At 75.2% G+C, this 115,053-nt stretch carries 91 protein-coding genes, 2 pseudogenes and 1 riboswitch (2 of these 94 running past the window's edge); of the genes and pseudogenes, 53 read left to right on the top strand and 40 right to left on the bottom strand.

The annotated features are described in order from the left end of the window. Both ACFWIC_RS04865 and ACFWIC_RS04860 read right to left on the bottom strand, forming a co-directional pair. Positions 1-5,073, bottom strand: partial view of an amino acid adenylation domain-containing protein gene (locus tag ACFWIC_RS04865; RefSeq protein WP_380515841.1) — the 5' portion only. Its footprint begins 660 nt before the window's first position; 5,073 of the gene's 5,733 nt are visible here — the first part of the coding sequence; its start codon is at positions 5,071-5,073; the stop codon falls past the left edge of the window. A 105-nt stretch (positions 5,074-5,178) separates the two neighbouring features. Then, positions 5,179-8,469 carry an amino acid adenylation domain-containing protein gene (locus ACFWIC_RS04860; RefSeq protein WP_380515838.1) on the bottom strand — a complete coding sequence of 1,097 codons (3,291 nt, stop codon included), beginning with the start codon at positions 8,467-8,469 and terminating at the stop codon, positions 5,179-5,181. 549 nt (positions 8,470-9,018) lie between these two features. On the opposite strand from ACFWIC_RS04860, the gene ACFWIC_RS04855 reads away from it, so the two are divergent. The 5 genes from ACFWIC_RS04855 (at position 9,019) to ACFWIC_RS04835 (ending at position 16,397) form a co-directional block, all read left to right on the top strand. Further along, the gene (locus tag ACFWIC_RS04855; RefSeq protein WP_329952820.1) at positions 9,019-12,141 is read left to right on the top strand and encodes a phosphocholine-specific phospholipase C; all 3,123 of its coding nucleotides are present in this window, start codon (positions 9,019-9,021) and stop codon (positions 12,139-12,141) included. Positions 12,142-12,367: 226 nt separating this feature from the next. Continuing rightward, on the top strand, positions 12,368-12,733 hold the full coding sequence (locus ACFWIC_RS04850) for a hypothetical protein (protein WP_329881155.1): 366 nt from the start codon (positions 12,368-12,370) through the stop codon (positions 12,731-12,733). Between the two features lie 355 nt (positions 12,734-13,088). Further along, on the top strand, positions 13,089-13,481 hold the full coding sequence (locus ACFWIC_RS04845; protein WP_329881153.1) for a hypothetical protein: 393 nt from the start codon (positions 13,089-13,091) through the stop codon (positions 13,479-13,481). A 60-nt stretch (positions 13,482-13,541) separates the two neighbouring features. Continuing rightward, entirely contained in the window at positions 13,542-15,695 is a 2,154-nt protein-coding gene (locus tag ACFWIC_RS04840) for an MMPL family transporter (RefSeq protein WP_380515834.1), read from the top strand. Positions 15,696-15,845: 150 nt separating this feature from the next. Continuing rightward, positions 15,846-16,397, top strand: coding sequence for a MarR family winged helix-turn-helix transcriptional regulator (locus ACFWIC_RS04835; RefSeq protein ID WP_355408073.1), 552 nt, complete (start codon positions 15,846-15,848; stop codon positions 16,395-16,397). Between the two features lie 36 nt (positions 16,398-16,433). Here the strand turns inward: ACFWIC_RS04835 and ACFWIC_RS04830 are convergent, their stop codons facing one another. The 3 genes from ACFWIC_RS04830 to ACFWIC_RS04820 all read right to left on the bottom strand — a co-directional run bounded on the left by ACFWIC_RS04830 (position 16,434) and on the right by ACFWIC_RS04820 (position 21,532). Continuing rightward, positions 16,434-18,461 carry a hypothetical protein gene (locus ACFWIC_RS04830; protein WP_380515831.1) on the bottom strand — a complete coding sequence of 676 codons (2,028 nt, stop codon included), beginning with the start codon at positions 18,459-18,461 and terminating at the stop codon, positions 16,434-16,436. A 339-nt stretch (positions 18,462-18,800) separates the two neighbouring features. Then, positions 18,801-20,276, bottom strand: coding sequence for an SDR family oxidoreductase (locus ACFWIC_RS04825; RefSeq protein WP_380515916.1), 1,476 nt, complete (start codon positions 20,274-20,276; stop codon positions 18,801-18,803). Positions 20,277-20,446: 170 nt separating this feature from the next. Further along, on the bottom strand, positions 20,447-21,532 hold the full coding sequence (locus ACFWIC_RS04820; RefSeq protein ID WP_380364378.1) for a spore photoproduct lyase family protein: 1,086 nt from the start codon (positions 21,530-21,532) through the stop codon (positions 20,447-20,449). A gap of 441 nt (positions 21,533-21,973) precedes the next feature. Between ACFWIC_RS04820 and sigK the strand changes: the two genes are divergently transcribed. The 8 genes from sigK to ACFWIC_RS04780 all read left to right on the top strand — a co-directional run bounded on the left by sigK (position 21,974) and on the right by ACFWIC_RS04780 (position 29,577). Continuing rightward, a complete protein-coding gene (sigK, locus tag ACFWIC_RS04815; RefSeq protein ID WP_329952833.1) occupies positions 21,974-22,534 on the top strand; it encodes an ECF RNA polymerase sigma factor SigK in 561 nt (186 codons plus the stop codon). Continuing rightward, the gene (locus ACFWIC_RS04810; protein ID WP_380515827.1) at positions 22,531-23,277 is read left to right on the top strand and encodes an anti-sigma factor domain-containing protein; all 747 of its coding nucleotides are present in this window, start codon (positions 22,531-22,533) and stop codon (positions 23,275-23,277) included. The genes sigK and ACFWIC_RS04810 overlap by 4 nt, the downstream gene beginning before the upstream one ends. Before the next feature lie 191 nt (positions 23,278-23,468). Further along, positions 23,469-24,797: an FAD-dependent oxidoreductase gene (locus tag ACFWIC_RS04805; protein WP_329952814.1), complete on the top strand. Its 1,329-nt coding sequence runs from the start codon at positions 23,469-23,471 to the stop codon at positions 24,795-24,797. Positions 24,798-24,853: 56 nt separating this feature from the next. After that, positions 24,854-25,618: a DUF1365 domain-containing protein gene (locus ACFWIC_RS04800; RefSeq protein ID WP_329881326.1), complete on the top strand. Its 765-nt coding sequence runs from the start codon at positions 24,854-24,856 to the stop codon at positions 25,616-25,618. Next, positions 25,615-26,931, top strand: coding sequence for a cyclopropane-fatty-acyl-phospholipid synthase family protein (locus ACFWIC_RS04795; protein ID WP_329952813.1), 1,317 nt, complete (start codon positions 25,615-25,617; stop codon positions 26,929-26,931). Before ACFWIC_RS04800 ends, ACFWIC_RS04795 begins: the two co-directional genes overlap by 4 nt. Then, the gene (locus ACFWIC_RS04790) at positions 26,928-27,782 is read left to right on the top strand and encodes a DUF1295 domain-containing protein (protein ID WP_380515824.1); all 855 of its coding nucleotides are present in this window, start codon (positions 26,928-26,930) and stop codon (positions 27,780-27,782) included. Before ACFWIC_RS04795 ends, ACFWIC_RS04790 begins: the two co-directional genes overlap by 4 nt. Positions 27,783-27,970: 188 nt before the next feature. Beyond that, the gene (locus ACFWIC_RS04785) at positions 27,971-28,765 is read left to right on the top strand and encodes a CBS domain-containing protein (protein WP_329952811.1); all 795 of its coding nucleotides are present in this window, start codon (positions 27,971-27,973) and stop codon (positions 28,763-28,765) included. A gap of 161 nt (positions 28,766-28,926) precedes the next feature. Continuing rightward, positions 28,927-29,577 carry a beta-glucanase gene (locus ACFWIC_RS04780; RefSeq protein ID WP_329952810.1) on the top strand — a complete coding sequence of 217 codons (651 nt, stop codon included), beginning with the start codon at positions 28,927-28,929 and terminating at the stop codon, positions 29,575-29,577. Positions 29,578-29,664: 87 nt separating this feature from the next. Here ACFWIC_RS04780 and ACFWIC_RS04775 read toward each other — a convergent pair whose 3' ends face one another. Both ACFWIC_RS04775 and ACFWIC_RS04770 read right to left on the bottom strand, forming a co-directional pair. Then, the gene (locus ACFWIC_RS04775; protein ID WP_329881139.1) at positions 29,665-30,036 is read right to left on the bottom strand and encodes a hypothetical protein; all 372 of its coding nucleotides are present in this window, start codon (positions 30,034-30,036) and stop codon (positions 29,665-29,667) included. A 251-nt stretch (positions 30,037-30,287) separates the two neighbouring features. Then, positions 30,288-30,698 (bottom strand): organic hydroperoxide resistance protein, encoded by a 411-nt coding sequence (locus ACFWIC_RS04770; RefSeq protein WP_329881137.1) that lies wholly within the window; start codon positions 30,696-30,698, stop codon positions 30,288-30,290. Between the two features lie 152 nt (positions 30,699-30,850). Here ACFWIC_RS04770 and ACFWIC_RS04765 point away from each other — a divergent pair, with 152 nt between their 5' ends. After that, positions 30,851-31,327, top strand: a complete 477-nt coding sequence (locus tag ACFWIC_RS04765; RefSeq protein ID WP_329881136.1) for a MarR family transcriptional regulator — start codon at positions 30,851-30,853, stop codon at positions 31,325-31,327. Between the two features lie 184 nt (positions 31,328-31,511). Here ACFWIC_RS04765 and ACFWIC_RS04760 read toward each other — a convergent pair whose 3' ends face one another. Beyond that, positions 31,512-32,195, bottom strand: a complete 684-nt coding sequence (locus ACFWIC_RS04760; RefSeq protein ID WP_329952809.1) for a fasciclin domain-containing protein — start codon at positions 32,193-32,195, stop codon at positions 31,512-31,514. 141 nt (positions 32,196-32,336) lie between these two features. Then, positions 32,337-34,220 carry a molybdopterin-dependent oxidoreductase gene (locus tag ACFWIC_RS04755; protein ID WP_380515820.1) on the bottom strand — a complete coding sequence of 628 codons (1,884 nt, stop codon included), beginning with the start codon at positions 34,218-34,220 and terminating at the stop codon, positions 32,337-32,339. A 227-nt stretch (positions 34,221-34,447) separates the two neighbouring features. Between ACFWIC_RS04755 and ACFWIC_RS04750 the strand changes: the two genes are divergently transcribed. Both ACFWIC_RS04750 and ACFWIC_RS04745 read left to right on the top strand, forming a co-directional pair. After that, positions 34,448-35,065 carry a TetR/AcrR family transcriptional regulator gene (locus ACFWIC_RS04750; protein WP_380515817.1) on the top strand — a complete coding sequence of 206 codons (618 nt, stop codon included), beginning with the start codon at positions 34,448-34,450 and terminating at the stop codon, positions 35,063-35,065. Then, positions 35,062-35,973, top strand: a complete 912-nt coding sequence (locus ACFWIC_RS04745; protein WP_329881128.1) for an SDR family oxidoreductase — start codon at positions 35,062-35,064, stop codon at positions 35,971-35,973. Before ACFWIC_RS04750 ends, ACFWIC_RS04745 begins: the two co-directional genes overlap by 4 nt. A gap of 123 nt (positions 35,974-36,096) precedes the next feature. Here ACFWIC_RS04745 and ACFWIC_RS04740 read toward each other — a convergent pair whose 3' ends face one another. The 3 genes from ACFWIC_RS04740 to ligA form a co-directional block, all read right to left on the bottom strand. Beyond that, positions 36,097-36,471 carry a VOC family protein gene (locus ACFWIC_RS04740; RefSeq protein ID WP_329881126.1) on the bottom strand — a complete coding sequence of 125 codons (375 nt, stop codon included), beginning with the start codon at positions 36,469-36,471 and terminating at the stop codon, positions 36,097-36,099. Positions 36,472-36,650: 179 nt separating this feature from the next. Continuing rightward, positions 36,651-37,874: a methyltransferase gene (locus ACFWIC_RS04735; protein ID WP_380515913.1), complete on the bottom strand. Its 1,224-nt coding sequence runs from the start codon at positions 37,872-37,874 to the stop codon at positions 36,651-36,653. 422 nt (positions 37,875-38,296) lie between these two features. Continuing rightward, positions 38,297-40,369 carry an NAD-dependent DNA ligase LigA gene (gene ligA, locus ACFWIC_RS04730; protein ID WP_380515812.1) on the bottom strand — a complete coding sequence of 691 codons (2,073 nt, stop codon included), beginning with the start codon at positions 40,367-40,369 and terminating at the stop codon, positions 38,297-38,299. Between the two features lie 357 nt (positions 40,370-40,726). On the opposite strand from ligA, the gene ACFWIC_RS04725 reads away from it, so the two are divergent. Next, entirely contained in the window at positions 40,727-42,073 is a 1,347-nt protein-coding gene (locus tag ACFWIC_RS04725) for an LPXTG cell wall anchor domain-containing protein (protein ID WP_380515809.1), read from the top strand. 396 nt (positions 42,074-42,469) lie between these two features. Here the strand turns inward: ACFWIC_RS04725 and ACFWIC_RS04720 are convergent, their stop codons facing one another. Then, a complete protein-coding gene (locus tag ACFWIC_RS04720) occupies positions 42,470-43,252 on the bottom strand; it encodes a hypothetical protein (RefSeq protein WP_380515807.1) in 783 nt (260 codons plus the stop codon). A 305-nt stretch (positions 43,253-43,557) separates the two neighbouring features. On the opposite strand from ACFWIC_RS04720, the gene ACFWIC_RS04715 reads away from it, so the two are divergent. Together ACFWIC_RS04715 and ACFWIC_RS04710 are read left to right on the top strand one after the other, a co-directional pair. Further along, entirely contained in the window at positions 43,558-44,604 is a 1,047-nt protein-coding gene (locus tag ACFWIC_RS04715) for an alpha/beta hydrolase (RefSeq protein WP_380515804.1), read from the top strand. Between the two features lie 80 nt (positions 44,605-44,684). Beyond that, complete coding sequence (locus ACFWIC_RS04710; RefSeq protein WP_380515801.1) at positions 44,685-44,843, top strand: hypothetical protein; 159 nt, start codon at positions 44,685-44,687, stop codon at positions 44,841-44,843. A gap of 52 nt (positions 44,844-44,895) precedes the next feature. Here ACFWIC_RS04710 and ACFWIC_RS04705 read toward each other — a convergent pair whose 3' ends face one another. The 6 genes from ACFWIC_RS04705 to ACFWIC_RS04680 form a co-directional block, all read right to left on the bottom strand. Beyond that, positions 44,896-45,834, bottom strand: coding sequence for an STM4011 family radical SAM protein (locus ACFWIC_RS04705; protein WP_380515798.1), 939 nt, complete (start codon positions 45,832-45,834; stop codon positions 44,896-44,898). Between the two features lie 11 nt (positions 45,835-45,845). Next, complete coding sequence (locus tag ACFWIC_RS04700) at positions 45,846-47,240, bottom strand: STM4012 family radical SAM protein (RefSeq protein ID WP_329952800.1); 1,395 nt, start codon at positions 47,238-47,240, stop codon at positions 45,846-45,848. Next, the gene (locus tag ACFWIC_RS04695; RefSeq protein WP_380353801.1) at positions 47,237-48,130 is read right to left on the bottom strand and encodes an STM4013/SEN3800 family hydrolase; all 894 of its coding nucleotides are present in this window, start codon (positions 48,128-48,130) and stop codon (positions 47,237-47,239) included. Before ACFWIC_RS04695 ends, ACFWIC_RS04700 begins: the two co-directional genes overlap by 4 nt. A gap of 104 nt (positions 48,131-48,234) precedes the next feature. Further along, positions 48,235-49,521 (bottom strand): STM4014 family protein, encoded by a 1,287-nt coding sequence (locus ACFWIC_RS04690; RefSeq protein ID WP_380353690.1) that lies wholly within the window; start codon positions 49,519-49,521, stop codon positions 48,235-48,237. A 10-nt stretch (positions 49,522-49,531) separates the two neighbouring features. Then, positions 49,532-50,461, bottom strand: a complete 930-nt coding sequence (locus tag ACFWIC_RS04685; protein WP_380353691.1) for an STM4015 family protein — start codon at positions 50,459-50,461, stop codon at positions 49,532-49,534. A gap of 60 nt (positions 50,462-50,521) precedes the next feature. After that, positions 50,522-51,475 (bottom strand): STM4015 family protein, encoded by a 954-nt coding sequence (locus tag ACFWIC_RS04680; protein WP_380353694.1) that lies wholly within the window; start codon positions 51,473-51,475, stop codon positions 50,522-50,524. 214 nt (positions 51,476-51,689) lie between these two features. On the opposite strand from ACFWIC_RS04680, the gene ACFWIC_RS04675 reads away from it, so the two are divergent. Both ACFWIC_RS04675 and ACFWIC_RS04670 read left to right on the top strand, forming a co-directional pair. Further along, positions 51,690-52,016 carry a hypothetical protein gene (locus ACFWIC_RS04675; protein WP_329881116.1) on the top strand — a complete coding sequence of 109 codons (327 nt, stop codon included), beginning with the start codon at positions 51,690-51,692 and terminating at the stop codon, positions 52,014-52,016. A gap of 168 nt (positions 52,017-52,184) precedes the next feature. Continuing rightward, entirely contained in the window at positions 52,185-53,378 is a 1,194-nt protein-coding gene (locus ACFWIC_RS04670; RefSeq protein WP_380353697.1) for a DUF6745 domain-containing protein, read from the top strand. 163 nt (positions 53,379-53,541) lie between these two features. Here ACFWIC_RS04670 and ACFWIC_RS04665 read toward each other — a convergent pair whose 3' ends face one another. Together ACFWIC_RS04665 and ACFWIC_RS04660 are read right to left on the bottom strand one after the other, a co-directional pair. Further along, positions 53,542-53,751 carry a hypothetical protein gene (locus tag ACFWIC_RS04665; RefSeq protein WP_329881113.1) on the bottom strand — a complete coding sequence of 70 codons (210 nt, stop codon included), beginning with the start codon at positions 53,749-53,751 and terminating at the stop codon, positions 53,542-53,544. A 189-nt stretch (positions 53,752-53,940) separates the two neighbouring features. After that, complete coding sequence (locus tag ACFWIC_RS04660) at positions 53,941-55,434, bottom strand: bifunctional phosphatase PAP2/diacylglycerol kinase family protein (protein ID WP_380515791.1); 1,494 nt, start codon at positions 55,432-55,434, stop codon at positions 53,941-53,943. Positions 55,435-55,624: 190 nt separating this feature from the next. On the opposite strand from ACFWIC_RS04660, the gene ACFWIC_RS04655 reads away from it, so the two are divergent. The 3 genes and pseudogenes from ACFWIC_RS04655 (at position 55,625) to ACFWIC_RS04645 (ending at position 57,794) form a co-directional block, all read left to right on the top strand. Continuing rightward, positions 55,625-56,272 carry a lysophospholipid acyltransferase family protein gene (locus tag ACFWIC_RS04655; RefSeq protein WP_329881110.1) on the top strand — a complete coding sequence of 216 codons (648 nt, stop codon included), beginning with the start codon at positions 55,625-55,627 and terminating at the stop codon, positions 56,270-56,272. A gap of 220 nt (positions 56,273-56,492) precedes the next feature. Then, positions 56,493-56,810: pseudogene (locus ACFWIC_RS04650) on the top strand (VOC family protein); the annotation flags it as partial. 168 nt (positions 56,811-56,978) lie between these two features. Next, positions 56,979-57,794 carry a class I SAM-dependent methyltransferase gene (locus ACFWIC_RS04645; protein WP_355403930.1) on the top strand — a complete coding sequence of 272 codons (816 nt, stop codon included), beginning with the start codon at positions 56,979-56,981 and terminating at the stop codon, positions 57,792-57,794. Here ACFWIC_RS04645 and ACFWIC_RS04640 read toward each other — a convergent pair. Further along, positions 57,781-59,448, bottom strand: a complete 1,668-nt coding sequence (locus ACFWIC_RS04640; protein WP_380515788.1) for an ABC-F family ATP-binding cassette domain-containing protein — start codon at positions 59,446-59,448, stop codon at positions 57,781-57,783. The two genes, ACFWIC_RS04645 and ACFWIC_RS04640, sit on opposite strands and share 14 nt — an antisense overlap. Positions 59,449-59,656: 208 nt before the next feature. Here ACFWIC_RS04640 and ACFWIC_RS04635 point away from each other — a divergent pair, with 208 nt between their 5' ends. Both ACFWIC_RS04635 and ACFWIC_RS04630 read left to right on the top strand, forming a co-directional pair. Beyond that, entirely contained in the window at positions 59,657-60,589 is a 933-nt protein-coding gene (locus ACFWIC_RS04635) for a RimK family alpha-L-glutamate ligase (RefSeq protein ID WP_380515786.1), read from the top strand. Between the two features lie 430 nt (positions 60,590-61,019). Next, positions 61,020-61,193, top strand: a riboswitch (M-box (ykoK) riboswitch). Between the two features lie 360 nt (positions 61,194-61,553). Continuing rightward, on the top strand, positions 61,554-62,723 hold the full coding sequence (locus ACFWIC_RS04630) for a magnesium and cobalt transport protein CorA (protein WP_329952791.1): 1,170 nt from the start codon (positions 61,554-61,556) through the stop codon (positions 62,721-62,723). Here the strand turns inward: ACFWIC_RS04630 and ACFWIC_RS04625 are convergent. Both ACFWIC_RS04625 and ACFWIC_RS04620 read right to left on the bottom strand, forming a co-directional pair. Then, complete coding sequence (locus ACFWIC_RS04625; RefSeq protein ID WP_380515783.1) at positions 62,690-64,108, bottom strand: MFS transporter; 1,419 nt, start codon at positions 64,106-64,108, stop codon at positions 62,690-62,692. The two genes, ACFWIC_RS04630 and ACFWIC_RS04625, sit on opposite strands and share 34 nt — an antisense overlap. Then, the gene (locus ACFWIC_RS04620) at positions 64,105-64,281 is read right to left on the bottom strand and encodes a hypothetical protein (RefSeq protein ID WP_380515780.1); all 177 of its coding nucleotides are present in this window, start codon (positions 64,279-64,281) and stop codon (positions 64,105-64,107) included. The genes ACFWIC_RS04625 and ACFWIC_RS04620 overlap by 4 nt, the downstream gene beginning before the upstream one ends. Before the next feature lie 152 nt (positions 64,282-64,433). On the opposite strand from ACFWIC_RS04620, the gene ACFWIC_RS04615 reads away from it, so the two are divergent. Next, entirely contained in the window at positions 64,434-64,604 is a 171-nt protein-coding gene (locus ACFWIC_RS04615; protein ID WP_329952788.1) for a hypothetical protein, read from the top strand. Between the two features lie 7 nt (positions 64,605-64,611). Here the strand turns inward: ACFWIC_RS04615 and ACFWIC_RS04610 are convergent, their stop codons facing one another. Further along, positions 64,612-64,986, bottom strand: a complete 375-nt coding sequence (locus ACFWIC_RS04610; RefSeq protein WP_380353711.1) for a hypothetical protein — start codon at positions 64,984-64,986, stop codon at positions 64,612-64,614. Between the two features lie 101 nt (positions 64,987-65,087). Here ACFWIC_RS04610 and ACFWIC_RS04605 point away from each other — a divergent pair, with 101 nt between their 5' ends. After that, positions 65,088-66,185, top strand: a complete 1,098-nt coding sequence (locus tag ACFWIC_RS04605; protein ID WP_355403938.1) for a helix-turn-helix transcriptional regulator — start codon at positions 65,088-65,090, stop codon at positions 66,183-66,185. A 138-nt stretch (positions 66,186-66,323) separates the two neighbouring features. Then, positions 66,324-67,349, top strand: a complete 1,026-nt coding sequence (gene lepB, locus ACFWIC_RS04600; protein WP_380353714.1) for a signal peptidase I — start codon at positions 66,324-66,326, stop codon at positions 67,347-67,349. Between the two features lie 36 nt (positions 67,350-67,385). On the opposite strand, the gene ACFWIC_RS04595 is transcribed toward lepB, so the two are convergent. Then, on the bottom strand, positions 67,386-68,063 hold the full coding sequence (locus ACFWIC_RS04595) for a TetR/AcrR family transcriptional regulator (RefSeq protein ID WP_380515775.1): 678 nt from the start codon (positions 68,061-68,063) through the stop codon (positions 67,386-67,388). 346 nt (positions 68,064-68,409) lie between these two features. Between ACFWIC_RS04595 and ACFWIC_RS04590 the strand changes: the two genes are divergently transcribed. Then, a complete protein-coding gene (locus ACFWIC_RS04590) occupies positions 68,410-68,994 on the top strand; it encodes an NADPH-dependent FMN reductase (RefSeq protein WP_380515772.1) in 585 nt (194 codons plus the stop codon). A gap of 63 nt (positions 68,995-69,057) precedes the next feature. Here ACFWIC_RS04590 and ACFWIC_RS04585 read toward each other — a convergent pair whose 3' ends face one another. From ACFWIC_RS04585 to ACFWIC_RS04575, 3 genes are all read right to left on the bottom strand, one after another. Then, entirely contained in the window at positions 69,058-72,681 is a 3,624-nt protein-coding gene (locus tag ACFWIC_RS04585; RefSeq protein ID WP_380515769.1) for a CHAT domain-containing protein, read from the bottom strand. 366 nt (positions 72,682-73,047) lie between these two features. After that, entirely contained in the window at positions 73,048-73,875 is an 828-nt protein-coding gene (locus ACFWIC_RS04580; protein WP_380515766.1) for a response regulator, read from the bottom strand. Continuing rightward, the gene (locus tag ACFWIC_RS04575) at positions 73,872-75,185 is read right to left on the bottom strand and encodes a sensor histidine kinase (protein WP_380515763.1); all 1,314 of its coding nucleotides are present in this window, start codon (positions 75,183-75,185) and stop codon (positions 73,872-73,874) included. Before ACFWIC_RS04575 ends, ACFWIC_RS04580 begins: the two co-directional genes overlap by 4 nt. Before the next feature lie 302 nt (positions 75,186-75,487). On the opposite strand from ACFWIC_RS04575, the gene ACFWIC_RS04570 reads away from it, so the two are divergent. Beyond that, a complete protein-coding gene (locus ACFWIC_RS04570) occupies positions 75,488-75,901 on the top strand; it encodes a hypothetical protein (RefSeq protein WP_380515760.1) in 414 nt (137 codons plus the stop codon). 179 nt (positions 75,902-76,080) lie between these two features. Then, entirely contained in the window at positions 76,081-77,289 is a 1,209-nt protein-coding gene (locus ACFWIC_RS04565) for an aminotransferase class I/II-fold pyridoxal phosphate-dependent enzyme (protein WP_329952780.1), read from the top strand. Positions 77,290-77,424: 135 nt separating this feature from the next. Here the strand turns inward: ACFWIC_RS04565 and ACFWIC_RS04560 are convergent, their stop codons facing one another. Together ACFWIC_RS04560 and ACFWIC_RS04555 are read right to left on the bottom strand one after the other, a co-directional pair. Next, on the bottom strand, positions 77,425-79,248 hold the full coding sequence (locus tag ACFWIC_RS04560) for a SpoIIE family protein phosphatase (RefSeq protein WP_380515757.1): 1,824 nt from the start codon (positions 79,246-79,248) through the stop codon (positions 77,425-77,427). A 132-nt stretch (positions 79,249-79,380) separates the two neighbouring features. Beyond that, complete coding sequence (locus ACFWIC_RS04555) at positions 79,381-79,842, bottom strand: MarR family winged helix-turn-helix transcriptional regulator (RefSeq protein WP_329952778.1); 462 nt, start codon at positions 79,840-79,842, stop codon at positions 79,381-79,383. A gap of 83 nt (positions 79,843-79,925) precedes the next feature. On the opposite strand from ACFWIC_RS04555, the gene ACFWIC_RS04550 reads away from it, so the two are divergent. After that, on the top strand, positions 79,926-80,795 hold the full coding sequence (locus tag ACFWIC_RS04550) for an SDR family NAD(P)-dependent oxidoreductase (RefSeq protein ID WP_380515753.1): 870 nt from the start codon (positions 79,926-79,928) through the stop codon (positions 80,793-80,795). Between the two features lie 172 nt (positions 80,796-80,967). Continuing rightward, a complete protein-coding gene (locus ACFWIC_RS04545; protein ID WP_329952776.1) occupies positions 80,968-82,185 on the top strand; it encodes an ROK family transcriptional regulator in 1,218 nt (405 codons plus the stop codon). Positions 82,186-82,268: 83 nt separating this feature from the next. On the opposite strand, the gene ACFWIC_RS04540 is transcribed toward ACFWIC_RS04545, so the two are convergent. The 3 genes from ACFWIC_RS04540 to ACFWIC_RS04530 form a co-directional block, all read right to left on the bottom strand. Beyond that, a complete protein-coding gene (locus tag ACFWIC_RS04540) occupies positions 82,269-82,472 on the bottom strand; it encodes a hypothetical protein (RefSeq protein ID WP_355403957.1) in 204 nt (67 codons plus the stop codon). Between the two features lie 303 nt (positions 82,473-82,775). Next, entirely contained in the window at positions 82,776-83,135 is a 360-nt protein-coding gene (locus ACFWIC_RS04535; protein ID WP_329952774.1) for a DoxX family protein, read from the bottom strand. 220 nt (positions 83,136-83,355) lie between these two features. After that, positions 83,356-83,850: a cupin domain-containing protein gene (locus ACFWIC_RS04530; protein ID WP_380515749.1), complete on the bottom strand. Its 495-nt coding sequence runs from the start codon at positions 83,848-83,850 to the stop codon at positions 83,356-83,358. An 81-nt stretch (positions 83,851-83,931) separates the two neighbouring features. On the opposite strand from ACFWIC_RS04530, the gene ACFWIC_RS04525 reads away from it, so the two are divergent. The 3 genes from ACFWIC_RS04525 to ACFWIC_RS04515 all read left to right on the top strand — a co-directional run bounded on the left by ACFWIC_RS04525 (position 83,932) and on the right by ACFWIC_RS04515 (position 87,120). Next, a complete protein-coding gene (locus ACFWIC_RS04525; protein ID WP_380515746.1) occupies positions 83,932-84,783 on the top strand; it encodes a LysR family transcriptional regulator in 852 nt (283 codons plus the stop codon). A 480-nt stretch (positions 84,784-85,263) separates the two neighbouring features. Beyond that, positions 85,264-86,325 (top strand): sheath polysaccharide-degrading enzyme, encoded by a 1,062-nt coding sequence (locus ACFWIC_RS04520; RefSeq protein WP_380515743.1) that lies wholly within the window; start codon positions 85,264-85,266, stop codon positions 86,323-86,325. Between the two features lie 177 nt (positions 86,326-86,502). Next, on the top strand, positions 86,503-87,120 hold the full coding sequence (locus ACFWIC_RS04515; RefSeq protein WP_380353743.1) for a hypothetical protein: 618 nt from the start codon (positions 86,503-86,505) through the stop codon (positions 87,118-87,120). Positions 87,121-87,373: 253 nt separating this feature from the next. Here the strand turns inward: ACFWIC_RS04515 and ACFWIC_RS04510 are convergent, their stop codons facing one another. Then, positions 87,374-88,147 carry a maleylpyruvate isomerase family mycothiol-dependent enzyme gene (locus ACFWIC_RS04510; RefSeq protein WP_329952769.1) on the bottom strand — a complete coding sequence of 258 codons (774 nt, stop codon included), beginning with the start codon at positions 88,145-88,147 and terminating at the stop codon, positions 87,374-87,376. A gap of 669 nt (positions 88,148-88,816) precedes the next feature. Between ACFWIC_RS04510 and ACFWIC_RS04505 the strand changes: the two genes are divergently transcribed. The 3 genes from ACFWIC_RS04505 (at position 88,817) to ACFWIC_RS04495 (ending at position 92,581) form a co-directional block, all read left to right on the top strand. Beyond that, positions 88,817-89,260 carry a recombinase family protein gene (locus tag ACFWIC_RS04505; protein ID WP_380515740.1) on the top strand — a complete coding sequence of 148 codons (444 nt, stop codon included), beginning with the start codon at positions 88,817-88,819 and terminating at the stop codon, positions 89,258-89,260. A gap of 197 nt (positions 89,261-89,457) precedes the next feature. Further along, positions 89,458-89,829: a DUF6924 domain-containing protein gene (locus ACFWIC_RS04500; protein ID WP_380515737.1), complete on the top strand. Its 372-nt coding sequence runs from the start codon at positions 89,458-89,460 to the stop codon at positions 89,827-89,829. Positions 89,830-90,031: 202 nt separating this feature from the next. Beyond that, positions 90,032-92,581: a collagenase gene (locus ACFWIC_RS04495; RefSeq protein ID WP_380515734.1), complete on the top strand. Its 2,550-nt coding sequence runs from the start codon at positions 90,032-90,034 to the stop codon at positions 92,579-92,581. Between the two features lie 301 nt (positions 92,582-92,882). Here ACFWIC_RS04495 and ACFWIC_RS04490 read toward each other — a convergent pair. Then, positions 92,883-93,143: pseudogene (locus tag ACFWIC_RS04490) on the bottom strand (ATP-binding protein); the annotation flags it as partial. A 121-nt stretch (positions 93,144-93,264) separates the two neighbouring features. Beyond that, a complete protein-coding gene (locus ACFWIC_RS04485; protein WP_380515732.1) occupies positions 93,265-94,125 on the bottom strand; it encodes a pyridoxamine 5'-phosphate oxidase family protein in 861 nt (286 codons plus the stop codon). A 302-nt stretch (positions 94,126-94,427) separates the two neighbouring features. Between ACFWIC_RS04485 and ACFWIC_RS04480 the strand changes: the two genes are divergently transcribed. Then, positions 94,428-94,577: a hypothetical protein gene (locus ACFWIC_RS04480; protein WP_380515730.1), complete on the top strand. Its 150-nt coding sequence runs from the start codon at positions 94,428-94,430 to the stop codon at positions 94,575-94,577. Positions 94,578-94,871: 294 nt separating this feature from the next. Here the strand turns inward: ACFWIC_RS04480 and ACFWIC_RS04475 are convergent, their stop codons facing one another. After that, positions 94,872-95,558 (bottom strand): response regulator, encoded by a 687-nt coding sequence (locus ACFWIC_RS04475; protein ID WP_380353757.1) that lies wholly within the window; start codon positions 95,556-95,558, stop codon positions 94,872-94,874. Continuing rightward, positions 95,555-96,826, bottom strand: a complete 1,272-nt coding sequence (locus ACFWIC_RS04470) for a sensor histidine kinase (RefSeq protein WP_380515725.1) — start codon at positions 96,824-96,826, stop codon at positions 95,555-95,557. The genes ACFWIC_RS04475 and ACFWIC_RS04470 overlap by 4 nt, the downstream gene beginning before the upstream one ends. 238 nt (positions 96,827-97,064) lie before the next feature. On the opposite strand from ACFWIC_RS04470, the gene ACFWIC_RS04465 reads away from it, so the two are divergent. Further along, positions 97,065-97,979: an ABC transporter ATP-binding protein gene (locus tag ACFWIC_RS04465; protein ID WP_380353762.1), complete on the top strand. Its 915-nt coding sequence runs from the start codon at positions 97,065-97,067 to the stop codon at positions 97,977-97,979. Beyond that, a complete protein-coding gene (locus ACFWIC_RS04460) occupies positions 97,976-98,896 on the top strand; it encodes an ABC transporter permease (protein ID WP_380515722.1) in 921 nt (306 codons plus the stop codon). The genes ACFWIC_RS04465 and ACFWIC_RS04460 overlap by 4 nt, the downstream gene beginning before the upstream one ends. A 149-nt stretch (positions 98,897-99,045) precedes the next feature. On the opposite strand, the gene ACFWIC_RS04455 is transcribed toward ACFWIC_RS04460, so the two are convergent. Next, positions 99,046-100,029, bottom strand: coding sequence for a tellurite resistance/C4-dicarboxylate transporter family protein (locus ACFWIC_RS04455; protein ID WP_380515719.1), 984 nt, complete (start codon positions 100,027-100,029; stop codon positions 99,046-99,048). 257 nt (positions 100,030-100,286) lie between these two features. On the opposite strand from ACFWIC_RS04455, the gene ACFWIC_RS04450 reads away from it, so the two are divergent. The 10 genes from ACFWIC_RS04450 to ACFWIC_RS04405 form a co-directional block, all read left to right on the top strand. Next, positions 100,287-103,982 carry a nitrate reductase subunit alpha gene (locus ACFWIC_RS04450; protein ID WP_380515910.1) on the top strand — a complete coding sequence of 1,232 codons (3,696 nt, stop codon included), beginning with the start codon at positions 100,287-100,289 and terminating at the stop codon, positions 103,980-103,982. After that, on the top strand, positions 103,982-105,619 hold the full coding sequence (gene narH / locus ACFWIC_RS04445; protein WP_329952762.1) for a nitrate reductase subunit beta: 1,638 nt from the start codon (positions 103,982-103,984) through the stop codon (positions 105,617-105,619). Before ACFWIC_RS04450 ends, narH begins: the two co-directional genes overlap by 1 nt. Further along, positions 105,616-106,239, top strand: coding sequence for a nitrate reductase molybdenum cofactor assembly chaperone (gene narJ / locus ACFWIC_RS04440; RefSeq protein ID WP_329881063.1), 624 nt, complete (start codon positions 105,616-105,618; stop codon positions 106,237-106,239). Before narH ends, narJ begins: the two co-directional genes overlap by 4 nt. A 30-nt stretch (positions 106,240-106,269) precedes the next feature. After that, complete coding sequence (narI, locus tag ACFWIC_RS04435) at positions 106,270-106,995, top strand: respiratory nitrate reductase subunit gamma (RefSeq protein ID WP_329952761.1); 726 nt, start codon at positions 106,270-106,272, stop codon at positions 106,993-106,995. 65 nt (positions 106,996-107,060) lie between these two features. Next, positions 107,061-108,356 (top strand): AAA family ATPase, encoded by a 1,296-nt coding sequence (locus ACFWIC_RS04430; protein ID WP_380515715.1) that lies wholly within the window; start codon positions 107,061-107,063, stop codon positions 108,354-108,356. Further along, positions 108,353-108,856, top strand: coding sequence for a hypothetical protein (locus ACFWIC_RS04425; RefSeq protein ID WP_380515712.1), 504 nt, complete (start codon positions 108,353-108,355; stop codon positions 108,854-108,856). Before ACFWIC_RS04430 ends, ACFWIC_RS04425 begins: the two co-directional genes overlap by 4 nt. Before the next feature lie 65 nt (positions 108,857-108,921). Continuing rightward, complete coding sequence (locus ACFWIC_RS04420; RefSeq protein ID WP_380515709.1) at positions 108,922-110,604, top strand: hypothetical protein; 1,683 nt, start codon at positions 108,922-108,924, stop codon at positions 110,602-110,604. Continuing rightward, a complete protein-coding gene (locus tag ACFWIC_RS04415) occupies positions 110,601-113,528 on the top strand; it encodes a bpX6 domain-containing protein (RefSeq protein WP_380515706.1) in 2,928 nt (975 codons plus the stop codon). The genes ACFWIC_RS04420 and ACFWIC_RS04415 overlap by 4 nt, the downstream gene beginning before the upstream one ends. An 86-nt stretch (positions 113,529-113,614) precedes the next feature. Further along, positions 113,615-114,088 (top strand): RrF2 family transcriptional regulator, encoded by a 474-nt coding sequence (locus ACFWIC_RS04410; protein WP_380515907.1) that lies wholly within the window; start codon positions 113,615-113,617, stop codon positions 114,086-114,088. 156 nt (positions 114,089-114,244) lie between these two features. Continuing rightward, positions 114,245-115,053: the 5' portion of an MFS transporter gene (locus ACFWIC_RS04405; RefSeq protein ID WP_380515703.1), read on the top strand. 376 nt of this gene lie beyond the right edge of the window; only the first 809 of its 1,185 coding nucleotides appear in the window; the start codon lies at positions 114,245-114,247; the stop codon falls past the right edge of the window.

The following is a 115,053-nucleotide window of genomic DNA, read 5'->3' as shown; positions in this document are numbered from 1 at the left end:
GCCGCCCAGGACGGCGCCCAGGCCGGCCGCGACGGAGACCCAGCCGGCCGCCGCGAGCGGGGCGAAGGAGAGCACCAGCGGGGTGGTGAGCAGGAACAGCGGCGAGAGGAAGATGTTGAGCACCGCGAAGAACAGCAGCATCGCGCGGAAGTGCCGGCTGCCGAGCGCACGCCGGAACCCGGCGCGGATCTCGGCGGCGACGCTCTCCCGCCGCCGCGCGGCCATCACGTCCGGGAAGCGCACGGCGAGGGTGACCGCGGTGGCCACGACGTAGCTGGCGACGTCGAGCGCGAGGATGCCGCCGAGGCCGAGCACGGAGAGCAGGCCGACCGCGAACAGCGGCACCAGGAACTGGGCGAGTCCGAAGGCCATCTGGACGATGCCGTTGGCCCGGCCGAGGAAACGTTTCGGTACGAGCTGCGGGACGGCGGAGTTCCAGGCGAGCCGCTGGAACGTGAGCGCTGTGGAGAGGAGCGCGATCAGCACGTACGCGTGCCAGACCTCCAGACCGTCGGTCAGGTACAGCAGCAGCATCACCGCCTGGGTGAGGCCGGCCGCCACGTCGCCGTACAGCATGATCCGGCGCCGGTCGCCGCGGTCCACGACGGCGCCGGCGATCGGCGCGGCCAGGATGCCGGGCACCAGCCCGCAGGCGGCCAACAGGCCGAACTGGGCGAGCGATCCGGTGGTCAGGTAGATCCACACCGGCAGGGCGAACTCGGTGAGCGCGGAGCCGATCATGGAGATCTGCTGGCCGGCGGCGACGCCGAGGAACCGCCGCATGGTCGGCCGGGTCGACGGCGCCTTCGGGCCCCGGGAGGCAGGCGAGGTGCCCGCGGCGTTCGGCGAGGCGTCCGGGACGCCGACCGGCTGCTCCGCCCCGTCCCGGGAGAGCCCGGCCAGCCACCAGGTGGCGCCCTCGCTCCGCCGGTGCCGTTCCTCCTCGCCGGCCGCCACCGAGCGGTGCACGGTGGTCAGGATCTCGGCGAGCTCGGCGGCCCGGTACTTGAGGTAGAAGTGGCCGGCCTCGTCGAGCACCACCACGCCGGTGGTGTCGCTGAGACGGTGCCACTCCCGGTACCGCTCCTCGTAGAACTCGGTGGCCGGGTCCCGGTCACCGCAGACGGCGATCACCGGTGCGGCGATCCGGCCGTCCTCGCTCTCGAAGAGCCGGGTGAAGTACTGCTCGGCCTCCTTGGTGCCGATCCGGCGGTTGCCGACCATCAGGCGCAGCTGCTCGGTCCCGACCTCGTCGGTGTCCAGACCGGCCGCCGCCAGGGCGTTGATCATGCCCTGGTCGCTGCGGAGCCGGTCGGCGACCCTGGCCCACCACTCGCCCACGGCGGCGCCGCGTCCGCGCGGCCGGGCGAACGGGAAGATCCCGCCGAGGTGGACGGCCTCGATCTCCCGTCCGGCCGCCTCCACCCGCCGGGCGATCTCCACGGCCAACCGGACGCCGACGCCGCAGTGGCCGTAGAGGACGATCCGCCCTTCCACGGTGTCGACGATCTCCTGCGCGCAGAGGGCGGCCACCTCGTCGATGTCCATCGCCTCCTCGCCCAGCTCGTGGCCGGGCACGGCGAGCGAGTGCAGTGCCCAGTCGGCGGGCAGGGCGTCGGCGAGCGGCTTGTAGATGAGCGCGCTGCCGCCGCCGTACGGGGTGCAGACGATGCTGGCGGTCGTCCGCCGGCCCGCCGGGGTGAGCCGGTGCAGCAGGCTGCGCGGTCCGCGGTCCGCGTGCGGGTCGCTGAGCAGGGCGGCGAGGCGCCGGACGGTCGGGTACTTGAAGAGGTCCATCACCCCGACCGGGGTGGGCAGTTCGGGGTAGGTGCGGCGCAGCCGGGCGACCACCTGGGTGGCGAGCAGCGAGTGGCCGCCGAGTTCGAAGAAGTCGTCCAGCGCCCCGACCCGCGGGACGGCCAGGAGTTCGGCCCAGAGTCCGGCGAGGTACCGCTCCTCCTCGCCCTCCGGTTCGACGTACTCGCCGGTGGCGGCGGGCTCCTCGGGCTCGGGCAGCGAGCGCCGGTCGACCTTCCCGTGGGCCAGCAGCGGCAGCCGGTCGAGGACGACGAAGCGGGCCGGGACCATGTAGTCGGGGAGGACCTCGGCGAGGGCCTCGCGCAGGTCGGCGGGTGCCGGGGCGGGACCGCCCCCCGGGTGTTCGAGGTAGCCGACCAGGGCCTGGCGCAGCCCTTCGCCGCGGGCCAGCACGACGGCCTGGGTGATGCCGGGCAGGGCGGTGAGGGCGGCCTCGATCTCCCCGGGCTCCACCCGGTAGCCGCGGACCTTGATCTGGTCGTCGGCGCGCCCCAGGTAGTCGAGGGTGCCGTCGGGCCGCCAGCGGGCGAGGTCGCCGGTGCGGTAGAGCCGGTCGCCGGTCGCGCCGAACGGGTCGTCGACGAACCGCTCGGCGGTGAGGTCCGGGCGGCCCAGGTAGCCGCGGGCGAGCCGGTCGCCGCCGAGGTACAGCTCGCCGGTGACGCCGGGCGGCACCGGTTGCAGCGTCTCGTCCAGGACGTGGCAGCGGGCGCCGGCGAGCGGGGCGCCGATGGGGGTGCTGCCCGGGCCGTGGGCGCCGGCGGTGACCTCGTGGACGGTGACGCCGACGGTCGCCTCGGTGGGGCCGTAGTGGTTGAAGACGGCGCACCGGCCGAGGGCGGCCAGCTCGGCGGCCCACGGCCAGGCCGAGGCCTCCCCGCCGAGCACCAGCGCCCGGCGCGGCAGCAGCCGCTCCATGGGGGCGTCGGCGCCGAGCGCGGCCAGGTGGGAGGGGGTCATCTTGAGGTAGTCGAGTTCCAGCGCCTCGATCTGGTCGGCGAGTTCGGCGCCGGCGATCCGGCGCGGCAGGAGGTGGACCCGGCCGCCGGTGGTCAGGGCGAGGTAGAGCATGGTGATGCTGAAGTCGAAGGACAGCGACTGGAGCAGCCCGTACGCGGCGCCCGGCTCGATCCGCAGCCGTTCCCGCACGCCGGCCAGGTAGTTGAGGATCTGGCGGTGCTGGACGGCGACGCCCTTGGGTGCGCCGGTCGAGCCCGAGGTGTAGATCACGTAGGCCAGGTGGTCCGGGCCGGAGACCTCGTCGAGCGGTTCGGCGTCCGGGGCGAGCGGATCGGGGCCGGGCGCGGCGCCGTCGGCCGGTCCGGTGTCGAGCAGCAGTTCGGCGCCCGCGTACCCGGGGAACCGCTCCCGCAGCACCGAGTCGGTGACCAGGACCCGCACCTCGGCGTCGGCCACCAGGTGGGCGAGCCGGGCGGGCGGCTGCTCCGGGTCCAGCGGCAGGTAGGAGCCGCCGGACTTCAGGACGCCGACCAGGGCCGCCGCCAGCTCGGGGGACTGCTCCAGGCAGACCGCGACCCGGTCGTCCGGGCCGACGCCGAGTGCCCGCAGGCGGCGGGCGAGGCCGGTGGCGCGCTGCTCCAGCTCGCGGTAGTCGACGGTGCGGTCCTCGAACACCAGGGCCGGGCGCTCGGGGTGGGCCCGCGCGGTGGCGGCGAGCAGCGCGGTCAGCGTGCCGGGGGCGGTGGCACCGCTGTCGGCGCCGGTTCCGGCGGCGGGGACGGGCAGCGGCGGGCCGGCGGCCCAGGTCTCCAGGACGTCCCGCCGCTCGCCGGGGGTGAGCAGCGGCAGCCGGGAGACCGGCCGGCCCGGGTCGGCCGAGGCCGCCGCGACCAGCAGTTCGAAACGCTCGACCAGCCGCCGGACGGTGGCCGCGTCGAAGAGGTCGGTGCGGTAGGTGAGCAGCCCGTACAGGCCGCCGTCGGACTTCTCCCGCATGTAGAGCGCGAGGTCGGTGCGGGTGGTGGCGGCCTCGTGGCCGAAGCTCTCGCCGGTCAGCGCACCGGTGGCGGAGCCGGTGGCGGCGTCGGCGCCGGTACCGGCGCTGCGGTCGCCGTAGTTCTGGAAGGCGAAGGTGACCTGGAAGACGGCGGACCGGCTGACGTCGCGCTCGATCTCCAGGTCGGCCACCATCTGCTCGAACGGCACCTCCTGGTGGGTGTACGCGTCGAGGGTGGTCTCGCGGACCCGGCCGAGCAGCTCGCCGAAGGTCGGGTCGCCCTCCAACCGGGCCCGGATCGGCAGCATGTTGACGAACAGGCCGACGACGTCCTCCAGTTCGCGGTGGAGCCGGCCGGCGACCGCCGAGCCGACCGCGAAGTCCCGCCGTCCGGAGTGCCGGCCGAGCAACACCTGTAGGGCGGCCATCAGCACCATGTAGGCGGACGCGTTCGACGACCGGGCCAACTCCTTGACGCCGTTGCCGAGTTCGGTGCCCCAGTGGAATTCCAGGGCGGCCCCGTCGAAGGTGAGCACCGGCGGGCGCGGCCGGTCGGTGGGCAGGTCGAGTGCGGGGACGTCCCGGAGTGCGGTCCGCCAGTACGCGCGGGAGGAGGCCAGCGCGTCGCCGTTCAGGCGCTCGCGCTGCCAGTGTGCGTAGTCGCCGAACCGGACGGCGGGGGCGGCCAGGTTGTCCGGGGTGCCGTGGGCGTGCCGGGCGTAGAGCGCGTCCAGCTCGCGGTGGAGGATGTCGAGGGACCAGCCGTCACTGACGATGTGGTGCATGACCAGCGCGAGCACGTGCTCCTCGGCCGCGGTGCGGACCAGCAGGGCGCGCAGCAGCGGACCGTTGGTCAGGTCGAACGGCTCCCCGACCAGGGCGGCGAGCTCGTCGGCGGCCTGCCCGGCCGGGTCCGGTGCGGCGCAGGCGTCGACGAACCGGACCGGGCAGGGGGCCGGTTCGGCGACTCGGACCTCCGCGGTGCCCTCGGGGGTGCTCGGGAAGGTCATCCGCAGCGCCTCGTGGCGGGCGACGAGGTCGGTCAGGGCGGCGTCCAGCGCCGGACGGTCGAGCGGGCCGTGCAGCCGGCGGGCCGGCGCCAGGGTGAAGGCGGTGGACTGCGGGGCGAACTGGTCCATGAACCAGAGCCGTTCCTGCCCGCTGGAGAGCGGGGGCACGGTGTCGGACGGCCGGGCGGGCACGGTTCTGGCGGGGGCCGAGGCGGCGCGCAGCCGCTGGGCGAGCAGCGCGCGCTTGGTCGCGGACAGCCCGGTGGCAGGGTCCTGGGTGTCGGTCATCGGTGTTCCATTTCGGCGCACGTCGGTGGCGGAGGTGCCGGTGGGGCGGATCCGTCGCGGGAAGGGGAGGGCGGCGCGCGGTGGAGCGCGCGCCGCCCGGGAAGGTCAGCGCAGTTCGCGGACGGCCGCGGCGATGCCGAGCGGGGTGGGGGTCGCGAAGAAGACGTCGAAGTCGAGCTCGACGCCGAGCAGGTCGCGGATCCTGGCGGTGATCTGAATGATCGTCAGGGAGTGGCCGCCGAGTTCGAACAGATCCTCCTCGGGCCCCAGGTCGGGCAGCCCGAGGACCTCGGCCCAGACGCCGAGGACGGCCGTGAGCACCTCGTCGCGCTCCTCGGACCCTGCTCCCTCGGCCGTGCCCGCGGCCCCGGCGGGCGTGCCGACCGGCACCGGCGGGACGGGCAGGGCCCGGCGGTCCAGCTTGCCGTTGGGCGTCAGGGGCAGCCGGTCGAGCACCGCGAAGCGCTGGGGGACCGCGGCGGCGGGCAGCAGCCTCTGGAGGAAGGCTCGCAGCTCGGCGGTATCGGGCGCGGTGTCGGGGGCGGTGTCCGGGGTTGCGGCGTCCGGGGCGGCGGTCCCGGACGCGGGGACGAGGTAGCCGGCCACGAACGGCTCGCCGTCGTCCCCCTGGCGGACGGCCGCGGCGGCCTCGGCGACGCCGGGGTGGGCCAGCAGCGCCGCCTCGATCTCGCCGAGCTCGATCCGGTGGCCGCGGATCTTGACCTGGTCGTCGAGCCGCCCGAGGAACTCCAGCTCGCCGTCGGCGGTCCAGGCCGCGAGGTCCCCGGTCCGGTACAGCCGGCCGCCGGTGCCGGAGGTGCGGGCGGCATCGAACGGGTCCTCGACGAAGCGTTCGGCGGTCAGCCCGGGGCGGCCGAGGTAGCCCTCGGCCACCCCGTCCCCGCCGAGGTGCAGCTCGCCCGGCACGCCGATCGGGAGCGGCCTGCGCCGCCGGTCCAGCACGTAGGCCCGGGTGTTGGCGATCGGCCGGCCGATCCGGACGGCCTCCGGACCGGCGGGTATCTCGGCGCAGGTCGACCAGATGGTGGTCTCGGTCGGCCCGTAGACGTTGAACAGGCGGTCCGTGCCCGCCCGGAGGTCCCGGGCCAGCGGCAGCGGCAGGGCCTCCCCGCCGGCCAGGCCGGTCAGGCCGGACGGCAGCGGTCCGGCGCCGAGCAGGACCCGCCAGCCCGAGGGGGTGGCCTGGACGTGGGTGACGCCCTCGCGCTCGATCAGGGCCCGCAGACCCGGTCCGTCGACGGCGAGGCCGTCCGGCGCCAGCACCAGCCGCCCGCCGGTGACCAGCGGCAGCAGCAGTTCGAGGGCGGAGATGTCGAACGAGAGGGAGGTGAGGCCGAGCCAGACGTCCCGGGGCGCGGAGCCGAGCCGGTCGGCGAAGGCCGAGAGCAGGTTGACCAGCGCGCGGTGGCCGATCTCGACGCCCTTGGGGCGGCCGGTGGAGCCGGAGGTGTAGAGCACGTAGGCGAGTCGGCCCGGCGCGGTTCCGCCGTCCGTGGCCGCCCCGCCGGCCGGGCGTGCGGGGTCGGCGCCGGCGCCGGGCGCGGACGCGGCGTCGGCCGGCCGGAGCACCCGGGGTGCCGCTGCCGCGACCTCGGGGGCCGGTTCGCGGTCGGCCAGGAGCAGGACGGCGCCGGAGTCGGCCAGGACGAACGCGAGCCGCTCGGCCGGGTAGCCGGGGTCGAGCGGCAGGTAGCCGGCGCCGACCGCGTGCACGGCGAGCAGGGCGGCGGGCAGGTCGGCGGTGCGGCTCAGGTGCAACCCGACCAGGTCGTCCCGGCCGACGCCCGCGGCGGACAGGGCGTCGGCCAGCCGGTCGGCGCGCCGCAGGAGCTCCCGGTAGGTCAGGCGTTCCACGCCGGCCACCACGGCGACGGCGTCCGGCGTGGCGGCGGCGCGCTCGCGGACCAGGTCGAGCACGGTCCGGTCGGCGGGGTAGGCGCAGGCGGTCTCGTTCCACCCGGTGGTGACGAGGTGTTCCTCGGAGGCGTCGAGCAGCGGCAGGTCGCCGAGCACGGTGGCGGGGTCGGCCGTGGCGCCGGCGAGCAGGCCGGCCAGGTGTCCGGCGATCCGCCGGGCGGCGTGCGGTGCGAGGACGGCCGGGTCGTACTGGAGGGAGAACACGACGGCCTCGGCGTCCTCGACCGCCTGGAGGTGGAGCGTGTTGCGGGACGCGTGGTGGAACACCGTCCAGTCGATCCGGGTGGCGCTGCCCGGGAAGACCGGGTCGGCGGCGGTGCGCCGGCGGTAGCCGAACGACACCGGCGCCAGCCCGACCCGGGGGGTGAGCCCGGGCACGGCCTCGCCGAACGGGACGGCGCGGTGGGCGGAGGTCAGCCGGACCTCGGCGCGGACGGCCTGCGCGTACTGCGCGAACGTGCTCTCCTCGCCGGCGTCGGCCGGGGCGTACACCGGCAGCTCGTTGACGAAGACGCCGATCTCGCCGGGCCGGTCCGGACGGCGGGTGGCGAAGGGGACGGCGACCGGCACCGACTCGCCGCCGTAGCGCCGGAGCAGGCCGTGCAGGGCGGCGAGCAGGAACTCGAAGACGGTGACCCCGCTGTCGCGCGCGGCGTCGGCCAGGGCGGCGCGGCCGGGGCCGTCGAGCCGCCAGGTGACGGCCTCGCCGGGCCCGGCGTCGGTGGTGGCCCGCGGGCCGTGGGGCAGGACCGGCTCGGTGGCGGCGGCCCAGCGGGGGCCGTGGAACGCGGCGGCCCGACGGACGAGGTCGGGGTCGGGGCCGGCCGGAGCCCCGTCGGCGACCGCGGCGGCGTCGGCCGTGCCGGGGCCTTCCGAACCGGTGCCGGCGGCCGGGCCGGGCGCCCCGCCGTGCCGGGCGGCGTGCTCGGCGGTGTAGGCGGCGGCGAGGTCGGCGGCCAGCACGTCCTTGGAGTTGCCGTCGAACACCGCGTGGTGGGCCACCACCAGCAGCTCCGCCGCGCCGTCGGGCCGCCGGTGCAGGGTGAAGCGCGCGAGCGGTCCGGTGGCGAGGTCGAACGGGAGGGTGATCTCCTCGGTCAGCCGCTTGGCCAGGCCGTCACGGGTGTCGGCCGTCGTGTCGACGACGGTGAGGGCGGGCGGGCTCGCGGCCGGGACCAGTCGGACCAGGCCGTCCCGCTCGACCAGGGCGGAGGCGAGGGCCGGACGGCGGCCGACGGTGGCGGTGACCGCCCGTTCCAGGGCGCCGGTGTCGACCCGGTCGAAGGAGAACCGCAGCGCGAGGTGGAAGGTCTCCGGCGTGCGGGTCAGCCGGCTGGTCAGCCAGATCCCGTGCTGGGCCGGGGAGGCGGGGCGCCCGGTCGGTGCCGGGGTGTGCGCCGTTCTCGCGGGTTCCTCCGAGGTGGCGACAGGGCCGGGTGCGGCGGGGGAGTCGGACATGGCGTGCTCGATTCGGGAGTCGGAGACGGAGCTGCGTGACACGCGTCCGAGCGGGGCCGCGACGGTGCGGCCCGGGTGGACGGCGCGGCTGCCGAGTGGTGCCCGGCCCGCTCCTCGGACCGGTCGGCAGGCCGCTGTGGCAAGGCCGACCCGACTCCCAGGTTTCCCCCCTGATGCGTCAGGCGGTTCGATCCCCTCCCCCGTCGGAAGATCATTGGCCTGGACCTGCCGAGAGATTTCCACAGACCACATGCCTCGTCAAGGGTTGTCCACGACCTGGCCCGGACAGTCCAACGGTTCGTCAACTACCTTCTGTGACGTGCCAGCTGGGCCGCGCTCCGGGCGGGGTGCGGAGGCCGGTGCGGAGGCGCCCGCAGGCGCCTCCGCAGGGGGTGTCAAGTCGGGCCAAGTTGTCTGTACAGCTCTGGGTTCACTGTCCGTCATCGAAGCGCCATCGAACGGGTCCGTTCCCGTCCATCTCGGGGCCATAGACATAACGGGTCTGGGCCGAACGGAGGCCCAGTGCCCGTGTACAAGGAGTCACCCCCGATGAGTCCGAAGCCCGAACTGTCGCGCCGCACCCTGCTCGGTGGCGCGGCGGCCGCCGCCGTGCTGTCCGCCCTCCCCCTCAGCGTCCGCGAGGCGCTGGCCGCGCCGGCCAAGCCCGGCCGCCTGGCGGACATCCAGCACGTCGTGGTGTTCATGCAGGAGAACCGCGCCTTCGACCACTACTTCGGCACGCTGCCCGGCGTGCGCGGCTTCGGCGACCGGACGGCGGTGCGCGGGGTCAACGGGCGCTCGGTGTTCCACCAGCCCGACCCGAGCCGCAAGGAGGGCCACCTGCTGCCCTTCCCGATGAACGCCGCGCACACCAACGCGTACCAGCAGGGCGCCCCCGCGTTCGGCTTCGTCGACTCGATGAACGCCTGGAACGACGGCCGCGCCGACGGCTCGGTCACCCGCCGCTCCGGCGGCTGGCTCGGCCAGGGCTACTACGAGTCCGCCGACATGCCGTTCTACAACGCGCTCGCCTCGGTGTTCACCACCTGTGACGCCTACTACGCGTCGGTGCAGTGCAACACCAACACCAACCGCGAGCACCTGATGACCGGGACCAGCGGCGGCACCGTACGGGACACCCCGGTGACCGACAACACCGAGATCCCCGGCGGCTACGAGTGGACCACCTACGCCGAGCGGCTGGAGCGGGCCGGCATCAGCTGGAAGACCTACCAGGCGCTGGACAACTTCGACGACAACGCGCTCGCCTGGTTCGCCCCCTTCGTCAAGGCCAAGCCCGGTGAGCCGCTGTACGAGCGCGGCATGCGCGCCGTCGGCGACCCGGCCAAGAAGAGCGACCCGTTCGCGATGGGCGACGCCCTGGTCGAGGCCTTCGCCGCCGACATCCAGGCCGACACGCTGCCGCAGGTCTCGTGGATCGTCGCCCCCGCCGCGCTCTCCGAGCACGCCAACTACGCCCCGCCGAACGGCGAGCACCTGACGGCCCGGCTGCTGGCCGCGCTGGCCGCCAAGCCGGAGGTGTGGGAGAAGACCGTCTTCATCCTCAACTACGACGAGCACGGCGGCTTCTTCGACCACCAGCTGCCCCCCGTCCCGCCGCTGGCCGCCGGCCGCGGCAAGTCCACCGTGTCGGTCGACGGCGAGGTGGTCGTCCGGGTGAGCAAGGGCGGCTCCACCTACCACCGGGTGGTCAGCCAGGAGGGCAAGTACCGGGTGAAGGCGGCCGACGGCTCGCTCGCCTGGTCCGACACGCTGCCCGCCGGGGAGACCCTGGTCTCCGGCCCGTACCCGATGGGCCTCGGCGTCCGGGTGCCGATGATCGTCGTCTCGCCGTGGACCCGTGGCGGCGTGGTGGACTCCACCGTCTACGACCACACCTCGGTGCTGCGCTTCCTGGAGCAGCGCTTCGGCATCCAGGAGCCCAACATCAGCCCCTGGCGCCGGTCGGTCTGCGGCGACCTCACCAACCTCTTCGACTTCTCGGGGCGCGACCCGCGCTGGCCGCAGCTGCCGGACACCAGCGGCAACCGGCAGAAGGTCGTCGACACCGGCAAGCTGCCCGCGCCGACCGTGCCCAACCCGCAGACGTTCCCGCAGCAGCAGCGCGGCACCCGCGCGGCCCGCCCGGCCCCGTACAACCTGCTGGTCAAGCCCCGGCTGAAGGGCGACCAGCTGACCGTCGACTTCGTCAACCAGGGCAAGCAGGGCGCCGTCTTCGCCGTCTACCCCGCCCCCGGTGCCGCGCCGCGCCACTACACGGTCGGCGCGAAGAGCCGCCTCTCCGACGTGTGGACGGTCGGCCAGGACGGCTACGACCTGCGGGTGCACGGCCCCAACGGCGCCTTCTGGCACCTGCGCGGCGACCTCGCCTCCACCTACGAGATCTCGCTCTCCGAGGAGCAGAACGGCAAGGTCCTGGAGGTGGACGTGATCAACCGCTCGCGCACCGCCCAGACCTTCCTGGTCGGCGACCTCGCCTACGGCGACGGGCTGCGCGAGGTCCGGGTCGCGGCCGGCGACGACAAGACCGTCAACGTCAAGGTCGGCCCCGAGGGCTGGTACGACGTGGCGGTGGGCCTGCGCGGCGACGTCTCCTTCCGCCGCCGGATCGCCGGCCGCTTCCCCTGGGACGGCGAGCACCTGTTCACCGACCCGGCGATGGGCCTGACCGACCCGCTGGCGCTGGACGTCGCCCTCAAGGCCGCGTCGACCACCATCGACGAGGCGATCCTGCTGCCCGGCCGCCCGGCCCGGGTCACCGCGCGCTTCACCGCCACCGCCGCGCTGACCTCGATCGAGGCGCAGCCGGTCGTCCCGGCCGGCTGGACGGTCGCCGCCGTCACCGCGCCGCCGGCCGCGCTCGCGGCGGGCGCCACCGCCACCGCGGAGTGGGACGTCACCCCGCCGGCCCAGCTGCCGGACGGTGCCACCCACCGGATCCTGGTCACCGCCCGGGCGCTGGCCGACAACCGGTTCGCCGTCGCCGACGGCGAGATCGCCGCCCGCACCGCGCCGGTGATGGCCGGCCACCTGCTCGGCGAGGACTTCGAGTCGCTGGCCGGCGCGCTCCAGCCGATCTCCGGTGTCCTCGGCTGGACGCCGCAGGCGCCGCAGGGCTGGTCGGTGGTCAACGCGCCGGCGATGCCGCAGGGCACCACCCGGCTCCAGGGCTGGACCTTCCACACCAAGCGCGCCTGGTCCACCCCGGCCGGCCAGGACCGCGGCAACTTCACCCGCGGCCTCGGCATCCTGGCCGTCGCCGACCCGGACGACTGGGACGACACCGGCTCGCCGTCGCGCAAGGGCGTCTTCGACTCCACCCTGGTCTCGCCCGCCGTGCCCGTCCCGGCCGGCACCACGACCCTGCACCTGGCCTTCGACTCGCACTACCGCCAGGAGGCGCCGCAGAAGGCCGCGGTCAGCGCCGTGTTCGACGACGGCTCCGAGGTCCGGCTGGTCCACTACAGCTCGGACGCGACCGGCAACGACAACGCCGGCAAGGACGTCCAGAACACCTTCGTGACCCGGAAGTTCGCCGTCCCGGCGGGCGCCCGCACGGTCACCCTGAAGTTCCGGATGTACGACGCCGGCAACAACTGGTTCTGGGCCGTCGACCACGTCCGTCTCGACACCAAGCCCATCACCGGCTGACCTCTCCCCGCCGGCCGGCTTCCCGGCCGCGGGCCCGACGGCCCGTCCGCACCCCCGCCCCGGGGCGCGGGCGGGCCGTCCGCCGTCGCCGGGCGCTGTCAACAGGCGGAAACCCGTCCCGGGGCGCGGCGGACCGGACCGGAAAGTCACTGTCCGCAGCCGCCCCCTCACCGGTAGGAAAGGGGGGCCGGTGCGGACCGCCCGCACCCGCGAGAGGAGCCGCCTCGTGTCCCGTCTCCGCGCCGCCGCCCTGACCCTCGGCGCCGCCGCCGCCGCGCTCACCCTGACGGCGACCACCGCGCACGCCGCCCCCGGCGACACCCAGGACGTCTGCAACAGCCAGTTCACCCCGAGCGGCTGGGCCGACGTCCAGTGGTGGAACAGCTACGCCTGCGGCCCGGGCTTCAACCCGAACAGCCGAAGGATCATGCAGCTGACCGGCTACCCGATCGGCACCACCGTGAACGTCTGCTCCTCGGCGCTGCCGCCGTCCGGCTGGGTCGAGGTCAGCGCCTTCTACAGCAGCAGCTGCCGCTACTCGGTCACCCCGAGCTTCAACAACAACTCCTGGCAGCTCAAGCGCATCGCCTGACCACCGCCCGCGTGCGAGCGGCGACGGGCCCCCCGGGGGGGGCCCGGGGGGCCCGTCGCCTGTCCGGGGCCGACCGGCCCGCGCCGGGCCGGGGCCCGGGGCCGGGTCGGGGGCCGGGTCGGGGCGACGTGGCGGCAGCCCGGACGGCGCGGCGCCGGGGGACACTGCTCCGGACGGGCCGCAGCGGGCTCCGGTCCGTCCGGACGGCCGGCGATCCGACCCGTCCGGGCGGCCCGCCGCTCCGAACCACCGGATGAGCCTGCGTGCCGCGCAGCCCGAATCGCCCCTGATCCGCCCCTGATCCGCCCCCGAACCAGCCCCGAGCGCCTCTGTCGCCGACCCGGGAGGTCCCGCCATGAACCAGCGCCTGCTCCGCCTCACCGGCGCCGCCACCGCCGTCTACGGTCTCGCCGTCGCCCGCCGCCCCGCCCTGCTCGCCCGCCCCTCCGGCCTCACCGCGCCGGACGGATCGGTCCCCGCCGCCGTCGCCGCGTGCGTGCGCCCGCTGGCCTTCCGCGACGCCGCCTGCGGCCTCGCCATGGCGCTGGCGCCGAACGACTCGGCGCTCCGCGCCGCCACGGCCGTCCGGATCGCCTCGGACTTCGGCGACGCCGCCCTGCTCGCCACCGCCCTCCCGACCCGCCGGCACCGCGTGATGGCGGTCGCGGTCTCGGTCGGCTGGGGCGCACTCTCCGTCGCCGGCCTGCTGACGTCCGGCCGGGATCTCTCCACGCGTCAAGTCTCTTGATGATCGAGAGATAGGATCCGGGCTGTCCACCACCCGCCCCTGTCCGGAGGGCGCCCCGCCATGCCCACTGCCCGTCCCGCCGCCCCGCCGAGCGCGCCGTCCCCCGCCACCCCCGGTGGCCGGCGGCGCCTGCGCCTGCTGGTCCCGCTCGCCCTGCTCGTCGTCTGGCTCGGCCTCGGCGGGGCCTTCGGCTCGTACGCGGGCCGGCTCGGGGAGGTCGCCACCAACGACCGCGCCGCCTTCCTGCCGCGCAGCGCCGAGTCCACCGAGGCCGCGCGTCTCGGCGAGGCGTTCCGGACCACCGACGCGATGCCGGTCGTCATCGTCTGGGAGAGCCGCACCGGCCCCGTCGACGACACCCGCCGCGCCGCCGCCGAGCAGGCCCTCCGGGCCGCCGCGGCCCTGCCCGGAGCCACCGGACGGGTCTCGCCCGCCGTCCCCGCCGAGGACGGCCGAGCCCTCCAGGGCGTCGTCCAGCTGCGCGCCGACCTCGGCCGGGAGACCGCGGACACCGTCCGGGCCGTCCGCGACCTCGCCGCCCGGGTACCCGACACCACCGTCGGCCTGACCGGGCCGGCCGCCATCCTCGCCGACCTGGGCGGAGCCTTCGCCGGCATCGACGGCCTGTTGCTCGGCGTCGCCCTCGGCGTCGTGCTGCTGATCCTGCTCGCCGTCTACCGCAGCGTGCTGCTGCCGCTCCTGGTCATCCTCGGCGCGGTCTTCGCCCTCGGCGTCGCCTGCGCGCTGGTCTACCTGCTCGCCGACCACGACCTGGTCACCGTCGACGGCCAGATCCAGGGCCTGCTGTCGATCCTGGTCATCGGCGCCGCCACCGACTACGGCCTGCTGCTCGCCGCCCGCTTCCGCGAGGAGCTGCACCTGCACGGCGACCGGTTCGCGGCCATGCGCACCGCCTGGCGGCAGTCGGTCGAACCGATCGCCGCCTCCGGTGCCACCGTCGCCCTCGGTCTGCTGGTGCTGCTCCTCTCCGACCTCACGAACAACCGGGCCCTCGGTCCCGTCGGCGCCATCGGCATCGGCTGCGCCGTGCTCTCCGCGCTCACCTTCCTGCCCGCCGCGCTGGTGCTGACCGGCCGCGCCGCCTACTGGCCGGCGCGGCCCGCCGCCGACGGCCGGCCACCGGTGCACGCCGTCTGGGGGCGGATCGCGGCGCTGGTCGCCCGCCGCCCGCGCGCCCTGTGGGCGGGCAGCCTCGCCGTCCTCGCCGCACTGGCCGCCTTCGCCCCGGGACTCGACGCGGGCGGCGTCCCGCAGACCGAACTGTTCGTCAAGGCCCAGCCCTCCGTGGCCGGCCAGCGGCTGCTCTCCGCGCACTTCCCCGGCGGCAGCGGGAACCCCGCCGTGGTGATCGCCGCCGCCGACCGGGCCGAGGCGGTCGCCACGGCCGCCGCCGTCCCCGGCGTGGCCGCCGTCCGCACCGTCACCGCCGGCGCCCCCGGCGGCCCGCCGCTGGTGGTGGACGGCCGGGTCCGCCTGGAGGCGACGCTCGGGGACCCGGCCGACAGCGACGAGGCGATCGCCACCGTGCAGCGCCTGCGGCAGGCCGTGCACGCCGTCCCGGGCGCGGACGCGCTGGTCGGCGGGTACACCGCCCAGCAGTACGACACCCGGGTCACCGCCGACCACGACCGCACACTGATCACCCCGGTGGTGCTGCTCTGCGTCCTCGCCGTGCTGGTCCTGCTGCTGCGCTCGCTGCTCGCGCCCGTGCTGCTCGCCGCCACCGTGGGGCTCTCCTACCTGGCGACGCTCGGTGTGAGCGCGGTGGTGTTCCCGCACGTCTTCGGCTTCTCCGCCGTCGACCCGTCGGTGCCGCTCTACGGGTACGTCTTCCTGGTCGCGCTGGGCGTCGACTACAACATCTTCCTGATGACCAGGGTCCGGGAGGAGGCGCTGCGCATCGGCACGAGGGAGGGGGTGCTGCGGGGGCTCACCGCCACCGGCGGGGTGATCACCTCGGCGGGCGTGGTGCTCGCCGCGACCTTCGCCGCGCTGGGGGTGATCCCGCTGGCGTTCCTCGCCCAGATCGCCTTCATCGTGGCCTTCGGCGTGCTGCTGGACACCCTGCTGGTGCGCTCGCTGCTGGTGCCGGCGCTGGTCCGGGACCTCGGCGACCGCGTCTGGTGGCCCGCCCGGATCGGCCGACCGGCCTCGCGTCCGGCGACGCAGGATCCGACGGTGGAGCGGGTCTGACGGCGGGCCCGCCGGGAGGCGGAACCCCCCGGCCGCCCCGGCGCGCGTCCGAGAGCGTGCGCCGGGGCGGCACCGTTAGGCTGAACGGATTGTCACCCCGTACGCCGGGCAACCCCCGTACCGGCTCGTACCCGACCGGAAGAAGAGCCCTTGCCCGAGCAAGAGGAACAGCAGGGGCGGGAGAAGCCGGAGCCCGGCACGGCGCCGACCGGTGACCACCCCTCGGCCGGCGACCGCTCCTCGCCCGGCACCCCGGCGCTCGGCCGGCTGCTCCAGGACCTCGCCTCCGAGATGAACCTGCTCGGCCACGGTTTCGCCGCCGCCAGCGGTCTGCACACCACCGACGTCCAGGCGCTGCTGGCGGTCATGCGGGCCGCGCCCGGGCCGGGCGGCGACCCGGGCGGGATCACCCCCGGGAGGCTCGGCGAGGAACTGGGCCTCAGCTCCGGGGCGGTCACCGCCGTCCTGGACCGGCTGGAGCGGGCCGGGCACGTCCGGCGGACCAGGGACGCCGCCGACCGCCGGCTCGTGGTGGTGCACTACCTGCCGGGCGCGGGACGGATGGCGGCCGAGTGGTTCGCGCCGGTCGCGCGCCGTACCGAGGAGGTACGGGGGGAGTTCACCCCGGACGAGCTGGCCGCCGTGGCGCGCTTCCTCGGGCGGATCACCGGCGAGCTGGAGGAGCTGCGGCACTCGCGCTGAACGGCCCCCGGCCCTCGGGCCGCCCGAGGGCCGGGATCAGCGCGGAGGGGCGATCCGGGCCCCGCCGTCCAGGACGGCCTCCACGGTGACGGCGCTCCGGGCCGGGCGTTCGACGGCGACGGCGCGGTCCGGCGCCGGCCGGTCGGCCGACCAGTCGGGGCCCTTGACGGCGATCCGGGCGGTCCGGCGGCTTCCGGCGGCCAGCAGGTACTCGGTGCCCTGCGGGGAGCGCCACCACGTCCAGCCGACGGTGTCCTGTTCGAACCGGCTGCACGCCCGGCCGGGCCCGCCGCCGGTCCGCTGCGCCGTCCTGGCCCCGGGCAGCAGGACGGCGGTCGCGGCGCTGCCCTCGCCGTCCCAGCGGTCGGCGCGCAGGCAGACCCAGGCCGCCGTCCCCGCGTTCTGCGGCAGCTGCTGCACGGCGAAGGTCCAGAGGTTGACCTGCCGGACGCCGGGCGTGCCGTCCGGCGCGGCGCACCCGGCGCGCGCCCAGGCCCGGAGCGCGTCCGGGCCGACCGCCTCGCGCGGTGACCCGGCGGGCTGGGTCCGGTCCGGCGGCGGCGTGTAGGTGAGGTGGGCGGGGAGGAGACCGCCGACGTCGGCGAGGAGGAAGGCGTGCTTCTCGGCGATCGCCGGGGAGGAACGCAGTTGGAGCACGGTGTCGCCCTGACAGGTGGCGGTTCCCGGTCCGGCGGCCGGCGGGACGGCGGGGGCGCCGGGCGGTGAGGCCGCCGAGGTACCCGTCGGCCGGGCGGTCGGGGAGACGGCCGGCGCCGTGTCCGGTGCGGACAGCGCCGCGGTCACGCCGTCCGACCGGTCCACCGGGCGGGCGGGGGAGTCGGGCTGGTCGAGCCGGCGGCTGTCGGCCGCCTCGACCCAGGGCGCGAGCAGGTAGCGGGCGGTGGCGCCCCGGCGGCGCAGCACCACCGCCGCCGTGGTGACCGAGGAGCCGTCCGCCCGGGCGAGGTCCAGCCCGCCGCCGCGGCCGTCGGTCCACCGGGCCAGCGTCCGGCCGTCGAACAGCACCACGACGGCGGCGCCGTCGACGGTGCCGGCGAACAGCAGCTGGGGCGGTCCGGCCGGCGGGGCGGCGACGGTGCCCGGTTCCGCCCGGCGCTGCGGGCCCGGCTGGGCCCAGGCGGTGAGCGCCCGGCCGAGCAGGGCGGCGTCGGCGAGGCGGTCACCCCGGGCGGGCCAGGCGGAGAGGTCGATCCGGGCGGTGCGCCGCCAGCGGTCCGCGGCCACCCGGACCAGCCGGGCCGGGTCGGTCGTCGCGGCCCCGGCCGGTCCGGCCGCGTCGCCCGCGGGCGGGACCGGCAGGGCGCGGGCGGCCGGGGCGCGGTCGTCGGCGGGGGCGCCCAGGACGGCCGCCGTGGTGGTGAGCGCCAGTGCCGCGACGGCGAGCACGGCGCCCAGCGTGCGGCGGCGCCGGATCAGGTCGGTGGGCTGGACGCGGACCGCGCACGGGTCGAAGGCGGCCGGCCCCGCGGCCGTGCCCCCGGCGTCCGCGGCGGACCCGTGCTCGGCAAGCAGCCGGGCGGCCCGGTCCACGGCCCCGTCGGGGTGGTCGACCCCGGCGCGTTGCAGCACCGCGGCGGCCCGGCCCGGGGCGATCCCCTCGACGGCGAGCAGTGCGAACGCCGCGCGGACGGGCGCCCCGGTCTCGGCGAGGGCCCGGTCGAGTGCCGCGTCCTCCTCGCCGCCGGTCGGCGTGAACAGCCGCAGTCCCCAGACCCGTGGTGCCAGCAGCCGGCCCGCCGGGCGCGGGCGCAGGGCGGCGCGCAGCACCGTCAGCCGGAGGGCGTCGTACAGCGGGTCCCCGCCGTCGGCCGTCCCGTCCTTGGCCGTCCCGCCGTCGACCGGGTCGGCACCGGGGGCACCGGGCTCGTCGGGGGCACCTGCGGGGTCGACGGGCCGCGTGCGACGGTACGGCAGGGCGTGCTGGACGGCGGTGTGCGCGGCGAGGACCCGGCTGTGCCGGTCCCGGTCGGCCGGCAGGGCGAGGTAGGCGAGCCGGACCAGTCGGCGGTAGTGCCGGACCAGCGCCGCCTCGGCCAGCGCCACCGGTCGAGGGGACGCGTCCGGTCGCCCCTCCCGGCCCGGCTGCGGGTGGCCGTCCGGCTGCGGGTGGGGTCCCGGCCACACCGGCCTCCCGGGCTGCGGGTCCCGGTCGGGCCGCCGGCTCCCGCCGCGGCCCCCGGTCCCGCCCCGGACGCGGCCCGGCCGCCGGATCCGGTCCGGTCCCGCGGGTTCGTCCGGCCGGGCCGGTCCGCCGGCGTTCCGTCGCAGCAACGTGCCCTCCCGAGCCGTGAGATGGATGGTGGCGGAGGGTCCAACGAGTCGATCATGTGATGGTTGCGCCGATCGGGGGAGCCGTCCGTGCCCGTCCCGCCGGGTGGCGGCTCACCCGCCGTGGCCCTGGGTGCCCTCCGCCTGCGCCCGCTCGGTGATCCGGCGCGCCATGCCGCCGAAGACCACGGCGTGGAACGGCGCCACCGACCACCAGTACGCGTGCCCGGCCAGTCCGTGCGGGTGGAACAGCGCCCGCTGCCGGTAGTGGCTGCCGTCCCCGTCGGGACCGACCGACAGCTCCAGCCAGGCGAGGCCGGGCAGCCGCATCTCGGCCCGCAGCCGCAGCAGCCGGCCCGGTACGAGCTCCTCGACCCGCCAGAAGTCCAGCGAGTCGCCGACCCGCAGCCGGTACGGGTCCCGGCGGCCCCGGCGCAGGCCGACCCCGCCGACCAGCCGGTCCAGCCAGCCGCGCAGTGCCCAGCCCAGGGGGAAGGAGTACCAGCCGTTCTCCCCGCCGATGCCCTCCACCACCCGCCAGAGGGCGGCCGGTCCGGCGTCCACCCGGAGCTCCCGGACGTCCTCGTAGAGGCTCCCGCCCGCCCAGTCCGGGTCGGTGGGCAGCGGGTCGCTGGGCGCCCCGGGCAGGGAGGCGGAGGACCAGCGGGTGACGACCTCCGCGTCCTGGATCCGGCGCAGCGCCAGCCGGACCGCCTCGTCGAACCCGGTGGCGCCGCCGGGAGGGTCCGGCAGGTAGCGGACGAGGTCGTGTTCCGCGCAGACCACCTCGTACCGCAGCGACTCCACCAGCGGGCGGGCGATCCGGTTCGGCACCGGCGTGACCAGGCCGACCCAGTGGCTGGAGAGGCGGGGCGTCAGGACCGGCACGGCGACGATCAGCCGCCGGGGCAGCCCGGCGACGGCGGCGTAGCGCTCCATCATCCGGCGGTAGGTCAGGACCTCCGGGCCGCCGATGTCGAACGCCCGGTTCACCTCGGGGGGCAGCGTGGCCGACCCGGTCAGCAGCCGCAGCACGTCCCGGACGGCGATCGGCTGGATCCGGGTGTCCACCCAGCTGGGGGTGACCATCACCGGCAGCCGTTCGGTGAGGTGACGGAGCATCTCGAACGACGCCGAACCGGAGCCGATGATCACGGCGGCCCGCAGCTCGGCCGTCGGTACGCCGCTCTCCCGCAGCATCCGGCCGACCTCGGCGCGCGAGCGCAGGTGCGGAGAGAGCCGGTCGGGGTTCACCCCGGCGGGGACGAGCCCGCCCAGGTAGACGATCCGCCGCACGCCGGCCCGGGCCGCCGCCTGCCCGAAGGCCCGGGCGGCGTCCCGGTCGGTGGCCTCGAAGTCGGGGCCGGTGCCCAGCGAGTGCACCAGGTAGTACGCGACCTCGACGCCGGCGAAGGCGTCCGCGAGGCTCTCCGGCCGGGTGACGTCCCCGGCGACGGCCTCGACCCGGGCCCGCCAGGGGTGGTCGCGCAGCCGGCCCGGGTCGCGGGCCAGGCAGCGGACGGAGTGCCCGGCGGCGAGCAGTTCCGGTACCAGCCGGCCGCCGATGTAGCCGGTGGCGCCGGTGACCAGGCAGAGCCGGCCGGGTGCGCTCCGGCCGCCGTCGGCGGGGTCGGGGGCCGGGTCGGCGGCGTCGGCGGTGGTCCCGCCGCCGACGGGGCCGGTGCCGCCGGTGGATCGCGGGTCGGCGGGGGTGCTGTCGGCGGCGTTCACGGTGGCTCCCGGGAGGGCGGGGACAGGGGTCAGAAGGCGTACCTGACGCGCAACCAGGGCGCGTGCCGCCCGATGAGCGTTCGCAGCTCGTCGAGCGCGGCGGCCTTGGTCCCGAGGCGGTAGCGGACGTTCAGGTCACCGTTCTGCGACCGCTTGGGCTCCTGGAGGGCGGGGCGCCACAGCACCTCCTCGGCCCGGGGGTGCCAGCCGAGGTTGACCTCGTGGAGCGCGCGGTTGTGGGTCAGCATGATGATCTCCGCCGCCGCCTGCGCCTTGACCGCCGCGGGCAGGGTGTCGTCCATCCGGCGCAGCAGCTCGGCCCAGTCGGCCTGCCAGCCGGCGCGCAGCACGACGGGCGACAGGTTGAAGTGCACCTCGTAGCCGGCCGCGAGGAAGTCGCCGGCCGCCGCGATCCGGTCCGGCACGGGTGCGGCGCGGACGTCGAGCAGCCGCGCGTCGGCCGGGGGCATCACCGAGAAGCGGATCCGGGTCCGGCCGCGCGGGTCCAGGTCGAGCAGCGCGGGGTTGACCCACTTGGTGGCGAACGAGGCCTTGGCGGTCGGCCAGTGCCGGAAGGCGCGGACCAGGTCGGCGGTGTTCTCGCAGAGCAGGGCGTCCACCGCGCAGTCGTTGTTCTCCCCGATGTCGTAGACCCAGGCGGCGGGGTCGCACTGGTTGGGTGCGGGCTTGCGGCCCTGGCGCCGGACGTGCCCGGCGAGGTACCCGATGATCCTGTCGATGTTGGTGAACAGCGTGACCGGGTTGGCGTAGCCCTTGCGGCGGGGGACGTAGCAGTACGCGCAGGCCAGGGCGCAGCCGTTGGCGGAGCTGGGCGCGATCCAGTCGGCCGAACGCCCGTTGGGCCGGGCCGCCAGCGACTTCTTCACCCCGAGCACCAGGACCTCCCGCTTGATCCGGGCCCACCGCTCGACGTTGCCGGCGTTGCCGTGCAGGTGCGGGATCTGCCAGTGCGAGGGCACCTCGATCACCTCGGCCTGCGGGAAGCCGGCCAGTACCTCGCGGCCCCGGACGGAGGCGGCGGCCTCGGGCTCGGCGTAGACGTAGCGGATGTCGAAGGGCTGGGGCGGCCGGGGCGGCCTGACGGCGGGTGGCACGGGCGGGGACCTCCTGACAGGGTGATGCTGTTCGATCTTCGGAGCCGGCGCCCCCGTGGACGGGTCCGGCCCCGCAGGGTCTGTCCGGTCAGGTCCGCCCGTGCGTTTCGGTCCGCCCGGTGCGGGCCCGTCCGGTGCGGGCCCGTCCGGACGGCCGGTGGCGGGCCGTGGCGGGCCGGACCGCCGTGCGTCCCCTCGGGGCCTGGACGGATCCGCCCGCCGCGTCGCGCCGGGAAGCGGGAAGGCCGTTCCGGAAAGTCGGGGCAATCCACCGGGCACGCGGCCTCGAAGACCCGGTGCCCCAACCGTACGACCGTCCCGGCCGCCCCCGCGCCGCCGGGGCACTGGAGGAACGATGCCGACCAACCGCCCACCGGGCGGCCAGCCCGTCCGTGCCACGCGACCGGGGGTGGCCGCGTGAGCAGCGTCGTGCCCCTGCCGATGCCCGGACGGCGCGGTCCGGACCTCGGGGACCTGGTGGCCCGGACCGCCCGGGGCGACCAGGACGCCTTCTCGGCCCTCTACGACGCCGTGGCCGGTCCGGTCCTGGGCCTGGTCCGCCGGGTGCTGCGGGACGCGGCACAGTCGGAGGAGGTGGCCCAGGAGGTCCTGCTGGAGGTCTGGCGGACGGCCGCCCGCTACCAGCCGGAGCGCGGCGAGGTGATGACCTGGGTGCTGACCATGGCCCACCGGCGCGCCGTGGACCGGGTGCGTGCGGCCCAGGCGGCGGCCGACCGCGACCGGCGGGACGCCGCCCGGTCGCACACGCCCGCCTTCGACGAGGTGGCGGAGCAGGTCGAGAACCGGCTGGAGCGCGAGCTGGTCCGGCGCTGCCTGCGCGCGCTCACCGAACTGCAGCGCGAGGCCGTCACGCTCGCCTACTACCGCGGCCTGTCCTACCGCGAGGTGGCCGACCTGCTCTCCGCCCCGCTCGGCACGGTGAAGACCCGGATGCGGGACGGCCTGATCCGCCTCCGCGACTGCTTGGGGGTGGCGTCATGACGACCGGAGCGGACCTTCACACGCTGACCGGCGCCTACGCGGCGCACGCGCTGCCGGATCCGGAGCGCGAGGCCTTCGAGGAACACCTCGCCCGGTGCGCGTCGTGCGCCCAGGAGGTCGCCGAGTTCGCGACCACCCTGGCGCGTCTCGGCGCGGCCGAGACGGTGACCCCGGCGCCGGAGCTCAAGGCGCGGGTGATGAGCGGCATCGTTTCCGTCCGTCAGGTCCCGCCGCCCGCCCGGGCCGCCGTGGCGCGGCCAGGACGGGCCGGTGGGGTGCGCCGCCACTGGCCGAAGCTCGCGCTGGCGGCCTCGGTCGCCGTGGCCGCCACGCTCGGCGGGGTCGCCGTCCACCAGCACGACGAGGCGCGGCAGGCCCGGGCACGGGCCGACCGGCTGGTCGAGCAGCAGGCCGCCCTCGGCTCGCTGTTCACCGCGCCGGACGTCCGGACCACCTCGGCGACGGCGGGGACGGGCAAGGCCACCGTGGTCTGGTCGGAGAGCCGAGGCCGGGCCGGGCTGCTGGCGGCCGGCATGCCCGCGCTGCCGCCGGACCGGACGTACGAGCTCTGGTTCGACGACGCGGGCACCATGCGGCCGGCCGGGCTGTTGCCCGCGGGCACCGGCGCGGTGCTGCTCGACGGTCCGATCGCCGGGGCTGCCGGCGTCGGTGTGACGGTCGAACCCGCCGGTGGCTCGCCGCACCCGACCGGGGCCCCGGTCATGCTGCTGCCGTTCGTCTGACGACGGCCCGGGACCGCCGCCGCCCCGTTCGTCCACGCGGGGCGGCGACCCTTCACCGCCGCCCGGCGGTCCGGTTCGGCTCCGGTCCCCGGCCGGGCCAATCCGGGCGGGCGGCGGCTCCGAAGCACGGGTGAACCCGACGTCCGGCCGGCCCGGACACGACGGGTGAGCCCGAGAGGACACCAGTGCACATGACCGGAGCAGTCACCCGCAGGACGGCCACCGTGGGACCGCCGCGAACCGGCGACCGCCGGCGGATCGCGGTCGTCGGCGCCGGGGTGGCCGGTCTCACCGCGGCGTACGAGCTCGGGCGCGGCGGCGCCCACGTCGAGCTGTTCGACGCGGCCGACCGGCTCGGCGGCCACGCCCACACCCAGCACGTCAAGGCCCTGGACGGCCGGACCGTGCCGCTCGACACCGGCTTCCTGGTGCACAACCGGCGCACCTACCCCGAGCTGACCCGGCTCTTCGCCGAACTCGGCGTCCGCACGCGCGAGAGCGACATGAGCATGTCCGTCCGGTGCGGGGGCTGCGGCCTGGAGTACGCCGGAGCGCGCGGCCCGGCCGGTCTGCTGGCCCAGCCCGGCAGCCTGCTGCGCGGCCGCTACCTGAGGATGCTCGCCGAGATCCCGCTCTTCCACCGCCGGGCCCGCCGCCTGCTCGCCGGCCCGCCCGGCGACGAGCCGACCCTCGCCGAGTTCCTCCACCGGGGCGGCTTCACCGGCTACTTCGCCGCCCACTTCATGCGCCCGCTGGTCTCGTCGGTCTGGTCCTGCGCCCCGGACCTCGCGGGCGACTACCCGGCCCGCTACCTCTTCACCTTCCTCGACAACCACGGCCTGCTCGGCGTCACCGGCTCCCCGACCTGGCGCACCGTCGTCGGCGGCTCGCACACCTACGTCGACCGGATCGCCGAACGCACCGCCGCCGTCCACCGCGGCGCGCCCGTCCGCGCCGTCCACCGCCACCCCGACGGCGTCACCGTCACCACCGAGGACGGACGCCGCACCGAGGCCGACGCCGTGGTCGTCGCCACCCACGCCGACCAGGCGCTGCGCCTGCTCGGCGACCCGACCCCGGCCGAGAGCCGCGTGCTCGGCGCGTTCCGCTACTCCCGCAACCCCACCGTGCTCCACCGCGACGCCGGGCACCTGCCCCGCGCCGTCTGGGCCCGCGCCTCCTGGAACTACCTGACGCCCGACTGCCACGGCCGCTCCGGGACGGCCCGGGTCAGCTACCACCTCAACCGCCTGCTCGGACTCGACACCCCCGAGGACTACCTGGTCACCCTCAACGAGGACCTGCACCAGCCCGTCCCGGAGGCCCTCGTCGTCTCCCGGACGGTCTACGAGCACCCCCTCTACACGACCGAAACCGTCGCCGCCCAGCGCCGGCTGCCCGAGCTCACCACCGCCCGCACCGCCTACGCCGGCGCCTACCACGGCTGGGGATTCCACGAGGACGGCTGCCGCTCCGGACTCGCCGCGGCCCGCGCCCTGCTCGGGGCGGCGGCGCCGTGACCGGGCCCGCCCGCACCCGCCCGGCGGAGCCCCGCCCCGGCGCCGCCGCCGTCCCGCTGCCCGGGCCCTGGGGCGCCGCCCTGTACGAGTGCCGCATCACCCACGTCCGGACCACCCCGCTCCGGCACGCCTTCCACCACCGGACCCGTCTGTGGCTCACCGACCTCGACCACCCGCCCCGGATCCCCGCACCGCTGCGCCCCCTGGCCGCGATCCGCGCCGCCGACCACCCCGGCGACCCCCGGCACGGCCTGCGCCGCACCCTGGACGCCTACCTCGCCGGCCGGGGGATCCACCTCGACGGCGGGCAGGTACTGATGCTCACCCAGGCCCGCTCGCTCGGCCACGTCTTCAACCCCCTCACCGTCTACTGGTGCCGTGACCGGACCGGCCGCCCGGTCTGCACCGTCGCCGAGGTGCGCAACACCTACGGGCAGGCCCACCGCTACCTGCTGCGCCCCGACCAGGACGGCACCGCGACCGCCGCCAAGGAGTTCCACGTCTCGCCGTTCTTCCCCGTCGACGGCGCCTACCGGCTGCACCTGCCGGAGCCGGACGAACGGCTCCGCCTCACCGTCCACCTCGATCTGCCCGCCGGCCGCGCGTTCACCGCCACCGTGCGGGGCACCCGCGTCCCCGCGACCGCGTGGACGGTCCTGCGCGCCGCCCTCCGGCACCCGCTGGCCACCTACGCGGTCAGCGCGCACATCCGGTTCCAGGGCATCCGGCTGCTGCTGCGGGGACTGCCCGTCCACCCGCGTCCGGACCGCCCCCGGCCGCCCGCCCACCGACCCGACCGACGAGAGGCGCACCTGCCGTGACCGCCCCTGCCCACCCACCCGCCGTCCGGCCCGCGGCCGTCGACCCGCTCCGCTGGCCCGACGTCGCCGCCCGCCCGCACAGCCCGGTGCGAGCCGCCGTCGCCGGCCGGCTGCTCCGCCGGGCCGCCCGGCTGCGCGGCGTGCGCGTCGACCTGCCCGGCGGCCGCCTGCCGGTCCCGGCGCCGCGCGACGCCCCGGTCCTGCGGCTGCACCACCCCGAGGCCTTCCTGCACCGGATCGGTGCCGCCGGGCTGATCGGCTTCGGCGAGTCCTACCAGGCCGGGGAGTGGGACTCGCCCGACCTGGTCCGGCTGCTCACGGCGCTCGCCGCCGACCCCGCCGCCCTGGTCCCGCCCGGCACCGCCCTGCTGCGGCCCCTGGTGTGCCGGCGCCGGCCGGCCCACGACCTCGGCACCGCCGACAACGCGCGGCAGAACGTCCACCGCCACTACGACCTCTCCAACGACCTCTTCGCGCTCTTCCTCGACCCGACCATGACCTACTCCTCGGCGCTCTTCCCCACCGGTCCCGACGGCGCCCCGCACGCCACCCGGCCGGACCTCCCGGCGGCCCAGCACCGGAAGATCGACCGGCTGCTCGACCTGGCGGCCGTCGGGCCGGGCAGCCGGGTCCTGGAGATCGGCACGGGCTGGGGCGAACTGGCCCTGCGCGCCGCCGCCCGCGGCGCCACGGTCGTCAGCCTGACCCTCTCCCGGGAACAGCTGGTGCTCGCCCGCCACCGGATCGCCGCGGCCGGGCTCGCCGACCGGGCCGAGGTGCGGCTGTGCGACTACCGCGAGGCCGAGGGCCGGTACGACGCGGTGGTCAGCGTCGAGATGGTCGAGGCGGTCGGGAGGCGGTTCTGGCCGGACTACTTCCGCGCCCTCGACCGCGCCCTCGTGCCGGGCGGCCGGGCCGCCGTCCAGTCGATCACCATGCCGCACGAGCGGATGACGGCCGCCGCCGACACCTACACCTGGATCCTCAAGTACGTCTTCCCCGGCGGGCTGATCCCCTCGGTCCGGGCCCTGGGCGAGGCGGCGGCCGGCCACAGCAGACTGCTGCTGGCCGACTCCGCGGGCTTCGGCCCGCACTACGCCGAGACGCTGCGGCTCTGGCGCGAGCGGTTCACGGACCGGGCCGCGGAGGTGGCCGACCTCGGCTTCGACGAGGTGTTCCGGCGGACGTGGGAGTTCTACCTGGCCTACTCGGAGGCCGGCTTCCGCAGCGGCTACCTCGACGTGCGGCAGCTGCTCTTCACCCGGCCCGGCGAGGTCCCGCCGCCGCGCCGGGAGGCCGGGGGCGACCGATGAACGCGGCGGCCTCCCAGGGCGCCGCCGGCCTCGGGGACCTGCCGGCCTTCGCGGTCGGTACCGCCGGCGCGGCCGGTGCGGCGCTCGCGGTCATGGCCGTCGCCGCCGCGGTCGGGACCCGGACCGGCCGGCACCGCGTGGTGGACGTCGCCTGGGGCCTCGCCTTCACCGCCGTCGCCCTCACCTGCTTCGGCCTCTCGGCCGGCCACGGCGATCCGGTACGGCGGGCCCTGGCGGCCGGACTCACCACCGTCTGGGGCGTCCGGCTGGCCGTCCACCTCGCGCGCCGCGCCCGTGGCGCACCGGAGGACCCGCGCTACGAGCGGATGCTCGGCCGGGTCCCGGCCGAGCGCCGCACCGGCTACGCGCTGCGCAAGGTCTACCTCCTCCAGGCGGCCCTGGTCTGGTTCGTCTCGTTGCCGGTGCAGGCGGCCGGGTACCTCCCGGGACCACCCGGGCCGGTGGTCTGGGCCGGCGCCGCCCTGTGGGCGGTCGGCCTGGCCTTCGAGGCGGTCGGCGACCACCAGCTCGCCCGGTTCCGCGCGGACCCCGCCAACCGCGGCCGGATCATGGACCGGGGACTGTGGGGCTGGACGAGGCACCCGAACTACTTCGGCGACGCGTGCGTCTGGTGGGGCCTGTTCCTGCTCGGCGCCGACACGGCCGTCGGCTGGGCGTTCACGGGCAGCCCGCTGCTGATGACCTGGCTGCTGGCCTACGGCAGCGGGCGGCCGATGCTGGAGCGCCAGCTCGGCGCCTCGAAGCCGGGCTGGGCCGCGTACGCCGCCCGGACCAGCTCCTTCCTGCCGCGCCCGCCGCGGCGGACCCGCCCGCCCGGACCGGCGCGCTGACGGATCCGGGCCGGAAGCAGGCCCCGCTTCCGGCCCGTTCGGGGTACGTTCGATGGCAGGGCCATTGGTCCCCGGCTGTCAGCCCCTTGGCCCCTGGCGGTTCCCCCGCCCGGGGGAGATGCTCCAGGTGTACCGGCCGGACGTCCGGCTGTCCGGCCGAACGACGCTCGTGGACGAGGTGAACCGGCGTGCACCACGCCAACGTCGCATCAGTGATGACCACCCCCGTGGTCCGGATCGCCCCCGAGACCGGCTTCCGGGAGATCGTCGCGCTGCTGACCGAGTACGACATCACCGGTGTGCCGGTGGTGGACGGGGACGGCCGGCCGCTCGGCATCGTCTCCGAGGCGGACCTGCTGCTCACCCTGGCCGCGCAGGAGGACCAGGGCAGCCTGCTGCCGCCCCCCGAGTTCTCCCGCACCGGTCCCGGCGGCGCGGTGACGGCCGTCGACCTGATGACCGGCCCCGCCGTCTGCACGACCCCCGACACCAGCGTGGTCGCGGCGGCCCGGCTGATGAGCCGGCACGGGGTGAAGCGCCTGCCGGTGCTGGACGAGGACGGCCGGGTCTTCGGGATGGTCAGCCGGGGCGACCTGCTCCGGGTCTTCCTGCGCGAGGACCGGGTGATCCGCCGGGAGATCGTCGAGGAGGTGCTGGGCGTGGTCGAGGGCGTCAGCCCGGCCGAGGTCGGCATCGAGGTGGACCAGGGCCGGGTGGTGCTCAGCGGCACCGTGCCGGAGCCCCACCTCATCCCGATCGTGCTGAACCTGTGCCGCTCGGTCGACGGCGTCGTCTCGGTCACCGACCGGTTGAGCGCCGAGACCTTCGGCGGCGAGCCGGCGAACGGTGAATCCGCCGGGGACGAGCCCTCCGGGGAGCCGCCGGTCGGCGACGGGCCCTTCGGTGGCGGATCCGTGTCCGCCGGTAGGGGCGTGCGCGGTGGCAACGCGCGCGGTAGCGGTGCGCCCACGCCCGTCGGCTGATCCCGTGCGCCGGCGCACCCGGCCCGCCCCGCCCCGACCGGGGGGCGCCAGCTCTGGACCCGGAGCCTCCGGTTCGCATACTGCGCTTCGTGCCGGGTAAATCACTCTCCGTGTGCGGCGGTATCCGGCCGCCGCGCCGCCGGGGCACCGGGGAGGCAGCCGTGGCCGTCGTGTTCGACGCCGACTTCACATCGACCAGCCAGTGGATCGCGGGCCGCAGCAGCGCCTATCCCCGGATGGGGCCGACCAACCGGGGCGATCACAAACTCGACTTCCTCAGCCGCGCCCACTGCCCCGGAGGGGTGTTCGCCGCCACCCGGCGGCACGGCGGTGACCTGTGGACCTGCAACCTGCTGACCACCGAGGGGAGCCCGGAGGGTTTCCAGGCCCGCACCGGTGACACCCTCACCGCGCGGGTCACCCTGCCCGTCGAGCTGGGCGCCTGGCCCGCGATCTGGACCTGGCGGGAGGGTGGCAGCGAGGTGGACGTCTTCGAGTACCACCCGAACCACCCCGACCTGCTGGAGATCTCCAACCACGTCCGGGGCGGGTACCGGTACTGGCACGGCGCCGACGCCGGGATAGCCCCCGGCGCGACCTTCGACCTGCGGACCGTCTTCGGCGCCCACTCGGTGGACTGGTTCGTCGACGGCACGCTCATCCACGCCGACCGGCGCGGTGTCGGGCCGAACTGGCACGCCTTCCTGATCGTCAACCTCTCGGTCGCGGACGGGACCTACCACGACCGGCCGCCGGTCCTCGGGCCGGACCGGCTCAGCTGGGTCTGCCACAGCCTCCGCGTCGAGCGCTGAGCGGCGAGGCGGTGAAGCGGCGGGTGTCGAGCCGTGCCTCGAGCCGTCGGGCGGTGCCGTGAGGTGTCGGGAGGCGTCGTCCGCGGGTCAGGACTCGGGCGGGAACATCGCCGTGATCAGGCCGCGCGGGCCCGAGCGCTGGAACCAGACCACCCGGCGGTACGGGCCGATGTACGCCGGGTACGCGACGTACAGGTCGTCCCGCGGGGCTCCCTCGTTGCCGGGCGCGAGCGCGGCGTCGACCGCGTCGGCGGCGATGGTGCGCAGCAGTGCGTGCGCTGTCGGGGCCGCCGCGGCGGGCGCGATGGCGAGGGCGGTGAGTTCGAACCAGAGCGCGGTGGAGACGTAGCTGACGGGGGAGTGGCGCAGGGTCGGGTGCGGCTGCGGGTCCTGGTAGCGGAGCAGCACCCCGGCCGCGACCTGGCGCTCGCGGTCGTCGGCCGGTGGGTGGTGGTTCATGGGTTGCCACGCTACCCCTCCGGGCCCGGGCGGGCAGCGCCCCGGCGGTGGCGGTGGCGGTGGCGGTGGCGGTGGCGGCGGGTGACGGGTGCCGGCATGCCGACGGGCCCGCCGCACTCGCGTGCGGCGGGCCCGTCCCGTTCCCTGCGTCCCGTTCCCCGCGTCACCGCGTTTTGCGGCGGTGTGCCCCGGGGGCTGCGGCGCCTCTGGGTGTCGGCGCTCCGGGGCCCCGTTGCGGAGGCCCCGACCGGCTACTCGACGACGAGCTCGACCGGGATGTTGCCGCGGGTGGCGCGGGAGTAGGGGCAGACCTCGTGCGCCTGCTTCACCAGCAGCTCGCCGGTCTCGCCCGCCAGCGAGTCGGGCAGCTCGACCCGGAGGACCACCGAGAGGCCGAACCCGGCGCCGTCCTTGCCGATGGAGACCTCGGCCGTCACCGAGACCTCGCCGGTGTCGACCCGCGACTGCCGGCCGACCAGGCCCAGCGCGCTCGCGAAGCAGGCGGCGTAGCCGGCGGCGAACAGCTGCTCCGGGTTCGTGCCCTCGCCGTTGCCGCCGAGCGCGGGCGGCATCGCCAGGGCGAGGTCCAGCCGGCCGTCGGAGCTGACGGTGCGGCCCTCCCGGCCGTTCGCGGTGGCGGCTGCGGTGTAGAGCGCGTCCATGGTCCGTTCCTTCCGTCCTGCTGTGGTCGGTGTCTTCGGTGTCCCGGTGTCGGGTCGGCTGCCGTTTCCGGGCGTCCCGACGAGGACAAGTAGAGCACGCAATTAAGTTGCGCACAACTCAATGGCGTGGGAGGCGTCGCTACCATGGAGACATGACCACGCTCCCCGACCGGCCGGACGCCGAGTTGCTCCGCCTCGACCAGCAGATCTGCTTCTCGCTGAACGCGGCCTCGCGCGCCTTCGGCGGCGTCTACCGGGTGCTGCTCAAGGACCTCGGGCTCACCTACCCGCAGTACCTGGTCATGCTCGTCCTCTGGGAACAGGGCGAGCTGCCCGTCAAACGGATCGGCGAGCGCCTCCGGCTGGACTCGGGCACCCTGTCCCCGCTCCTCAAGCGGCTGGAGGCGGCCGGCCTGGTGCGCCGCGAGCGCAGCCCGGAGGACGAGCGATCGGTCACCGTCAGCCTCACCGAGGACGGCGCCGCCCTGCGCGAGCGGGCCGGTCAGGTGCCGCGCCGCCTCCTCACCGCGACCGGCCTTCCGGTCGACGACCTCGCCGAACTCCGGGCCCTGCTCGACCGGGTCACCGTCGCCCTCGACGCGGCCGTCCCCGACCTGACCGAGGGGTGACCGAGGGCTGACCGGCACCGACGTCCGACACCGACGTCCGACACCGACGTCCGGCAGCGACGTCCGACCGGCCACCGCAGTCCGGCCGGGCTGCGGCGGCCGGTCGCCGCAGCCGGGCGCGGGCGCACGGCAGCGGTCCCCGGCCGGGGGGTGTCGGCCGGGGACCGCGGTCGGTGGGGACCCGTCAGGAGGCGGGCATCAGGACGGTGTCCACGATGTAGACCGTCGCGTTGGCGGTCTGCACGTCACCGCAGAGGACCTTGGCCGCGCCGTTGACGGTGAACTCCGGGACGGCGCCGGTCACCGTGACGTCGTGGGTCTCCAGGGTCTTGTGGCCGCCGGTCAGCGCGGTGGGGGCGAGGCGCTGCGGGACCACGTGGTACGTGAGGATCTTGGTGAGCTTCTCCTTGTCGGCGAGGACGGCGTCGAGGTCCTTCTTCGGGAGCTTGGCGAAGGCGTCGTTGGTCGGCGCGAACACGGTGATGTTCTTCGCCGAGTTGAGCGTGTCGACCAGGCCGGCCTGCTTCACCGCCGTGACGAGCGTGGACAGCAGCGGGTTGTTGGAGGCGGCGGTCGCGACCGGGTCCTGTGCCATCCCGTCGAAGGAGCCGGCGCCGTCCTTCGGCACGGCGGAACACGCGGCACCGAACGGCCGGCCGGCCGCCGCCTGGACGGCCGGGGATCCCATCCCCGGGTCGGGGCTGGTGGCGGCGGACGTGGAGCCGGCGGCGGTCGTCGCGGGCGCGGCGGACTTGGCCGTGTCGGACGCCTTGGTGCCGTCGTCGCTGCCGCAGGCGGAGAGGGCCGCGGCGAGGAGGCCGGCGGCGAGCAGGGCGGTGACGGGCTTGCGGCTCAGGATCGGGTTCATCGGACGGACTTTCTGTGAGGTGTGCCGGCCGGTTGCCGGCGACGGTCGAGGTGGTCCCGCAGGGGACCGGGTCCCGCAGGGGACCGGGGTTGGGACGGCGGGGGTCGGGTGGGGCCGCCGTTCGGGCGGCCGGGGAGTGGTTCAGACGACGGTGACGACCGTGCTGTGCCAGCCGGTCGCCCCCGACGGGTAGGGCGGTCGGCGGGCCTCGTCCTGGACGGCGCCGGCGGCGTCGGTGGCGCGCACCTCCAGGCGGTGCGTGCCGGGCGCGGCGCCCGTCCAGCGCAGGCTCCACTGCCGCCACACGTCGGGACCGGCGTCGACGGCGAGTGACGCCTGCCGCCACGGGCCGCCGTCGACGCGGACCTCCACGGCGGCGACGCCCCGGTGGGTGGCCCAAGCGGTGCCGGCGACCGTGACGTCCCCGGCCGGGACGCGGGCGAAGGTGGCGGGAACGTCGATCCGCGAGGCCGTGCGCACCTCGCCGGTGCGGTCCCAGCCGCGCCGCACCCAGTACGGGTCGTGGGCGGCGAAGGTGGTGACCTCCAGGTCGACCAGCCACTTGGTGGCCGAGGCATAGCCGTAGAAGCCCGGCACCACCGTGCGGCAGGGGAAGCCGTGCTCGACGGGCAGCGGCTCGCCGTCCATCGCGACCGCCAGCAGCGCCGTGCGGCCGTCCAGCACCGGGTCCAGCGGGGTGCCGATGGTCATGCCGTCCTTCGAGGTGCCCAGCAGCTGGTCCGCCCCGGCGCGCACACCGGCCCGGCGGAGGAGGCCGGGCAGGGAGGCGCCGAGCCAGCGGGTGGTGCCGACGTACGGGCCGCCCACCTCGTTGGAGACGCAGGACAGCGTGTGGTCGAACTCGTCCAGAGGCAGCGCGAGCAGGTCGTCGAAGTCGAGGAGAAGCGGTCGGTCGACGAGGCCGTGGATGCGCAGGGCCCAGTCGCGCGGGTCGATCCGGGGCAGTGCGAGCGCCGTGTCGACGCGGTAGAAGTCGGCGGTCCCGGTCCGGAAGCCCGGCATTCCGGGGAGCCGGAGGTCGGCGCCGGCCGGGAGCGGCGGCGCGGGGCGGGCCGGTGCCGGGAGCCGGACCGCGCGGCGGGCGGTGGTGACGTCGTTGCGGCGGTCGGACAGCGCCCGGCCCCCGGTTGCGAGTCCTGCGGAGACGGCGATCACGGCGCCGGCGGCGAGGACGGTCCGGCGGGCGGGTGGTGCGGGGTCGGGTCCGGCGGCCGTGGCGGTGTCGCGCGCCCGGTCGGGGCCGTGGCCGTCCGCCCTCTCCCGGTCCGTGTCCTGATCGGGGTCCGGTTCGGAGTCCTGCTCGGCGCCGGACCCCTCACGCGCCGTGCCGGTCCCTTCTCCGCCCTGCTCGCCGCCGCGTCCGTCGGTCCGTCCGTCGTCCGCTGCGTCTCCGCCGTCGTCTGCCCGGCCCTGTCCGTCGCCGGCCCGCGCTTGCGGGACGGACCGGACCGGCGGGGCGGGCCTGCGACGCAGGAGCGCGAGGAGTACGGCGGCCCCGGCCAGTGCGGCGGCCGACGACGGCAGCGCGTCGGCGGGTCCGGCGTCCGGCCGGGCGAGTGCCGCCCAGACCCCCAGGGCGCCGAAGCCGACCGGAAGGAGGATGCCGAGGGCGCGGCGGCGGGCCGCGACCGGTCCGAGCGCGGCGGCGAGCACGGCGAGCACGGTGAGGATCCCGGACAGCAGCACCGTCTTGTCGGCGGTGCCGAAGGACCGCACCGCCCACTCCTTGACCGCCGTGGGGGCGAGGTCGATGGCGGTGGAGCCGATCGCGAGCACGGGCGCCGCCGCTGGCCGGCCGAACGCGGCCACGGCCTCGCCGACCCCGACGGCGGCGGCTGCGGCGGCGAGGCCGCACAGCATCGGAACCGCTGTCCGGCCGGGGCCGCGCGTGCTTCCCTCCGCTCCGCCGGGCGCTCCGCCGTGCACCGCGTCGCGCGCCTCGCCGCTCGCGTCGCGGTCGCGGCCCGGCGGCCGGATCCCTCGGGTGCTCGTCGTGTTGCTCACACCGCGCATTCGGCCCAGCCGCCGTGGCGGATGGGTGAGATCGGCACACTCACCCGATCGGGTGAATCGGGACCTCTGGAGCGACCCCCGGGAACTCTGCGGCCCCAGGGGCCTCCTGAGGCTCCTACAGCTTCTTGGCGCTGTGTGCCGGGCGGCTTCCGCTTCCGTCGGAGGCGCCGTTCAGGCATAATAAACGAACGTTCATTTACTAATGGTGGAGGTGGCCGGTGGCCGGTCGACCGAGAGGCGTCGACGACGCGGTGATCCTGCGTGCGGCGGTGGAGGTGATGGGCCGGGTCGGCCCCGCCGGGCTGACCCTGGCGGCCGTCGCGGGCGAGGTCGGGCTGGCGCCGGCCACCCTCGTCCAACGGTTCGGCTCCAAGCGCGGCCTGCTGGTCGCGCTGGCCGAGCACTCCGTCCGGGAGGCGGAGGCGCGCTACGGCGAACTGTCGGCCGAGCACACCTCACCGCTGGCCGCGCTGACGGCGCTGGCCGTGGACTCGACGGCCGCCATGGAGACGCCGGACCGCTACGCCAACCACCTGGCGTTCCTCTGTGCGGACCTCACCGACCCGACGCTCCGCGAGCACGCCCTGGCCGTCCACCGGAAGCAGCGCGAGGCGCTGGAGAGACTCTTGGCCGAGGCCGTCGCCGCGGGCGAACTGCGCGCGGGGACCGACCCGGCGGCGCTGGCCGGATCCGTCCAGGCGGTCGCCGCCGGCGCCGGACTGGCCTGGGCCCTGGACCGCGAAGGCACGCTGCCGCAGCGGATCGAACGGGAGATCGACACCCTGCTGTCGCCCCGCACGCCGTCGTGGGGCGGCACCGAGACGGAGGGATCATGACGCACGACACGCAGCCGCTCGCGGGGAAGGTCGCCCTGGTCGCCGGAGGCACCCGGGGAGGCGGGCGGGGGATCGCCGTCGAACTGGGAGCGGCCGGGGCCACGGTCTACGTCACCGGGCGGTCCAGCTCTGCCGGACGGTCCGAGCTGGACCGCCCGGAGACCATCGAGGAGACCGCCCGCCGGGTCACCGAGGCCGGCGGCACCGGGATCCCGGTCCGCACCGACCACAGCCGCCCCGAGGAGGTCCGGGCCCTGGTCGACCGGATCGCCGCCGAGCAGGACGGTCGGCTCGACCTGCTCGTCAACTCCGTCTGGGGCGGCGATCCACTGACCGACTGGCAGCACCCGCTGTGGGAGCAGGACCTGGACACCGGCCTGCGGCTGGTCCGGCAGGCCGTGGAGACCCACGTCATCACCAGCCGGTACGCGCTCCCGCTGATGGTGGCGCGCGGCAGCGGCCTGGTCGTGGAGGTCACCGACGGCAACACCGCCCGCTACCGCGGCTCGTTCTTCTACGACCTCGCCAAGTCGTCGGTGATCCGGCTCGCCGTCGCCCAGGCGGCCGAGCTGAAGCCGCACGGGGTCGCAGCGGTCGCCCTCACCCCCGGCTTCCTCCGCTCGGAGGCGATGCTGGAGCACTTCGGCGTCCGCGAGGAGAACTGGCGCGACGGGGCCGCCGCCGACCCGGACTTCGCCCACTCCGAGACCCCCGCCTACCTGGGCCGGGCCGTCGTCGCGCTGGCCGCCGACCCGCACGTGATGGCCAGGACCGGCCGTGCCCTGGCCACTTGGGGCCTCTACCGGGAGTACGGGTTCACCGACGCCGACGGGACCACGCCGGACTTCGCCGCCCACTGGGCCGACGCCCTGGAGGCGGAGCACGGCCCGCTCGGCGAGCCGCTGTAGCGCCGGGCGCAGGCGGCGGGGCGCCGGACATCCGGCGCCCCGCCCCCGGCCCGCTTCACCGGGCGGCGTCCCGCCGGTTCACCCCGGCCCGCCCTGCGTCGGCCCGCCCTGCGTCGGCCCGCTTCACGTCCGCTCGTTCACGCAGAGGATGTTTCCTTCGCTGTCCTTGAACCAGGCGGCGCGCATGCCGTCGGCCTCCACCACGCCGTCGACCGTCTTCAGCCCCGGCAGGTCGTACTCCTCGAACGTGACGCCGCGGCTGCGCAGCGTCGACATCTCGGCATCGAGGTCCGCGACCTTGAAACTGGCCAGGGTGTGCGCGGCCTGCCCGGCGGTCGGGGTCTCGTAGAGGCCGAACTCCGTGCCGCCGCACTCGAATGTGACGTCGTGCGAGCCTTCCTCGCTGAGCTTCACGCCGAGGGTTTCGGTGTAGTAGCGCTTCGCCCGGTCCAGGTCGGCCGCCGGGATGATGGGGATCAGCGGTGCGTTTCCAAGCATGTCCATCGCCTCCTACTACCACCAGGCTAGTTCTCCGACCCGGCACGGCCACCCGGTCGTGCGGCGAGGTCCCGGCCGCCCCGGCACCGTGGACGTCCGGCCCCTGCCTCCGCCCCGACCTCCGCCCCCGGCTTCGGCCCGGCCGTGACCCCGGGGCGCGAGCGGTCGACGACCGCCGGTCACGATGCGCCGAGACGCCAGAGGGAGGTCACCTCGGCGGCGCGGGCGGCCCGGAGCGGGTAGCCCGCCCGGGTGCCGCCGGAGCCCCGGGCGGTCCCGGTGGGCTCGGTGGCCCCGGCGGCGCGGGCGGCCTCGACGGCCCGGCGGTGGCGGGGGTGGGTGTCGAGACGGCCGAGGACACGCAGACCGGCCTTGGCGAACGCCGCGTTCAACTCGTCACGGGAGCGCAGGCCCAGGTGCTCGGCGAGGTCGGAGAGGATCAGCCAGCCCTCCCCGCCGGGTACGAGCCGGTCCGCCAGGCCGTCGAGGAATCCGGTCAGCATGCGCCCGTCGGGATCGTAGACACCCTGGTCGAGGGGAGAGTTCTGCCGGGCGGGCAGCCAGGGCGGGTTGCAGACCACCAGGCCGGCCCGTTCACCGCCGGGTGGGTAGAGGCCGGTGCCGACCGGCCGGACGCGGTCGGCGAGCCCGAGCCGGTGCGCGTTGTCGAACGCGCAGGCGAGCGCGCGCGGGTTGACGTCGGTGGCGAGCACCCGGCCGATCCCGCGCCGGGCCAGCACGGCCGCCAGGACCCCGCTGCCGGTACCGAGGTCGAACGCCGTGCCGTGACCGGGGCCCGCAGCACGGACGGCGGAGGGCAGCGGAGTACGGGCGACCAGGTCGACGTACTCGCCGCGGACGGGGGAGAACACGCCGTAGTGCGGGTGGATGCGTGCGCCGAGCGCGGGCACGTCCACGCCCCGCTCGCGCCACTGCTGCGCGCCGAGGACGCCGAGCAGCTCGCGCAGCGCGACGACCCTGGGTCCGTCCGGCGGGCCGTAGGCCTCGCGGCAGGCCCTGCGCACATCCGGCGCGCGTCGCAGACGGAGTGAGTGATCGGCTTCCAGCAGCACCAGGAGCGAGCCGGCCACCCGGGCGGTCCGGGCGCGTTCCTCCCGGTGGAGCCGGAAGGCCTCGGCCGCGGTGGTCGGCGCCGTACCGCCGGGCACCTGCGGGCGGTGCGGGTCGGCGCCGGCCCGGCGAGCCAGGGCGGAACACAGCTGGCGGGCCCCGTGGTAGTCGCCCTGCCAGAGCACGGCGGTACCGCGCACCGCCCACGCGTGGGCGGCGTCGGCCCGCAGCCGGTCGTCGGCGACGATCACTCCGCCGGGCGGCGGCGCACCGTTCTCGGAATGCCAACGGGCGGGCAGGGCGGGAAGGGCGGGCAGGGCGGCGCCGGTGATGACGCCGGGGGTGTCGGTCCGGTCGAGCTCGGACACCGGTACTCCTCGTGGTCGAACGTGCGGATGGGCACGAAGAGCACTTCGACGAGGAGGGGGAGCGGACAGCAGGTCAGGACGGGCGCGGCTCCCCGGTCGAAGTGCGGACCGTGGAGTCGCCGAGCACCATGCCGGGCACCGCGCAGCCTGTCATGAGCAGCCCTTTCCGGAAACGGGTGGATCCCGCCGTGGGTGGGCGGAACGCGGCGAGGGTGTCACGTCGTCGGGCTGCTCCGCAAACGAATTGCCACCCGCCGTACCGGACACGCAGGCGCTCTCCGTCCGCCGGCCGGCCCTCGGGCGGCCGGGCGGAGGGGGCGCGGGGAGGAGAGACACGGTGCTCCACCTCCCCGCGCCCGTTCACCCGTCACGGTCGGCCACGCCCGTCATCCGGCGGTGAGGAAGTCGGCGACCAGGGCGGCGAAGTCCTCGGGCGAGAGGACGCGGATGCCGAGCTCCTCGGCCTTGGCCAGCTTGGAGCCGGCCTTCCCTCCGGCGACCAGCAGCGTGGTGCGCTTGGACACGGACGAGGACGCCTTGCCTCCCGCCCGTTCGATCAACTCGTTCATCTCGTTCCGGGACAGCGCGGCGAGGGGCCCGGTCATGCTTCCCGTCACGACGACGGCCTCGCCCGCCAGCGGTCCTTCGCCCTGCGTCCCCTGCGTCCCCTCGGTTCCCTCCGTTCCCTCCGTCTGCGCCGTGGCCGCGGCGGCCCGCACCGGCTCGGTCGTCGCGGTGCCGACGTTCTGCGCGATCAGCTTGTCCAGGACGGGCGCGAGTTCGACGAGCTCGGCGACGATCACCCGGGCCTTCTCCGGGCCGATGCCGTCGACGGTGGCCAGGGTCTCGGCGTCCGCACTGCGGATGGCGGCCATCGACCCGAAGTGGGCGGCGATGCGCCGGGACATGGTGCGTCCGGTGCCTCTCACTCCCAGGGCGCAGAAGACGCGGTTGAGCGGGCGGGCCCGGGCGGTCTCGATGGCGGCGAGGAGGTTGTCGGTGCTGGTGTCGCCCATGCGTTCCAGACCGAGGAACTGCTCGCGGGTCAGGGCGAACAGGTCCGCCACGTCGGTGACGAGCCCGGCTTCGACGAGCTGGACGGCGCGGGTGCCGCCGAGGCCCTCGATGTCCAGCTGGTCACGGCCTGCGGCGTAGCGGATCGAGGCGACCGCCTGGCAGTTGCGGCCGCGTGCGCAGCGCCAGCGTTGCTCGGTGGTGTCGATCGCGTCGCCGCAGCGCGGGCAGCTCTCCGGGAAGACGATCGGCTTCTCGTCTCCCGTGCGCTCGTCCACGAGCGGCGCCTCGACGCGGGGAATGACGTCGCCCGCGCGGTAGACGAAGACGCGGTCGCCGATCATCAGGTCGCGGCGGGTGATGTCGGCGGGGTTGTGGAGGGTCGCGTAGGTGACGGTGACGCCGTCGATGACGACGGGTTCGAGAACGGCGCGCGGGGCGATGATGCCGGTGCGGCCGACGTTCCACTCGACCTCCAGCAGACGTGTGACGGTGTGCTGGGCGGGGAGTTTGCGGGCGATCGCCCAGCGCGGGGCGCGCGAGCCGGAACCGGCCAGGGCCCGGTCGGCGGGGGAGTCGGCCTTGACCACGATGCCGTCGATGCCGAACGGCAGGGCGGCGCGCAGGGCGGCGATCTCCTCGACGCGCCGCTGGACCTCCTCGATCGTGGCACAGCGGGCGGGGCCGACGGCGGTGGAGGCCGCGGTGTTGGCGCCGAGGGCCGCCAGTCGCTCCAGGAGGGCGCTGTGGGTGAGCTCCTCGCCGAGGCCGGGGCCGAGGGCGTCGTAGGCGAAGAAGGTCAGCTCGACGCGGTAGGGGCGGTCCTTGGCCCGCAGGGTGCCCGCGGCGCCGTTGCGGGGGTTGGCGAACGGCGTCGCGCCGTGTGCGGTCCGGACCGTGTTGGCGTGCTCGAACTGCTCGGCGGTGAGCAGGACCTCACCGCGCAGTTCGACGTCGACGGGGGCCGCGAGTTCGGCGGGCAGACCGAGGATCGCGCCGGCGGCATGGGAGATGTCCTCCCCGGCGAGGCCGTCTCCACGGGTGAGGATCCGGTGCAGGCGGCCGGCGCGGTAGCGGGCGGCGACCGCGAGCCCGTCCAGCTTGGGCTCCACGCACCAGCCGTCGACGGGGTGGCCGAGGCGGCGCTCCAGCCCGGCCGCCCAGTCCGCGAGTTCCTCCGCGGTGAAGACGTTGTCGAGGGACAGCATCGGCACGCTGTGCGGGACGTCGCCGCCGACCGCGCCGCCGGCGACCTTCCCGGTGGGGGACTCCGGCAGGGCCTGGTCGGGGTGTGCGTCCTCGAACGCGGCGACGGCGCGGAGCAGTGCGTCGTACTCGTCGTCGCCGAGCGGTGTCGAGCCGTCCGTGTAGTACGCGGCGGAGGCCTGGAGGGCCGTCCGGACGGCGGTGGCGTAGTCGGCGGGGGAGAGCACTGCGTCTGTCATGTGGCCATCCTGACCTGTGCCACTGACATCGCCGGTCGGCGCCGCGGGCGGCCGTCCGCGCCGTCGGGGCGGGCCGGCGCAGTGCCCGGGACGGTGGCCGGGGACAGCGGCCGAGGGGGCGTCCGAGGAGGCCCGGAAAATTCCTCGCAACCGACCTGCAACCCGGGGCGCCGCCACACGTCTGTACGGATGAGAGGCGGGAAGCCGCCTCGGTGAGGGTTCGGGCCGAGCACGGGCCCGCACCCGAAGCACCGCCACCCGGGGCCGGCCGGCGCAGCCGCGCACCCGTGGAACACCCACCCGCACCGCCGATCGCTGCTGACGCCTGCCCGCAGCCGGAAACCAGAGGACCCCGCCATGCTCTCCGCCGTCCGTCTCCCGCACCGCCTGCGCCGCTCCGTCGTGCGCACCGCCACCGCCGTCGTCCTGGGAACCGTCCTGGCCGCCGGGCCGGTCCTGCTGTCGGCGCCCGCGGCGTTCGCCGACGCGCCGCCGTCGGCCGTCCTCACCGTTCAGCCCCCGGCCTCGGTCGGCTTCGCGGGCCAGCCGGTCGAGTTCACCGAGACCGTCACCAACACGGGCACCGAGACCACCTCGTACGGCCTGTCCCTGAGCACCACCAGCGAGGCGGGCACGCCGACCCCGGACGCCATCACCATCGACTACCGGGACCCGGCCGACGGCGCCTGGAAGCCCGTCCCGCTTGAGACCGGCACCACGGGCGGGCGGGTCGGCTACCAGGGCACGCTCCCCGGCGACCTGACCGTCGCGCCCGGGGCCACCGCCACCGTCCGGCTGCGCATCGGGGCCCCCATGGGCCGGCCCCACAACGGGTACAGCAACGGCGGGTTCCGGTCGATGGACCTGCGTTCCGCGGTGGCCGCCCTCGACGGGTCCTGGGTCGCGCTGGCCCAGGAGACCCGGACGATCGGCGTCGACTCGATCTCCGCCTCGCTGGGCCCGGTGCCGGCCACGGCCGTCGCGGGCGGCGAGCCGATCGAGTTCGATGCCGTCCTGGCCAACCCCACCCCCTCCGCGTACGCCAACCTCGGCCGCGTCCTGTTCACCGACCCGCACGCCACCGTCCAGGTCCGCCGGGCCGACGGTTCCTGGAACACCCTGGCGCCGGTCCGCGGGAGCGACCCCGACGGGAAGCCGGGTGTCTACCTGGAGGGCCGTGACTCCGGAATCGGCGCGGGTGCCACGACGACCACCCGCGTCCGGGTGTCCTACGACGCGACCACCCCGGTCGGTGCGACCCCGCTGACCCCCTGCACCTTCGTCAACGAGCCTGCGGCCCAGCCGTTCCAGGGGACGACCATGTGCGTCCGGGGCGCCGTCGTGGAGATCACCGCCCCGAAGGCGACCGCCTCACCCGAGCCGACCGCCACCGCCACGGCCACCGCCACTGCCACCGCCACTGCGACGGCCACGCCCGTGCCGACCAAGCCCGTGCCGACCGCTCCGGCCCCGGCGAGCAGCAGCGCCACTCCTGCGGCGGCCGTCCCGTCCGCCACGAGTTCCCCGGCCCCGGTCCGTGCTGTCGCCCCGGCCCCGGCGGCCCCGGTGGCGGTGGCCGCCCCGGTCGGAGGTGAGCTCGCCAGCACCGGTTCCGACGGGTCCGCGGCTCTCCTGGGCACGGCCGGCGGCCTGTCCGTGATCGGCGGCGGCGCCCTCTGGCTGGCCCGCCGCCGACGCGCCTGAACCCCGGCGACACGGGGAGCGCCGGAACACGGCTCCCCGGTGGCCGGGCCCGCTGACGGCGCGCTCGGTCACCGGGGCCTCCCGGCGGTGGGCGCGGGCGGCTCCGCCGCCGATCGGTCGGGCGTGCCGCCGGATTCACCGGTTCCGTCCGTCAACCAGCCGACTTAATAGCCGACTTGGCGCCCGGTGTGCCGGTTCGGCCGGGCGCGGACACCATGGCGGCCAGGTGTTCGACGAACTCCTCCCGGCCGAAGAAGCAGTCACCGTCCTCGGACCGGAGGGATTCCTTGCCGGGATAGGAGGAGCCTGTCTCGTCGACCGGGCGCGCCTCCGGCCCCGTCGACCGGCTTGCCGTGCGAGGTCCGGGGTCCGCCGCTCGCGGCCTGCGGTCCGCCCTCAGGCGTCGATCCGCCGGACGACGACCTCGTACTGGTCGACCGAGCCGTCCCAGCGGGCCACCAACGGCCCGCCGTCCTGCTCCTCCTCCATCTCGTAGAGGCAGAGGGCGAGGTCGTGCGACTCCGGGTCGCAGAAGGCCGCCAGGTAGTCGCGCAGGCGGTCGTCCTCGACGGCCGCGATCCGGTCGTGGGCCTCGCCGTCCACCTCGTCGGCTGAGTCGCCGAGACCGGCGGGCACGTCGCCCGGGCCGGTGACGCCCAGGAGGCCCGTGGCGGCGCGCAGCGCGTCGAGGAGGGTGTCGGCGGAGGCTATCCGGCCCTCCCACAGCCTCCACGCCCCGCCTGGCAGGTCGGCCGAGGCGAGGTCGAGCCCGTGACGGTCCGCCAGCCGACCCAGGTCGGCTCCCAGGACCGCGCCGGTCCAGGACGGCGACAACGCGACGAGGTCGTCGGCGAAGGCGTCGGGAAACTTCGTCGGCTCGACCAGGAAATAGGAGCGGCTCGCGTCGAAGACCAGCTCCGTGGCGTCGAGGTCGCCGGGCGGGGTGAGCAGCAGGTGCGCCGTGACGACGGGTTCCCTCCCCGCCAGCGCGGCCCCGCCCACCCAGACCGGATCCCGGTCCAGCTCGCTCTCCAGGATGAAGTTGCCGCTGAAGTAGGCGCCGTAGCGGGCGGCGGGGTCGTACGCGGAGAGCGGTCGGCCGAGGACCTGGCCGAAGGAGTGGGCGAGTACGGCCTCCCAGTCGTCGGGGGCGTCGGGGCGGGTGGTGTCCTGCGTCATGGTCGGGGCTCCAGGGGCAAGGCGGGGTAGCGGTGCGTCGGAGGAATTGAACCGCACGGGTCCGACAATCGGGCCGAGGAACCGGACGGGCCAACCGGCGTGCGGACGGGCGGCTTTGGATGATGTCCGGCACGGCAGGGGCTCGCCGGGAACCGGCGCGCGGACGGTCTCCTCGCGCCGAGAGAAGGGCGTTGTCGTCGACCGACGCACTGTGGGCGCGGCCCGGTGGGTGGTTGACTGGACCGTATGGACCACGCGCGAGCGCTTCCTGGACGCACCGCCCTCGTTCGACGGGGCGCCGCGTCATGACCGCCGGTGGTGTGCCGTCCCGTTCCGGTCCTGCTCCCGAGGTCGGCGGCGCTCCCCCTTTCGATCCCGAACTGAGCGCGGCCCTGGCGGCTTTGGGAGCCGGGGTGAAGGATCCGTTGACCCCGGAGAACCTGACGGCCCGGCAGGAGGCGGACGTGGCGGCGCGGCCCGCGCCGACGGACCGGGAGCTCGGCGCCGGCGGCCGCTTCGAGGTGGACGAGCTGCGTGTGCCGGGCGCGCCGGGCGGCCCGGACATCACGCTCGTGCGTGTGCGGCCCACCGGGGTCGCCGGGCCGCTGCCGTTCCTGTACTACATGCACGGCGGCGGGATGGTCATGGGCAACGCCCGGTCCGTGCTTCCTCCACTGCTCGGTGAAGGGGCCCTCCCGCCGGAGCTGGCCGTCGTCTCGGTCGAGTACCGGCTGGCCCCGCAGACGCCGTACCCCGGGCCGGTGGAGGACTGTTACGCCGGATTCGCCTGGACGGTCGAGCACGCGGCCGAACTGGGCCTCGACGCGGACCGCGTGGTCGTCGGGGGCAAGAGCGCCGGCGGCGGGCTGGCTGCCGCGCTCGCCCTCCTCGCGCGCGACCGGGGCGGGCCCGTACCGATCGGGCAACTGCTGCTGTGCCCGATGCTGGACGACCGCAACGACACCTTCTCCGGCCACCAGATGGCGGGCATCGACACCTGGGACCGAACCTCCAACGCGACCGGGTGGCAGGCGCTGCTGGGGGACCGGTGCGGCGCCGCCGACGTGCCGCCCTACGCGGCTCCCGCCCGCGCCACCGATCTCTCCGGGCTGCCCCCGGCCTACCTCGAGGTCGGGTCGGCCGAGACCTTCAGGGACGAGGGCGTCGCCTACGCCGATGCCATCTGGCGGGCCGGCGGCCAGGCCGAACTCCACGTCTGGCCCGGTGCGTTCCACGGCTTCGACACCCTCGCTCCGCAGGCGGCGCTCAGCCGGGACGCCCGGAACGCCCGCGCCCGCTGGCTCCGGCGCATCCTGGCGCAGCCCCGTCCGGGCGGCGGATCCGGCGGCTGAGCAGGGTGGACGGCGGCCGGGCGGTTCGCCCCCGGAGGCCCCGACGGGCACCACCGGCCTCCTCCGCCGGAGGAGTGGACGTGACGGTGCAGGACCCGGCGCCCCGACCCGCGGAGGGCTCCGACCCGGCGGTCCGGCACGGGGCCGCCCTGGGGCGTTCCGCCGGGGAGGACGCGGTGCTGTCCGGCGAGCCCCGGCGACCCGGGGTGTCCGGCGAACTCCCCCGGCCGACCCGTTGACGGGGCCGGCGGTCGCCACGGTCACCCGGTCCGTCCGGCGGGCGGGCCGCGGTCACCAGCCGTGCGGCACGCGTTCCAGGACGCCGCCCGCGAACACGTCGTACAGCGGCAGGGTCTCCAGATGCACGTATCCGATGTGGCAGTCGCAGACCGGGAGCGGGCAGGCGCGGGGACCGAGCCGGGCCCGGTAGGAGTCGTCGTAGAGGTTGCCGAGCTCCTCACGGACGAAGTGGCAGCGGCGGACGGTGCCGTCGCCGTCCACCGAGAGGACGGACTCGCCGGTGCGGCAGGGGCGGTCGGCGCTGGGGTGGGCGTGCCGGCTGTAGCCGAAGTGCGGATCGACGGCGGCCCAGCGGGCGGCCTCGGCATCGGTGTAGGTCAGGCCCTCGGCGGCGTTGATCCACAGGTAGACGGCCGGCGACAGCTCGGCGCGCAGCCGCCGGGCCGCCTCCAGGTGCTCGGGCTGCCCGACCACGCCGACGCTGTAGCGCACGCCCAGCGCGTCCAGTTCACGGCACTTGCCGACGAAGCGGTCGTGGTCCGTCTGCCCGGGGTGGTAGGTGACCCAGAGTGCCAGGGTGGCGAGGTCGGCCTCGGCCAGCCAGCCGGTGCGGCAGCTGAGGTTGGTCTGGATCGCGACCCGTCGGACGTGCGGCAACCGGCTCAGCTCGACCAGCGCCCGCCGGTACCAGGACCGGACCAGCCCCTCGCCCCAGGGGGTGAACAGTACGGAGAGGGTGTCGCCGGTGCCGGCCCGGCCGGTGGCCCAGGCGCTGAACCGCTCCAACGCGGCGCGGTCGGAGCGCAGTTGTCCGGGGGTGTCGCGCCGCTTGGCGAACGGGCAGTAGGGGCAGTCGTAGTCGCAGGAGGAGAGCGGGCCGCGGTAGAGGAGGGTGAGGTCGAGCCCGGTCGCCGGCCCTGCTGAACTCCCGGCCGCCGGCTCGGGCTTGGGGCCGGTCGTCGGTCCGGTCGCCGGGCGGGCGGAGGGCATGCCGAGGAAGGTCATTTCGCCTCGTACGCGGCCATCAGCGTGCGGACCTCGGGCGAGAAGAGCATCGGACCGACCGCGTCCGAGTGCGCCAGCCCCTCGGGGGAGAGCGCCAGCCGGCCGGGGGCGTCCACGCCGGTGGAGAGCCAGCCGCGGGCCTCGAAGTCGGCCAGCTCGACCGGGAAGTCCTCGGCGGGGGTGCTGCCGAACCGGGCCCGGTACTCGGCCACCGGGAGGCCGTCGGCCTGGAGCAGCGACTGGACGAGGTGCCTCCGCCGTGCCTCGTCCGGGGTCATCGCCCGGCCGACCACGGCGTGCCGGAACTCCTCGGTGGCGACGTAGTCGTCGATGATGCGGCGGACCTCGGTGGCGTCGACCGCGTAGTCGAAGGAGTAGTGCAGCCGGGAGGTGTAGGAGCGGGCCCCGCAGCCGAGGCCGACCATGCCGTCGGTCTGGCAGGCGTACTCGCCGCTGCCGGCCTGCGGGGAGGCGGCGCGGCGGAACATCCGCATCGACACCTGCTGGTAGCCGTGGGCGAGCAGGTGGTCGCGGCCGGCCCGGTAGAGCGCGAGCCGCCGGGCGTCCCACTGGGCCGTGCTCTCCGGCTCCGCGCGTCGGGCCAGACCGGTCAGCGGGCGGACGTAGAGCGGGTAGAGGTACAGCTCCTCCGGCTGCCAGACGAGTGCGGCGTCCAGTGAGTGGAGCCAGCTGGCCTCGGTCTGACCGTCGATGCCGTAGATGAGGTCGATGTTGAGGACGGGGAATCCGGCGGCGCGGATCCGTCCGAGCGCGGCTTCGACGTCGGCGCGCTTCTGCGGGCGGACCGCCGAGCGGGCCTCGGCGTCGACGAAGGACTGCACGCCCAGACTGAGCCGGGTGGCGCCCCGGGCGGCGAGCACCTCCAGGCGGTCGGCGGTGGCGGTCGCGGGTGAGGCCTCCACCGAGAGCGGGATCGCCCGCAGGTCGGCGCCCATCCGGTGCTCGGCGATGTCGCAGAGCCGTTCCAGCTCCGCTGCGTCGAGGTAGGTGGGGGTGCCGCCGCCGAACGCGGCCAGCGCGAACCGGGCCCCGTCGTCGAGCGCCGCGCGGACGGCGTCGGCCTGGCGGTCGAGGGCGTCCAGGTAGGCGGTGGTCAGGCCGTCCGGGCCGCCGATCCGGGTGAAGAGGTTGCAGAAGCCGCAGCGCACCTCGCAGAACGGGATGTGGAGGTAGAGGGAGAGCGCGTGCTGGGGCTCGCCGGCCCACAGGTCACGCAGCGCGGGGCGGTCCGACAGCGTGCGGTACGCGGTCTTGTGCGGGTAGGCGTAGACGTAGGACCGGTACGGCGATTCGGGTGCCACGGGGCTCGAAGGAGTCGCGGGGGAGGCCCGGTGCGACGGTCCGGCGGGCCGGGCGGGGGCGGTGGTCATACGGTCTCCTCGGCGGCGTCGTCGTCGGTGGTGGCGGCCGTGGTGGCGGCGTCGGTGGCGTCGAGGCGGGCGTCGGCTGCCTCGGTGTGCGCGGGGAGCGTGAAGTGCGCGTACGGGACGGTCCAGACCACCTCGTGGCCGATCCGGTGCCCGGTGTAGCCGTCCTCGCCGTAGGCCGTGCCGTGGTCGGAGCAGACGATCGCGAAGCAGGGTCGTCGTGCGCTCATCGCCGCGAAGAGGCGGCCGATGTGGGCGTCCACGTAGGTGAGGGCGGCGGCGTGGCTCTCCCGGCTGTCGCCGTGTTCGCGCGTGGCGCCGGGCAGGTGGAACCAGTTCGGCTGGTGCAGTGCCGACACGTTGAGGAAGAGGAAGAGCGGCCGGTCGGCGGGCTGTTCGGCGGCCACCTGCTCGGCGCGGGCGACCTGTGCCTCGAAGGAGGTGGGCGAGGGGACTCCCATCTCCGGTGCCCAGTGGCTTTCCTGGAAGAGGCCGGGCAGTACCGAACCCAGCGGTCCCTGTTTGTTGAAGAAGCCGACCCCGCCGATGCAGACCGTCCGGTACCCGGCGGCGCCGAGCGCACCCGGAAGGTCCGCGGCGTCGAACACCCAGGTGAGCGGCGCGGTGGTCTCGGAGCCGGCGAACCGGGCGGCGAACAGACGCGGGTGCGGCCCGTCCGGCGAGGCCGGGGTCGGCAGGAACCCGGCCAGGATCGCCTGGTGGGAGGCGTAGGTGAAGCTGCCGGGGGAGTGCCGCTTCTCCCAGCGCCCCCCGGGGAGGTGGGCGGCCAGGTTCGGGAGCCGCCCCGCGGCGGCCAACTCCTCGGCGACGTCGAACCGCAGGGTGTCCAGGGTGACGAGGAGCAGGTCGTGGCTGCCCACGACGGCGTTCATGTCCGGGCCGCCCGCCGGAGCGTCTCCGGGCACGACGACGGGCGCGGGGGCGACGGGCGCGGGCATGGTGGGCGTGGGCGCGGTGGGCCGGGTGGTCCGGTGGTTCATCGGGGCTGTTCCGTACCTGGGTGGTGCGTCGGATCCTGCCCGGGGCCGGGCAGGAGGAGGGCGGCGAGCTGGGCGGCGTAGGTGTCCAGGCCCTCGGCCGGGCCGCCGGGCAGACCGGTGAGGTTGGGCAGCAGGTCACCGAAGGCGTTGACCTCGCCCACCAGTGCCCGCCGCCAGTCGGCGACGGGAAGCACGTCGACACCGACCATCGGGGAGTTCGGGAAGCACCGGGCCGCCCGCTCCGCCGTCTCCAGGAGCGCGGGCCACGCCGGTCCGGCGGCCTCCCGGGCCAGCGCCAGGCTGCCGCGGGAACCGCCGAGGTGCAGGTTGGTCATCGGCTGCGGGCTGGTGCGGACCACCACGTGGGTGGCCCGTCCGGCGATCACGACGACCCGGAGGTCGGCGGAGCGGCCCGACTGGGCGGCCTTCGGGACCCACTGCTCGACGTGCAGTCCGTCCGGGGCGAGCCGGTCGACCAGCTCGGCCACCACGGGCTCGTCCCGGTAGCGTCGGACCTGCAGCGAGTTGTGGAGCTCCCCGCCGGCCAGCTCCACCGAGGTGGTCGCCTGCACCTGGCCGCGGGGGCCGAACTCCAGCGCCACCACCCCCGAGGCGGAGGAGCCGTGGGAGGGCTTGAGGAAGACCCGCCGCAGCCCGGCGACCGCCAGCCGCTCGCGCAGGTCCTCCCAGCCGGTGACGGCGGCGCCGCCGAGCGCCCGGGGCACCGGTACGCCGGCCGCCGACAGCAGCGCGTGCGTGCGCCGCTTGTCGAACATCACGGCGATCTCCGCAGGGTCGCCGAGCAGCCGGACACCGGGTGCCTGCTCCAGCGCGCGCAGTGCGGTCGTCACCCGCGCGTACCAGGCCGCTCCGCCCTCGACCCTGGTCGGTGCGTAGCCGTCGCCGAGGGCAGGCCCGCGCAGCAGCGCGTCCACGGCCTCGTCCTCGCCGGGCGACTCGATCCGCACCAGGCTCCCCCCGGGCAGCCGGTGGGTACCGTGCAGCACGTCGATCCAGGGCAGCACGATGGGTTCCGGCAGCCCGGCGGCACGTGCGGCGGCGGCGAACAGCGTCACCCGGCGGTGGCCCGGGTTGCCGAGCACGGTCAGTCGCCCGGACGCCGGGAGCCGGTGGCCGCCCCGGGCGGGGCCGGTGGTGCCAGCCGGGCGGGTAGCCGTGGCGTCGATGCCCGTGCCCGTGGCGATGCCGCCGCCCGTGGCGGTGTCCGTGTGCGCGGTGGGGGCCGCGGCCGGAGGCGGGGGCCCGGGGCGGGAGGTCGTCATCGCCGCCCGCCTACTCGGCCACCGCGACGTAGCGCCACTCGCTGTCCGGATCCTCCGGCTCGGAGAGGTCGATCGCCACGCCGGGCAGGGAAGCGCGAATCCGTTCCTGCATCGCGTCGGTGAGGTAGTGGTGGTGCAGGTCGAGCGTCCTGAGGTGGGTGAGCGGCTGGCCGTCCAGGAGCGCGGCCGCGCCCTCGTCGGTCAGCGTCCCCATCGAGAGGCCGAGCGTCCTCAACCGGGCCACCACGGGGGCGTGGGCGACGGCGGCGGCGATCTCGTCCTGGAACATGCTGTTCTGCAGCCGGAGGTGGCGCAGCGCCGGCAGCCGGGTGCCGTCGAGGAACGGCGTCAGGTCGTCGACGTCGGAGCTGCCGCCGTGGTCGTCGACACCGAGCCAGAGCTCCAGCCCCTCCAGGGCCGGCAGCTCGCTCGCCGCGACCCCCCGGACCAGCTCGGCCGACAGGCCGCCGGCCTCGAAGCGGAGGTCCACCAGGCGGTCGTGCCGGACGGGGCTGAGCCGCAGCCCGTTGCCGCCGCGCACCACCAGCTCGGTCAGCTGCGGGAACGCCGTCACCACCGGAGTGATGTCCGACATCTCCAACCAGGAGATCTCGCAGTCCTCGTACGTCACGTCGGCGATGAAGAGCGCCTCCAGCGCGCTGAGCCGCGTGGCGTCACCGACCAGGGCGGCGAGCATCTGCTCAGCCGGTTCGTGGTCGTGCGGCCACCACGTACCGATGACCAGTGCGCGCACGGAGGCCGGGTCGACGGTGGCCAGGAAGTCCGCCCAGAGCGCGTCGAACCCGCCCTCCGCGGCGTACTCCACCGACAGCCGCCACGCGACGGCGCCGGGCTCCGGGAGGGCGTCCGGGCCGCTCCGGTCGGTGGGGAACCCGACGACCGGCAGACCGTGGAACTGCTCGTTGGTAGAGGTGATCATGGTGCCCCCCTGGGCTGTACGACTGACGGGTGGTGGGGAGGTGGTCCTTCCGCGGCCGGGCTACTCGGAGACCGCCACGTAACGCCACTGGTCGTCGGGCTTGCCGCCCCCGGAGAGGTCGACCGACACCCCGTGCAGCGCCTCGCGCAGCCGCTGCTGCATCGCGTCGGTGAGGTAGTGGTGGTGGAGGTCGAGCGTCTTGAGGTGGGTGAGCGGCTGGCCGTCCAGGAGCGCGGTGGCGCCCTGGTCGGTGAGCACGCCCATCGAGAGGTCGAGCGACTCCAACCGGGCCACCACGGGGGCGTGGGCGACGGCGGCGGCGATCTCGTCCTGGATCGCGCTGTTCTGGAGGCCGAGGTGGCGCAGCGCCGGGAACCGGGTGCCGTCGAGGAACGGCGCGAGGTCGTCGAGGGCGGTGTCGCCGCCGTAGTTCGGCACGCCGAGCCAGAACGCCAGCCGCTCCAGCGCGGGCAGCTCGCTCGCCGCCACCGCCCGCGGCACCCCGACCGGGAGCCCGCCCGACTCGAAGCGCAGCGCCCGCAGGTGCTCGTGGCGCACCGGCTTCAGCGACACCCCGTCCCCGTCGACGCTCTCCCCGGAGGCGCCGCGCACCACCAGCTCGGTGAGCAGCGGGAACGTCGTCAGCAGCGGCGTGACGTCGACCATGTCGATCCAGGAGATCTCGTTCTCCTCGTACGTGATGTCCCCGACGAACAGGCCGCGCAGCGCCGGCAGCCGGTCGGCGGCGCCCAGGATCGCGGCCAGCGGCTCGGCGAAGCTCTCCGGTCCGTCCTTCGACCACTCGCCCACCACCACCGCGCCGACCCGGCCCGTGTCGACGGCGTCCAGGAACTGCTGCCAGCGCTCGACCCAGCCCGTGGAGGCGTCGAACTCGACGGCGACCTTCCAGGCCACCGCGCCGGGCTCCGGCAGCTCGCCGCCCTCGTCGACGGCCGCGACGAAGTCGAAGACCGGCAGGCCGTGGAACTCCTCGATGTGCTTGTTGACCGTCATGCGCTGCTCCTGGAGGTGTCGGTGCGGGCCGAACAAGTGTCTACCAGGCGGGTCGGACAATCCGGTGGCCGGGGCGGAAACCGGGCGCGTCACGGCGGCGGCGCCGGCTGCCGGCGGGCCCCGCGCCCGGCCCGGACCGGCCGTTGTCAGTCCCCTGTCCTAAGGTCCGGGGCGTGGGATTCCGATGGTCCGTCGGACCGGTCGAGGAGGACTGATGTACCGCCAGGGTGACGTGCTGATCGTGCCGGTGGAGGAGTCGGCGGTGCCGACACGGGTGGGCTCGCTGGCCCCGCAGCCCCGGGACGCGCGGGGCAGGCTGGTCCTCGCGCTGGGCGAGGTGACGGGCCATGCCCACGCCGTGGTCGGCCCGGGGGAGCTGCGTCGCGAGGCGGGGCCGTTCGGCGCGGCCTGGCTGCACCTCGTCGAGGGCGGCCGGGTCGTGCACGAGGAGCACGCGGCGATACCGCTGCCCAAGGGCTGGTACCGGGTGGTCCGCCAGCGCGAGTACGTGCCGGGATCGGTCCGCGTCGTCGCGGACTGACGGCCGTCGGGCGACCGGGCCGCCGGGTCCACGGTGCCCGCGACCTCGGCGGGGCCCGGGGTGCACGGCGGTACAGGGCGCTGAACGCAACGGAACGACGGAACGGAACGGAACGGAACGGACGTGGGGTGCCCGGGTCGGGTGCCCGGCCCGGGATCGGAGTGTGTGATGACGGCGGCGGAAGCGGTGGAGACGGTGCGGACGGCAGTGGACCGCGGGGTGGCCGGACCGGCCGAGGTGACGGCCCGTTGGCGGGCGGGAGCGGCGGCCACCGGCCCGGCCGACCGGGACGGGGTCGAGCGGGCCGTGCGGGCCGCGTACCGGGCCGTGGGGCTGGCGGAACCGGCCGACATCCGGTGGTTCGGCTCGCCGCTGGCGGCTGCGGCGACGGCGCTGGAGCTGCACGGCTCCGGCGCGGTCACCGTGCGCGAGACGGTCCGGACCAGGCCGTGGGACGCGGTCCGGGGCCGCGCGGTCGAGCGGGTCGGCGCGGGCGGCTGGGCACCGCTCTGGGCGCTGACCGGCGGTGAGCTCGGCCCGGTGACGAACGCGCTGGCCGACCGGATCCGCAACGCCGTGCTCGACCGGCTCGCCCCCGAACCCGACACGGAGGAGGAGCCGGACGAGGTGGTCGATGCGGCCCTGCAGCGCCGCACGGCCGCCCGGCTCGCCCTGCTGGAGGCCGTCCGCGGCCAGCACGACGCACCGTGGTTCGCCGCGTTCGAAGCGGCCGGTGTCCTGGGACCGGCTCCGGCCGATTCGAGCGATTCGGGTGATTCGGGTGATCCGAGCGGTGCGGCGGACCGGGACGGCGCCGGTGGGGCGATCGCCGCGCTGGCCGAGGTGGCGCTCGGTGTCGGCTGGTGGTGGCCGTACGAGGACGTGGTGCTGATCAGCGAGCGGCCGGTCGAACTGCACCGTGACGAGGCCGGCCGCCTGGACCGGGCCGACGGACCCGCCGTCGCGTACGCCGACGGCTTCGCCCTGCACGCGTGGCGCGGCATGCCCGTCCCGGCCGAGTTCCTGGCGGGTCTCGGCTCCGTCACCGTCGAGCGGATCCGCACCGAGGAGAACGCCGAGCTGCGCCGCGTCCTGCTGGAGCACTACGGCTACGAGCGGTACCTCGCGGACTCCGGCGCCGAGCCGCTGCACCGTGACGGGACCGGGGTGCTCTGGCGGATCCAGCTGCCCGACGACGAGCCGGTGGTGATGGTGGAGGTGGTCAACTCGACCGCCGAGCCCGACGGCACCTTCCGGACGTACTGGCTGCGGGTCCCGCCCGGCACCCGCACCGCCCGGGCCGGGGTGGCGTGGACCTTCGGGGTGCCCGAGGAGGAGTACCACCCGCAGCGCGAGACCTGATCGGGCTGGAGGAGGGACTTCAGGTCGGCCGAGTACCGGCGCGAGGCCCTGCGGACGCTCCACCGGCTCCGGAAGCCGGTGCCGGCCGCGTGAGGTCCCGGCGCACGCGACACCGCCCGCGCCGGAGGGGGCGCGGGCGGTGTCGTAGGTCAGAGTGGGGGAGTCAGGAAACGTTGTTGGCGTTGAAGGCGCCGATGATGGCGTCGCCGCCGGTGTTGTAGATGTCGCCGCCGGCGAGCTGGTTGCCGGTGCCGATGACGGTGATGGTGGTGACGGTGACGGTGTCGCCGCCGTCGGCGAAGGCCTGGGTCGGGACGGCAACGGCGCCGACGGCGGCGAGGAGAACGGCGAAGGTGCGGACGGTGCGGTACATGGTGGTATCCCTTCGTAGACCAACTGTGTGGTGAACACTAGGGACCCGGGTCGGGCCACCGGAGGGAATGTCACTCGAATGGGGTGAGCTGCGTGTCGTCCAGGCCCTTCCGGCGTTGTCGGCGGCGCAGCGCCGCCGCACGCGGGCCGGGTGCGGGCCGGGTGCGGGGCCGCTGCGACGGTTCCCGACTCAGTCCAGGGCCGGCCGGTACACGGTGAGCGCCTGGCGGGCCTTGGCCAGCCGCAGCGCACCGGCCGCGGGGACGGACTCGCCGTCGACCGCGATCCGGTCGGCGCTCCCCAGCGCGTCGAGGTCGAGGGCGCCGAGACGGGCGGAGTGGTAGACCCGGGAGCGGGAGAGGGTCCCGGAGAGGAAGGCGGCGGCGAGCCTGGTCCGGCCGAACGGGCTACCGCCGTCCACGATCCGGATGTCCAGCAGGCCGTCGGCGAGACCGGTCCGGTGGGTGGGGGCGAAGCCCGGCGGGTCGTACGCGCCGTTGCCCGCGAACAGCAGCCAGAGCCGCCGGTCGCGGCCGCCCGCCCGGACGGTGACCGGTTCGGCGGCGGCCAGCACCCGGACCACCGCCACCGCGAGCGCCGGCCACTTGCCCAGCCGCCCCTCCAACGACTCCCGCACCCTGACCAGCTCGGGGTAGACGCCCAGACTGAAGGTGTTGAGGAAGTGCCGCCGCTCGGTGTCGTCGGCGGCGATACCCAGGTCCACCCCGCAGGCGGTCCCGGCGGCCACGGCCGCCGCGGTCGCCTCCGGCCCGTCGATGCCGAGGTCCAGGGCGAAGTGGTTGAGCGTGCCACCGGGGAACACCGCGAGCGGGAGGTTCCGCTCGACCGCGAGCCCGGCGGCCAGGTTCACGCTGCCGTCGCCGCCGCAGACCCCGAGCGCCCCGCCGGCCGCTGCGGCGCGGTCGGCCGCCTCGGTCAGCAGCGTGGGAAGGTCGTCGTCGGGTCCGCAGACCCGGACGTCGGCCCGCGTCAGGAGCGTGCGCAGCAGCTCCGCGGTCTCCTCCGGTCCGGCGGGCGTCAGGGCGCCGCTGCCGGAGCCGCTGTTGACCACGACCGACAGCCCGGCTCCCTCGGGCAGCGCCGGGGCCGCGCGGCGGGGCGGGCCCGCGGGCGGCGGCACGTCGGACGACCTGGGCCACCATCGCAGGGTGAGCGCGGCGAGCGCGGAGCCGAGCGCGAACCCGGCCAGCACGTCGCCCGGGTAGTGCGCACCGGTGTAGACCCGGGACGCCCCGACGGCCAGCGCCACCGGCACCACCACGGCCGCGGCCGCCGGGGACTCGATCGCGACCGCGGTGGCGAAGGCGGCGGCGGAGGTCGAGTGGCCCGAGGGGAACGAGGTGGTGATCGGCTGGCGCAGCAGGCGGCGGGCGGCCGGCACCGGGTCCAGCTGCGGGCGCGGACGCCGGGTCAGCTGTTTGGCGGCGATGTTGGCCACCGTGGAGGCGAGCGCCAGCGAGCCCACCCCGCGCAGGGCCGCCCGCCGGCCGGCCCGTCCGCCGACGGCCCCCAGCACGGCGGCGGTGCCGAACCAGAGCACGCCGTGGTTGGCGGCCCGGCTCAGTCCGCGCATCCACGGCGCGGTCCGCCGCCCGGTGCCGCGCGAGCGGGCCGTGGCGATCCGCGTGAACAGGGCTTGGTCGAGTACGTCCAGTCGCCTCATCCACGTGAGCCTAGACAGGGTCGGCCCGGAATGCGAGGTCGGGACCTGCTCCGGAGCGTCTCGCAACCGGCGACGGCCGGTCGGACCCGTCCCGGTCGAAGCTGAGTACGGGTACTCAGGCGCACCTCAGCGGGCTCCCGCAGACTGGCCGACAACACTGCGAAACCGTCACAAGGACCACGCCACCGCCATGATCAGTCGCACCGCAGCGTTCCTCGTCCCCGCTCTCGGCCGTCTCCAGGTCACCGCCGAAGGCTCCGAACTCCCCGCCCCCGGCAGCATCGTCGCGGCCAACCACACCTCGCTCGCCGACCCGGTCGTCGTGTTCGCCGCCCTGCACCGTCTCGGCATCCGGCCGGTCGTGCTGGCGACGGCCGGGCTCTGGCGGATCCCGGCGCTCGGGCAGCTGCTGCGCCGCGAGGGGCACATCGCCGTCCACCGGGGTACCGCGCGGGCCTCCGAGGCCCTCGACGCAGCCGCGGAGGCACTCGCCGCCGGGCGGGTCGTCCTGATCTACGGAGAGGGCGGGCTGCCCCGCCGCCGGGACTCCGGTGAGCAGCCGCCGGGGCCCTTCCGCAGCGGCCTGGCGCGGCTCGCCCGCGCCGCCGACGCTCCGGTGGTCCCGCTCGGGCAGGCGGGCTCCCGGCGGCTCACGTCGGGCGGCTCGTTCAAGCAACTGGCGGGCCTGGCCACCGCACCGGTCCGCCGTCCGACCCTCCACGTCCACCTCGGTGCGCCGGTCCGGCTGGCCGGCGACGCCGTCGAGGCGACGGCCGCGGCCCACCGTGCCGTCACGGCGGCCTGGACCGTTGCCGCGCGCCGGGCCGAAGCCGCCTGAGCCGGCGGGGTCCGGGGGCGGTTCCGGGCGGTTCCGGTCGGGCGGGTGACGGGCCGTCGACGGCCGGGGACCGGCGCGGGAGCGGCAGTGTCAGTGTCGGTGCCCTACGGTCGCGGCACGGCCGGGGGGCGCAAGGAGACGAACGGACTGTTCTCGGCGATCGCCCGCACGGTGGTGGTGGTCGACGACACGGAGGCGGCGCCGACCTTCTACCGCGACCTACCGCGACGGGCTGGGCCTCACGGTGCTCCTCGACGGTGCGGCCGACGGCCACCGTCCGCCGCACGCGGGGCTGTCGGACGGGGCGGGGCTTTGCCTGATGCCGGCGGAGTCGCCCGAGGCGCGGGCGGCGGCGGGGCGGCAGACCGGCGGGCTGCCGTTGCCGGTCCTCCACATCGCGGACCTCGACCGGGTGGAGGCCCGGCTCGCCGAGCTCGGGGTGTCCACCACACCCGGGGTACCGGACGGTGGCCCGGACCGTTCACTGCACTTCCGGGACCTCTCCGGCAACGAGCGGGTCGCCGCCCGGCTCGCCTGAGCCGGAGGCGGCCGGTCGGGAACCCTGCGGTCCGGAACTCCGCCGTCGGGAGCCGCGCGGGCGGTGACGATCCGGCGGCAACGATCCGGCGGCGACGATCCGAGGCCGGGGCGGGGTCGGACGCGGCCGGGGGAAGCAGGGCGGACCGGAGCGGGGCAGGATGGGCCCATGGAGCGGACGTTCGAGGAACTGGTGGCCGAGGCCGAGGCGGTGTCGGTCGACGGGTGGGACTTCTCCTGGCTGGACGGCCGGGCGACCGAGGACCGCCCGTCGTGGGGGTACCAGCGGCTGCTGGGGGAACGGCTGGCCCGGGTGTCGGCGGCCCTGGACGTGCAGACCGGCGGCGGTGAGGTGCTGGCGGGTGTGGCCGGGAGCTTCCCGGCCACGATGGTGGCCACCGAGTCCTGGCCGCCGAACGTGGCCCGCGCGACCGGGCTGCTGCACCCGCTGGGCGCCGTCCTGGTCGCCGATCCGGACGAGCCGCCGCTGCCGTTCGCCGACGGCGCCTTCGACCTGGTGACCTGCCGGCACCCGGTGACGGTCTGGTGGGAGGAGATCGCCCGGGTCCTGCGTCCGGGCGGCAGCTACCTGGCCCAGCACGTCGGGCCGGCCTCGGTGTTCGAACTGGTCGAGTACTTCCTCGGGCCGCAGCCCGAGGCACGCCGGGCCCGGCGACCGGAGGACGAGGCCGGGGCCGCCCGGGCCGCCGGACTGGAGGTCGTCGACCTGCGCTCGGAGCGGCTGCGGACGGAGTTCCGCGACATCGGTGCGGTGGTCTACTTCCTGCGCAAGGTGGTCTGGATGGTTCCGGGCTTCACGGTCGGCGCGTACCGGGATCGGCTTCGTGAGCTGGACGCCCGGATCCGGGCGGAGGGGCCGTTCGTCGCCCACTCCGCCCGGTTCCTGATCGAGGCCCGGAAGCCCCGGGACCCCGGCCGGCCGAGTGCCCCGGACGACCGGGGCGGGCCGGTCAGCCTGCCGTGACCAGGTCGAGGTAGCCGTCGTTCCACAGGTCCTCGTCGCCGTCCGGCAGCAGCAGGACCCGGTCCGGGCGCAGCGCCTCGACGGCCCCGGGGTCGTGGGTGACCAGCACGATCGCGCCGGGGTACGTGCCGACCGCGGCCAGGACCTCGGCGCGGGAGGCGGGGTCGAGGTTGTTGGTGGGCTCGTCCAGCAGCAGGACGTTGGCGCCGGAGTGGACCAGTCCGGCCAGGGCGAGCCTGGTCTTCTCGCCGCCGGAGAGGACTCCGGCGGGCTTGTCGGCGTCGTCGCCGCGGAAGAGGAACGCGCCGAGCACGTGCCGCAGTTCGCCGTCGGTGAGGTCGGGCGCGGCCCGGGAGAGGTTCTCCCGGACGCTGCGGGCCGGGTCGAGGGTGTCGTGTTCCTGGGCGAAGTAGCCGAGCCTCAGCCCCGGGCCGGGGACGACCCGGCCGCCGTCGGGGTGCTCGTGACCGGCCAGGATCCGCAACAGGGTGGTCTTGCCGGCGCCGTTGTGGCCGAGCACGACCAGCCGGGTGCCCCGGTCGACGGCGAGGTCGAGGCCGGCGAGCACGCGCCGCCCGTCGTAGGACTTGGCGAGGCTGACGGCGCCGAGCGGCATCCGGCCGCAGGGCGCCGGGTCGGGCAGCCGGATCCGGGCCGTGCGCTCGGCCCGCCGGGCCGGTTCGAGGGCGGCGAGCATCCGGTCGGCGCGGCGGGCCATGGAACGGGCGCCGACGGCGGTCGCGACGTTGGCCCGCATCCGGTCGGCCTGGGCGTGCAGCGCGGTGGCCTTCCGCTCGGCGTTGGCGCGTTCGCGGACGCGGCGGCGTTCGTCGGCGTCGCGTTGGACGAGGTAGGCGGCCCACCCGGTGTTGTGGACGTCCACGGCGGCACGCTGCGGGTCGAGGTGGAAGACCCGGTTGACGGTGGCGGCGATCAGCGGCACGTCGTGGCTGATCAGCACCACGCCGCCCGGGTAGCCGGCCAGGAAGTCCCGGAGCCACGCGACGGCGTCGGCGTCCAGGTGGTTGGTGGGCTCGTCGAGGAGCAGGGTGTCGTGGCCGGCGAAGAGGATCCTGGCCAGCTCGACCCGGCGGCGCTGACCGCCGGAGAGCGCGCCGAGCGGGCCGTCGAGGACTCGGCCGGGCAGGCCCAGGCCTGCCGCGACCCGGGCGGCCTCGGCCTCCGCCGCGTAGCCGCCGCGAGCCTGGAACTCGGCCTCGGCCGTGGTGTAGGCGGCCATGGCCCGGCGTTGGGCCCGTTCGGGAGCGGGAGCGGCGGTCCCGGTCGCGGGATTCCTCGCTGAACGGCCCGTCGCCGCGACCACGGCGGTGGCGGCCTCGGCCAGCGCGGTCTCGGCGGCGCGCAGGGCGCGGACGGCGGAGTCCAGACCGCGCGCGGACAGGATCCGGTCCGTGACGGTGACGGCCGGGTCGGCGGCCCTGGAGTCCTGCGCCAGGTAGCCGACCGGGCCGGTGCGGGTGACGGTCCCGGCGGCGGGCCGGATCCGGCCCGCCAGGGTGGAGAGCAGGGTGGTCTTGCCGGCGCCGTTGCGGCCGACGAGGCCGATACGGTCGCCGGGTGCGATGTGGAGGGTGACGTCGGACAGCAGCAGGCGGGCGGCGACGCGCACGTCGACACCACGGGTGGTGATCATGGGATGACGCTCCGGAACAGCGGACGGGCACACGGGTGGCGTGGAGGCGGGTCCGTCAGCTAGGAGATGCGGGGCGTCGACATGGGGCCGACGGTAGCGCGGGAGGCCGGTGCTTCGCATCCGGATTTCCGTCCGGCCGGGGCGGAGGGGGGCGTGCGTGCGGGACACGGTCTTGCCTGACCATGTCCGCGACATGTTCCATGGCTCCATGGGGCGCAGCGAGCTCGTTCTGATGACCGATCACAGTTCGTCCGAGGGCAGTCGGGAGGCGCTGGCCTCCGCCGTGCACAGGCTCACCGGCCGGGCACCCGTGCTGCTCGACGCACGGCACTTCATGGCCGGCGGTCCCGGTCTGGTGCGCGGCGTCGACGGCGGGGTCAGCCTTGAGGTGCCCGGCGAGGGCCTGGCCGTGGCCGCCACGGCGGTGCTCCTCTACGAGATACCGCCGCACCGGCGGACGGAGCTCGCCGACTGCCAGCGCGCGCTGCGCGAGCACGGCGTGCGCTCGCTGGGCACCGCCGTGGACGGCTGGCGGGTGGCCACCGACAAGCGCCTCGCGGTGGAGCGGTTCGCCCGGGACGGCGTCCGCCAGATGGCCACCCTCACCCTCTCCCGGCCCACGCCCGAGGAGGCGGTGGAGGTCTTCGACCGGCTCGGCGGCGACGTCTGGGCGAGGCCGGCCGTCGGGATGAGCGGCCAGGACGTGTTCCACGTCACCACCCGGGCCCAGCTCGCCGACGCCGCCCGGTGCTACGCCGAGGCCGGCACCGACTGGCTGCTCGCGAGTGACGCCGGCAACTTCACCGCCGACGGTCGGCGTCACCAGTTCCGGGTGACGGTGCTGAACGGGCGGGCGATCCGCGCGGTCGAGCACGTGCAGGCAGACCCGGACGCACCGTGCAACCTCGCCCGGGGTGCCGTCTCCACCCCGCTTCCGGTCGACGACCTGCCCGCCGGACTGGCGGAGCTGGCGGTCGAGGCGACCGGAGCGGTGGGGCTGCCGTTCGCCGCCGTGGACCTGGCGGCCCAGAGCGGCGGTGTGGTCTTCGAGGTCAACGTCCACCCGGCGTTCGGTTCGCCGGGCGCGCTGGAGGCGGTCGCGGTCCCGTACGTCGCCGCCCACCTCGAACCGTCCCACTGAACCGTCCCTCTGAACGGTCGCACTGAACGGTCGCACCTGAGTCCCGGTCGAACGGTCCCACCGAGCCGCCGTACCGAGCAGCCGCACACGGCTGCCGTCCGGTCGGCGTCCCCGCCGGCCCGTCGCCGATCACCGCCGCCGTGCCCCGTTCGGCGGTCGTCCGGGGGTCGTCCGGGGTCGTGCCGAAGGGAGCCGCACTACCGAGCGTAGTCGACCGAGCGTGGATCGACTTCGGCGTCACGAGGTTCGCCGATCGTCTCAACACTCCTGCAACACAAGGATACTGACGGTTCGAAAGGTGTGAACGGAGGGTCGCGCGGAAGGGCTTTCGCCGCCGTCGCGCGCCCCTTCGGGCGTGTTCCGCCGGATCGGGCGCGGGCCCCCTGGTCGAAGGGAGTCCCCGGTGGGTACTAGACTCATTGAAGTTGTGAAGGCACCTCGTTCGGTGAGGCGTCGCCACGGACACAGGCCACTGACCCCACGACGTCGAGAGACGCCCAGGGTCAGGACAGGTCTCCCCGGCCTAAGGGGTGACCCCAAGTGGCTGCACCCCCGGGTGCTACGCCGTGGCGTGCCAAAGCTCTGACGAGATCAGGGGTGCCCACCCGTTTCTGTCGCGGGCACGTGTGCGTGCGGCCGGACGGTGTGGATCCTCCTGGTGGCCCGGTCACGGTGACCCTGCGTGGGCGCCCCGACGGCGAGGAGGTGAGATCGGTGGAGAGCAGTAGCCCGGGTCGAAGTCGGCCCTGCCCCAGGACGTCCCCCCCATCTCCTGGCCCCCGGCACTTCTCCTCCCGCACCGCTTCCGGCTCCCGTCGTCGCACCGCCCGCCGCTGATCCCGGCAGGCGGCACCGCGCGGCCGGGCGCCGTGCGTGGTGGAGGGCGGCCGGGCGTCTCCCGCCTGCCCCGCCCCGAGCCTTCCGGCCGGGTGCGGTGGCCCCCGAACAGCGGAGGTACCCCGCCATGTCCGACTGGCGTGTGCGCGCCGTGCGCGCAAGCAAGCGTCCGTTCTCCCGTTCCGCCGTCCCGACCCGCTCCACCGACACCCAGCCCGCCCCCGAGCACTCGATGGACCCGCGCCCGGACCAGCCGGCCGAGGACGTCAGCCTGGAGCGTTCGGTCGTCGACGCCGCCGTCTACCGCGAGGGCCGCCGGATGCCGACGCCGGCCAACCTGGCGGACGTCTACCGCGAACTGCCCGGCAAGCCCGGCACGATGGCCTGGATCGGGCTCTACCGCCCGGCCGAGGCACAGCTGCTGGAGGTCGCGGAGCGGTTCAACCTGCACGAGCTGGCGGTCGAGGACGCCATCGTCGCCCACCAGCGGCCGAAGCTGGAGCGCTACGGCGACACGCTGTTCGTCGTGCTGAGGGCCGCCCGGTACCTCGACGACGTGGAGGAGGTGGACTTCGGCGAGATCCACCTCTTCGTCGGCCCCGACTTCGTGTTCACCGTCCGCCACTCGCAGGCCCCCGACCTCTCGGCGGTGCGGCGGCGCCTGGAGGCCGACCCGGAGCTGCTCGCGCTGGGCCCGGAGGCCGTCCTGTACGCGGTACTGGACGCGGTCGTCGACGGCTACGCGCCGGTCATCGCGGGCCTCCAGCACGACATCGACGAGATCGAGACCGAGGTGTTCGGCGGGGACCCGCAGGTGTCCCGGCGCATCTACGAACTCTCGCGCGAGGTCATCGAGTTCCAGCGCGCCACCCGACCGCTGCTGGAGATCATGAAGAGCCTGGAGGCCGGCTTCGGCAAGTACGGCACCGACGACGAGCTCCAGCGCTACCTGCGGGACGTCGCCGACCACGCGACCTACGCCGCCGAGCGGGTCGACGGCTTCCGGCAGATGCTGCAGAACATCCTCACCGTCAACGCGACCCTGGTGTCGCAGCGGCAGAACGAGGAGATGAAGCAGCTCGCGGAGGCCGGGCACGCGCAGAACGACGAGATCAAGAAGATCTCCTCCTGGGCGGCCATCCTCTTCGCCCCGACGCTGATCGGCACCGTCTACGGCATGAACTTCGACTCGATGCCCGAACTCAAGTGGGCCTTCGGCTATCCGTTCGCGATCGCCCTGATGGCGTTGGTCTGCACGAGCCTCTACCTGGTCTTCAAGCGCCGCAACTGGCTCTGACGGCCGCGGCGCAGGCTCTTCGTCCCGCGCGCGTCCGCCCCTGCGCCGTCCGCCGCGTCGCTGCCCGCCTCGGCGTCGTCCACCGTGCCGCCGTCCGCCGCGTCGCTGTTCGCCCGGCCGTCGGCCGGTGGGCGGAGCCAGAGGAGGACGGCCAGGGTCAGGGCGGCGACGCCGAGGAGCCAGCGGGGCGGTCCGGCCGGGAGCACCCCGAGGGCGAGGCCGGCCAGGGCGCCGACCAGTTGCAGGGCGAGCGACTGGACGGAGAGCGCGGTGGCCCGGGCGTCCGCCGTGACGGCCCGGTGGAGCAGGGCGCCCTGGCTCGGTCCGGCCGTGCCCAGCCCCAGGTAGGCCAGGCCGTACCCGATCGCGGCGGACGCGGCGGCGGCCGGGCCCGCGGTGTTCGCGGTGACGGCGAGCAGCAGGAGGCCGGTGGCGCAGAGCACGAGGCCGACCGGAACGGCGCGGGCGTCGCCGAACCGTTCGGCGGCGCCCGGGGCGATCCTGGCGCCGAGCGCGGAGCAGAGGAAACCGGCGCAGGCCAGCCCGCCGACCAGGACCGCGCCGGACTCCACGGTCCCGGTGAGGTCGGCGGCCCGCCCGGGGGTGAGCAGTTCGACCACCGCCAGGCCGGCCCCGGTGGCGGCGGCGGTCAGCACCACGCGCCGGACCACGGCGTTCCGCCTGCCCAGCCGCAGGCCGGTGGCGATGGTGGTGGGGACGTCGGCGACCACCGTGCGCAGCGTCGCCGGCGGCCGTGGGGGTTCGGCGAGGGCGGCCAGGACGTAGCCGGCGAAGACGGCCGCGACGACGGCGCCCAGGAGGACCGGTACCGCGAGCGGCAGGACCAGGCCGCCGGTCGCCAGGGTGAGGCGGTCGCCGAGGTCACCGGAGAGCAGCCACGGCACGGCCCCGCCGACCAGGGTGCCGACGGCCAGGGCGACGGAACCGGTGGCGCTGCCCCGGGCCAGCCCGGGTCGGAGGTCGCCGTCGGCACCGGTCCGGGCGTGCACGGCGTCGACGTACCAGGCTTCGGCCGGGCCGCTCGCCAGCGCGCGCGAGGCACCGAGCAGCACCATGCCGGGGAACAGCAGCGCGGGGGAGTCGCCCAGGGCGAGCAGGGTGAAGGCGGCGACGCCGACCAGACCGGCGGCGGCCAGGACGGGTCGGCGGCCGAGGACGTCGGAGAGCCCGCCGGTGGGCAGCTCCAGGGCGGCGGTGGTGAGCGAGTGGGCGGCGAACAGCCCTGCGACGGTGCCGAGCGGGAGGCCGCGTGCGGTGAGCAGCAGCACCAGGGGGGCGGTGGCCAGGCCGAGCGGTAGCCAGTAGAGCAGGCAGGTCGTCAGGTACCGGCGGCGGGCCGCGTGTTCGTCCGGCGGAACGGTCATGCGGGATCGTCCTGGCCGGTGGATGCGGGCGCGGGCGCGGGTGCGGCCGTGGGCGCGGCCACGGACACGGGCGCGGATGCGCGGGCGGCCGTGGGGACGCCCCCGTCGGTGGGTGCCGGGGCGGGTGCCGGGGCCGGGGCGAGCGGCCCGGCGGCGGTGATCGACGCGACCATGGGAGGAGGGTAGACCGCTCCGGGCACTCTGCAGAAGGAGTCCCGCAGCGCCGGTTCCCTCCCGTCAGGGTCACAACTCGGCCGCACCACAGGTGATCTGACGGTCCGGAGGGAATGGGTGCGAGGGACTGTTCGGAACGAGGGGGCGGGCCGTGGGCGGGCGGGGGCGGCTGCTGTGGCGGCTGGTCGGGGCGGCGGTGCTGTTCGGAGTCCTGGCGGGACTCGCGGCATCGCTGGTGGTGCTGGCGCTGACGGGGCCGGTCGACGGGATCCGGGAATACACGAGAGAGCACTGCGTCGTGATCTGGGGGAGGAACTGCTGACGCTCCCTCAGGGGCGGTCGAACAGCGGGGCGCCGCCGGCCAGACGGGACCATTCGGCGTCCGGATCGCGCTGGGTGCGGTAGACGAGGTGCAGCCGCACCGCGCCGTCGGGGGAGGCGAAGCGTGCGAGCGGCCCGTCGGCACCGGGCAGCGCGCGCGGCTCGGCCCACTGCTGGGCGAGAACGGCCAGGGGCGCGCCTCCGTCCACGGTCAGCACCCAGGTGGCGCGGCCGCCGGAGACGGACGCGGGGTAGCGGGCCGCGAGCAGCGCGAGGCCGGCCTCGTGCACCGTCGCGCCCTCCCGGAGGGCGAGTTCGGCGGCGTGCGGGGCATCGGTGTCGTCGCCCATCGCGACGCTGTCCCGGGTGAGTCGGACCATCACGAGGATGAGAATACGCTGCTCCGACCCCTCCCAGAGGCGGATGCCGAACCCTCCGTCAGGCGCATGGGAGGGTGGTGGGTATGCATGCTAGCTTCCGGCGCATGGGATCACGTGGGGCACGTGGAGCAGCGGCACAGCAGGCGATCGAGGGGCTGAAGGAGCTGGTCGGGGAGGGTCTGGCGGTCGAGGAGCTGTTCCGCCGGGCGGACGAACTCCTGCGCGGCGTCCTGGAGTACGACGCCGTCTGCTGGCACTCGGCGGACCCGGCGACGGGCCTGGTGACGTCCGTGCTGAGCGACGACCTCAGCCTGGCGACCTTCGAGGACGCCGTCCGGCTGGAGGTGTGGGAGGACGACTACGCGACCTTCCCCAAGATCCGTCTCAGCGGTGTCCGGGCGGAGACGCTCAGCCGGGCCACGCGGGGGGAGCTGAGCGAGAGCATCCGGTTCCGCGAGCTGATCAGCCCCGCCGGGTTCGGCGACGAACTGCGCGCGGTGTTCGACGCGCACGGCGGGATGTGGGGCTGCGCGGCTTTCATGCGGGGCGCCGACCGGGGGCCGTACCTCGGCCAGCAAAGGGAGTTGGCCGACCTCGCGGCGCGGCACCTGGGCAACGCGCTGCGCGCGTGTCACCTCCCGGCCGTCGGCGAGGCCGGTCCGGGGGCCGGCCCGGGAGAGGGGGAGCCCGGTCCGGCCGTGGTCGTGCTCGGCCCGTCCAACCGGCTCCTCGCGATGGCGGGACCGGCCGAGGACCTGCTGCTCCGGCTCGCGGACCCGAGCCGGACGTCGCTCGGCGTCCCGACCGCCTTCGCGATCGCGGCCGAGCAGGCGCGTCGGACCGCCTGCGGGCTGCCGGTGCCGCAGACGAAGATACGGGTGCAGGACCGGGACGGTCAGTGGTACGTGCTGCACGGGTCGGCGCTGAAGGGCGGCGCGGCCGGCGAGGTGACGGTGGTGGCGGCCCCGGCGACACCCGCCGACGCCATGCCGCTCTACCTCTCCGCCTACGGGCTGACGGTGCGGGAGCAGGAGGTCGCGCTGCTGCTGGTGCGCGGGTGCGACACCCGGGACGTCTCGCGGCTGCTCGCGATGACGCCGTACACGGTGCAGGACCATCTCAAGTCGGTGTTCGCGAAGGCGGGCGTGGCCAGCCGCCGCGAACTCGTCGCCCGGATCATGCTCGGAGGCGGGGCCCCGTAGGGGCGTGAGCGGGTGTACGTTCTGACGGGTCGGCAGGCGCAGGACCGGTGACCGTGACGGGAACCACCGTTCGTTAGCTGACCATGGGGGGTTCCGCACCGGGCCCGCCGGGCCGTCCGGAGGGGGCCAGGAATGAGCATGGACGAGACCGCAGGTCCGGCGGGAACCGGTGGTGGCGGCGGAAGCGCCGGAGGCGTCGGGGGAGACGGCACCTCCACCACGCCCGGAACGGCGACCGCCGTCGACGGCCCGGGCGGCCCGGGCACGCCGGAGCAACCGGGCGGTGACGGTACGGGCGGTGACGGCGGCCCGGGCGGAGGCGACGTCGGTGACGGCGGGGCCGGCCGCCGGGCGGGGAAGGAACGGCGGAAACGTCCGCTCTGGCAGGAACTGCCGCTCCTGATCGGCATCGCGATCCTGCTCTCCCTGGGCATCAAGACCTTCTTCGTCCAGGCCTTCTCCATCCCCTCGGGCTCGATGCAGCACACCCTGGAGAAGGGTGACCGCGTCCTGGTCGACAAGCTCACCCCGTGGTTCGGCGCCGAGCCGGAACGCGGCGAGGTGGTGGTCTTCAGGGACCCGGGCGGCTGGCTGGGCCCGGTGCCCAGGTCCGAGGGCAACGGCTTCGTCGAGGGCATCCGTACGGCGCTCAGCACCGTCGGCCTGCTGCCGTCGGACGACGAGCAGGACCTGATCAAGCGCGTCATCGCGGTCGGCGGCGACACCGTCGAGTGCAAGGAGGGCAGTCCGGTCAGGGTCAACGACGTGGCGCTGGACGAGCCCTACCTCTTCCCCGGGGCGACACCCTGCGGGGACGCGCCCGTCGGCACCGTCACCGTCCCCAAGGACCACCTGTGGGTGATGGGGGACCACCGGAACGACTCGCGCGACTCGCGTTTCCACGTCAACGAGCCGAGCGGCGGCTTCGTCCCGGTGAAGAACGTGATCGGCCGGGCGTTCGTGATCGCCTGGCCCCTGACGCGCTGGGACACCCTGCCCGTGCCGGACACCTTCGACCAGCAGGGCCTCGCCGCCGGCAGCACGTTGGGCGGGTCGGCGGGTGACCCGCTCGGCGGGCCTCCGGCGCCGGAGGCCGCCGTGACGGCCGTCGCCGTTCCCCTCGCCCTGTGGGCGCGCCGGCGCACCGCCCGCAGGGGGCGCTGACCCCCTCGCACCGCCGGCCCGTCCGGCTCGCCCCGGTCAGGCGCGGCGGGCGCCGTAGCGGGCGAGGAAGAGGTCGATCCCCGCCTCGATCACCACGGCGAGCTCCGCGTCGTCGACCGGGGTTTCGGGGGCGAAGGTGTGCGTCAGCTGCGGGATGCCGACGGTGATGGCCACCAGTTGCTGGACGGCGAGTCCGGGATCGGGCACGTCCAGCTCGCCCCTGGCGGTCAGCTCGGTGAGCGCCTCGACCAGGGGGCCGTTGTTCATGTCGTAGGTGACCTGGTACCAGAGCCGGCCGAGCTGGGGGAACCGGTCGATCTCGCCGATCACCAGGCGGCGCAGCGACATGATCTCGGGGCGCAGCAGGATCCGGGCCAGCTCGGTGGCGTGCCGGACCAGCGCGCCGCGCAGGTCCGGGGAGTCGGTGACGGCGCGGCCGGCCGGCGTCAGATCGGCGTAGGTCCTGGGCAGGACGCCGCCGACGACGGCCAGGAACAGGCGTTCCTTGCTGCCGAAGTGCTTGTAGATGGTGGCCTTCGAGACGCCGGACCGGCCGGTGATGGTGTCCATCGAGGCCGCCGAGTAGCCCTCGGCGAGGAACTCGGCGAGCGCGGCGTCGATGATCGCCCGACGCTTGCGGGAGGCGGCGTCGGAGGGGTCCGGGATGATCGGGATGCCGTACTGGTCGGTCGCGTCCTGGGGGTCGGCTCCCATGGCTGTCCTTCGCGCGGTGGTGGGGGGTGCGGGGCGGGGTGGCGGCGTCGGACCACCGGTGGCGTCCGGTACCGGGCACCGAGGCCGGAATCAGGAGGAACCGGGCACCGGGAACGGGCGCCCAGTATATGAACTGAACCGTTCGGTCGGCAAAGGAGGGCACCGGTCGTACCGGTGGCGACGCGGGCCGGGAGGGCCGTGTGCCGTCACGCCCCGAATGAACTACACCGCCCGGTGCACTGTCAATACTGAACTGTTCAGTTGACACTCTGAACTGATCGGTTTAGTTTTCTCGGTGTCGGCAACGACGAGCACGAAACGACCACCTCCACCGAAGGAGCCCGCCATGACCGCCTCCAGGATCTTCGCCATCTCCGGCTCGCTGCGTGCCGACTCGCACAACACCCGACTGCTGCGCGCCGCACAGAAGTTCAACCCGGGCGGCCAGGAGATCGAGATCTACGAGGGCCTGCGCGACATCCCTCCGTACGACCTGGACCTCGACACCCCCGAGCTGCGGCCCGCCGTCGTCCAGGACCTGCGCCGCCGGGTCCAGGAGGCCGACGGCCTGCTGATCGCCACGCCGGAGTTCAACTACTCCATCCCCGGCGTGCTCAAGAACGCCATCGACTGGCTGAGCACCGACTGGTCCCGCACCGAGGGCCTGCCCCTGCACCGCAAGCCGACCGCCATCCTCGGGGCCGCCCCGACCAACTTCGGCACCGTCCGCGCCCAGCTGGCCCTCCGTCAGGTGTTCGTCTGGACCGAGACCGACGTCGTCGTGAAGCCCGAGGTCATCGTCTTCCGGGCGCACGAGCGCTTCGACGGGGACGGCAACCTCACCGACGAGACCACCGTCGGACTGCTCCAGGGCCTGCTCGCCGCGCTCCAGGAGAAGATCGACGCCCGCGCCGCCCGCCCGGCGAGCTGACCACCGGCGCCGACGACGGCAACGGGACCGGCGCCGAAGACGGTTCGCAGCAGGATCCGTCCCTCATACCGTCGGCGCGGGCGCCGGGTTGCCCTGGTGGGTGAAGGCGGCCCAGTGGTGGAGGTGGTGGAGGTCCGACCGGGTGGCCTCGTGGCGGAGGGGACCGTCGAGGGCGGGCGGGAACGCGCGGCCGGGGTCGATCATCCACATCTGGGCGGCGCGCAGGGCGTCGGGCGGAGCCAGTCCGCCGGCGGTGAGGTGGTGGTGGAAGACGGCCGTCATCACGGCGGTCGGACCGTCGCGCACCGCCCAGCGGGATCCCACGACGTCCGCGGCGCCACCCGTGACCAGCGCGGTGGAGAGGGTCAGCGCCTCGTCGTGGTGGCGCGTACTCAGATCGGTCTCGCAGGCGCTCAGCACGACCAGCGGGCCGGCGTCGCCCGGCCGGCGGCGGGCGGCGCAGTCGAGGATGCCGGTCACGGTGAGCCGGCCTGATCCCGGGGCCGCACCGGGAGGGTCGGCCAGCCACAGCGCGGAGTCGGTGGGGCGCGGTGCGGCCAGGGCGTGGCAGGACAGGTGGACCACGGAGGCCGGTAGGTCGCCTCCGGGCAGCGCCGCGAGGATCTCCGCCGGTGTGCCCGCGGCGTCCGGTGCCTCGTCGGCGGAGAAGAACTCGCCGTAGCGGAGCGCGTCGGGGTAGCAGGCGGCGCGCAGCGCGGCCGTCTCGATCTCGGCCCACGGGAGGCTCAGCCCCGGGTCGGCGACCAGTACCTGCCGGCCGGCGGCCGGGGGCATCCGGCGCCGGGTGGTCGCGGCCAGGAACCGGGCGCCGGACGGGGCGTAACTGAGGACGGCCTCCTGGCAGGCGTACCGGTGACCGTGCTCGCCGTGCCCCCGGACGTACGCGGCGTGCCACGGCACGGCGCCGAGCCGCTCGCAGGGCACCAGCACGATCCTGGGCGGCCGGGGCGCCGTACCCTCCGGCACTGGCCCCCGGGGCTCCGGCGGAGGGGGCACCGCCGCGAGGACCGGGCCCATCACGGCCCGCCCGGCCCACTCGCACAGCGCGCGCAGCGCGTCCTGCCACCGTCCCTCGCAGGCCGCCCGCGACGACGCGTCCGCCGCCGGATCGGCGAGCGCGCGGGAGCGCTCTGCCGCGGCGTCGAGGTAGCGCTCCAGCGGCGGGCTGCCCGTGGCCAGCAGCTCCGGCAGGGGGAGCAGGACGGGACCGGTGGAGGGCCGCAGGATCAGTGCGAAGCCCGGCAGCGTGCGGTCGGGCAGCGGCATGCCGGGCACCAGGTAGACCAACGCGTCCGTGTCCGTGGCCGCGAGGCCGGCGACCAGATCGGCCACGTCGGCGGTGTCCGCCGGCTGCCCGGTGCGGGGGGCGTCGGGGGTTGCGCGACGGACGAGGCCGAGCACGGCCAGCGCCTGGCGCCGCAGGCTGCCGGGGATCGGCGGGCCGTCGGTCGTTGTCGACGGCCCGCCGGCGTCCTCCGGCCGCAGCGGGCCCGCGGTGACCTGGGCGCGCCACCGCCGGGCCAGGTCGGGACGGCCTGCGGCGTCAAGGCGTTCGGGGATGCCCCGGGACGCGTCGGCGGCCTGGAGCACCAGGGTGCGCCCCTTCTCCAGGTCGGCCACCGCGTCGGCGGGCCGCCGGGTGAGGAAGGCGGCGAACGCCAGCCGCCGGGCCAGCACGGCACCGGCGAGGGCCGCCGACAGGCCGTGGTCGGCGCCGATCTGGAGCAGGACGTCGGCGGCCAGCTCGTCCAGCGCCTCGCGGGTGATCTCCACGAACGCCCGGGCGTCCTCGCGCCCGCCCGGGCCGCCCCGGGCGGCGCGCATCATGTGGGCCTCGGCCAGCTTCGTCAGGACGTCCACGCGATGCGTCCCGCCGCGCCCCTCGGCGAGCAGCGCGCGGGCACCGGACAACTCCGTGACGGCCTCGTCCAGGAGCGCCGGATCGTTCTCGCCGCGCATGACGGCGAACAGCAGACGCAGGCCGAGCGTGGCACGGCGGCCGTACTCGTGATCGTGATACCGCTCCGGTTCGTCGAGTGCCCGGCGGAACGCGGCGAGTGTGCGGTCCAGGGCGGTGCGGTCCTCGGGCCCGGCGAGCCCGGGCACCCCGGGCGTGCCGGCCTGCGCGGGGTCGGCGAGCAGGTCGTCGATCCGGCCGAGCCGCTGCGTCAGTTCGCCGCGCAGGCCGCTGTCCGGTGGCAGCGCGTCGTACCGGCCGCGGAGCTCCTCGACAAGGCGCGGCAGGGCCTCGTGGTCGCCGGTGCGCTGCGCGTACCGCAGCTCACGGTCCGCGGTGGAGAGCGCGATGTCGACGGCGAACGGTGAGTCGGGCGGCACCGAACCGTCGCGTTCCAGCGCGGCGCCCAGCCCGCGCAGGGTGACCAGCGAGGCGTCGGCGTCCTGGAGACTCCCGCCGTACGTGGCGGCCTGCTCCAGCACCGCGACCAGGTCCGCCTTCAGGACCAGGGACCACCAGGACCCTGCGGCGGCTGCCCCCACTGCCTCCCCGAGCAGGGTGGCGGCGTCCTCCAGATAGCCGGGATCGCCGGTCCGATAGGCCAGCAGCCGGTCGAGAAGGGCGGCCTGGCGCCGCTCGCGCAGCCCGACATGGGTGACGAAGTCCATGACGTGGCCGGGGAGATGGGCTGCCAGGCCGGGCTCCGGGGTGACGCCGGCCGGCCACTCCGTCAGACGGATGCGGTCGTCGTCCGGATCCGGTGCGGGCCGTTCCGTGGTGCCGAAGTCGACCGATCCGGGTTCCCGGATCTCCGCGGCCAGGAGCAGGTAGGCATGGAGTCTGGCGACCCGGGCCCGCTCGGGTGTGTTCGACGGCAGCGCGCGGAGCGCCCGCAGCGCTACGTCGGCGACCCGGCGAACCCCGGCGGCGCCGGTGCCCCCGCCCGTGGCGGCCAGGCACAGCAGCGACGAGGCCTCCGCGTCGATCCCCAGCTCCGTGTGCGACCCGCCGTTCGCTCGGGTGTGCGTCGCGACGGGCAGCCAGCACAGGAGACGGGTGAACTGCGGCGTGCTGCGCGCACCGGCCAGGGTCACCAGGCCGCGGACGGCCTTGAGCAGCGCGTGCTCGGCGCGGTCGACGTCGTCGGCCGCGCCGCCGGTGTCCCGCTCCCGGTCCCGGTCGGATGCGGCAGCGTCCGCGGCCCCACCGCCCGCCGACGGTGTGGCGTCCGCCGCGCCGGCGGTGAGCATCCGCTCGACTTTCCCCTTGATCCTTGCGTACATCCGTTCGATCTCCGGGTCTGGCGACGCCGCCGTGATGCGGTCGACCACGTCCCGGGCTTCGACGAGGTCCCGGCGCGCCGCATCGGTCAGCACCCGTCCGTCCGTCGCGTCGAGCAGCGCGTGCAGCAGGGCGGTGCGGGTGCCGTCGGTGCGGAGCAGGGCCCAGGGCGTGAGCAGGAGGAACAGCACCATGCGGGCCTCTGCGGCGAGCATGCCGGTCGGCGGCCCGTCGCGGTCCACGAGCCGCAGGCGCCGCAGCGCCTCCGCCCGTTCCGCGGAACTCGCGGGCGAGGCTCCGGACGTTCCGCACCCGGTCGTGTTCAGCCAGCGGATGCCGAGCAACATGCCCAGGTGTACGAAGACGATGGCGAAGTCCGCCCCGTCCTGCGCCAACGCGACCTCGGCGCGGGCCAGACGGTCGATCACCGGCCCTAGGGTCTCGGCGGTCTGCCCGTCTCGCGACCGGTGTAACAGCCGTCGGGCCTCCAGGACGGCGTCTGCCGCGATCTCCGGCAGTCCCGCCGACCCGGTGCCGTCGTCGTCCCGTACGTCCTCGCCGACCATCGGTTCCCCTACCGTTGCGCGCGCCCCGTCCCCGTTCTCCAGGGGCCGGTGTGCCGCGCGCGTCGGCCGACGCTCCGACGGTATCGGGCGGGCCGTGGCTCCTGGTCGAACGGGCAGATCCGCATCATGCACGTCACGCGGCCGGTTGACCACCGTGGCCGCGCGTCGGGGCGGCGCGGTGTCGGTGACGGCGGCCGGTCGTCGGTCTGCGGTCCGCGGCCGGACGTCTCAGCCGGCGAAGCGCGGGACGACCAGGCCGGACTCGTACGCGATCACCACCGCGTGGGTGCGGTTCTGGGCGCCGAGCTTGCTCAGCACGTTCCCGACGTGGGTCTTGACCGTCTCCAGGCTCACCGTGAGCGAGTCGGCGATCTCCGGGTTGGACAGGCCCGTGGCCATCGACCGCAGCACCTCCTCCTCCCGGCCGGTCAGCGCCGCCCCGGGCAGCGCCTCGGAGGAGTCCAGCGGGCGCGCGGCGACCATCCGGCGCAGCGCCGCCGGGAAGAGGATCGCCTCGCCCGCCGCCACGACCCGCACCGCTTCGGCGATCTGCCGCACCGGGAGCCGCTTGAGCACGAAGCCGCTGGCGCCCGCACTGAGCGCGGCAGTGACGTAGTCGTCGTTCTCGAAGGTGGTGATCACCACGACCTTCGGGGGTTCGGCCGACTCGGCGAGCAGCTGCCGGGTGGCGTCGATCCCGTTGCGGCGGGGCATCCGCACGTCCATCAGGACCACGTCCGGCCGCAGCCGCTGCGCCAGCTCGACCACCTCGACGCCGTCGGCGGCCTCCCCGATCACCGAGATCCCCGGTTGTACCGACAGCAGCGTGCGCAGTCCGCTGCGGGTCACCTCGTCGTCGTCCGCGATCAGGAGCGTGACGGCGGTGACGGCGGTGACGGCAGTGACGGCGGTGTCGGTGGGGCCGGCCGGGCCGGTGGTTCCGGTGGCTCCGGTAGTGGAGGAGGGGGAGGCGGTGCCGTGGCCCGCGTCGGCCGCCCCGGCCGGGTGTGGGGCGGGGCCGGTCGGGCCGGCCGCGCTCGCGTCGGAGCCGATCATGCGGACAACCGTACCGGCAGCCGGACCGCCAGCCGCCAGTGCTGCGGACCGTCCGGGCCGGCCTCGATCTCACCGTGCAGCAGCCGAACGCGCTCGGCCAGTCCCGGCAGGCCGTGTCCGGAGGTGGGGAAGGAGCCCGGGCTCCGGCCGCTGCCGGCCCCGGTCCCCACGGCGGTCCGGTTGACCACGCTGAGCTCCAGGCCGTCCGGAGCGGCCGCCACCCGGACCTCGATCGGGCCGCCGGTCCCGTGCCGCAACGCGTTCGTCAGACCCTCCTGGAGGATCCGGTACGCCGCCCGGGAGAGCGTCCCCTGCACCTGCGTCAGCTCGCCGGACAGCTCCGGCTCCACCAGGGCGCCGGCGTGCCGGATCCGGTCCAGGAGCTCGGGCAGGTCGGCCAGGGTCCGGGTCGGCGCGGTGCCCGCCTTCTCCTCGCGCAGCACGCCCAGCACGTAGTCCAGGTCCTCCAGGGCGGCCCGGGTCGACTCCTCGATGCTGCGCATGGCGGCCCGCGCCGCCACCGGGTCCGCGGCCAGTACCTCGCCCGCCACCGCCGCCTGGACGGTGGCGGCCGTCAGGGTGTGCCCGATCGAGTCGTGCAACTCGTGGGCCAGTCGGTTGCGTTCGGCGAGTCGAAGTTCGCGCTCGGCCGCCAGGGCGAGTCGCTCGGCCGACGACGGACCGAGCAGCCTCGGCGCCGACCACCGCAGAGCGCTCGTCACGGCCCCGCACACGACCGCCGCCAGGAGCAGGCAGACGGCCGCCAGCACCCAGCTCCAGACACCCGTCACGCGTATCGACCGGTCGAACAGCGTCAGCTTCGCGTCGGTGCCGGTCCAGTTCTCCGGCATGGCCACGGCGGCGGCGACCAGCACGGTGCTCGCCAGGCCGCCCGTCCACCCCAGCGTGACGTGCAGCAGCAGCCAGGCCGGAGTCCGCCAGCGGTCGGCCCGCGACGGTGCGGCGGGGGCCGGTGCGGGAGAGGGCTGTGCGGCGGACGTCGGCGCGGTGCCGGCCGGGCTCGCGGGCCGGGGGGCGGCCACGGGATCGGGCAACGGCACCTTCAGGAGCCGGCGGGCACCCGCGATCAGCGCCCGCCGCGTGGTGCGGAGCAGCCCGACGGCACCGACCAGGACCGCCCAGACCAGCAGGCAGAGAGCGGCCTGCACGCCGAAGGGCGCGGACGGCCAGGCCAGCGCCGGCAGGATCGCGAAGGGCAGCAGGGGGAGGCTCGCCAGCGCGCCGCAGTAGGCGAACAGCACACCCGAGTACGTGGAGCCGCGCAGGAGCGGCCGGAGTCCTTTGATCATGGTCGTCAGTATGGCCGCGCAGCTCACAGGGGACCTCCCCCGATCGGGGGAGCGCTCTCTCCCACCCTCCCGGGGCCTGTCGTCCCGACCTCCCGCCGTCCGGCGGTGTGCGACCGCGACCGCGACCTCGGGGATCGGGATCGTGTCCCGACCGACCGTCGGAGTCGGGGTCGGAGTCGGAGGGGGCGGGGGTGGCCGTCCGAACCGTGTCGATTATATTTCTACACGCCTGTAGAAGTTTGTCGAGGGGGCGGCCCGTGGGTCGACGACGTGACGCTCCCGCGCCTGGATCGAGGAGCACGATGACGCACCGGATCGCCCGTTGGACCGCCGGATTCCTGGTGGCGCTCGTCGCCGCCGCCGGACCGACCGCCCTGGCCGCCGGCACGGCGGAGGCCGCGCCCCGGAGCTCCGCGCCGGTGGCGTCGGTGACGGACCCGGCTGCCGGATCGGACCGGCTGCCGCAGTCGACGCACGTGACCCTGACGGATCGGGCGGCGCGGACGGATCCGGCGGACCAGGGGGACCGGACGGTTCGCGCGGCCGGGGTGTCGCAGGCGGGTCCGGTGGCGGCCGAGAAGGAGAAGAAGAAAGGTTTCTTCGCCAAGCTGGGCAAGTTCCTGCTGGTGGTGGTCATCCTGGTGATCCTCTTCTTCGTCCTGCTCGTCGTCGCGATCGTCTACGCCGCCAAGCGCATCCTCGGTCGCCGCCGCTGACGGGCCGTAGCGCCCGCACCACCGGCGGCGGGCCGGCCGGGGACGACCCCGGTCCGGCCCGCGACCGTACGGACCGCGGCCGTTTCGGCCCGCCACCGTTTCGCGCCGCCGCCGTTTCGGGCCACCGGGGTCGAATTGGCCCTGGCCGGGCCCGTGCCCGCCCGGTGAGGATGGGCGGCATGAGCGACTTCCACCACGCGCTGCACCCCGAGAGCCGGATCGTCCACCCGCCCGTCGAGGAGGTGACCGGCAGCCGGCCGCTGGGGGTGCCGCTGCACCAGGGCCACGTCTTCGCCTTCCCCGACAGCGACGCGCTGGCGCACGCGTTCACCGGCCCCGGTCAGGCCTTCCTCTACAACCGCTACGGCAACCCGACGGTCCGCTCGTTGGAGAACGCGGTGGCCGACCTGGAAGGCGGTGCCGGCGCGCTGGCCACCGCCTCCGGGATGGGCGTGATCAACACCGTGCTGCTTGCGCTGCTCCGCTCCGGCGACCACGTGATCGCCCAGCGGAGCCTGTACGGCGGCACGTTCGCCACGCTCGCCGACCTGGCGGAGCGCTGGGGTGTGGAGGTCACCCACGTCGGGGGCGACGACCCGGAGGAGGTACGCGCCGCCCTGCGGCCCACCACCCGGCTGCTGCACCTGGAGACCGTCTCCAACCCGACCACGCGGGTCACCGACCTTCCCGCGCTGATCGGCGTCGCCCGGGAGGCGGGCGTGCTGAGCGTGGTGGACAACACCTTCGCGACCCCGCTGATCTGCCGGCCGATCGAGCACGGCGCCGACATCGTGGTGCACTCGGCCACCAAGTACCTGGGCGGTCACTCCGACGTACTGGCCGGTGTCGCGGTCTTCGCCGACGCCGAGCTGCACCGGCGGGTCTGGCAGCACGCGATCGAACTGGGCTCCTCCCTCGACCCGTTCGCCGCCTGGCTGACGCTGCGCGGGATGCAGACCCTCGGTCTGCGGCTGCGCCGGCACTGCGAGACGGCGTCCGACCTGGCCGGCCGGCTCGCCGCGCACCCGGCCGTCACCACCGTCCACTACCCGGGCCTGCCCGCCCACCCCGACCACGAGCTCGCCCGCCGGCTGCTGCCCGACGGACAGGGCGGCGTGCTCGGCGGCGGGGTGCTGGCCTTCGACCTGGCCGGTGGACGGGACGCCGCCCGCACCTTCACCGAGTCGGTCCGGCTGGCGGCGCTCGCGCCGTCGCTCGGCGGGGTGCACACGCTGGTCATGCACCCGGCGAGCACCTCGCACCGCCAGCTCGACGACGCCGAGCTGGCCGCCGCGGGGATCAGCCCGGGCACCGTCCGGGTGGCCGTCGGCATCGAGCACCCCGAGGACCTCTGGGCCGACCTGGAGCAGGCGCTGGCCAAGCTCTGAGGTCCGCCACCGGCCGGGCCCGGCGCGGCGGTCGGGACGATGGGAGGGGCGGCGGGAGGGGCGGCGGGAGGGGCGGCGGACGGGGCGGTGGGTGAAGCGGCGCGGGGTCCGGCCGGGCACACCCCTGGAGCGGGGTCACGGCCGGGCCCGGGGCCGCGCGGCCAGGACGGCGACGTCGTCCTCGGCCGGGCCGGCGCCGGGGGAGTAGGGGCCGAGCGCGTGCAGCACCGCGTCCAGCAGGTCGTCCAGGTCCCCGGCGGTGGGGAGCCGTAGTGCGGCGAGCCGGGCGAGCGAGGCGTCGATGTCCTCGCCGCGCCGCTCCACCAGGCCGTCCGTGTAGAGCAGGAGGGTCTCGTCGGGCAGGAGCTCCCGGCCGACCTGTTCGTAGCCGCCGACGCCGGTCCCGAGCGGTGGACCGGTCGGGATCCGCAGCAGTTCGGTCGGCCGGTCCGGAGCGATCAGGGCCGGCGGCAGGTGGCCCGCACTGGAGAAGGTCCAGCGGCGCCGGCCGGGGTCGGCCAGCGCGAGCAGGCAGGTGGCGGGGCGGGCGGACTCGTTGGCGGCGATGACGGTGTCGAGCTGGCGCAGGATCCGGTGCGGCGGCAGGTCCGTGCCCGCCACGTCGCGCAGCGTGGAGCGGTAGTTGCTCATGTCGACGGCGGCCTCGACGCCGTGGCCCATCACGTCGCCCATCACCAGCAGGGTCCGGCCGAACGGCAGCCGGACCGTCTCGTACCAGTCGCCGCCGACCACCGAGCTGGTGCCGGACGGCAGGTAGCGGGAGGCGAGTTCCAGGTTCTGGTGCGGGTGGCCGGGCTCGCTCAGAAGGGCGCGCTGGAGGTCGAGCGCGATGCCCTGCGAGTGGCTGTACCGGCGGGCGTTGTCGATGCCGGTGGCGGCCCGGGCGGCGAGGTCGCCGACGAGGACGGCCTCGTCCGTGGTGAAGACGGGGGCGGTCGGGGGTGCGGTCGGCGCCGTGGCGTCACCGGTGCCGGCCGTGCCGGCCCGGGCCAGGGTCATCAGCCCGACCAGCCGGCCGCGCGCGGTCAGCGGGACGACGAGGACCGACGTCACCCCGGCGGCCCGGTACGCGGCGAGGCTCGCCGGGTCGGGTGCGGCGTCGGCCAGCTCCTCGGGGGAGCGCGGCCCGACCAGGACCGCTACGCCGGAGGCGAGGGCGCGGGAGGCGGCCGAGCCGTCCCGGTGGCGGACGGACTCGCCCGGGTGGGCGAGGCCGGCGACCGCGCCGCGCAGCCGGTCCGCGCAGCCGACGGCGGCGCGGCGCAGTCGCAGCCCGGACGCGCCGTGGCCGTGGACGGCGGTCTCCGTCGGCAGGAGGTCGACGGTGACCAGATCGGCGAGTCGGGGCACGGCGAAGGCGGCCAGTTCGGCGCACGTGGTGTCGACGTCGAGGGTGGTGCCGATCCGCTCGGCGGCGGCGTCCAGCAGCGCCAGCCTGGTGCGGGTCTGCGCCAGGTCGCGCCGCAGTTCCTGCACGGGGTCGGGGTCGTCCAGGACGACGACGACCACGCCCGTGACGTGCCCGGCGGCCGACAACGCCCGGTAGCGCACGCGGAGCCCCGGCGGTACGGGGGCGCCCGGGCCCTCCGGGCTGCCGGTGGTGTGCTCGCGGTCCCGGCCGTCGGCGACGATCCGGCGCAGCGTGCCCGCCGCGCCCCCGAACGACGTCGAATCGACCGGCCGGCCGAGCAGGTCGGCCCGGCGCAGCCCGGTGGCGGTGGCGAACGCCGCGTTGAGGTACTGCCAGCGCAGGTGTTCGTCCAGGATCGCCACGCCCGCCGGCAGCACCGCCAGGAGGTCACGGAGCAGGTCGGGCATGTCACCTTCGGTGAGGTCGCCGCCGCTCCCGGCGAAGGCCGCCGCCGCTGCCGCGAACGCCGTGGCGTCCGCGCCTGCGGGTGTGGCGCCCTCTCCTCCGCCGCCGTTCCGGAACCGCATGCCCCCATGATCACCCGCCCGGGCGCGGCACGCCCACGGGTCGGTCGATCCTTGACCGATCGGGGGTGGGTGTTGTAGGAGGCCGCGACCGCTGCCGCGGAGGCGCGGCCGGCTCCGGGGCCCGCCGCGGGCTCAGGCGGTCGGCGGCTGCTTGAGCTTGGCCCAGACGGCTTCCAGGGCGGCGATGTCGGCGTCGTCCAGCCGGTCGTCGAAGGCCTCGGCGAGTGCGGTGCGGCGGGTGGCGTCGGCGGCGGCGAAGAGCGAGCGGCCCTCCGGCGTGAGGGCGATCCGCACCGAGCGGGCGTCGGTGGGGGAGGGGACGCGCTCGACGAGAGCGCGGGCCTGGAGCGAGTCGGCGACCCGGGAGACCTGGCTGCGGCTGAGCAGGGTCTTGGCGCCGAGGTCGGAGGCGGCGACCGGGGTGTCCTGGGCGTGCAGCCAGAGCATCACCTCGAACCAGGAGAGCGGCAGGTCGTGGGCCCGGGTGAGGGCCTGGTCGACGAGGGTGCTCAGGGTGGTGCCGGCCCAGACCAGGCCGTAGAAGGCGTGGTCGCGGGCGGTGAGGTCTCCCAGGGTGAGGTCGGTGCGCGCCATGCCGGCCACTCTACCGGTGTGCGTGTGCGTGCACGCATCCTGCTATGGTGTGTGTGCACGCACACAAACTCCAGGGAGTTTCGATGGCCACTCCGACGACCGGCCCGGCGACCGCCGACCGCACCGTCCTGATCACCGGCACGTCCTCCGGCATCGGTCTCGCCGCCGCGGTGGGGGCGGCCCGCGCCGGCTACCGCGTCGTCGCGACCATGCGGGACACCGGCCGCTCCGGCGCGCTGACGGCCGCCGCCGCCGACGCCGGGGTCGCCGACCGGGTCGAGGTCGCCCGGCTCGACGTCACGGAGCCCGGATCCGTCGCCGCGTGCCTGGACGCGCTGATCGCCCGGTACGGCCGACTCGACGCCGTGGTCAACAACGCGGGCGCCGGCCGCGTCGGCACCGTCGAGCAGGACGGCCTCGACCCCGTCCGGGCGGCGATGGAGGTCAACTTCTTCGGCGTCGTCGAGGTCACCCGCGCCGCCCTGCCGCACCTGCGGGCGAGCGGCGGCCGGGTGGTCACCGTCACCAGCGTCGGCGGCGTGGTCGGCCAGCCCTTCAACGAGGCGTACTGCGCCGCCAAGTTCGCCGTCGAGGGCTTCATGGAATCCCTCGCCCCGGTCGCCGCGACCGTCGGCGTCCACGTCACCGTGGTCGAACCCGGCGCGGTGGCCAGCGAGTTCGTCGCCAGCCAGGCCATCGACCTGCCCGCCCTGCTGACCGCAGCCGGCCCGTACGCCCCCGCCCTGCAGTCGTACGCCGAGCGCACCCTCGCGGCCTTCGGCCAGGCCCAGAGCTCGGAGGAGGCCGCCGCGACCGTCGTCGAGGCGCTCACCGCCGAACGGCCGCCCTTCCGGGTGCAGACCTCCGAGCGGGCCCGTGCCTTCGTCGGCGCCAAGCTCGCCGACCTCGACGGCTCGGCCGTCCAGCGGCTCACCGGCAGTTGGGTCGGCTGAGTCCCGACCCGGGCGGACGGTTCCTGGACGGACGGCCCCCGGCCCTCCGGTGCCCGGCCCGCCGGGGGAAAACCCGCCGGTGAGGGGGTTGACGACCGGTCATACTGGGCGGTGCCCAGGCCGGGGCGCCGACCGGGTGCTCCGCGCAGCGTCCGGACCGGAGGATGATCCGATGAACAGCCACCCACCGACCGCCGTTCCGGTGGCCGGGACGCAGCCGCAGCCGTGGAACCGGCAGCGGCTGCGCAGCAACAACGAGTGGCTGCTGCTGGAACTGCTGCGCACCGGCGGCCCGTCCTCGCGGGCCCAGCTCGCCCGTGACACCGGCCTCTCCAAGCCCACCGTCTCGACCGCGCTCGCCACGCTGGAAGCGGCCGGGCTCGCCCGGGAGGCGGGCCGCTACGTCCCCGAGCGCGGTCGCACCGCCGTCCTGTACGAACCGGACCCGACGGCCGGGTACGTGCTCGGCGTCGACATCGGCCGGGCCCGGCTGCGGGTGGCGGTCGCCGACCTCGCCGGCACGATCGTGGCCCGGCGCGACGTGCCCAACAGGGGCCGCACCGCCGACGCGGTGGCCGACGCGGTCGTGGCGGCGGCCCGGGAGACCACGACCGAGGCGGGCCTGACGGCGGGGGAGATCGTCCACGCGGTGATCGGCACACCCGGAGTCTGGGACGAGGAGCAGCGCGGCGTGCGGTACGCCACCAGCCTGCCCGACTGGGGCAGACCCGGGCTGTTCGACCGGATAGCCGCCGGTCTGGAGACCGGGATCACCGTGGGCAACGACGCGAACCTCGCCGCCCTAGGCGAGTACACCCTGGGGGCGGGCCGCGGGAGCGGCAGCCGGATGTTCGCCTACCTGCTGGTCGGTACCGGGCTCGGGGTGGGGGTGGTCAAGGACGGCGAACCGCTCACGGGAGCGCACGGTGCCCTCGGCGAGGTCGGCCTCGTCCCCCTGCCGCCGGGGCCGGACGGCGAGCCGGGCGGCACGATCGAGGAGGCGACGGCCGCCGACGCGATCGTGCGCACGGCACTGGACCTGGGCATGCCGGGGCCGCTCACGGCGCGGCAGGTGTTCGAGGCGGCCCGGGGCGGCGACCCGGCCGCCGCTGTCGCCGTCCGCCGCGCCGCCGGGCAACTCGCCTACGCGACCGCCGTGTTGTCGGCGGTCCTCGACCCCGATCTGGTCGTCCTCGGTGGCGGCGTCGGCGCCAGCGCCGACCTCCTGCTCGAACCGTTGGAGCACGCTCTCCGCGGGCTCACGGTGATGCGTCCGGCGCTCGCCCCGAGCCTGCTCGGCGACGAGGCCGTCCTGCTGGGCGCCGTCGCCACGGCGCTGGACATCGCCCGCCCCGAGGTCTTCGAACGCCGCTCCGCCCCGGTCGACTGACCGTCGGTCGGGCGGCGGCCGGACGCGCCGTCGGCCGGATCGCCGCACCCGGGCGGCGACCTGGCCACCGGAACCTCGGGTGGTCAGATCCCGGGGCCGTAGCCGGGGTCCGGCCGGTGGCGGGGGGCGTACCACTCGGCGAGTCCCCACGCCGCGAGCGCGAGCACGGCCACGGCCGCGAGCGCCGCGAGCCAGGGACGGGGCACCCACCTCGCGACCAGCGCCCGGACGAGGAGCGGAACCAGGACGCCGCCGAGCACGATGAGTGGCAGATCGACGAGGAGCACGCCCAGATCACGGGCATGACCCTCGAATCCGCCGTCGACACGGAGGGCGGCCCGCGGTGCCCACACGAGGGCCCCGGTCGTCGCGCCGAGGCCGGCGAGAAGGCATCCGGTGCAGCCCCCGGCCCTGGGGCCCGCCCGGGCGGTCCGTCCTGCGGGGCTTTCGCTCATGCCCACGACGGACGCGGTGGCGCGCTGCGCGGTTCCGGCGGAGCCACCTGGCCGGCGCGCGGCGCTCGTCTTCGCGCGGTCGCTCGCCCTTGCGCGGTGGCTCGTCTCCGCAGGTCGGGGGCGACCGATCCACGATCACGGGCCGGCTGCCAACCAGGCGGTCACGGCCGCGGTGACGACGAGTCCGACGTTGAGTGTGATCCGGCGGTCTCCGCCCGTCAGGTGAACGGCGATCGCACCGGTCTGCAGGAGTACGAAGCCGATGGCCGCGGCCGGCGCCAGCCAGGGAGCGGTGCCGGTCAGCGGTGGCAGGACCAGACCGGTCGCGCCCAGTACCTCGATCGTCCCCAGCGCCCGCAGGGCCGGCAAGGGCGTGCGGTCGACCCAGGCCATCATCGGGCGGAGTCGATCGCGGCTGCGGATCACCTTCAGCGTGCCCGCGTAGAAGTAGAAGAGCGCGAGCAGTCCCGCGACGATCCAGTAGGCGATGTTCATGGTTCCCGTTCATGGCCCCCGGTTCGCGGGGGTCTGTCGATTGCGGCGTTCTCGTCGTTCACGTCGATCACGTCGAATGGTCCGATTGCTTCGGTTGCTTCGATTGCCAGGGAAGCCCTGGAGCGGGCGGTCCGTCGTCCGAGGGGTTGGACACGAGAGGCGGTCGCGCTACGGCCCCGCCGGCCGGAGGGGGCGGCTGGGCGGCTCCGTCCCGTCGGGTTCAGACGGGGTCGGTGGCGGGCTGTGTCGCGTAGCGACTCATCGCGTCGACGTTGGCCTGCGGCGTCAGCGGCCGGCCGTCGGCGAGCGACTCCTGAAGGTCTCGGAAGTACTGCACGTACAGGTCGGGCGTGAAGGTGCTGAGCATGACAGCGGGTTGGTCCGTCAGGTTGGCGAAGGTGTGCGGGGTGCCGGGCGGAACCATCACGAGCGTGGCCGCGGCGGCGTCGTAGTCCTCCTCCCCGACGGTGAACCGCACGTTGCCGGACAGCACGTAGAAGCCCTCGTCGTGTCGGCCGTGGCGGTGCTGCGGCGGGCCCTGCGTGTGCGGGGCGAGGACGGACTCGGCGATCGCGAGGCGGTGGCCGGTGTGGCTGCCGTCCTCCAGAACGCGCATGCGCGTGGTACCCAGAACGATCGTCTCGCCGTCCAGGGGACCCACCACCGAGATGACGGGGTCGGCCTGCGGTTCGGTGCCCTTCGCTTCTTCGGTCATGTTCACGAGTGCACCGCCGGGAGCCCGCCGGTGTCCAAGACCCGTTCCGCGGCACCGATACCTGGTGGGTATCGTTGCAGCGTGGAGCTACGGACCTTGCGCTACTTCGTGGCGGTCGCCGAGGAACTTCACTTCGGCCGGGCCGCCACCCGGCTGCACATGAGCCAGCCGCCGCTGAGCCGCGCGATCAAGCAACTGGAGGCCGAGGTCGGGGCTCTGCTCCTCGCCCGCTCGACCACCGGCGTCACGCTCACTCCGGTGGGCGCGGTGCTGCTCGACGAGGCGCGAGCCCTGCTCGACCACGCCGACCGCGTCCGGGTACGCGTGAGCGCGGCAGCCGGCGCCGAGACCATCACCGTCGGCATCCTGGGCGACGGCACGGACCCGGGAGTGGCCAGGCTGGCTGAGGCGTACCGCCGAAACCACCCCGGCCTGGACATCCGCATCCGCGACACCGATCTGACCGACCCGACGTGCGGACTGCGCGCCGGACTGGTCGACGTCGCCCTCACCCGGGCGCCGTTCGACGAGACCGCCCTGACGGTGCGTACGCTGCGGGCCGATCCGGTCGGCGTCGTGCTGCGCGCCGACGACCCGCTGGCCCGCCGCGACCGGCTGCGGCTGGCCGAGCTGCGCGACCGCCGCTGGTTCCAGTTCCCGCAGGGCACCGACCACATCTGGCAGGAGTACTGGAACGGCGGCAGGCCGCGTGAGGGACCAGTCGTGCGCGCCGTCCAGGAGTGCCTGCACGCGGTGCTGTGGAACGGCACTGTCGGCCTGGCGCCGCTCGGACACGACCTGCCCGCAGAGTTGACCGTGGTGCCGCTGATCGACATGGCGCCGAGCCGGGTGGTGGTGGTGTGCAACAGAGGGGAGACCAGCCCGTTGATCCGATCATTCATCGAGATCGCCACAGCAGCGTTCCGCCGCTGAGCGCCGACCGTGCCTCGTTCTTCGCCGAGGGAGCCGGCACGGGGCGCCGACAGCCGTGCGAACAACCTCCGGCGGCAGCCCGACGGAGAGCGAGTTGTTGATCGACCCGCCACCGTAGACGGAGACGAAGTCCCGGTGGTCCGCCGGGAAGGGAGTGCCCTACCTGCGGGCCGCCTCGTCCCGGTCGACGGGATCGCCGGCTCCGGCGTGCGGTGGCAGGATCCCGGACAGTCGGGCAGCACTCGGGTGCATCGGTAGTGCCTCTCGGAGAGCTCGGACACGGCCCTGCCGAGCGTGCGCGTGTGCGCGGGGCCCGCCACCAGACCGTACTTGCCGAGTTCTGGTTCGGGGTCGGTCGAGGGGCTCGGCCGGGTGTCTCGGCGGGATGCGGGCGCGGGGGCGGCGTGAGGGCGGGCGGTGCGGGGAAGGAAGTTAGGGAGCTTTACTTGATCCTTCGTCGACGACTCCACCGGAGGTCGCGTGTTCCCCCGCTTCGCTCTCCTCGCCGCCGCGGCGGCGGCCCTGCTCGTGCCCGCCGTTCCGGCGGCGGCCTTCGCGGCCCCCGCCGCACAGACCGTCGACGTCTCCACCGCGGCCCAGTTGAAGGCCGCGCTGGCGGAGGCCGTGCCCGGGCAGACGATCCGGCTCGCCCCCGGTGAGTACCGGGGCGCCTTCGTCGCCCAGCGGCCGGGCACCGCCGACAAGCCCGTCACGCTCACCGGGCCGCGCACCGCCGTCCTGGTCAACGACGGCCCCTCCGGCTCCGCCCCCTCCTGCCCGGCGCCCACCTCCGGCTGGGACTCCGGCTACGGGCTCTGGCTGTACGGCGCGTCGTACTGGAACCTCACCGGCTTCACCGTGAAGGACTCCAAGAAGGGCGTGGTGCTGGACGGTTCGCCGCACGTGGTGATCGACGGCCTGTACGTGCACCACATCGACGACGAGGGCGTGCACTTCCGCCGCTCCTCCGCCGACGGGGTGCTCCGCAACGCGGTCGTCGAGTACACCGGCCGGGTCCAGCCCGAGTACGGCGAAGGCGTCTACCTCGGTTCGGCGAACTCCAACTGGGGCTGCCACGGCAACAGCAACGGCGCGGACCGCTCGGACCGGGTGCTGGTGGAGGGCAACCGCATCGGGCCGTACGTCACGGCCGAGGGGGTCGACGTGAAGGAGGGCACCTCGGGCGGCACGATCAGGGGCAACACGTTCGACGGACGCGGCATCAGCGGCCAGAACTCCGCCGACTCGTGGGTCGACGTCAAGGGCAGCGGCTATCTGATCGAGGGCAACAAGGGCACGTTCTCCTCGCCGGGGACCTTCGCCAACGGTTACGAGACGCACAATCCGGCCACCACGCCGTCCTTCCCGAACGGCTGCGGGAACGTCTGGCGCAGCAATACCTCGGACCTCGGCGGTGTCGGCGCGTACGCGATCCGGATCACCTCCGTGTCCGCCTGCTCCGGACGCCCCAACGTGGTGTACGCGTCCAACACCGTCACGCGGGCGACTGCCGGCTTGACGAACATTCCCGTCACGCCCTGATCGGCGGGCCGGGGCGTGACAGAAGTAGGGCTGAATGTGATCGAATCTGCCCGATGATCGACTCTCCGTGATCGCCAGATCTCGATCTGCTCACAAGTGCTTGAACGATGGACATGTCCGGTGGAAGAGCTGATTGACTCACGATCCTCTTTCAAGTGGAACGGAGCGTTCACGTCCATGCCTTCACGGATGCGCGGCGGTCGTCGCGGCCTGGCCGCCGTCGCCGGACTCGTCTTCACCGTCGGTCTCGCACTGACCGGTTGTGACCCCACGACGGCGGACACCGTCACCTCGGCCGCCACGACGTCCGCCACCGCGGCTGCCACCGTCCCCGCGACCGCGCCCGAACCGGTGGTCCCGCCGAACACGCCCGCGGCCGCGCCCGTCCAGCCGACGACCCCGCCGGCGCCGACCGCCGCGCCGACCACGGACGTCGCGGTGCCGCCCCCCGCGGTCGCGCAGCCGCCCGCGCCGCAGACCCAGCCCACCAAGCCGGTCCAGCCCGCCGCACCGGTGACGCCCAAGGCACAGCCGACGCCCACCAAGGCGGCGCCGCAGCCCAAGGTGACCACGGCCCAGCCGCCCACCGACCCGGAGCCGCCGGTCGCCGAGCCGAAGGCCCCCGAGACCAAGGCGGCTGCGGCCGGGGACTGCGAGATCCGCTCCAACGCGGGCAACTGCTACAAGGCGGGCCAGTTCTGCCGCAACGACGACCTGGGCAAGAGCACCCACGAGGCCGGTGGCCGGGTGATCACCTGCCGGATGGTCAGCGGAAAGCCGCACTGGCAGGTCTGACCGGACGGCACCCCGCGCGGGCCGCACTCGAACGCAGAGTGCGGCCCGCGCGGTGTCCGGCCCACCGTCGCAGGAACCGGGCCGAGCGGGGACGGCCCGACCGGCTCCCGACGACCTGCAGCGCACCTGCGGCGTGGCCTTCGTCCACGGCGGCCCGCAGCCTGCCCGCAGCCGCGCGACGGTCGCAACTCCGGTTCCGGCGGCGCCCGCAGGAGCGCGCGCACGACCGACAGAGGCGTCACAAGTGCGCGTCCTACGCGTTCGGGTCCCACTCCGCGAGCTGGTCCATCGGCTCGGTGTCGCCCGTGATCTCCAGGCCGTCGAGCGGGATGCGCGCGTAGAAGTAGAGGACCAGTTCGCTGGCTGCGCCCCGGATCGCCAGGTCGCCCGGCTCCGCGTCGGCGGCGAGGTCGTCGCAGTGGACGCCGTCGGCGTTGAGGGTCAGGCGCCAGGAGCGGCCCTCGGTCGCGTGCAGGTCGATGGTCGCCGGCTTGAACGGCCAGGGGACGGTCGTCGCCGAAACGGTCGTCAGGAACTCGTCGACGCCCTCGACCGCGACGTCCGTCGGCAGCGGCTGCGCGGCCCCCTGGGTGAGCTGGACGTCGTAGGTGTGGACGGCGATCTCCTGGATCTGGTGCCGGGCCAGGGCTCCGCTGGTCTCCGGGGCCTGCGAGCGGCCCCACCAGGTCCAGCAGCCGCGGTCCGGGCCGGCCTCGCGCATCGCGTCGAGCATGAGCCCGGTCGACTCGGCGAGCCAGGCGTCCAGGGCTTCGCGGTCGCGGGGCGCGGTCGGGGCGCCCTTCGGGTCCGTCTTCGCCGGGGGCGCGGCGCCCGGGCCCGCCGCGACGATGGCGGCCTGGCGGCGGCGACCGTCGCCGAGGTGCTGCGCCAGTTCGCGCAGCGTCCAGTCCGGGCAGGCCGGGACCTGGACGTCGAGGTCGGGGGCGGACGCGATCGCGGCGCGGAACGCGGCCGAACGGTCTTCGATCAGCCGCAGGACCTCGGGGAACTCCAAAGTGTTTTGCACCCCGGTTGTGTATCACGGCGCTCCGGCCGCCAGGTAGCGAATTTGTCCGACGAACGCGTCGACGGCCGGGCGGAGCGCCGGGGCCGAAGCCGTCCTGAAACGCCGCGCACCGCTCGCCGACGGTGACTTCGACCACTGCGTTCGACGAGCAGGACGGGGACGACGTCAGCTGCTCGGCATCTACTCCTCCGAGGCCGAGGCCGAGGCCGAGGCCGGGGCCAGGCCGTGGCCGTGGCCGTGGAGCGGATCCGTGCCTTGAGCCGGGCCAGGTCCGGCGCGGCGGAGACGTCGGCGGATCCGAACACGGGGACGCCCGAGGGGGACTGAAGGGAATCGTTGTCAGACCTTACGCTCGTCCAACCAGCCGCCGGGCAGCTCGGCGAGCGTGTTCCAGAAGAGCTGTTCGTACGCTTGCAGGAGCCGGCCGTACTCGCGTGCGGCGTCCGTCTCCGGCGCCGTCAGCCCTGCCGCTCCGATCGCCTCGGCGGCGGCCCGTTCCAGCCCGGTGGCCGGCCGGCCGAAGAAGTCGAAGAACGCGCAGGCCTCGTCCTCGAAACCGTGGTGGCGGCGGAGCGCCTCGGCGAGGGCTGCGCAGTATCGGCCCCAGAACGCGTAGTCAGGTGTCCACCTCTGGGTGCCGACGCGCTCTGCTGATCGGAGTGTGGGGCCGTGGCGAGCAAGGTGAAGTACCTGGATCTTCTCCTTCGGAAGTCCCAGGTGGTCCGGGGAACCACCACGCGAGACATCCTGTCGTTGAAGTCGCAGGAGAGCCAGGGGCGGGCCTGGGGCAAGCGGAACGGTTACACGATCCGCCGCGTCTTCCGCGAGAACCTGTCTGCTTACAAGGCCGGGGTCAAGCGTCCGGATTTCGACGAGGCGTTACAGGCACTTCTCGACGGCGAGCCGGACTGCTTGTGGGTCTACGACTCCTCGCGGTACAGCCGTCAGGGGGGGGACGTGTTGAAGGTCCTCGACAGGCCGGGGAAGAGGCTGTACTTCTACCTCAACCGGCTGGATAGCGAGGTCCCCGCTGACCGCATGCGCATCGTTGCCGAGGCGGAGCAGGCTCGTGAGTACAGCCGACTGGTGCCGGAGAAGGTCGGAGACGCCTAAGCGGTTGATCGGGACGCCGGAAAGTGGCTGGGCACGCCGCCTGATGGGCTGAAGGTCACGAAGAAGGGCAAGCTGAAGGGCAGCAAGCGCTGGCCCATGATCGAGCGTATCCACGACGAGGCGACGCAGGGGAAATCGCAGCGGCGGATCACGCTGGGAGTGACAGCTGACGGATGGACGGGCGCACATGGGGCCCCGTGCGGGTCAGCACCGTCGGCAAAATCCTCAGGAGCCCGTTCTATCTCGGATGGCAGATCGTGAGCGTGAGGGGAAGGCCGCAGAGTCGCGGGTGCGACGGCCCAGGCGAGCCGACCCGGTCGCTGTGCCGGGGCGAGGAAGCTGCTGCCGGGCGACTACCGGCACCCGCTGCTCGTCCTGGCGACACGGTGGCGCTCGGCTCGGCCGAGCTGCCGCTCGTCGTCGTGGACCTGTGGGGTGGGCCGGGGCGCTTCATCCGGGTTGTCGCCGCGGAGTTCTGGGGCATCGAGAACAACCTGTCGATCGCGAACATGGACTTCGAGGATTTCGCCCGCGCCGTCGACCAGGGCGGGGTGCTCAGAGGCTTCTGAGCCGGACCGGCCGGCAGGCCAGGGCGGCTGGTTGCCGCCGACGCCGAGCCAGGATCCGCCTTTTTATAAGACATGTGACATGTCACGCCCTATTGATGGCATGTCAGGCACCGTGAGAGCATGCGTTCGACGCGCCCCGGCCGCCTCCCCCATCCCCCGCCTGCCGCGCGCCCGTCTGCCTTCCCCCCACTAAGGAACGACGTTGCGCCTGCCCTCACGCATGCCCAGACTGCTCGCCGCGATCGCGGCCGGCACCACTCTCCTCGGCCTGGCGGCCGGCCCCAGCCTGGCCGCCACCCCCACCGCGGGGACCGCCCCCCGCGCCCAGCAGGCCCCGGGCAGCCTCCTGCCGCCCACCGACACCGCCGCGGCGGACCCCTCGGAGCACAGCGCACCGCAGAGCCGCCGACTGACGCCCGAGCAGCTCCCGCCGCTCGGCCTGCCCGTCCCACCCGGGTCCGCTTCCTCCGGAACCGCCTCGGCCACGGCCTCGCCGCGGGCACTGTCCGCGGCCCCGCCGGCCGCCCAGTCCTGCACCCCGGCCGACTTCGCCGCCCGCTCCGGTGCCGCACTCGTCTCCTACGTCAAGGCGTCGACGCCCACGTGCATCGGCTCGCTGTTCTACACCTCCGGCTCCGAGGCCTCGGCCGTGTTCCGCCAGAGCCGGATGGCGACGGTCGCCGACGCCTTCCGGGACGCCGCCGCCGACTACCCCGGGGACAACTCGACGAGCCTGTGGCAGCTCGTCCTGTTCCTGCGCGCGGGCTACTACGTGCAGTCCAACGACCCCCAGCGCATCCCGGGCTTCGACAGGTCGCTCACCGACGCCGTCGCGCGCGGCATCGACGCGTTCGTCGCCGGCCCGCACTTCACCGACGTCACCGACGCGAACGGCGAGGTCGCGAACGACGTCGTCGTCCTCACCGACAGCGCCGGGCTGCAGGCCCGCTACCTCAGCACCTACCAGCAGGTGCTGAACGCCTACGACCGCTCGTACGACAGCTCCAGGAACATGGTCACCCTCGTCAACAGCGTCTTCACCCCGCTGGACCGGGGCCACGACAACAACCCGGACTTCCTCGCCGCCGTCACCGCGGACCCGAGCCTCATCGACACGCTCGACGACTTCGCCCGCGAGCACCGCGACCTGCTGGGCACCGACAACGCGGTCCTGGACGCCAACGCCGCCCGCGTGCTCACCCGCTTCGTCAAGTACCCGGCCTTCCAGGCCAAGGTGCGGCCGCTGGTCAAGGCCCTCCTCGACGGATCCTCGATCACCGGCCCCACCGCCCCCCTGTGGGTCGCCACCGCGAGCATGGCCGACTACCTGGACCCGGCCCAGTGCTCCACCTACGGCATCTGCGACCTGAACGATCGGCTGCTCGCGGCCGCGCTGCCGGTCCGTCACACCTGCGACGCCACCCGGAGCATCCTGGCCCAGGAGCTCACCCCGGCCGACCTCGCCGCCGTCTGCGCCGACCTCAAGGGCGAGGACGCCTTCTTCCACAACCTCGTCCGCGACAACGGCCCCATACCCGGCCAGTACGAGTCCTCCGTGCAGATAGCCGTTTTCGCAGGCAGGGCGGACTACCAGACCTACGCCGGTGCGATCTACGGCGCCAACACCAACAACGGCGGCATCACCCTCACCGGCGACCCCGGCGACCCCGCCAACCAGCCCGTCACCATCATGTACCGGCACCCCACCGACAACGGCTTCACCGCCCGGATCTGGAACCTCAACCACGAGTACGCCCACGTTCTGGACGCCCGCTACAACCTCAAGGGCGGCTTCACCCAGCAGACCAGCGTCCCCGACCTGTGGTGGATCGAAGGCGTCGCCGAGTACGTCTCCTACACCTACCGCGGCCTCACCGACACCAACGCGGTGACCCAGGCCCCCAAGCACACCTACCCGCTCAGCACCCTGCTCCAGAGCACCTACCTCAACAGCGATGTCGTCCGCGTCTACCACTGGGGCTACCTGGCCGCCCGCCACATGATCGAGAAGTACCCCAGCGTCGTCCAGGGCATGCTCCACTACTTCCGCACCGGCAACTACGCCCAGGGGTACGCCTACTACAACGCCATCGGCACCCGCTACGACGCCGGCTTCAACACCTGGCTCGACCTCTGCGCCAGCGACACCTGCCTGAGCGCCGGCACGCCGGCCGCCGCCTTCGACAGCACCGCCACCGGCCTGACCGCGCAACTGACCGACCGCTCCACGGTGACCGGCGGCAAGGGCACCATCACCTCCCGCGCCTGGAACCTCGGCGACGGCACCACCTCCACGGACACCGCCCCGTGGAAGACGTACACCAGGCCCGGCACCTACACCGTCACCCTGACCGTCACCGACAGCAACGGGAAGACCGCCACCACCAGCAGGCCCGTCACCGTCACCACCCCCGCCGCCCCCACCGCCTGCACCGGGACCGACCCGCGGGCCATGGACCGCAACTGCTTCCGGACCGGCCGGACCGCCGCCGCGGGCGAGCAGGACAAGCTGTACATCCACCTGCCCGCCGGCACCGTGACCCTCAACGTCACCACCACCGGCGGCACCGGCACCGCCCACCTCTACTACAACACCGACACCTGGGCCTCCAACACCGCCTACACCGCCTCCTCCACCAACAGCACCGGCACCCAGAGCATCACCGTCACCAACACCACCGCCGGCTACCGCTACATCACCCTCTACGGCAGGACCGCCTTCAACGGCGTCACCGTCACCACCCAGTACTGACCCGCACACCGGCGTGAACAACCCGCCGCAACACCGGGCGGGGGCGTTCGCGCACCGGCGGCCCCGCCCGCACGGGCACGCCCCCGCCCGGGAGAGCGCCCCGCTCCGGCACGCCGCCAGCCTCGTCCGTCTTCGACGCCTCCGAGGTCTGCGACGACGCTGCCGCCCTCAACGCCCCTCGCTGTCTCGCCGTCTGCTACGGGGCTGGACCGATGGGCCCGCGAGTGCCCGGGAGGGTCCGGGCGGTGGCGTACTGCCTTGCGGCGGAATGGGTGATACGGCGGTGACCCGCGCCCGCGGGTCACCGCTGACGGTGTCGGTCACCGGGCCGGGGTGCTGCCGTGCGGTGGGGGAGCGGTGCGGCCGCGACGGGGCAGTTCGACGCGCGGACGGTGAGGCCGCCGCCGCGGTACGGGGTCGCGGTGACCGTGCCGGTGATCGCCCGGACGACGGCGAGGCCGAGTCCGGAGCCGTCGTCGCTGCGCTGCCGGCCGCCTTGGAACGGTCCGAAGAGCGCGGGGACCTCCCGCGGGTCCAGGACCGGGCAGGTGTCGGCGACCTCGACGACGGCCTCGGTGCTGGTAGGCCCGCATGTTCAGGGGTCGCGTATTCGCCGTAGCTGTCGGCCGATCGTCACCCTGTGTCAGGGGACTGCGCCTACGGGTGCGGTCTCTGATCCAAGTTCACGTGCCCTCGTGCTCACTGAGTTCAGCGCGTTGGGCGATCAGGCGTTCGCGGAGGTCGAGTTCCTCGGCGGTCAGTGGCTCGTCGGGGCGCCGGATGCGGGCCCGCCCGCTCGGGCCGCAGGGGCGGTTCATGGTCGACGGGGACGGCGCCGGCCGCCTCGGCTTCGGCGGGGGCCCGGACACCGAGGCGGCCGAGGGGTGCTGGTCCTTGTTCTTGCCGCTTTTGATGGTGAGCTTCTTGGCGATCTCGGGGACAGGGACGCCCTTGTCCTTGAGCGCCTGGGCGAAGGTGAGCATGTCGTCGTCGATGACCTTGGGCTGGCCGCCGTGGTTGCCCTTGGAGGCGGCGGACACCTGGCCTTCGAGGGTCTTCTCCCGGATGTAGTTCCGCTCGATCTGCGCGGCCGCGGCGAGCACGGCGAAGAACATGGCGCCCATGCCGTTGGGGTCGTGGATGCCGGTGAGCGGGCCGGTGAGGAGTTCGAGCTGGACGCCGGCAGCCTGCAGTTGGCCGGAGAGCGTCATCAGCTCGGCCGCGTTCCGCGCGAGGCGCTTGAGCTCGTGGACGGTGAGGATGACTTCCTGGTCGGGGGCGGCCTCCTTCATGTCGGGTCGAGGCGCAGGACCGCGACGTAGTTCAGCGGCGTGGCCCGGGGCGACGTGGTTGACGATCGCTTCCAGGGCCTGGCGCGGCTCGTCCTCGTCGGTGGCCTGATGTGCCAGCCCGTGGGGGACGACGGAACGGTAGTTGACGGAGTGACGGAAGGCGGAGCGGCCGAGGATCAGGCCGTCGAGATGGGTGACCGTCACGCAGACGGGGAGGCCGGCTGGTCGGCCGACCACCAACTCCTCGCCCACCTAGGCGAACCCACGCTCCGAACGGCTCTGCTCATCCGGTAGGACACCCGCGGGCGGTCCACTCACCGTGCGGTACCAGCAATGCCACCGACCGGAGCCGACCCTGGAAGGTCCCAGTTCTGCACCGGTACCGGATCGCCCCCGCCGGGCCAGCACTTCCCCAAGCCGGAGCACCACGCAGACGATCACCGTGGCCGCGCGGCTGCTGCTCCCGGACCTTCATCCGGATTGCCGACTTCGGCCGACGCGGAGCGGCTCTCCCGCAGGGGCTGGGCCGCCACGGCAAGGTGACGCAGGTCGCCGTGCCCGACTCCGGACACCAGGTCCCGGCGTTCCAACCGCAGATCTGCCGGGAGATGCTCTACAGCTGGCTCTTCAAACGCTCCTTCCCCGGCTACGACCCCCAGCAGACACTCAAGCAGGGCAACGGCGCCGGCCTGTGGAAGGGGTGAACACATCCGCACGGAGCCCCCGGGAGCCGGCCCGGCGGCTCCGATGAGCCGAGAACACGTTCGCGAACGCCGCCACCAGTGCGGGCGGTTCACCGTCCGGAGCCAACTCGCTCCGGAGGTCGCGCAGTTGCCGTACGATTTGCCCGTCCGTCGCCATCGGTGGTCCTCCGCCTCGCCGCTCCGGCCCCCGCGAGCCATTCCTACCCTGGGGAGCCGCGGGAGGTGCGGTCGACACGGCGGAGGCGGGTGGGAAGGAAGCCCGGCGGGAAGGAAGCCCGGCGGGGAGCGGCCGGCTCAGCGGGGCAGTGTGACCAGCCCCGCCTCGTACGCCAGGATCACCAGGTGGACGCGGTCACGCGCGTCGAGCTTGGAGAGCAGCCGTGTCACGTACGTCTTGACGGTGGCCATCGACAGGACAAGCTCCCCGGCGATCTCGCCGTTGGACAGGCCGCGCCCGACGAGGGTGAGGATCTCCCGCTCCCGGTCGGTGACGCCGCCGATCCGTCGCGCCGCCGCCACCGGCGCAGCTGCGGAGGCCGGCGCCGGGGCGGGTTCGGGCCGGCCGGCGAACTCGGCGATCAGGCGCCGGGTGACGCTCGGCGCGATCAGGGCGTCCCCGGCGGCGACCACCCGGACGGCGGCGAGGATGTCGTCCAACGCCATGTCCTTGACGAGGAATCCGGACGCCCCCGCCCGCAGGGAGGCGTAGACGTACTCGTCCTCGTCGAAGGTGGTGAGCACCACGACGCGCGCCGGTTCCGGGCCGGCGGTGACCAGACGGGTGGCCTCGATGCCGTCCATGCCGGGCATGCGGATGTCCATCACCACGACGTCGGGGCGCAGTTCCCCGGCCAGCCGGACCGCCTCGGCACCGGTTCCGGCCTCGCCGACGACCTCCAGGTCGGTGGTCTCCGAGATGACCATCTCCAACGCGGCCCGGACCAGCGGCTGGTCGTCGGCCAGCACCACGCGGACGGTCATCGCACCCCTCCCGGCACGGGCAACCGGGCCGCGACCCGGAAGCCGCCACCCGTCCGGGGCGCGGCGTGGAACTCGCCGTTCAGCAGGGCGACCCGCTCGCGCAGACCGGCGAGGCCGTAGCCGCTGCCGGAGGTGTTCCTGCGGCCGAGGCCGGCGTCGGTGATCTCGACGGCCACCTCGTCCGCGTTCCGGCAGTCGACGGACACCCGGCAGGACGGGGTGGCCGCGTGGCGGACCACGTTGGTGACCGACTCCTGGATGATGCGGAAGGCGGCGAGGTCGACCTCCGGCGGGAGCGGGCGCCGTTCGCCGTGCCAGTGGACGTCGACCCGCACGCCGGCGGCCGTCGTCGCGGAGGTGAGCCGGTCCAGTCCGGCGAGGCCCGGTGGCCGGTGCGGCGGAGTCGGTTCGGCGCCCGCGTGCGGGGCGGTGACCGTGGCCGCGCCCGGGGCGGCGCCCGTGCCCGCGTGCGGAGCCGGGCCCCGGGAGGCGTCCGTGCCGGCGTGGTCCTCCCGGTCGGCCTGGCGCAGCGCCCCGAGCATCCGGCGCAGGCCGGCGAGCGTCTCCCGCCCCGCGGCCTCGATCTCGGCCAGGGCCTCGCGGGCCCGGTCCGGCCGGGTGTCGATGACCCGCCGTGCCGCGCCGGCCTGCAGTGCGACGATGCCGATGCTGTGCGCCACCGTGTCGTGCATCTCGCGGGCGATGCGCAGCCGTTCGGCGGTCGCGGCCTGGGCGGCCGCCCGGGCGCTCAACGTCTCGGCGTGCTCCCGGGACTGGCGCACGGACCGGCCGACCAGCCAGGCGATGACGGCGACCAGGATGCCCCCGTCCGAGGCGCCGACGCCGGTACCGCTGAGCAGACCGCCGCCGAGCTCGCTGATCATGCCCAGGTGGGCGACCAGCACGCCCAGCACCAACGCGAAGACGGCGCGCGAGGTGCGACGCGGCCGGGTGGCCGCGACCAGGCAGAGCGCGGCGTCGACCGCCAGCAGCGCCGTCGGGGGCAGCTGCACGTCGGAGCGCCAGGTCTCCGTCTGCGCGACGGTGGCCGCGAGCAGGAGGCCCGTGGACAGCAGTGGCCACCGTCGCAGCAGCGCGGCGGCGGCGAACGCGACCAGGGTGGCGAGCACGGTGGTGGTCCAGCCCTGGAGCTCCGGGGGGAGGCCGGGCCGGTCGGACGGGACGGTGTGCGGGCGCGCGCCGACCACCACGAAGGGGTACACCAGCGAGAGGCACCAGGCCAGGGCCGTCCACACACCCGGCGGCACGCGTTTCGCCGGCGGCACGGTCCCCGGCGACGGCGACGGCGACGACGGCGACGGCGGCGACGATGCCGGGGACGTGGACAGGGGCGGGGGGAGCGGCGCTGACATGCGGTGATCGTATCCAGGCGACCGGGCCCCGCCATCGGACCACGGTCGTACGACCAGGGGTGACAGTCCCTCCGGTCGGGTGTCGACCCCGGTCCGATGCCCCGGCGGGCCCGGCCCCGGCACCGTTGAGCCCATGATCGAAGTCCGTGAACTGACGAAGCGCTTCGGCCGCACCACCGCGGTCGACGGCCTCACCTTCACCGTCCACCCCGGCCACGTCACCGGCTTCCTCGGGCCGAACGGCGCCGGCAAGAGCACCACCCTGCGCATGGTCCTGGGTCTCAACGACCCCACCGGCGGCACCGTCACCGTCGACGGCCGCCCGTTCCGGGACCGGCCGCGCGGTCTGCGCCACGTCGGCGCCCTGCTCGACGCGGGCGACGTCCACGGGGGTCGCAGCGGCCGGGCCCATCTGCGGGCACTGGCCCGGAGCAACGCGCTGCCGCGCGGCCGGGTGGACGAGGTGCTGGAGGAGGTCGGGCTGGCCGGGGCGGCGGGCCGCCGGATCGGCGGGTACTCGCTCGGTATGAGGCAGCGGCTCGGCATCGCGACGGCGCTGCTCGGGGATCCGCCGGTGCTGCTGTTCGACGAGCCGCTCAACGGGCTGGACCCGGAGGGGGTGTTCTGGGTGCGCGGCCTGTTCCGACGCCTCGCGGCCGAGGGCCGGACGGTGTTCGTCTCCAGCCATCTGATGAGCGAGATGGAGCACACCGCGGACCGGCTGGTGGTCATCGGGCGCGGCGAGCTGATCGCCGCCGAGAGCGTGGCGGAGTTCGCCGCCCGCGGCACCCGGCAGGCCGTGTCCGTCCGTACCGCCGAACCCGCCGCGCTCGCGGCCGTGCTGAGGGCCGCGGGCGGCACCGTCCGGCCGGAGGGCGGTGACGGTTCGCTCACCGTGACGGGCCTCGACGCGAGCCGGATCGGCGAACTCGCCCTCGAACGAAGGCTCCTGGTCCAGGAGCTGACCACCCGTGCGGCCTCCCTGGAGGACGCCTTCAGGGAACTCACCGCCGACAGCGTCGAGTACGCCGCAGGAGACCACCGATGAGCGCGCCCACCACTCCGATCGGCGCCCCGGTGAGCGCGCCGGCCGGCGCCCCGCCCAGGCCCCGGACCGCCACCGATCCCCGGACCGCCACCGTGCCCCGGGCCGGCACCGAGCCCCGCGCCCGGTTCCGCGACCTGTTCGCCGCCGAGTGGATCAGGTTCTGGTCGCTCCGCTCGATGCCGTGGGTGCTGGGCGTGAGCGCCCTGGTCGTCATCGGCGCCAACCTCAAGGCCGCGAAGTACACCTACGACCACACCACCCCCGACGACCCGGTGTCGGCGGCCGGGGCCTCGTGGGCCGCGACGAACGCCTCGTTCACCGTGTTCGCCGCCGACATCGTGATGATCGTCGCCGGCAGCGTCGGCGCCGTCGTGATCGTCAGCGAGTACGCCACGGGGATGATCCGCACCACGCTCGCGGCCGTCCCCGACCGCCGCGCGGTGGTGACGGCCAAGGCGTCCGTCCTGGCGGTGGTCATGCTCGGCTACGGCGGCCTCACCGCGGGCGTGTCGTTCGGCTTCGGCCAGGCGATCCTGTCGGGCCGGCACCTCGGTCTGTCGATCACCGACCCCGGCGCTCTGCGGGTCGTGTCGGCCGCCGCGCTGCTGGCCCCGGTCTGCGCGTTCGTCGGCCTGGCTCTGGGCGTCCTGATCCGGCACGCCGCGGGCACCGTGGTCACCACGGTCCTGCTGCTCTTCCTGGCCCCGGCGTCCTTCTCCGAGAGCAACCGCTGGACGGCCCTCGTCGGGCACGCCATGCCGCTCACCGCCTGGCAGCGGCTGGCCAGGGTCGACCTGACGGAGACGCTCCTCCCGCCGTACCCGGCGACGGTCGGCGGTTCCTGGGCGGCGTACGCGGCCTGGCCGGTCCTCTCCCTGCTGGTCGCCGTGATCGTCCTGCGCCGCCGGGACCTGTGAGGCCCGCGCCGCAGGCAGCCCGGCAGCCCGGCGGCCCCCGGCAGCCCGGCTGCCCGGCTGCCCGGCTGCCCGGCGGCCCGGAGCGCGCGAGCCGGGAGCCCGTGAGGCCCCGGGCGGCCCGGCCGGAGGGCCGCCGGGACCTCGCGGGGTCAGCCGTCCCGGACGGCGACGGGCTCCCCGGTCCGCCGCGGCGGGCGGACCCGCCGGACCCGGCGGACCGCCCCCCAGGCGGTGAGCAGCCAGACCGCCGCGGCGACCCACAGCAGCGGGCGGCCGAGCGTGTCCAGCCAGGGCACCCGCGCGGCGGCGGCCGTGGAGAGGCACGCCACGGCGGTCATGCCCAGCGGGAAGACCGTGGACCAGCGGCGCAGGTCGTACCCGGTCCGGGGGCGCAGGAGTTCGGCGCAGAGCAGGACCAGGTACCAGGCGAGCGCGAGTGCGAGCAGGACGAGGGTGGTCGTCCGCAGGACGGAGCGCGCCGTCCCCGACCAGACCCCCGACGCGAGCAGCTTGGAACCGGCGAGGGCGGAGATGGCCATGGCCCCGCCCGCGACCCAGTGGTCGCCGGCCCCCGTCGCCACCTGGCGGAGGTCGAAGCGGAACAGCGCGTCCCCGTACAGGACCAGCCCCAGCAGGAACAGCAGCAGGGCCGCCCGGGCGAGCCAGTCGGTGGTCTGCGGGGCGAGGACGGCGGCCAGTACGGCGAGGCCCTGGGTGGCGACGCAGATCAGGAACGCCGCGCCCGGCATCCGCCGCCCGAGGTGGCGCAGCACCGCCGTCAGCAGGACCGGCCAGGCCGCGGTGGCGAGGACGAGCAGCGCGGCGGCCGTCCCGGTCCAGCCCAGCAGGTCGAGCCGGACGCCGAGCACGTCGGTGGCGGCCACCGCCGTGAGGGCGGGCGGGGTCCGCGCGAGGGAGGTCCAGCCCCGCCGGTCGCCGACCAGCAGCGCGGCGAAGCCGGCCGCGAGGAGCAGCCAGATCGCCGCGGCCAGGACGAGCGCCACCGTCGAGAGCACGTCGAAGCCGGTGAGGTGGAAGCCGACCGAGATGATCCCGGTCGCCATCACCACCGCGCCGGCCCCCGGGGGCGGCGCGGCCCACCGGCGGTCGCTGGGCTCGTTCATGACCTCCATCGCAGCGCCCGCGCGCCGGTCCCGCCAGTCGGAACGCCCCCGCACGCCGGTCGGACGGGACGGGGCGGGGCGGGACGGAACAGGGCGGGGTCGGACGGGAAGGCCCAGTGCGGGGAGGCCGCCCACCCGATGGGACCTCCCGCCGCGCGCGCCGGGCCGCCCTCGGGTTCGATGGCCCCACGGGCGGGTCCGGAACGGGAAGGTGCCAGGTGCGCGAGCCGACGAGCGAGCCGGGGCCGGCGGGCGGAACCGGCGAGGTGCGGCCGGCGGGCGAGCCGGGGGCCACGCTGCTGCGGGCCGGCCGGTTCTTCCGCCCCGGGACGGCGGCGGCCGACCTGCACAGCGTGCGGATCACCGGCGGACGCGAGTCGGACGCCTTCTACCGGGACCGCTGGAGCCACGACAAGGTCGTCCACTCCACCCACGGCGTCAACTGCACCGGGTCGTGCCGCTGGAAGGTCTACGTCAAGGACGGGATCATCACCTGGGAGACCCAGGCCACCGACTACCCGTCCGTCGGCCCGGACCGGCCCGAGTACGAGCCGCGCGGCTGCCCGCGCGGCGCCGCCTTCTCCTGGTACACCTACTCGCCCACCCGGGTGCGCTACCCGTACGTGCGCGGGACGCTGCTGGAGCTGTACCGCGAGGCGCTGGGCCGGCTGAAGGACCCGGTGCTGGCCTGGGCCGACATCCAGGCGGATCCGGAGCGCCGCCGCGCCTACCAGAGGGCCCGTGGCAAGGGCGGGCTCGTCCGGGCGAGCTGGGACGAGGCGGTGGAGATCATCGCCGCCGCGCACGTCCACACCGTCAGGCAGTACGGCCCGGACCGGATCGCCGGGTTCTCGCCGATCCCCGCGATGTCGATGGTGTCGCACGCGGCGGGCGCCCGCTTCCACTCCCTCATCGGCGCCCCGATGCTCTCCTTCTACGACTGGTACGCGGACCTGCCGGTCGCCTCGCCGCAGGTGTTCGGCGACCAGACCGACGTCCCGGAGTCGGGTGACTGGTGGGACGCCGCCTACCTGATGATGTGGGGCTCCAACGTGCCCGTCACGCGGACCCCGGACGCGCACTGGATGGCCGAGGCCCGCTACCGGGGCCAGAAGGTGGTGGCCGTCTCCCCGGACTACGCGGACAACACCAAGTTCGCCGACGAGTGGATGCACCCGCACCCGGGGACGGACGGCGCGCTCGCCTTCGCGATGGGGCACGTGATCCTGCGCGAGTTCTTCGTGGACCGGCCGACGCCGTTCTTCGAGGACTACGTCCGCCGCTTCACCGACCTGCCGTTCCTGGTCACGCTCACCGCCCGGGACGGGGCGTTCGTGGCCGACAAGTTCGTCCGGGCGAGCGACCTGGGCGACACCGGAGAGGGCGCCGAGTGGAAGCTCGCCGTGCTCGACGAGGCGACCGGGCGCCCGGCCGTGCCCAACGGCTCGCTCGGCTTCCGCTGGACCGAGTCCGGCAAGGGCCGGTGGAACCTCGACCTCCAGGACGTCCGCCCGCGCCTGTCGCTGTACGCGGACGGGGCCGCGGAGCCCGTGGAGGTGCTGCTGCCGCGCTTCGGCACCGAGGGCGGCGAGCACGGCCAGGGCCGCGGCGAGACCGTCCGCCGGGGTGTGCCCGCGACCAGGCTCGGCGGCCCGGACGGGCCGCTGGTCACCACCGTGTACGACCTCCTGCTCGCCCAGTACGGGGTCGGCCGCGCCGACCTGCCGGGGCACTGGCCGTCCTCCTACGACGACGGGCGAACGCCCGGCACCCCCGCCTGGCAGGAGCTGCACACCTCCGTGCCGGCGGCCCAGGCGGTGCGCGTGGCACGGGAGTTCGCGCGGACGGCCGAGGAGTCCGAGGGCCGGTGCATGATCCTGATGGGCGCCGGGACCAACCACTGGTTCCACTCCGAGACGATCTACCGCACGTTCCTCGCCCTGCTGACCCTCACCGGCTGCCAGGGCCGCAACGGCGGGGGCTGGGCGCACTACGTCGGCCAGGAGAAGTGCCGCCCGTCGACCGGCTGGGCGACCCTGGCCGGCGCCGCCGACTGGGCCCGCCCGCCCCGGCAGATGATCGGCACCGGGTGGTTCTTCCTCCACACCGACCAGTGGCGCTACGACACCTTCTCCGCGGACGTCCTCGCGTCCCCGCTCGGCACCGGCCGGTTCCGCGGCCTGGCCACCGTCGACCTGCTGGCCCGTTCGGCCCGGCTCGGCTGGATGCCGTCCTACCCGACCTTCGACCGCAACCCGCTCGACCTGGTCGACGAGGCCCGGGCCCGGGGCCGCGACCCGAAGGACCACGTGGTCGACGAACTCGCCGCCGGGCGGCTCGGGTTCGCCTGCGAGGACCCGGACGCCCCCGCCAACTGGCCCCGGGTGATGACGCTGTGGCGGGCCAACCTGCTCGGCTCCTCCGGCAAGGGCGCCGAGTACTTCACCCGGCACCTGCTGGGCACCCACTCCTCGCTGCGCGCCCGCGAGGCCGACGAGTCGGTCCGCCCCCGCGACGTCCGCTGGCACGAGGAGGCACCGGAGGGGAAGCTCGACCTGCTGCTCTCGCTGGACTTCCGGATGACCTCGTCGACGCTGCTGTCGGACGTCGTGCTGCCCGCCGCGACCTGGTACGAGAAGCACGACCTCTCCTCCACCGACATGCACCCGTACGTGCACGCCTTCACCCCGGCGATCGACCCGCCCTGGCAGGCGCGCACCGACTTCGAGGCCTTCCACGCGATCGCCGGGCGCTTCAGCGAGCTGGCGCGCGACCACCTCGGCACCCGGCACGACCTGGTCGCCACCCCGTTCCAGCACGACACCCCCGGCGAGACGGCGCAGCCCGGCGGCGTCGCCCTGGACTGGCGCCGGGGGGAGTGCGCGCCGGTGCCCGGCGCGACCCTGCCGAACCTGACCGTCGTCGAACGCGACTACACCGCGATCGGGGCCAAGATGGCGGCCCTCGGCCCGCTGGTGGAACGGCTCGGCCTGCCCGCCAAGGGCATCGCCCTGCGGCCGGACGAGGAGGTCGAGTACCTCAGGCGCCTCAACGGGGTGGTCCGCGGCGGCCCCGCCGACGGCCGCCCCGCGCTGGACACCGCCGTCAAGGCGGCCGACACCGTGCTGGCACTGTCCGGCACCACCAACGGCCGGCTGGCCACCCAGGGGTTCCGCACCCTGGAGGCCCGTACGGGGCAGCAGATGGCGCACCTCGCCGCCGAGCACGAGGGCCGGCGGATCGGCTACGCCGACACCCAGGCCGCGCCGGTCCCGGTGATCACCTCGCCCGAGTGGTCCGGCAGCGAGGCGGGCGGACGCCGCTACAGCCCGTTCACCCTCAACACGGAGCACCTCAAGCCCTGGCACACGCTCAGCGGCCGGCAGCACTTCTTCGTCGACCACGACTGGATGCACGAGCTGGGGGAGGCGCTGCCCGTCTACCGGCCGCCGCTGGACATGCACCGGCTGTTCGGCGAACCCGCCCTCGGACCGGACGGGCAGCGGGAGGTGACGGTCCGCTACCTCACCCCGCACAACAAGTGGTCGATCCACTCCGAGTACCAGGACAACCTCTTCATGCTCGCCCTCTCGCGGGGCGGACAGGTCGTCTGGATGTCGGTCGAGGACGCGGCGGCCATCGGCGTCGAGGACAACGACTGGATCGAGGCCGTCAACCGCAACGGCGTCGTCGTCGCCCGCGCGGTCGTCTCCCACCGCATGCCGCCCGGCACGGTCTACATGCACCACGCCCAGGAACGCACCGTCAACGTCCCCCGGTCGGAGACCACCGGGCGGCGCGGCGGCATCCACAACTCGCTGACCCGGGTGCTGCTCAAACCGACCCACCTGATCGGCGGCTACGCCCAGCTCTCGTGGGCGTTCAACTACCTCGGCCCGACCGGGAACCAGCGTGACGAGGTGACGGTGATCCGCCGCCGCAGCCAGGAGGTGCGGTACTGATGCCCCAGCGTGAAGCTCCCGTCGGACGCGTCATGGCCCAGGTCGCCATGGTCATGAACCTCGACAAGTGCATCGGCTGCCACACCTGTTCCGTCACCTGCAAACAGACCTGGACCAACCGGCAGGGCATGGAGTACGCCTGGTTCAACAACGTCGAGACCCGCCCCGGACTCGGCTACCCGCGCCGCTACGAGGACCAGGAGAAGTGGCGGGGCGGCTGGCGGCTCGACCGGCGGGGCCGGCTCCGGCTCAGGCAGGGCAGCCGGCTGTTCAAGCTGGCCTCGATCTTCGCCAACCCCGTGCTCCCCACCCTCCGGGACTACTACGAGCCCTGGACGTACGACTACCGGGCCCTCACCGACGCGCCGCTCGGCGACGACTACCCCGTCGCCCGCCCGCACTCGCTCGTCACCGGCAAACCGATGACGGTCGAGTGGTCGCCCAACTGGGACGACGACCTCGGCGGCGCGCCCACGTACGGGCCCGAGGACCCCAACGTGGAGCGGATGCGCACCGAGGCGGGCCGCCGGATCCGCTTCGAGTTCGAGCAGAGCTTCATGTTCTACCTGCCCCGGATCTGCGAACACTGCCTCAACCCGTCCTGCGTCGCCGCCTGCCCGTCCGGCGCGATCTACAAGCGCGAGGAGGACGGCATCGTCCTCGTCGACCAGGACGGCTGCCGGGGCTGGCGCCAGTGCGTGACCGGCTGCCCGTACAAGAAGATCTACTTCAACCACCGCACCGGCAAGGCCGAGAAGTGCACCTTCTGCTACCCGCGCGTCGAGGTCGGCCTGCCCACCGTCTGCTCCGAGACCTGCGTCGGTCGGCTGCGCTACCTCGGCGTCATGCTCTACGACGCCGACCGGGTGGCCGCCGCCGCCTCCGTGGCCGACGAACACGACCTCTACGAAGCGCAGTTGGGTGTCTTCCTCGACCCGGCCGACCCCGAGGTGCGGCGGGCCGCCGAGCGCGACGGCATCCCGCACGACTGGATCGAGGCCGCCCGCCGCTCGCCGGTCCACACCCTCATCAGCACCTACCGGGTCGCACTGCCGCTCCACCCGGAGTACCGGACGATGCCCATGGTCTGGTACATCCCGCCGCTCTCCCCGGTCGTCGAGGAGGTCGCCCGGAGCGGCCACGACGGGGAGGACCCCGGCAACCTCTTCGGTGCGATCGACGCCCTGCGGATCCCGCTCGAATACCTCGCCGAACTGTTCACCGCGGGCGACACCCGCCCGGTCCGCGCGGCCCTCGACCGGCTCGTCGCGATGCGCTCGTACATGCGCTCCGTCAACCTCGGCCGGGAGCCCGACCTCGCCGCGGCCCGGGCCGTCGGTCTCGACGGTCCGCAGATCGACGAGCTGTTCCGGCTGCTCGCCGTCGCCAAGTACGAGGACCGGTACGTCATCCCGACCGCCGCGCGGGCCGACGCCGAGCGGCTGGAGGAGTCCGCCGTCCCCACCGGCTGCGGACTCGACCACGAAGGGGGGCCGGGCATGGGGCCGGACGGCGCCGACGGGCCCGTCGGTGCCGACTCCGGCCGGCGGACCCTGCCGATGGTGACGATCGAGAGCTTCCACGCCCTGCGCAGACGCCAGACCGCCGACCGGACCGACGAGGAGGAACCCCGGTGACCGAGGACCTCGCCCTGGTGCGCCGGGCCGCCGCCGTACTGCTCTGCTACCCCGACCGGGACGCCCCCGGTACCCTCCGGCTGCTGGCGGCGGAGCTCCGGCCGGTCCGCCACCCCGCCGCCGAACCGCTGCGCGCCTTCCTCGCCCGCGCCGGGACGCGCTCCGCCCCCGAACTCGCCGCCGACTACGTCGAGACCTTCGACTTCACCCAGCGCCACAGCCTCCACCTCAGCTGGTGGACCGACGGCGACACCCGGCGGCGCGGCGAGGCCCTGGTCCGGTTCAAGGAGGTCTACCGGGCGCACGGCCTGGAGTTCACCGACGAGGAGCTCCCCGACTTCCTGCCCGCGGTCCTGGAGTTCGCGGCCGCCACCGGCTCGGACGCGCTGCTGCGCGAGCACCGGCCGGCCCTCGAACTCCTGCGGCTCGCCCTCACCGAGCACGGCACGCCGTACGCCGACGTCCTCGTCGCCGTCTGCGCGACCCTGCCCGGACCGTCCCCCAAGGACCGGGCCGCCGCCCGGGCACTCGCCCGCAGCGGGCCGCCGCGCGAGCAGGTGGGCCTGGACGCGGACCCGCCCTACGGCCACCTCGGCCTGCTCCCCGTCCTGCCCTCCTGAGCGGAGTCCGCCGATGAACACCTTCCTCCGATGAACACCTTCCTCTGGGGCGTGCTGCCGTACCTGGCCGCCGTGCTGCTGGTCTCCGGCCTGGTCTGGCGGTACCGCTACGACAAGTTCGGCTGGACCACCCGCTCCTCCGAGATCTACGAGTCGCGGCTGCTGAACATCGCCTCGCCGATGTTCCACTACGGCATCCTCTTCGTCCTCGCCGGCCATCTGATGGGCCTGTTCGTCCCCGCCTCGTGGACGGACGCCGTCGGCCTGGACGAGCACGCCTACCACCTGGTGTCGCTCTTCGCGGGCTGCGCGGCCGGGTCCCTGGCGGTGGCCGGGATCCTGATGCTGCTCTACCGCCGGCGCCGCAACGCGGCCGTGTTCCGCGCCACCACCCGCAACGACAAACTGATGTACGTCGTGCTGCTGGGTGCGATCGTCCTGGGGCTGGTCGCCAAGCTGATGCACTCCTCGGTGAGCGAGGGGTACGACTACCGCACCACCATCGCCCCGTGGGCCCGCAGCCTGTTCACCCTCCGGCCCGACGTCGGGCTGATGGCCGACGTCCCGCTCGCGTTCAGGCTCCACGCGGTGGTCGGCCTGGCGCTGTTCGCCCTGCTGCCGTACACCCGCCTGGTCCACATGTTCAGCGCCCCCGTGCAGTACCTGTTCCGCCCCTACATCGTCTACCGCAGCCGCGACCCGGAGCAGCTCGCCGACCGGGCGCCGAAGCGGGGCTGGGAGCGGATCAAGTACTGACCCCCTCCGGCCCCCTCCGAAACCGCTGGTCGCCCCCGGTGCGGCCACCGTAGACTCCGGTGCTCGTGACCGACACCAGCATCCCGACCGCCGCCCGCACGGCCGAGCCCGCACCCGCATCCGAGCCCGTACCTGCGCCCGTACCTGCGCCCTCCTGTGCGGACGGCCTCGCGGACGGCCTCGCGGGCGACTTGGTGGACGGCCGGGCGGGCGACCCGGCGGGCGACCCCGCCGCCGCGCTCCGGCCGGACGCCGAACTGATCGGCGCCGCCGTGGCCGCCGCCGGCCGGGGCATGATCGACCGTGAGACGGTGGCCGAGGTCGTGGCGCTCTGCGCGGTCGCCGGCGAGCACCTGCTGGTCGTCGGCCCGCCCGGCACCGCCAAGTCCGAGGCCGTTCGCCGGGTCGCCGCGCAGCTCGGCGGACGCTACTTCGAGTACCTGCTCGGCCGGTTCACCGAACCCAACGAGCTGTTCGGCCCCGTCGACCTGCGCAGCCTGCGCGAGGGCCGGGTCGAGTTCGAGACCGCCGGCATGCTGCCCGAGGCCGACATCGCCTTCCTCGACGAGGTCTTCCTCGGCTCCACGGCCGTCCTCAACACCCTGCTCGGCCTGCTCAACGACCGCGTCTTCCGGCGCGGCGGAACCGTCCTCGCCAGCCCGCTGCGGGTCTGTGTCGGCGCCGCCAACCACCTGCCGGACGACCCCGCGCTCGCCGCCTTCGCCGACCGCTTCCTCGCCCGCGTCTTCGTGGAGCCGGTCGCCGACGCCCGGCTGGAGGAACTGCTGGAGGCCGGGCGCAGGCCCGCCGCCGCCCCCGTCCGGCCCACCGACCTGCTCGGCGCCCTCGACCGGCTCGCCGTCGCCGCCCGCACCTGCGACCTGGACGACGTCACCCCGCTGCTCGGCGCCGCGCTGCGCCGGCTGCGCGCCGCCGGCGTGCCGATCGGCGACCGGCGGGCCGTCCGTTCGCAACGGCTGGTCGCCGCCGCCGCCGTCCTGGACGGCCGTACCACCGCCTCCGCCCGCGACCTGTGGGTGCTGCCGCTGATCGCCCCGACCGCCGACACCCAGGCGCTCGCCCGCGACACCCTCGGCGACCTCATCGAGAAGGCCGCCAACCAGAGCCTCGTGCACGCCGCCGAGGAACTGTCGCGCAGTTCGGCCGCACGCGCCGAACGGCTCACCCGCACCGGGGCCGAGCTGCTCGCCGCCCACCGCGAGCTGCCCGGGGGCCGCGACGCGCGGCTCCGGCTGGAGGCCGCCCTGCGGGAGATCGACGCCGGGTTCGCCCCCGCGGACCTGCCCGCCGGCCTGGCCGGCATACGGGCCGAGCTGGTCGCGGCGGTCGCGCCCTCGTGACCACCGTGCCGCCCGACGCCCCGTCGGCCCCGTCTCCGGCCGTCGCTCCCGCCGCACCGCCCTCCGTCGCGCCCGCCGTCGCTCCCGCCGCGCCGCCCGCCGTCAGACTCGGCTGGGAGCGCCGCGAACCGCCGCTCACCGCCGCCGCCGTCCTCGCCACCGACGAGGCGGTCCCCGCGCTGGCCGCCGCCACCCGGGACCGGATCGCCGACGGCGCCCGGCTCGGCGTCCTCGCCGACGACACCGCACTGCTCGTCCTCGGCGCCGAGGACGACCTCCCCTGGGCGGACGGCGCCCGCTACCTCGGCCACGACGGCGGGCTCCTGGTGCCGACCACCGCCCGGCCCGTCCCCGCCGCCGTCCTCTGGCGCACCGCCCTCGGCGCCGAGGCCGGACAGCTCTGCGTCCTCACCCCCGGCCACGCCCTCGTCGCCGCCCCGCCCGCCCCCGCGACCGACCCCGAGGCTCTCACCCCGTACATCCGGAGGGCCGCCCGGTGACCGCCGGGGCGCCGGTGGAGGCCGGGCGAACGGTGGGGGCCGGGCGAGTTGCGGGGCCCGGCCGGATGCCCGTCGGGCTGGCGCCCTGGGCGGGCACGCTGTCCGCGCTCACCCCCGAACTCGCCCTCGCGCTCGGGCCGTTGCTGCGCCACCTCGACTCCCTGGTGGGCGAGCGCGAGCCGGTGGCCGACGGCCCGGGCAGCCCGGAGGGGCTCGGCGGCCTCGGCCGGACCGGCCGGCCGGACCAGCTGCTGCCCACCGAATGGCTGCTCGCCGAGGAGTACCCCGACGAGTTCCTCCGCCGCTTCGCGGACCGTGAACTCCTCTACCTCGCAGCCGAGTTGCGCACCCCGGTCAGCCGGGGCCGGACCGTCGCACTGGTCGACACCGGGCCCGCCCAGGCCGGGCCCGGCCGACTGGTCCAGCTCGCCGCGCTGCTCGTCCTGCACCGGCGGGCCGCCGTACGCGGCACCGAACTCGTCGTGGGCGTCCTCGGCGACCCGCCCGACCGGTGGCTCACGGGGGACCTCGCCGAGCTGCTGCCCGCCTGGCTGCGCTCGCGCCGGCCCGCCGACCCGACGCCCGAGGACGTGGACCGCGCCCGGCAGGCACTGGACGCCGCCGACCGCGCCTGGCTGCTCACCTCACCCCGGCTCGCCGCCCGCCTCCCCGCCCGGCCCCGGGTGCTGACGAGCGAGACGACCCGCTGGGGCACGGCCGGCGCCACCCACGTCACCGTGCTGATCGACCGGTCCCAGGTCGAACTGGCCCTGCCCGCCGGCGAGATCGCCGTCCGGGCACTGCGCGGCGCGGAGTTCCGCCGCAGCGGCCCCGACGCCCCGCCGGCCGTCCCCCCGTCCGAGGCCTTCGGCGCGACCGGGGGAGCGCTGCCCGCCTTCACCACCGAGTCCCGCACCCTGGTCGCCCGGGGCGCGAGCACGGACGTCCTGCTGGCCGTCGGCATCCCGGACACCGACCACCTGCATCCCACCGTCCTCCGGGCGAAGCGGCACCGGCTGCACGGGCCGGTGGTCGCCGCCGGGCGGGCCGGCCGGCGGCTGATCGCCCTCCAGCTCCGCAAGGGGCACCTGATCCCGTACGTCAGCGGCCGTCCGTTCGGCTCGCCCGGCGACTACCGGGCCGATCCGGCCGACCTCGGCCTCGACGGGGCGGAGCTGGCGCGACTGCTGACCCGGCCGCTCCTGCCGCTGCTGCGCACCGGCGGCGACCTGCTCCTGCCGGTCGCCGGCCGCTGGCGGCGGCTCGCGGCCGACGGCACGGTCACCGACGACGGGCCGGTCGGCCGGGGCGCCGAGAGCCCGAGCCACTTCAACCGGTTCCGCGAACCGCGGCTCTTCGAGCGGAGGTTGCAGCCCGACGCCGCCCGGGCCAGGCACCTGCTGCACGCGGGAGGCACCGTCGCCTGGTCCGAGGACGGCAAGAGGTGGACGGTCTGGACCAGGCTCGGTGACGAACGGCGGCTCTCCTTCCGGGAGAACGCCGAGGTGCTCGGTCTGGTCCACGACCGCCGCGAGCCCGCGCTGATCACCTGGTCGCCCGGCGTGCGCACGCTGCGGGCGGTCCGCGCCGACGGCGTCCGCACGCTGAGCCGGTTCTCCGGCGGCCCGACCCAGCCGGCCCTGCACCCCACCCTGCCGCTGATCGCCGCCGAGACGGCCTCCGGCCGGATCGTGATCGGCGACGCCGTCACCGGCCGGATCCGCCACTTCCTCTGGAGCAACCGGTGAGCCCCGGCACGGCACTCTCCCCGCGCGCCACCGTCACCGCCGCCGGGTTCGTCCTCGACGTGCCCGTGATCGGCCGGGCGGAGGCCGTCCACCGCGTCCTGGCGCACTGGCGGGACGGCACCGAGCTGCGTGAACTTCCGGACGGTCGCTGGCTGTTGGTCCTGGCCGAACCCGTGGCGGTCCGGGGCGACCGGGCCCCCGGGCTGCCGCTGCGGGCGGCGGCCGACGGCACGCTCGCCGCGTTCGGGGCGGCCGAAGGACCGTCCGGCCCCGGCCGGCTCGTCCTCGTCGAGGCCGGACGGACGATCACCCGGCCCCTCGCCGGCCTGACGGCGACGGACCCGTCCGGCTGGCTGTCCCCGGCCGGTCTCACCCTGCACCGCCCGCGCCCGGTCGGCGCCGCCGCGGGGCCCGAGGCCGCACCCGTCGTGGACGCCGTGCCGACGCGCCCGCGCCCGGACCTGCGGGCGGCGGCGGGCATCCTGCCGCCCTCAGTACGGGCCGGCCGGCTCGCCGCCGAGACCGGCGGCTCCGAGGCCCCGTCCGGGCAGGGCTCCTGGAAGGGGCCCGTCCGCGCCGTCCGGGCCACGCCCGCCGGCCGGCTCGCGTACCTGGCCACCGCCCTCGTCCTGCTGGGCGTCGGCTGGCTGGTCCTGTTCTCCGACCGGGCCCACCTGGTCGTGGACCAGGGGCCGCGCATCGTCGGACTGTTCGCCCTCTGGTTCGTCCTGACGGTCGCCTACCACCTGATCCGCGGCGACCGGGGCGGCCACCGCGGTGGCGCGGAAGGTGGGAACGCCGCCACCGGGGCCACCGCCGGGGCGGCCACGGGAGCCGCGACCGGCCCCGCCCGCGGGTCCGCCCGCAGGTCCGCCCGCACCCGCCGTCCCGTCCTCCGCCACCTGCTCGCCCGCCTCACCCTGCGGACCCCGGCGGCCCGGTCGCTCCACCGCCGGCACCTCCGCTACCTGCGCGAGCTGACCCGGGCCTTCGAACAGCGCCGCTGGGACGACGCCCTGCGCGACGCCCTGCCGCTCGCCGCGCGCGCCTCCGACGACACCGGGCGGCCCTGGCTCTCGCTGGGCCTGCCCCGGCGCTTCACCGGCGCCCTGCGCGCCACCCCGCGCAGCGATGCCCTCGCCGTGGCCTCACCGTTCCACGGCCCCACCTCGCACCAGCACCTCACCGCCCTCTACCGGCACGCCGCCGAGCGGCTGGAGAAGGCGGGCCGGATCGACGAGGCCGCGTTCGTCCTCGCCGACCTGCTCGACGCGCCCGCCGAGGCGGTCGCCCTGCTCGACCGGCACGACCGCTCCGCCCAGGCCGCCGAACTCGCCGAGGGGCGCGACCTCGCCGCCGAACTGGTGGTCCGCCTCTGGTGGCGGGCCGGCGAACGCGACCGCGCCGTCCGCACCGCCCACCGCAGGTCCGCGTTCGCCGCGGCCGTCGTCCGCCTCGCCGCCACCGACCCGTCGGCCGGCCGCGAACTGCGCGCCGCCTGGGCCGAACACCGCCGCGCGGCCGGCGACCGGCTCGGCGCCGTCGAGGCGGCCTGGCCGGACGAGGCGCTGCGCCCCTCGGTCGTCGCCGACCTGCGCGACGCGGTCGCCCTCGGCGGGCCCGACCGGGGCCGGGCGCTGCCCCACCTGCTGGCGCTCGGCGTCGGGCAGTCCACCCGGGCGTTCGCCCGCGCCGTCCTCGACGGCGACGGCGACCCGCGCAGCAGCGGCCGGACCGCGCTCGCCGCCACCCTGGCCGAGTTGCCCGCCGCCGACCCCGCCGCCGACCGTGAACTCGCCACCGCCGCCGCCCTGGCGGCCGTCCGCGACGGCGGAATCGGCGGGCCGGACGCCGGGCCGGGCGCCCGCGCCGCGGACGCCCTCCTCGACCGGCTCCTGCTCCGCGCCGACCCGCTGGTCGCCGAGGACCTGGCCCGCCCGCGGCCCGCGCCGCGCCCGGCGGGCGTCACCCCCGCGTACACCGCCGCCGACCGGCCCGGCACGCTCCCGGTCCTGGACGCGGCGCTGCTCGCCTCGGGCCTGCTGCTGGTCGCCTGCGGCCAGGCGGGAGTGCGGCTGATCGGACCGGACGGCCGCACCCGGGCGTCCTGGGACACGCCCGCCGACCGGCTGGTCCTCGCCGACCACGGCGCCGTCGCCCTGCTGGTCGCCGACTACGGCGACCTCCGGGAGGTGTCCCGCCTCGACCTCGTCACCCGCGCCGTCCGCCCCTGGACCACCCTGCGCGCCCGGCAGTTCGCGTCCTCCTTCGACGGCCGGCACCTGATCACCGAGGACGCGGACGGCATCGCGGTGCTCGACACCCTGGCACCCCGTCCGTCCGTCGTCTGGCGCGAACTCGTGGTGGGGCAGAGGCTGGTGGGCCGCATCAACCGCACGCCCGGAGGCTGCGCGGCCGTCGTCCGGTCCTCCCTTCCCGACGGTTCCCCGTTCACCGAGGTCTGGCGCTGGGACCTGCCCGGCTGGGAGCTGCGGGCCCGCCTCCGGGTGGACGACGCCCTGGCCGAGCCGCACCTCGAACCCGCCGCCCTCGCCGCGGGCGGCCTGCTCGCCGCCTCGGCGCCGACCGGGGAGGCCCCGGGGACCACCACCCTCTGCTGGACCTCCGGCCTGCCGACCGTCCGACTGCGACTCGACGGTGCGGCCTCGGACGCCCCCGCCACCGACGGCGACCACTGGGCCGTGACCGTGCCGCTGCCCGACGGCGCCGGCCTGCGGCTCCACGCCGGCACCGGCCCGGCCCGGGGGCCCGCCCTCACCGCGGTCTTCCCGGACGCCGACCCGTCGCGGATCGGCGTCCGCCGCCACGCCGGGGCGGTCACCTACCGGCACCGCTCCGGCCGCGTCCTCGCCACCTCGGCCGACGGCGCCACCCTCCTGGCCAACGTCCGGGTGACCGTCTGACGGAGCGGAGCGGGGCGGCCGGTCGGCGAGGCGACCCGGCGGCATGAGGGGCGGTAACGGGGACGTGTAGTATCCCGATTGTGCTGATGGGTGAGGGTGTGGAGTGGGGCCTGCACTGCTGTCTGGCGTTGGCGTGGCTCGATGAGCAGGCGCCGATTCCGGCAGGGCGGTTGGCGGAGATCTTCGAGCTTCCGCCGGTGTACCTGAAGAAGCGGTTGCAGCCGCTGGTGCGGGCCGGGGTGCTGGCGTCGGTGGCGGGCGCGCGGGGCGGGTACCGGCTGGCCCGGGCGCCGGAGCGGATCACGCTGATGGAGGTGGTGGCCGCAGTGGAGGGCGCCACCGAGGCGTTCCGGTGCACGGAGATCCGGCAGCGGGGCGCGGGAGCGGAGGCGGCGGCGAGCGACTTCGCCAAGCCGTGCGGCGTCGCCGGGGCGATGCGGCGTGCGGAGCTGGCGTGGCGGCGCGAACTGGCCGCGCAGACCGTCGCCGACCTGCTCGCCGCCAGTCCGGCGGGAGCCCCGGCGCGCATGCGCCGCTTCCACGAGCGCCTCGGTTCCTGACGCCGCACCGGCCTGCCCGGCGCCGTCCTGTTCATTGCACCCCCGAATCGACCTGGCCCGAATCGACCTGGCCCGAACCGATGCGGCCCGGCCGTCCGGCCGGGCCTTCCACGAAGGAGAATCGGGATGTCTGATGTCTCGTTAACGCGGGCGGCGGTGGCCGAACCCCGAGGCGGCCGTGCCGGGGTGGTTCCGGTGCTCGCCCTCGGCACCTTCGCCGTCGGCACCGACGCGTTCGTGGTGGCCGGCTTCCTGCCCGAACTGGCCGCCGACCTCGGCGTCTCGACGTCGGCCGCCGGACAGGCGGTGACGGTCTTCGCGGCGGCCTACGCCCTGCTCTCCCCGGTGCTCGCCACCCTGACCGCCCGGGTCCCGCGCCGGACGCTGCTGGTCACGGCACTGGCCGGGCTCGGGGCGGCCAACCTGGCCTCCGCGCTCGCACCGACCTTCGCCGCGCTGCTCGCCACCCGCGTGGCGGCGGCCGGGGCCGCGGCGGCGTTCACGCCCAACGCGGGGGCGGTCGCGGCCTCCCTGGCCCGCCCGGAACGGCGGGCCAGGGCGCTGGCCGTGGTGGTGGGCGGGCTGACGGCGGCGACCGCGCTCGGGGTGCCGCTGGGCGGGCTGGCCGGTCAGTGGACGGGGTGGCGGTGGGCGCTGGCGGCGGTGGCCGGTCTGGCCCTGGCCGCCGCCGGGGCCGTTGCCCTGCTGCTGCCGGCGCTGCCCGGCGGTCCGGCGGTGGCGCTGCGCGAGCGCCTGGCGGTGCTGCGCCGGCCGGCGGTGCGGGCGATCCTGCCGCTGACGGCACTGGGCATGGCGGCGGCGTACACGGTGTACGCGTACAGCGTGCCGGCGCTGGCGGCGGTGGGGCTGACGGCCCGCGACGCCGCGTGGGCGCTGGGCCTGTACGGGGTCGGCGCGGTGCTCGGCAACCTGGGGGCCGGGCTCGCCACCGACCGGCTGGGCGG

It is taken from the genome of Kitasatospora sp. NPDC127035 (assembly GCF_042726075.1).
GTDB lineage: Bacteria > Actinomycetota > Actinomycetes > Streptomycetales > Streptomycetaceae > Kitasatospora.
Note: the sequence above shows the minus strand (reverse complement) of the source record. Positions and strands in the feature narration are given on the sequence as shown.

Coding starts and splice junctions, on each gene's coding strand:
- narI (WP_329952761.1), top strand. CDS start 106,270: ATGAACACCTTCCTCTGGGGCGTGCTGCCGTACCTGGCCGCCGTGCTG.
- ACFWIC_RS04545 (WP_329952776.1), top strand. CDS start 80,968: ATGAACAGCCACCCACCGACCGCCGTTCCGGTGGCCGGGACGCAGCCG.
- ACFWIC_RS04515 (WP_380353743.1), top strand. CDS start 86,503: ATGCCTTCACGGATGCGCGGCGGTCGTCGCGGCCTGGCCGCCGTCGCC.
- ACFWIC_RS04840 (WP_380515834.1), top strand. CDS start 13,542: ATGCCCACTGCCCGTCCCGCCGCCCCGCCGAGCGCGCCGTCCCCCGCC.
- narH (WP_329952762.1), top strand. CDS start 103,982: ATGCCCCAGCGTGAAGCTCCCGTCGGACGCGTCATGGCCCAGGTCGCC.
- ACFWIC_RS04685 (WP_380353691.1), bottom strand. CDS start 50,461: ATGATCACCTCTACCAACGAGCAGTTCCACGGTCTGCCGGTCGTCGGG.
- ACFWIC_RS04595 (WP_380515775.1), bottom strand. CDS start 68,063: ATGGGAGCCGACCCCCAGGACGCGACCGACCAGTACGGCATCCCGATC.
- ACFWIC_RS04605 (WP_355403938.1), top strand. CDS start 65,088: ATGGGATCACGTGGGGCACGTGGAGCAGCGGCACAGCAGGCGATCGAG.
- ACFWIC_RS04770 (WP_329881137.1), bottom strand. CDS start 30,698: ATGGACGCGCTCTACACCGCAGCCGCCACCGCGAACGGCCGGGAGGGC.
- ACFWIC_RS04560 (WP_380515757.1), bottom strand. CDS start 79,248: ATGCGGTTCCGGAACGGCGGCGGAGGAGAGGGCGCCACACCCGCAGGC.
- ACFWIC_RS04690 (WP_380353690.1), bottom strand. CDS start 49,521: ATGACGACCTCCCGCCCCGGGCCCCCGCCTCCGGCCGCGGCCCCCACC.
- ACFWIC_RS04725 (WP_380515809.1), top strand. CDS start 40,727: ATGCTCTCCGCCGTCCGTCTCCCGCACCGCCTGCGCCGCTCCGTCGTG.
- ACFWIC_RS04805 (WP_329952814.1), top strand. CDS start 23,469: ATGACCGGAGCAGTCACCCGCAGGACGGCCACCGTGGGACCGCCGCGA.
- ACFWIC_RS04635 (WP_380515786.1), top strand. CDS start 59,657: ATGGGGCGCAGCGAGCTCGTTCTGATGACCGATCACAGTTCGTCCGAG.
- ACFWIC_RS04860 (WP_380515838.1), bottom strand. CDS start 8,469: ATGTCCGACTCCCCCGCCGCACCCGGCCCTGTCGCCACCTCGGAGGAA.
- ACFWIC_RS04790 (WP_380515824.1), top strand. CDS start 26,928: ATGAACGCGGCGGCCTCCCAGGGCGCCGCCGGCCTCGGGGACCTGCCG.
- ACFWIC_RS04705 (WP_380515798.1), bottom strand. CDS start 45,834: ATGCCCTCCGCCCGCCCGGCGACCGGACCGACGACCGGCCCCAAGCCC.
- ACFWIC_RS04555 (WP_329952778.1), bottom strand. CDS start 79,842: ATGGCGCGCACCGACCTCACCCTGGGAGACCTCACCGCCCGCGACCAC.
- ACFWIC_RS04620 (WP_380515780.1), bottom strand. CDS start 64,281: ATGGTCGCGTCGATCACCGCCGCCGGGCCGCTCGCCCCGGCCCCGGCA.
- ACFWIC_RS04565 (WP_329952780.1), top strand. CDS start 76,081: ATGAGCGACTTCCACCACGCGCTGCACCCCGAGAGCCGGATCGTCCAC.
- ACFWIC_RS04745 (WP_329881128.1), top strand. CDS start 35,062: ATGACGCACGACACGCAGCCGCTCGCGGGGAAGGTCGCCCTGGTCGCC.
- ACFWIC_RS04665 (WP_329881113.1), bottom strand. CDS start 53,751: ATGTACCGCACCGTCCGCACCTTCGCCGTTCTCCTCGCCGCCGTCGGC.
- ACFWIC_RS04645 (WP_355403930.1), top strand. CDS start 56,979: ATGGAGCGGACGTTCGAGGAACTGGTGGCCGAGGCCGAGGCGGTGTCG.
- ACFWIC_RS04580 (WP_380515766.1), bottom strand. CDS start 73,875: ATGATCGGCTCCGACGCGAGCGCGGCCGGCCCGACCGGCCCCGCCCCA.
- ACFWIC_RS04715 (WP_380515804.1), top strand. CDS start 43,558: ATGACCGCCGGTGGTGTGCCGTCCCGTTCCGGTCCTGCTCCCGAGGTC.
- ACFWIC_RS04855 (WP_329952820.1), top strand. CDS start 9,019: ATGAGTCCGAAGCCCGAACTGTCGCGCCGCACCCTGCTCGGTGGCGCG.
- ACFWIC_RS04775 (WP_329881139.1), bottom strand. CDS start 30,036: ATGAACCACCACCCACCGGCCGACGACCGCGAGCGCCAGGTCGCGGCC.
- ACFWIC_RS04465 (WP_380353762.1), top strand. CDS start 97,065: ATGATCGAAGTCCGTGAACTGACGAAGCGCTTCGGCCGCACCACCGCG.
- ACFWIC_RS04660 (WP_380515791.1), bottom strand. CDS start 55,434: ATGAGGCGACTGGACGTACTCGACCAAGCCCTGTTCACGCGGATCGCC.
- sigK (WP_329952833.1), top strand. CDS start 21,974: ATGCCCGGACGGCGCGGTCCGGACCTCGGGGACCTGGTGGCCCGGACC.
- ACFWIC_RS04575 (WP_380515763.1), bottom strand. CDS start 75,185: ATGATCAAAGGACTCCGGCCGCTCCTGCGCGGCTCCACGTACTCGGGT.
- ACFWIC_RS04460 (WP_380515722.1), top strand. CDS start 97,976: ATGAGCGCGCCCACCACTCCGATCGGCGCCCCGGTGAGCGCGCCGGCC.
- ACFWIC_RS04640 (WP_380515788.1), bottom strand. CDS start 59,448: ATGATCACCACCCGTGGTGTCGACGTGCGCGTCGCCGCCCGCCTGCTG.
- ACFWIC_RS04700 (WP_329952800.1), bottom strand. CDS start 47,240: ATGACCACCGCCCCCGCCCGGCCCGCCGGACCGTCGCACCGGGCCTCC.
- ACFWIC_RS04420 (WP_380515709.1), top strand. CDS start 108,922: ATGCCCGTCGGGCTGGCGCCCTGGGCGGGCACGCTGTCCGCGCTCACC.
- ACFWIC_RS04455 (WP_380515719.1), bottom strand. CDS start 100,029: ATGGAGGTCATGAACGAGCCCAGCGACCGCCGGTGGGCCGCGCCGCCC.
- ACFWIC_RS04630 (WP_329952791.1), top strand. CDS start 61,554: ATGTCCGACTGGCGTGTGCGCGCCGTGCGCGCAAGCAAGCGTCCGTTC.
- ACFWIC_RS04550 (WP_380515753.1), top strand. CDS start 79,926: ATGGCCACTCCGACGACCGGCCCGGCGACCGCCGACCGCACCGTCCTG.
- ACFWIC_RS04765 (WP_329881136.1), top strand. CDS start 30,851: ATGACCACGCTCCCCGACCGGCCGGACGCCGAGTTGCTCCGCCTCGAC.
- ACFWIC_RS04740 (WP_329881126.1), bottom strand. CDS start 36,471: ATGCTTGGAAACGCACCGCTGATCCCCATCATCCCGGCGGCCGACCTG.
- ACFWIC_RS04695 (WP_380353801.1), bottom strand. CDS start 48,130: ATGAACGCCGTCGTGGGCAGCCACGACCTGCTCCTCGTCACCCTGGAC.
- lepB (WP_380353714.1), top strand. CDS start 66,324: ATGGACGAGACCGCAGGTCCGGCGGGAACCGGTGGTGGCGGCGGAAGC.
- ACFWIC_RS04410 (WP_380515907.1), top strand. CDS start 113,615: ATGGGTGAGGGTGTGGAGTGGGGCCTGCACTGCTGTCTGGCGTTGGCG.
- ACFWIC_RS04720 (WP_380515807.1), bottom strand. CDS start 43,252: ATGACGCAGGACACCACCCGCCCCGACGCCCCCGACGACTGGGAGGCC.
- ACFWIC_RS04760 (WP_329952809.1), bottom strand. CDS start 32,195: ATGAACCCGATCCTGAGCCGCAAGCCCGTCACCGCCCTGCTCGCCGCC.
- ACFWIC_RS04535 (WP_329952774.1), bottom strand. CDS start 83,135: ATGAACATCGCCTACTGGATCGTCGCGGGACTGCTCGCGCTCTTCTAC.
- ACFWIC_RS04675 (WP_329881116.1), top strand. CDS start 51,690: ATGTACCGCCAGGGTGACGTGCTGATCGTGCCGGTGGAGGAGTCGGCG.
- ACFWIC_RS04570 (WP_380515760.1), top strand. CDS start 75,488: ATGACGCACCGGATCGCCCGTTGGACCGCCGGATTCCTGGTGGCGCTC.
- ACFWIC_RS04810 (WP_380515827.1), top strand. CDS start 22,531: ATGACGACCGGAGCGGACCTTCACACGCTGACCGGCGCCTACGCGGCG.
- ACFWIC_RS04530 (WP_380515749.1), bottom strand. CDS start 83,850: ATGACCGAAGAAGCGAAGGGCACCGAACCGCAGGCCGACCCCGTCATC.
- ACFWIC_RS04845 (WP_329881153.1), top strand. CDS start 13,089: ATGAACCAGCGCCTGCTCCGCCTCACCGGCGCCGCCACCGCCGTCTAC.
- ACFWIC_RS04655 (WP_329881110.1), top strand. CDS start 55,625: ATGATCAGTCGCACCGCAGCGTTCCTCGTCCCCGCTCTCGGCCGTCTC.
- ACFWIC_RS04625 (WP_380515783.1), bottom strand. CDS start 64,108: ATGACCGTTCCGCCGGACGAACACGCGGCCCGCCGCCGGTACCTGACG.
- ACFWIC_RS04590 (WP_380515772.1), top strand. CDS start 68,410: ATGACCGCCTCCAGGATCTTCGCCATCTCCGGCTCGCTGCGTGCCGAC.
- ligA (WP_380515812.1), bottom strand. CDS start 40,369: ATGACAGACGCAGTGCTCTCCCCCGCCGACTACGCCACCGCCGTCCGG.
- ACFWIC_RS04475 (WP_380353757.1), bottom strand. CDS start 95,558: ATGACCGTCCGCGTGGTGCTGGCCGACGACCAGCCGCTGGTCCGGGCC.
- ACFWIC_RS04670 (WP_380353697.1), top strand. CDS start 52,185: ATGACGGCGGCGGAAGCGGTGGAGACGGTGCGGACGGCAGTGGACCGC.
- ACFWIC_RS04680 (WP_380353694.1), bottom strand. CDS start 51,475: ATGACGGTCAACAAGCACATCGAGGAGTTCCACGGCCTGCCGGTCTTC.